Here is an 82,689-nt window from a genome sequence, read left to right on the forward strand (position 1 = left end):
GTGAGCATCAGCCAACTCCCCGAATGGGGCGACGGCGAAGACCCCAGCGCCACCCCCACAATCACCCCCACCTTCACCCCAACCGCAACCTCCACCACCTGACCGCAGCGGCCTCCGTCACCTCGACCCCCACCACCTGACCGCCTCGCTTTCCGCCGCCTTTGAGGGGTTTGTCCGCTCCGGCCCCGCGACGATGGGACGTCGTCGGGCAATGTCGGCGCCGCCGGGCTGCGGAAACCCGCGCGTGCGGGGCGCCGCGGAAAATGGTCCTCGCGGAGGGCGCGCTCCGCGCGGATGCCGCAAGGGCTGTGTTCGAGCGGGGGACACCCCCGCACCCCCGAGCCTGCCGGGCTCACCGCACCCACCGTGAAGCGCCTTCTCTCCCATGGCTCCCGCTGTAAGGTGCGGGCGCACCGATCCGGCGCTGCCCGTATGCCGCACTCACGCGTCCCGCTCGTCCCGCATCCCACCTGGACGGCCGCCACCAGGTCCGCGCCACTTGCCCGTCCTCTGATCCTCATCGCCCTGAGCGCTCGGCGCGACGAGTTCGAACCACACCATCGTCCCGCTCACCCGCCGTTCGAACCCCCATTGGGCCGCGAGCCCGTCGACCAGCAGTAGCCCTCGCCCGTTGGTCTCGACATCCCCGGGCCTGCGCACATGCGGGACGTCAGCCGATCCCGTGTCCTCCACGGCGACCAGCACCCAGTCCCCGGTGAAGGCCACAGAGACGAGAAAGTCCCGCTCCACGGCATGCCGCACCACGTTCCCGGCAAGCTCACTGGTCAGCAACACCGCATCGTCGCGGCAGGGATGTCCGTCCCCGAGTAGTTCCCCGACGAACGCCCGAGCGGGCCGCACCTGCGCCGCCGACGGCGCGAACCGACGCGAGAGCACAGGGCGCGCCGTAAGCGCGGTCCGAGGGTGACTCACGATCACCGCTGATCCTTCCTGCGGATGGAGCGTTCCGGGGACTTGCCGGGACCGGCCCGCGATTCTGACTCTGTGTGTACGATCCGTCACTTGACGATGTCATGGCGCAGGCAATCTTGGAGGTGCAACCGCAAAGAAATACAAATTTGTGGGCTCCGGCAGCGGCTTTTCCGTACCCCAAACTCCGACAAGGAGCGACAAATCCATGAATGCCAAGCGGGCAATGACGTTGAGGGCCCAGTGGCTCGGCCGAGAGCTGCGACAGCTCCGGGAAATGAGCGGGCTCACCCTCAAGGAGGCGGGCGGCTTCGTTCAGCGTGACGGCGGGACCATCAGTCGCGTGGAAGCCGGCATCTATCCCGCGCGGACACCCGATGTGCTCGCGATGCTGGATCTGTACGGTGTCACCGACACAACCCGTCGGGACGGTTTACTACGACTGGCGCGTGAGGTGTGGCAGAGCGGTTGGTGGGACAGCTACTCCGAAGACCTGTCCAAGGTCATGGTCGATTACGCCTGGGTCGAGTCCCGTGCCCGCCGGATCCGCTCCTTCGACGCGCTGGTGATCCCCGGTCTGTTGCAGACCCGCCCGTACATGGAGGCGGTGCAGCAGGCCGTCGTAGATTCCTCTCCTGTGCAGATCACCTCTGGAATCCGATTTCGTCTCACCCGTCAGCAGATCCTTACCGGCCCGGAGCCACCCCATGTCGAGGCGATCTTGGACGAGAGCCTCCTGCGTCGACGCCAAGGAGGACGGGAGGTGCTGAAAGAACAACTCGACCACCTCGTCACCATCGCCGAACGGCCGAACATCGAGATACGCATCCTCCCTTTCACCTCGGGTGCCCACGCCAGTCCAGAGGGAGCCTTCAGGATCTTCGAGATGCCCGAACCGTATCCAGAGGTCGCCTACATGGACACTCCTGGTGGAGGGATTTACGCGGAAGCGAGTGAAGTGCAGCGGTTTATACTCAAGTTTGATCACATTCGCAGTGATTCACTGGATTCATCGGAATCGATCAAGCTGATACGAGCGACCGCCGAAGCTTTGCACTAGCGGGAATGGAGAGTCCTGCATGTCTACCTCCGAATACCAGCCAGTCGTCGCATGGCATATCAGCACCTTCAGTCCCGACGGCGGCCCCAACTGTGTGGAGGCCGGTCCGTTGTCGGACGGCAGTGAGCGCATCGCCGTGCGGCACAGCCGGCACCCGGAGGGTCCGGTGATCATCTACACCCGGGCCGAGTGGGACGCGTTCCTGGCCGGGGTGCGGGCGAACGAGTTCGACTTCGAGTAGGGGAGAGGCCAGTGGCAACGGTGGGTCCGGGGGCGCGATGCGGAGCCTGGGATTCTTGCACGTAGGTGGCCTTGGATTCCCTCCCCGAAACAGCTGTCCTCATCAGCCCGACTGCCTGGAGGCAGCAGTCCGATGTTGCTGAGTTTCCGCGTGGCCAACCATCGTTCGCTCCGTACCGAGCAGCAGTTGCTGCTCGCTCCCAGCTCTGGCGTCGGCACTCCGGCGGAAGCCGATTGGCGAGCTGTTCCGGTGGCCGGAATCTTCGGTCCCAACGCTTCGGGCAAGTCGAACGTCATAGACGCGTTGCTGTACATGCGAGACCTGGTACTCGGCTCCCTACGGGAGAGTGAGCCGGATGGAGGGATCCGGCGTCACCCCTTCGCGTTGGACGCCGCCGCGTGTGAAGAGCCGTCCACGTACGTGGTCGATCTGCTGCTCGAAGGCGTTCGGTACACGTACGGGTTCGCGGTGGACGACGCGCGGGTGGTGGAGGAGTGGATGTGCAGCTATCCGCATAGGCGGAAAAGCATCATTTTTCACCGAAAGCTTGATGAGTATTCGCACAGGGAGCCTTCGCAGTCCACGGTGCAGGAAATCACGGCGTCGAACGTGCTCTACCTGTCCGTGGCGGCGAGAACGAAGCAGGTGCTCGTCCGGCCGGTGTACGACTGGTTCGCGGGTGTCCTCAGCCGCAAGGCGACGGGCCTCCGTGTCCCTGGTGGCAACGGCGATCTGAAGGTCATGGACGACCTCGGCCTCCTTGGGCGGCTGGCGGCGTTACTCCAGGCGGTGGACACCGGGATCGAGTTGGCCGAGGAGACTCAGAGCGAGCCGGACAGGCTATCCACTTGCATGGACAGCCCCGACGGCCACCCGCTGGCTGCGGACAAGTACATGATCTTCAGGCATCGGGCGCGGGACGGCACGTTCGCCCTGAGATGGCGAGATCAGTCGCTCGGGACCCGAGTTCTCTTCGAGATATGCCTGCCGATCCTCTTGTCGCTGGATCGGGGCACGCCCTTGCTGGTGGACGAGTTGGACTCCAGCCTGCATCCGTACTTGTCGGCCCGGCTGATCCGCTTGTTCGCCGACCCGTCGACCAATCCACGGGGCGCACAGCTCGTCTTCACCAGCCTTGACGTCACGCTGCTCGGGCGGATCCAGGGGGAGGAGGTGCTGGGCCGGGATCATGTCTGGTTCACGGAAAAGGACGAATATGGGGTGACCGAGTTGTTTGCCCTTTCCGGGTTCGAGACCCGCGAGGAAGAGAGCTGGGGTCGGAGATACCTTGCCGGGCGCTGTGGCGCTGTCCCTGTCGTCGATGACGATCTCTTCGCCGCCGCTCTGGCAACGCGTGCGGAGGGGGACGACGACGGTGTGTCGGGAGCGCGCGGCCAGGAAGGTCGGCGCTGAACAGCTTGGGTGACTCCCGCTGTTTGGCGTGCCGGCGTCGGTTCCTATGCTGCTTCGGGAGAGGGGGGCCGATGGGCGAGGGACGTGGGGTGTGGCCGCGGCGGGATGGGGCGGCGGTTGAGTTGGTTGGGGTTGGGGTCAGGGTGGGTGGGGGGAGGGTGTTGGTGGATGAGGTGGATTGGCGGGTGGAGTTTGGGGGGCATTGGGTGGTGCTTGGGGGTAATGGGGCTGGGAAGACGACGTTGCTGGGGATTGCGGGGGCTGTGCGGCATCCGAGTTCGGGGGTGGCTTCGGTGCTGGGGCATCGGCTGGGGCGGGTGGATATGCGGGAGTTGCGGCGGCATATCGGGCTGGTGGCGGTTGGTCGGCGGCTGGTGGATGAGGAGTTGATGGAGGAGGAGGGGCTCACCGCTCATGAGGTGGTGCTGACGGGGTTCACGGGTACCAGTGCGCCGCTGTGGGACCGGTACGGGGGCGCCGAGCACGAGCGGGCGCATGCCCTGCTGGCCGATCTCGGGTGCAAGGATCTGGCGGACCGGCCGTTCGCGGTGTGTTCCCAGGGGGAGCGTGCTCGTGTGCGGGTCGCCCGGGCGCTGATGCCCGATCCCGCGCTTCTCCTGCTGGACGAGCCCTTCGCGGGGCTCGATCTTCCCGGTCGGGAAGACCTCATCGCCGCGGTGGAGGACCTGGCGCGCGCCCATCCGTCTCTCACCACGATCCTCGTGACCCATCACCTGGAGGAGGTGCCGGCCACCACCACCCATGCCCTCCTTCTCCGTGACGCCCGTGTGCTCGCCTCCGGCCCGGTGCGGGAGACTCTCACCTCCGCGACGCTGTCGGCCTGCTTCGCCCGGCCCCTCACCCTCGGCCACCTGGACGGTCGCTGGCATGTCCGCGCGGTCAGAGACGGCGGTGGGTCCAGCGGCCGGCCAGGAGGGTGCCGGTGATCTCGATGTCGCGGAGGGCGTCAGGGGGGAGGGCCGAGGGGTCGTCGGCGGTGATGACCAGGTCGGCGGGGGCGCCGGGGGAGAGGTCGGCTCGGGTGGAGGCGGAGAGGGCGGCCTTCAGGGGGAGGGACTGCTCGGGGTGCCATGGGGGGCGGGTGTCGTCGGTTCTGGTCACGGCGGAGGCTATGCCGTCCCAGGGGTTCAGGGGGGCCACGGGGGCGTCGGAGCCGAATTCCAAGGTCGCGCCGGCGGCGAGGAGGGTGGCGTAGGGGTAGGCGCGGTGGGTCTGGCCTTTCCAGTAGGTGTCGGCGATCTCCCGGTCGTCGGGGGCGTGCGAGGGCTGGACGCCGGCCACCAGGCCATGGCGGGCGAATCTGGGGAGGTCGGTGGGGGTCACCAGCTGGGCGTGTTCTATGCGGCCGGGGCAGCCCACGGCTTCGAAGGCGTCCAGGGTTATGCCCACGGCCAGGTCGCCGATGGCGTGGACGGCGGGGTGGACGCCGTGGGCGGTGGCGAGGGCCATCAGGGTGCGGAGTTCCTCGGGCTGGATCTCCAGGGAGCCGAGGAACGAGGTGCCGGGGTAAGGGATCTCGCAGTAGGCGGTCTTGGTGTTGAGGGAGCCGTCGGTGAAGATCTTGACGGGGCCGACCGTCAGGAGGCCGCCTGAGCCGGGGACGGGGGCGCCGGTGCGCAGGCCGCGGCCGATGGCCTCCTCCAGGCGGTTCCTGGGGATGGAGCAGATGACGCGGACGTCGAGCCGGTGGGCACGGGCGCGGCGGGTCCAGTCGGTGACGTTGTCCGCCATCTCGAAGTCCTGGAAGCCGACCACGCCCCGGGCGGCGGCCGCGGTGGCGGCCTCGGTCACCCAGCGGTCCAGTTCCCGTTGCGGAGGCTTCGGCAGGGCGGTCACGGCGGCGTAGCACTCCTGCTCGCGCAGCACGCCCGTGGGGTGGTCGCCCCGGCCGATCAGGGTCAGGGCGGCGGGGCTGAGCCAGACCGTGTGCAGGTCCTGGCTCATCAAGGCGATGGCGACGCCGGGGGCCGCGGCCTCCAGCAGGGACTTGTGCGGCGTGTCCGGCCACAGGCCGTCGCGGAAGCCGAACCCCACGGCGATCCCGGAGCCCGGGGCGGCGGAGGTCATCAGCGTCACCGCCTCGCGCGCCGAGCGGGCGCCGCCGAGGTCCACCCGGCGGCGGGTCTGCGCCCACTGGACGGCGTGCACGTGCGCGTCCCACAGTCCCGGCAGCACGGTTCCGCCCAGGACGTCCACCGTCTCCGTGCCGGGCGGCGGCTCGGCGCCGGGCTCCGCGATCACGCCGTCGACGACCAGGACATCGAGGATGGGCCCGCCGAGACCAGCACGGGCGTTGCGCAGCAGGAGTGAGGACATGCCGTGAATGGTAGGGCCGCCCTGGAACACCCGATCGATCTTCCCGGCCTTCCCCTGAACAATGAGGGGGCACCCGGGATCCGGCCGGCCCACCGCTTCGCCGAGGGCCCCGAGGGGATCGGGCGGGTGTCCCGGCCCCCGCTCGCCGGGGGCCCCGAGATCCTCGGGAAGGGATCGGCCTGTGCGCAGAACCATGGCCCCGCTGCTGGTCACCGTCCTCGTGGTCTTCACCGCCTACCAACTCCTCACCCCGGTCCTGGCGCCGCTGTCCCGTGAGCTGGAGCTGACCGAGACCGAGCTCGGGATCGTATCCGGGGCTGGCCGGGTTCGCGGCCGTCGCGGCGCTCGGCGTGGACGGCGCGCTGCCCCCGGGGGCGGCCTTCGCGCTGATGATCCTGACCCGGGGCCTGGTGTTCGGCGCCGCCCTCGTCGCGCTCGGCCTGGTGTGGGCGTCCCCCGCCGCCCGGCGGGACGGCGCCCCCGCGCCGGAGGCCCCGCAGGATGCCGGGGTGTCCCCCTGAGACACGCCGATACGAGATGTGGCGGTGTGACGTAGGGGGCACCCCCATATATGGTGTTCCTCGCAGCTGGTTCGGCCGCTCATCCAGGGTGGCCGAGGCAAGAGGGAACCCGGTGCGGCCATGTCCGCGCGCACTCGCGCGCGCTCGCCAATTCCGGGACTGCCCCGCAGCGGTGATTGGGAACGAACGCCGTCATGAAGCACTGGATCCCCCCGGCCCCGAGCCGGAGCGGCCCGGGAAGCGACGGCCAGTAGGCGAACGCGGCGTCCCGCCGTGCTGCCCATGAGTCCGAAGACCTGCCAGCGCGCCGCGCGCCGCCGATAGGCGCGCGGCCGGTCCGAGGCCGCGTGGGACGGCCGGCGGCCCCGGCACACGCCCCGGCGTGGCCGTCGGCATGCCCCTCCCCGCGCGCACCGGGCCCACCGGTCACAAGGGTCGCGAGGAGAGAGCTGTGACGGTAACCGAGAACATGCCCGTGAGGGTGCGCGGGCGCGACGGCTCCGCCGAGCCGGTCGACCTCGGCAGGCTCGTCCGGGCGGTGGAGCGCCGGGCGGCCGGCCTGGGGGACGTCGACCCGCTGCGGGTGGCGACCAGGACGATCGCCGGGCTGTACGACGGGGTGACCGCCGCCGAGGTGGAGCGGCTGGCCGTCCAGACCGCCGCCGAGCTGATCGGCGAGGAGCCGCAGTACTCCCGCCTGGCCGCCCGGCTGCTGTCGGCGTGCGTCGCCGATGAGGTGCGCGGCCAGGGCGTCGCGTCGTTCAGCCGGTCGATCCGGCTCGGCCACGAGCTGGGGCTGATCGGCGATGAGACGGCCCGGTTCGTCGCGGCCAACGCCCGCGAGCTGGACGACGCCGTCGACCCCGAGGGGGACCTGCGGTTCGAGTACTTCGGCCTGCGCACCGTCTACGACCGCTACCTGCTGCGCCACCCGGCCGGCAGGCAGGTGGTGGAGACCCCGCAGTACTGGCTGCTGCGGGTGGCCTGCGGCCTGTCCGCCACCGCGGCGGAGGCCGCCGGGTTCTACCGGCTGATGTCGTCGCTGGCCTACCTGCCGAGCTCGCCGACGCTGTTCAACTCCGGCACCCGGCACACCCAGATGTCGTCCTGTTATCTGGTCGACTCCCCGAGGGACGACCTCGGCTCCATCTACGAGCGGTACGCCCAGGTGGCGCGCCTGTCGAAGTTCGCCGGCGGCATCGGCATCGCGTGGTCGCGGGTGCGGTCCAGGGGCGCGCTGATCCGGGGCACCAACGGCCGCTCCAACGGCATCGTGCCGTTCCTGCGCACCCTGGACGCGTCGGTGGCCGCGGTGAACCAGGGCGGGCGGCGCAAGGGCGCGGCCTGCGTGTACCTGGAGCCGTGGCACCCCGACGTCGAGGAGTTCCTGGAGCTGCGCGACAACACCGGCGAGGACGCGCGGCGCACCCACAACCTGAACCTGGCCAACTGGATCCCCGACGAGTTCATGCGCCGGGTGGAGGCCGACCAGATGTGGTCGCTGTTCGACCCCGACGAGGTGCCCGAGCTGCCCGACCTGTGGGGGGAGGAGTTCGACGCCGCCTACCGGGCCGCCGAGGAGCGGGGCCGCTTCGTCCGCCAGGTCCGGGCCCGCGACCTGTACGGCAGGATGATGCGCACGCTGGCCCAGACCGGCAACGGGTGGATGACGTTCAAGGACACCTCCAACCGGCTGTGCAACCAGACCGCCGGGCCCGGCGCGGTGGTCCACCTGTCCAACCTGTGCACCGAGATCATCGAGGTGTCCGGCGACGACGAGACCGCCGTGTGCAACCTCGGCTCGGTCAACCTGGCCGCGCACCTGACCGGTGACGGGATGGACTGGACGCGGCTGCGGGCCACCGTCCGGACCGCGGTGACGTTCCTGGACCGGGTGATCGACATCAACTACTACCCGACCGAGCAGGCCGCGGCGAGCAACCCGCGCTGGCGCCCGGTCGGCCTCGGCGTGATGGGCCTCCAGGACGTCTTCTTCGCGCTGCGCCTGCCGTTCGACTCGGCGAAGGCCAGGGAGCTGTCCACCCGGATCGCCGAGGAGATCTACCTCACGGCGCTGGAGACCTCCGCCGAGATGGCCGAGCGGTACGGCGCCCACCCGGCCTACGACCGCACCCGCGCCGCCCAGGGCATGCTGCAGCCCGACCTGTGGGGGGTGACCGGCGCCCAGACCGCGCGGTGGGCGGCGCTGCGGCGGCGGATCGCCGCGCACGGGCTGCGCAACTCGCTGCTGATCGCGATCGCGCCGACCGCCACCATCGCCTCGATCGCGGGGTGCTACGAGTGCGTCGAGCCCCAGGTGTCCAACCTCTTCAAGCGCGAGACCCTCAGCGGCGAGTTCCTGCAGATCAACACCGTGCTGGTCGCCGAGCTGAAGGCCCGCGGCCTGTGGGACCAGGAGACGCGGGACGCCGTCAAGCGGGCCGAGGGCTCGGTCCAGGGCATCGAGGCCCTCCCGGCGGAGGTGCGCGAGCTGTTCCGCACGGCGTGGGAGCTGCCGCAGCGCGCGCTGATCGACATGGCCGCCGCCCGGGGGCCGTACGTCGACCAGAGCCAGTCGCTCAACCTGTTCATGGGCTCCCCGACCATCGGCAAGCTCAGCTCGATGTACCTGCACGCCTGGAAGTCGGGCCTGAAGACGACGTACTACCTGCGCTCGCGCCCCGCGACCAGGATCCAGCAGGCCACGGTGACCGTGCCGGGCCCGGCGGCGCCCCTGGACGAGGCCGTCGCCTGCTCCCTGGAGAACCCCGAGTCCTGCGAGGCCTGCCAGTGACGCCCGCCCCCGCCTCCCCCAGGAATGGAAAGGACATCGTGACCGAGGCCCCGATGCTGCTCGACCCGGGCATGGACCTGACCTTGCGGCCCATGCGCTACCCGCGCTTCTTCGACCGGTTCCGGGAGGCGATCAAGAACACCTGGACGGTCGAGGAGGTCGACCTGCACTCCGACCTCGCGGACCTGGCCCGCATGTCCCCGGCGGAACGGCACCTGATCGGCAGGCTGGTCGCGTTCTTCGCCACCGGCGACACGATCGTGGCCAACAACCTGGTGCTCAACCTCTACCAGCACGTCAACTCCCCGGAGGGACGGCTGTACCTGTCCCGGCAGCTGTTCGAGGAGGCGGTGCACGTCCAGTTCTACCTGAACCTGCTGGACACCTACGTGCCCGGCGAACGTGAGCGCTCCGAGGCGTTCGCCGCGATCGAGAACATCCCCTCGATCCGGAGCAAGGCCGAGTTCTGCTTCCGCTGGATCGACTCGCTCCACGGGCTGCGCGAGCTGCGCACCCGGGAGGACCGCCGGGCCTTCCTGCTCAACCTGATCTGCTTCGCCGCCTGCATCGAGGGGCTGTTCTTCTACGGCGCCTTCGCGTACGTGTACTTCCTGCGCTCACGGGGCCTGCTCAACGGCCTGGCCTCCGGCACGAACTGGGTGTTCCGCGACGAGTCACTGCACATGGCCTTCGCCTTCGACGTGGTGGACACCGTGCGCGCCGAGGAGCCCGGCCTGTTCGACGACGAGATGCGGCGCCAGGTCGGCGAGATGATCGCCGAGGCGGTGGACTGCGAGACCCGGTTCGCCGAGGACCTGCTCGGCGGGGGAGTGCCCGGCCTGTCCCTGGCGGACATGCGCGCCTACCTGGAGCACGTGGCCGACCGGCGGCTCGCCCAGCTGGGCATCCCCCCGAGGTACGGGGCCCGCAACCCCTTCGCCTTCATGGAGCTGCAGGACGTCCAGGAGCTGTCCAACTTCTTCGAGCGGCGGGTGTCGGCGTACCAGGTCGGGGTGACCGGCACGGTCGGCTTCGACGACGACTTCTGACGCGGGCCCGTCCGGAGGGGGCCGCCGCCCAAGGCGGATCTTTACCGGACGAGCCCGCGGGCCCGGGGGGACGGGCCGCACGGGCCGCGTGGTCTCGGTGTGCTCCGCGCGGCCCGTACGGCGTTTCAGTGGGTGGCGGCGAACTGCTCGGATTCGGTGGAGCCCTTCAGGGCCACGGTCGAGGAGTCGGGCGCGACGGCCGTGCTGACCAGGTCGAAGTACCCGGTGCCGACCTCCCGCTGGTGGCGGGTGGCGGTGTAGCCGTTGCGCTCGGCGGCGAACTCCTCCTCCTGGAGGCGGACGTAGGCCGGCATGCCGTCGTCGGCGTAGCCGCGGGCCAGGTCGAACATCGAGTAGTTCAGCGAGTGGAAGCCCGCCAGGGTGATGAACTGGAAGCGGTACCCCATGTGGCCGAGCTCGCGCTGGAACTTGGCGATGGTGGCGTCGTCGAGGTGCTTCCTCCAGTTGAACGACGGCGAGCAGTTGTAGGCGAGCATCTGGCCGGGGTACTCGGCCTTGATCGCCTCGGCGAAGCGGCGGGCCACGTCCAGGTCCGGCGTGGAGGTCTCCATCCACAGCAGGTCGGAGTACGGCGCGTAGGCCAGGCCGCGCGCGACGCAGGCCTCCACGCCGTTGCGCACCCGGTAGAACCCCTCGGCGGTGCGCTCGCCGGTGGCGAACACCGCGTCGCGCGGGTCGACGTCGCTGGTCAGGAGCGTCGCGGCCTGGGCGTCGGTCCGCGCGATGATCAGGGTCGGCACGTCGCAGACGTCCGCCGCGAGGCGGGCCGCGTTGAGGGTCTTGATGTGCTGGCCGGTGGGGATGAGCACCTTGCCGCCGAGGTGGCCGCACTTCTTCTCCGAGGCGAGCTGGTCCTCCCAGTGCACCCCGGCGGCGCCGGCGGCGATCATGCCCTTCATGAGCTCGAAGGCGTTGAGCACGCCCCCGAAGCCCGCCTCGGCGTCGGCGACGATGGGCGCGAGCCAGTGCGGTGCCCTGGCGTCGCCCTCCGACCAGGTGATCTGGTCGGCGCGCAGCAGGGCGTTGTTGATGCGGCGCACCACGGCGGGCACCGAGTTGGCCGGGTAGAGGCTCTGGTCGGGGTAGGTCTGGCCGCCCAGGTTGGCGTCGGCGGCGACCTGCCAGCCGGACAGATAGATGGCCTTCAGGCCTGCCTTCACCTGCTGGACGGCCTGGTTGCCGGTCAGCGCGCCGAGCGCGTGCACGTAGTCCTCGGTCTGAAGCAGTGACCACAGCCGCTCGGCGCCGAGGCGGGCGAGAGTGTGTTCCTCCTGCACGGAGCCGCGGAGGCGAACGACGTCTTCGGCCGTGTAGGTCCGATCGACGTTCGTCCAGCGCGGGTCGTTCTCCCACTCACGCCGCAGTTCGTCTGCAGCTCCCTTGAGGCGATCTTTCATTTTTTGCTCCTTCGGCGTCCTCTGGGCGCTTGCTTCGAGTCTGCGACGGGGGCGGAGCAGAACAAAGTCCTGATCAAGGAAAAACTCAGCGAACTTTCGTCTGACACCAATACTGGCCAGTCTTCTGCCGTGAAGAAATGCAAAGTTTTCGCTATGGCCTAGACCAATTCTTGTGACTTGGATCACTGAGCAGTGCCCGACGAATGCCCATATAGCCCTATAAACAGGGATAAATCGCCGAGCTGCTTCTTCGTAGATCGGGCCAAACCCTCCTTGACCCACCCTCCGCCCCCGGCACGGCCGGTTGGTGACCGGAGTCACTGGAAGAACCGTGAAATTTGCGCTTAGGATCGTGGTATGGCGTCCTTGGTGGGGGAAGAACCGCTGACTTTGACCCAGGAGCTGGACCTCCTCGCGTTCGGTCAGCGTCTGCGTCACCTGCGCAAGCAGCGCGGTCTGACCCTGTCCGAGCTCGGCGAGCGGGTGGGCCGCGCCCCGAGCCAGCTCTCCCTGCTGGAGAACGGCAAGCGCGAGCCCAAGCTGTCGCTGCTGAAGTCCCTCGCCTCGGCGCTGTCGGTGCCGGTCGAGGAGCTGCTGCGCCGCCAGGCCCCGAGCCGCCGCGCCCAGCTGGAGATCGCCCTGGAGGAGGCGCAGCGCGACCCGCTGTACGCCGGCCTCGGCCTGTCCCGGCTCAAGGTCTCCGCCCGCGTGCCCAACGACGTGCTGGAGCACATCCTCGGCCTGTACGAGGAGCTGCGCGCCCGCCAGGCCAGGGGCACCGCCACGCCCGAGGAGGCCAGGGCCGCCAACGCCGAGCTGCGCCGCAAGCAGCGCGAGCAGGGCAACTACTTCGCCGAGATCGAGGCCGCCGCCGCCGAGGCCCTCGCCGCGGTCGGCTACCGCACCGGCGCGCTGTCCCAGGGCACCGTCCAGGCCCTGGTCACCCACTTCGGCTTCACCGTGCGCAACGTCCAGGACCTCCCGAGGTCGGTCCGCTCCATCACCGATCTGCGCAACCGCCGCATCTACGTGAAGAACGAGCAGCTCGGCATGCACACGCCGCGCACCATCCTGCTCCAGACCCTCGGCCACCTGGCGCTCGGCCACCACCGCCCGCGCGACTTCGCCGACTTCCTGCGCCAGCGCACCGAGGCCAACTACTTCGCCGCCGCCGTCCTGGTCCCCGAGGCCACCGCGGTGCCGTACCTCCGCGAGGCCAAGCAGAACCGCGCGCTGTCGGTGGAGGACCTGCGCGACGTGTTCGCCGTCTCCTACGAGATGGCCGCGCACCGCTTCACCAACCTCGCCACCCACCACCTGGACCTCGCGTGCCACTTCGTGCGCAACGACGCCGGGGGCATCATCTACAAGGCCTACGAGAACGACGGCATCGTGTTCCCCGCCGACGAGCAGGGCGCCATCGAGGGCCAGCGCATGTGCCTGCGCTGGTCGGGCCGCCAGGTCTTCCTGACGCCCGACCGCTTCTCGGTGCACTACCAGTACTCCGACTCGCCGACCGGCACCTACTTCTGCGTGGCGCACGTCGACCCCTCCCGGGAGCGGGACTTCGCGATCACACTCGGCGTGCCGTACCGCGAGTCGCGGTGGTTCCGCGGCCGGGAGACCACCAACCGCACGCGGTCGGACTGCCCGTCGGGTGACTGCTGCCGCCGCCCGCCCGCCGAGCTGACCCAGCGCTGGGAGGGCTACGCCTGGCCGTCGGCGCGGGCCAACTCCCACGTCCTGGCCGCGCTGCCCCCCGGGTCGTTCCCCGGCGTGGACGAGGCCGACGTGTACACCTTCCTGGAGCGCCATGCCGCCGTCTGAGCCCGGATCACGATGAATCGTGCTGTTCGCGGGCGCATAGAGTGATGGAAATGTGCTGTGACGGGGGGTTCGTGCGTGCTGCCTGAGGTCGAAAAGTGGCTGCGCGCCCGCACCACCGCGTCCGCCGACTGGCCCCTGGAGGCGCTGCTGGCCGCCAAGGGCGCCACCACGATCAGCGTCGTGCTGCCCGCCAGGAACGAGGAGGCGACCGTCGGGGACATCGTCGCCGCCATCCGCCGCGACCTGATGGACGCCGCGCCGCTGGTGGACGAGCTGATCGTCGTCGACTCCCGCTCCGCCGACGACACCGCCGCGCGGGCGGCGCGGGCCGGGGCCAAGGTGTTCACCCAGGACGAGATCCTGCCCGGCCTGCCCGCCATGGACGGCAAGGGCGACGTGCTGTGGAAGTCGCTCGCCGTCACCACCGGCGACCTGCTGGTGTTCGTGGACGCCGACCTGCGCGAGTTCCGCACCTCCTTCGTCACCGGCCTGCTCGGCCCGCTGCTCGCCGACCCCTCGGTGGTGCTGGTCAAGGGCTGCTACGACCGGCCGCTGCGCGAGGCTGGCGAGGGCGGCGGCCGGGTCACCGAGCTGGTCGCCCGGCCCCTGCTCAACCTGCACTGGCCCCTGCTGGCCGGCTTCGTCCAGCCGCTGGCCGGCGAGTACGCCGCGCGCCGCTCCGCGCTGGAGCGGGTGCCGTTCGCCACCGGGTACGGCGTGGAGCTCGGCCTGCTGATCGACCTGCTCGACCAGGCGGGGCTGGACGCGCTCGCCCAGGTCGACCTCGGCAGGCGCGTGCACTCCCACCAGTCCACCGAGGCGCTCGGCGTGATGGCCGGCCAGATCATGCACACCGCGTGGGCGCGCCTGGAGCGCGAGTGCAAGGTGATCTCCCTGCACACCCCCGCCTCCGGTCTCACCCAGTTCCGCCGCGGCGGCGCCGGCCACGTCCCGGTGGTCAGGGACGTGCTGCCCGGCGAGCGCCCGCCCATCCTGGAGGTCCGGGAGTACGCCCCCGAGCCGCGCCCCGCGTCCGGCACCCCCGCGCCCTGACACCCGGGCGGCGGCGATCGCCGCGCCGGGCCGGGCGATGTCGTCATCCGCCGCTGACCGGCCGGGACGTCAGCCGGTGAGGACCTCCAGAGGGACGCCGACCTCGGTGGCGGCGGCCGTGCGGACCAGGTCGGCCAGGCGGGCGCGGGTGAGGACGCGCTTGTGCACGGTGGCCTGGACGGCCAGGCCGTCGATCAGGGAGACGATGCGCCAGGTGGCGGCGTCGGGGTCGGGGCAGTGGAACACGCCCTCGGCGACGCCGTCGTCCAGGATGCGGCGCAGCGCCTGCTTCCAGCACAGGTCGATGTTGCGCGACACCTCCTCCAGCACCGTGCTGCGCAGCGACTCCGACCAGGCGTCGATCCACAGCGCCCATGACTTGGACTTGCCGCTCGGGGAGTACAGCCGCAGCAGGTCCCGCAACCGGGTCAGCGGCGGGCCGCCGGACTCCTGCAGCTTGGCCAGGGCTTCCAGGTCGCGCTGGGCCGCGTAGGCGAAGGCCTCGGCGAACAGGCGGTCCTTGGTGGAGAAGTGGTAGAAGAGCAGGCCCTGGCTGACCCCGGCCGCGCGGGCGATGTCGACGGTGCGCGTGTGGCCGAAGCCCTGGGCGGCGATCACTTCACAGGCGGTCCTGAGAAGATCATCCCTACGAATCCGGCCGAATCCTCGTGCCACAGGGGAACCCTAGCGCGACCCGGGCGTCGCTCAGGCGCAAAACGGGCGCCGCACCGGTCGCACGCTTGGGCAAATCCGCCATTGTCATGCTCAACCGCGATGTGTTTGAGTGGCGGCTCAGACGGCGGCGACGGAAAGGGTGCCCCGATGGTGATGGCCTTGCGCTGCGCGCGGCTGGTGGACGTCGAGGCGGGCAGGGTGCTGACAGGCCGTACCGTGCTGGTGGACGGGGGGCGCGTCGCCGCCGTGCGGCCGGACGACGAGCCGCTGCCCGAGGGCGCCGAGGTGCTCGACCTCGGCGACGCCACGCTGGCGCCCGGCCTCATCGACCTGCACACCCACCTGGCGGGGGTCGCCGCCTGCGGCGACATCGTGCAGGAGCTCAAGCTCAGCGCCGCCCGGCAGGCCCTCGCCGGGGTGCGCAACGCGCGCGACACCGTGCTCGCCGGGTTCACCACCGTGCGCGACGTCGGGACCCTGCGCGCGTTCGTGGACGTGGCGCTGCGCGACGCCGTGGCCGACGGCACCGTCGTCGGGCCGCGCATGGCGGCGGCGGGGGCGTACGTCACCGTGTCCTCCGGCGGCGGCATGCTCACCGGCCTGGCGCACGACATCAGGCTGCCGCGCGAGTTCCGCTTCGGCCGGGTGCGCACCGTGGACGACGTCCGCGAGCGGGTGCGCGAGATCCTGCACGGCGGCGCCGACCTGATCAAGCTGATCGCGACCGGCGCGGTGATGAGCGCGGGCACCGTCCCCGGCGCGCCCGAGCTGACCGAGGAGCAGATGCGCGCCGCGGTGCGCGAGGCGTCGTGGTACGGCGCGCACGTCGCCGCGCACGCGCACGGCGCCGAGGGCATCAAGATGGCGGTGCGCGCCGGGGTCCGCTCCGTCGAGCACGCCTGCTACCTCGACGACGAGGGCATCGAGCTGATGCTGGAGCACGGCACCTACCTCTCGGCCGACGTCTGGTGGGCCGACTGGATCAGGGAGACCGGCGAGGCGAACGGCTGGGACGCCGAGATGCTGCGCAAGAACGACGAGACCGCCGAGGCGCAGCGCGAGGCGTTCGCCCGCGCGGTGAAGGCCGGCGTGCGGATCGGCTTCGGCAGCGACGCGGGCGGCTTCCCGCACGGCATGCAGGGCCGCCAGCTCGCCACCATGGCCGAGTACGGCATGACCCCGCTGGAGGTCCTGCGTGCCGCCACCCTGACCAGCGCCGAGTGCATGGGGTGGGAGGCCGAGGTGGGGTCGGTCGCGCCCGGCAAGTACGCCGACCTGATCGCGGTGCGCGGCCCCTTCCGGCTGGAGTCGTTCGCCGACGTCGCGTTCGTCATGAAGAACGGCGACATCCTGAAGAACACCCTCTCGTGACCGCCCCCGGCTCCCGGCCGGGGAGGTATCTCGCCGGGGTGGGCGGGCTGCTCGCGGTGACCGCCGTGTGGGGGACCACGTTTCCGCTGGTCAAGGACATGACGACCCGGTTGCCCGTGGCCGACCTGCTCGCGGTGCGGTACCTGCTGTCGGGCGCGCTGCTGGTGGCGCTGCGTCCCCGGACGGTGGCCGCGGCCACGCGCCGGACCTGGCGGACCGGCGCCGGGCTCGGCGTGGTGTACGTCGGGGCGCTGGTCACCCAGACCTACGGGCTCACGCTGCTGCCGTCGCCGGTGTCGGGGTTCGTCACCGGGTCCTACGTCGTGGCGACCCCGCTGCTCGGGCTCGCCTGGTTCCGCACCCGGGTCACCGGGCGCACCTGGCTCGCCACCGGGCTGGCCGTCGCGGGGCTGGCCGCGTTCACGCTGATGGCGGGCGGGGACGGCGGGGCGGTCTCCTCCGCCGGGCTGGCGCTCACCGTGCTGTCCGCGCTGCTGTACGCGGTGCACGTGGTCGCCCTCAGCCGGTGGAGCCGCCCGGCGGAGGCGTACGCGCTGTCGGTCGCGCAGATCGCCACCCTCGCGCTGGTGCTCACCGCCGTGGCCGCGCCGGGCGGCGTCACGCTGCCCGCCACCCCGGCCGACTGGGCGGGCCTGGTGTACCTGGCCACGGTGGCGGGGGCGCTGTCGTTCGTCACGCAGACCTGGGCGCAGGCGCACATCCCCGCCGCCCCGGCCGCCATCGTGATGTCGGTCGAGCCGCTGTGGGCGACCGCGTTCGCGGTGCTGCTCTACCACGAGACGGCCGGGTGGTCGCTGCTCGCCGGCGGCGCGTGCGTGCTGGCCGCCACGCTGCTGGTCAGCTCGCCGCCCGAGCCGGGGGACGCGGCGCCCTCCCGTCCCCTCGTCCCCGCCACCGCACGGGAGGACCCATGAGCGGCGAGCACGTCACCATCCCGCTGCCGGACGGCACCCGGCTCGCCGCCACGCTGTACCTGCCTGAGCGGCTGCCCGCGCCGTGCCTGCTGGAGGCGCTGCCGTACCGCAAGGACGACGTGACCCTCGGCTACCGCGCCGAGTACGAGGCCCTCGCCGGGCACGGGTACGCCGTGTGCCGGGTGGACCTGCGCGGCACCGGGTCCAGCGAGGGCGTCGCGCGCGACGAGTACCCGCCGGAGGAGACGGGCGACCTGTGCGCGGTGATCGCGTGGCTGGCCGCCCGGGACTGGTGCGACGGCGGCGTCGGGATGTACGGCACGTCCTACAGCGGCTTCAACGCGCTGAACGTGGCCGCCGCCCGGCCCCCCGCGCTCAGGGCCGTCTGCTCGATCTACGCCTCCGACGACCGGTACACCGACGACGTCCACTACACCGGCGGCGTGCCCCGCTGGCTGGACCTGGTCGACTACCCCGCCTACATGGCGGCGATGAACGCGCTGCCGCCGGTGCCCGGGGTCTACGGCGACGGGTGGCGGGAGGAGTGGCTGCGCCGCCTTTCCGCCACCGAGCCGTGGCTGCCGCGCTGGCTGGCCGAGCAGGAGGACGGCCCCTACTGGCGGCAGGGCTCGCTGCGGCCCCGGCTCGGCCGGATCGAGGTGCCCACCATGCTCGTCGCCGGGTGGGCGGACGGCTACGGCAACGTGGTGCCCCGCCTCACCGCCGCGCTGGAGCGGGGCGGCGTGCCGTACCGGGTCGTCGCCGGACCGTGGTCGCACGCCGACCCCGCCCACGCTCTGCCGGGTCCGGGCATCGACCTGCTCCCCGAGATGCTGCGCTGGTGGGGCCGCTGGCTCCGCGGCGACACCGCCGCCGTCCCCGCCCGCTCCGCCGTGGTCTTCCTCCGCTCCTCCACCCCGCCGTCCCCCGACCGCCCCCTCGTCGGCGGCACCTTCCACGACCTGCCCGCCTGGCCTGCTCCGCCGCACCGGGCCGTACCCCTGGACGGGCCGCTCACCGGACCCGGCCCGGCCCGGGTCCTTCCGGGGGAGGCCGGTTCGCGCACGGCGGGGGCTCCTCCCGCGGAGGCGGAGTCCCGCTGGGTCGCGTTGCCGTCCGACCCGGGGATCGGGGTCGCGGTGTGGAACACCTGCGCGGGCGCGCTGCCCTGGGGGCAGCCGCTGGACCAGCGGGACGACGACGCGCGGTCGGTGACCGTGGAATGGGAGGTGCCCGCCGAGGGGCTGGCGATCGTGGGAAACCCCCGGCTGCGGGTGCCGGTCCGCGCCCCGGGCGGGGGAGCGCTGGCCGTGCGGCTGTGCGACGTGGCGCCGGACGGCGCGTCCGAGCTCGTCACCCGGGGGCTGCTGCGGCTGCCCGCCGGGGACCGGGCGGACGCGGAGGTGGAGCTGGACGTGGTGGCGCACCGGGTCGTGGCCGGTCACCGGCTCAGGCTCGCGCTCGCCACCGCCGAATGGCCGAACGCGATGACACTCCCGGACACCGGTCCCGTCCATGTCGGCCTGGGTACCGGCGTCCTGCTCCTGCCGGTCGCCGAGGGCCCGCTCGGCCCCGAGGCCACCGGCCTGGTCCACACCCCTCCTCCCGAGCCCCCGGAGACGGACGGCGTGGTGTGGACCGTGGAACGGGACGTGCTGGGCGGCGTCACCCGCTGCCGCACGGGCTACGGCTCGTCGGCGGAGACCGACGGCGGCGGTTCCTACGCCGACCGGTACGAGGGCGAGGTCACCCTGGACCACCGGACGCGGCGCCAGACCGCGACCGCGGACACCCTGTTCGCGATCACCTGGCCGGACGGCCCGGCGGTCACCGCCCGAAGCCGCGTGGAGGTGGTCGCGGACGGCGGGGACCTGACCGTCACCGTCACCGTGACCGCCACCGAGGACTCCGCCGAACTCCGGACCAGCCGCTGGTCGAGCCGGGTTCGGGGCTTGCCCAGGAAGTAGTGAAATGTGTGTTACATGAGGCGTGTCGGTATTACTTGGGCCTGTGGTGGTGCGGCAGGGTAGGGGCATCGACCCCGGAGGATCTCCGATGCTCAAGCGCACGCTACTTTTCGGGCGGAAGACCCGTGTCACCTTTGCCCTGCCCATGGACCAGCCCATGGGTGTCGTCAGTGTCGTCGGCGATTTCAACCAGTGGAATCCCGGTTATCACGAGCTGCAACGCCGCCGGGGCGGCATACGCAGCGTGTCGGTGATCCTCCCGCCGGGAGTCCACCGTTTCCGCTACCTGGCGACCGGCGGCCTGTGGTTCGACGACGACACCGCCGACGTGATCGACCACGGCGGCAGCCTCATCCACCTCTGATCGCCACCGGCCTCCGGGGCCGCGCCGTCAGGGGTTCGCCAGCCCGGTGAGGGTGGCGCGCACCAGCTCGCCCAGGGAGGGCAGGTGGTAGCCGCCCTCCTGGACGGCCACCACCGGCAGTCCCAGGCCGGCGATCAGCCGCCCGGTGCGGTGGTAGCCGCCGGCGCTCACCTGGAGAGGGCTCTCCGGGTCGTCCGCGGCGGCGTCCACCCCGAGGGACACCACCACCGCCTCGGCGCCGAAGGCCGCCACCTCCGAGCACAGCCGTTCCACCCCGGCCAGCCAGCCCTCGTCGCCGGTGCCGGGCGGCAGCGGGAGGTTGCACGTGGCGCCGAGGCCCGCGTCGGCCCCGGTCTCGTCGGCGAACCCGACGTAGTGCGGGAACCACCCGGCGCCCGGGTCCACGTGCGCCGAAGCGTAGAGCACGTCCGGCCGCGTCCAGAAGACCGCCTGGGTGCCGTTGCCGTGGTGGGCGTCCACGTCGACGACCGCGACCCGGGCGAAGCCGTGGCGGCGCAGCGCCTCGGCGGCGACGGCCGCGTTGTTCAGGTAGCACGACCCGCCGTACCCGGCGGGCGTGGCGTGGTGCCCCGGCGGCCTGCACAGCCCGTACGCCAGCCGCGTGCCGCCTGCCACCAGGTCGGCCGCGGTGAGCGCCACGTCCACCGCTGCCCTGGCGGCGGCCCAGGTGCCGGGGCCGACCAGCGTCATGGTGTCGTAGCACCACAGCCCGGCGCGGGCGTGCACCGCCACCGGGGTGCGCGCGGGCATGCCCGCCGTCATGGCCGGGGTGGGGAACACGTACGGCACCACCCGGTCCTGCCCCGGGTCCCGGGGGAACCCGGCCTCGTCCCACCGCGACCACACCTCGCGCAGATGCGCGACCAGCCCGGGGTCGTGCACCGCGTGCAGCACGGCGTCGTCGTGCGGCACGGCCTCCACCGTCTCGGCGTCCGCCAGCGCGTCCCGGATCACGGCCACCCGCTCGGGCACCTCGGTCCCCGGCGTGCTCACCCCGACCCAGATCTCCGCGCCCGGCACGTGCTCCAGGCACGCGGGCGACCACACGGCCGTACAGGACAGCGTGCTCATCGACCGGCCAGGCCGGGCGGGTCGGTCAGGGCGGCCGGGTCGGCCAGGCCGGGCGGGTCGGTCACGGCGGCCGGCTCCGGCGGGCCGGTCGGCTCGGGCGGGCCGGTCCGGTCGGTGAGGTGGCAGGCGGCGTGGTGGCCGCCGCCGGCGGGGAGCACGGCGGGGGAGCGGGTCTCGCAGAGCGTGGACACCTCGGCGGGCAGCCCGTCCGCGTACGCCGGGCAGCGCGGGCGGAACCGGCAGCCCGCCGGGATCCTGGACGGGTCGGGCGCCTCGCCGGTCAGCAGGATCGGCCGCATCCGGCCGATCTCGGGGACCACCGACAGCAGCGCCCTGGTGTAAGGGTGGCGCGGGGCCAGCAGCACGTCGGCGGCCGGGCCGGTCTCCACGATCCGGCCGAGGTACATCACCGCGACCCGGTCGGCGATGTTCCAGGCCAGCCCGAGGTCGTGCGTCACCACCAGCACCGACAGCCCGAGCTCGCCGCGCAGCCGCAGCAGCAGCGCCAGGATCTCGCCGCGCACCGAGGCGTCCAGCGACGACACCGGCTCGTCGGCCACCAGCACGTCCGGCTCCAGCACCAGCGCCCCGGCGATCACCACCCGCTGCCGCTGCCCGCCGGACAGCTCGTGCGGGTACCGCAGGAAGAACCGCTCCGGCGGGCGCAGCCCGGCCCGCGACAGCGCGTCCGCGACCCGCGTCTCCTCGTCGCCCTCCACGCGGTGCACCCGCAGGCCCTCGGCCACCGCCTCGTACACGGTGTGCCGGGGGTTGAGCGACCCGGTCGGGTCCTGCAGCACGAGCTGCACGTGCCGCCGGAACTCCTTCAGCCCCGCCCTGGTCCGGACGAGAGGGCCCGGTCCGTGCTCGACGGTGCCCCCGGCCGGGCGGACCAGGCCGAGCAGCGCGCGGGCCAGCGTCGTCTTGCCGCACCCCGACTCCCCGACCAGCGCCACGATCTCGCCCGCGCCGACCACCAGCTCCACGCCGTCCACCGCCCGCGCCGCGCCGAACCGCACATGCAGCCCCCGCGCGGCGAGCGCCACCCCCGCCCCGCCGTCCACGGCGGCACCGGCGTCCTCGGTGGTGTTGGTGTTCTCGCTCAACTGGCACCTCGCAGGTCGAGGGCGGGCTCGGCGGCGCGCAGGCAGGCCGAGGCGCGGCCGTCGCCGAGTGCGGTCAGCGCGACGCCGGTGGTCGCGCACGCGGGAAGGGCGACCGGGCAACGTGGGTGGAACTCGCACCCGCCGGGCAGGTCACCGGGGAACGGCGGGTCGCCGGGCAGGCCGCGCGGGCCGTAACGGAAACGCTCGTCGCCGACCCGGGGGAACGCCGCCGCCAGCGCCGCGCCGTACGGATGGCGCGGGTCGTCGAACACCGCCTCCGCCGGGCCCTGCTCCACCAGCCGCCCGGCGTACATGACGGCCACCCGGTCGCACACCGACCCCAGCACCGACAGGTCGTGCGAGATCAGCACCATGGACAGCTCCATGTCCCGCACCAGCGACGACAGCAGCGCGAGCACCTGCGCCTGCACCATGACGTCCAGCGCGGTGGTCGGCTCGTCGGCGATGAGCAGCCGCGGCCCGCAGGCCAGCGCCAGGGCGATCAGCACCCGCTGCCGCTGCCCGCCGGACAGCTGATGCGGGTAGTCCCGCGCCCGCCGCGCGGGCAGCCCCACCTGCTCCAGCAGCTCCCCGGCGCGCCGGTCGGCCTCCCGCCGGGTCGCCGAGGAGTGCAGCAGGATCGGCTCGGCGATCTGCCCGCCGATGCGCCGCACCGGGTTCAGCGAGTGCTGCGCCCCCTGGAACACGATGGACGCCCGCGCCCACCGCACCGCGCGCAGCCGCCCGAACGACATGCCGTAGACGTCCTCGCCGTCCAGCAGCACCTCGCCCTCGACCTTCGCGGTCCGCGGCAGCAGCCGCAGCGCCGCGTTGGTGATCGTGGACTTGCCGCAGCCGGACTCCCCGGCCACCCCGAGCACCTCCCCGCGCGCCACCGACAGGTCCACCCCGCGCACGGCGGGCACGCCGCCCGCGTAGGTGACCCGCAGGTCGCGCAGCTCCAGCACCGTCATCGCGCCTCCTTGAGCCGGGGGTTGAGCACCGACTCCAGCGTGCGGCCGACCAGCGTGAACGCCAGCACCACCAGGACCACGCACACGCCGGGCGGCACCACGAACCACCACTCGTTGTTGCTCATCGCGCCGGTGGAGAACGCGTGCTCCAGGATGTAGCCCCACGAGGGCCTGGTCGGGTCGCCGAGCCCGAGGAACGACAGCGTGGTCTCCGACAGGATCGCCACCGACACCGTCAGCACCACGTGCGCCATCACCAGCGGCATCACGTTGGGCAGCACGTGCCGGGTCATCAGGTGCCAGTCCCCGCCGCCGAGGGCCCGCGCCCGCTCCAGGTACGGCCGCTCGCGCACCGACAGCGTCTGCGCGGCCACCAGCCGGGCCGTGCCCGGCCAGGACGTCACGCCGATGACCACGATGATGTTCAGCAGCGAGGCGCCGAGCACGGTGGCGAGCACGATGGCCAGCGGCAGGAACGGGATGACCAGGAACCAGTCCGACACCGCGGTGAGGACCGACCGCGGCCATCCCGAGTAGAAGCCCGCCGTCACGCCGACCGCGGTGCCGATCACCATGGCGATCGCGGTGGCCGCCAGCCCGACCAGCAGCGACATGCGGGTGCCGTGGATCAGCAGCGTCAGGATGGACCGGCCGTTCTCGTCGGTGCCGAGCGGGTACGCCAGGGTCGGCGCCATGTGCCCGGGTGCGGTGGCCTTGACGACGTCCAGCCCCGCCGGGTCGGCCAGCAGCGGCGCGAACACCGCGACCAGGCAGAAGAACCCGAGGACGGCGAGGCCCGTCAGCCCCGCGCGGTGGGAGCGGTAGTCGCGCGCGAACCGGCCGAGCGTGGCCCGGCGGCGGGCCCGCGCGACGGCGGCGGCCGAGGGGGTGCTCACGACGTGCTCACCCGGGGGTCGACGAGCGCGTACAGCAGGTCGGCGACGAGCATGAAGACGACCACCCCGATGGAGAAGAGCAGGAACACGGCCTGGAGCAGCGGGATGTCCGGGCCGCGCAGCGCCTCGTACGACAGCAGGCCGAGGCCCGGCCAGGAGAACACCGTCTCCACGGTGATGGCGCCGCCGATGACGAACCCGAGGTTCATCAGGATCAGCGTCATCGTGGGCAGCAGCGCGTTCGGCACCGCGTGCCTGCGGCGCACCAGGTCGTCACGCAGGCCCTTGGCCCTGGCCAGTTGCAGGTAGTCCTGGCCGAGCTCGTCCAGCAGGGACGCGCGCATGATGGTGGAGTACTCGGCCAGGTACACCAGCGCGAGCGCGCTCACCGGCAGCACCATGTGCCACGCCACGTCGAGCACCCCGCCGTCGCCGGGGGTGGCGATGCCGCCGCTCGGGAAGAACGGGAACGCGATCAGGAACATCATGCCGAGCCAGAACTCCGGCATGGCGTACAGCGTGAGCGTGGCCGCGGTGGCGCCCCGGTCGAAGCCGCCGCCCCGGCGCCAGGCGCTGCGCACGCCGATCCACACCCCGGCCACCGACGCGATCAGGATGGCCGTGCCGACCAGCAGCACGGTGGGCCACACGCGCTCGGCGATGATGTCCCACACAGGGCGGCTGAACCGGGTGGAGTTGATGGTCCCGGCGAACGGGTTGGTGATGTAGTCCAGGAACTGCCGCCCGATCGGCTGGTTCAGCTCGGCGCGCAGCTTGGCCATCTGCCCGGCCGGCATGTTGCGCCCGCGGTTGTACAGCCCCACCGGGTCGCCGGGCAGCAGGCGGAACAGGAAGAAGTTGAACACCAGCACGAAGAACACCGTGCCGAGCGACCAGCTCACCTTGCGGACGACGTAGCCGGGCGTCCCGGTGAGCGGCCACCCCCGGCCGCGCGGGGCGGCCGGGGCGGTGGTGACGGCCACGCGTCTACTCCCGCTCGTCCGCGCTCGCGGCGCGCCGTCTGCGGGTCAGCAGGATCGCCGCCGCGCCGGCCACCAGCACCGCGGCGCCGATCCCGAGGTACAGCCCCGTGCCGGAGCCCTGCGCGGCGGCGGACGCGCCCTGCTTGGCGGGGGCGGTCACCGGCTGGATGCTCAGGTAGGAGTAGGTGCCGTACTGGAAGAGCAGTGAGCCGTCCGGGTCGGGCTGGGCGACGAAGCCGGTCCAGCGGTCGCTGCGGTAGGCCACGTTGTCCCGGTAGTAGTACGTCACCGCGTACGGCGCGTCGTCGTACACCATCTGCTGCATGCGCTTGACGATGCCGGCGCGGGCGGCGGCGTCGGTCTCCACGGACTGGGCCTGGTACAGCTTGTCGTACTCGGGGTTGCAGTAGAACGAGTCGGACAGGTCCGCGTAGATCGCGTCGCCGTCCTTGTAGCTGCGCTTGCCGCAGGTCATCACCGACAGCTGGTAGTCGGGGTCGGGCTCGACCACCCAGCCCCACTCGAACATGTCGAACTCGCCCCGGCCGATGATCTCGGTGAGGGCGTCCTCCGACACCACCTTCAGCTTCACGTCGACGCCGACGTCCTTCAGCCAGCCCTTCACGAACTCGCCGGAGGTCTGCGACTCGTTGGACTCCTGCCGGGTGAACAGGCGCAGCGACAGCTTCTTGCCGCCCTTCTCGCGCATGCCGTCCGCGCCCTTGGTGTACCCGGCCTCGTCCAGCAGCCGCCCGGCCTCGGCGGGGTCGAAGCCCTGCGGGGCCTGCGGCGTGTACTTCAGCAGGGAGTAGATCGGCGGGATGATCGTGTCGGCCGGCTCGCCGTTGCCGTCCAGCACGCGGTTCACCAGGGTGGTGCGGTCGATGGCGCGCGAGATGGCGAGACGCACCCGCTTGTCCTTCAGCGCCTCGCTGCCGTCGCCGATGGGCGTGCCGTCGGCCAGCGCCGCGCCGGTGTTGAAGGCGACCTCGTTGAAGCCGGTGTACTCGGCGGCGCGGGTGGTGATGCCCGGCTTGTTCTTCAGGGAGTTGTAGACGTTGGCCTGCAGGTCGTACGCGTAGTCGATCTCGCCGCGGGTGAGGGCCTGCGCCTCGGCGTCGGCGTTGGTGAAGACCCGGAACACCACCTCGTCGATCTTGGGGGCGCCGCGCCAGTAGGACTTGTTCGCCACCATCCGGAGGAACTGGCCCTTCTTCCGCTCGGCCAGCTGGAACGGCCCCGAGCCGACGATGACGGCGCCCGGCTCGGGCTCGTTGCTGAAGGACTTGACCTCCTTCTGGTCGATGTCCTTCCAGATGTGCTCGGGCAGGATCGGCACGGCGAGACGGGCCATGATCGGGGTGGGGTTCTTCACGTGCAGGATCAGCGTGGTGTCGTCCGGGGCCTCGGCCTTGGTGATGTTGACGACGTAGCTGCCGAAGTTGGTCTGCTCGTACTCGCCGTCGATGATCCGGTTGAAGGTGTAGGCGGCGTCCGCGGCGGTCAGCGGCTTCCCGTCGGTCCACTTCACCCCGGAGCGGATCTTGTACGTCCAGCTCTTCCTGTCCGGGGCCTCGGTCCACGACTCGGCGAGGGCGGGCACGGGGGAGAAGTCCTTGGCGGAGTAGCCCGTGAGCGTGTCGTACGCCATGCCCCAGATCTCGTACGCCTCGACGACGATGCCGGTGAAGGGGTTCGCCGAGTCGACGTCGGACAGGATGCCGACGGTGAAGACCTTCTTGCCGGGCGTGGCGGCCGGGCCGGGGGACTGGGCGCTCGCGGGCAGGGCCGCGGCGCCGGTCATCACCACGAAGGCGATCAGGGCCAGGGCCGCGCGGATCACACGTGTCGCACGTGTCCCGTGTGTCACACCTGTGCGGCGAAATATCGACATATCGTCCTCCGGGGGGCGCGATATCGGGGAGTACACGGCTCGGGTGGGGACGTCGATCGGGTTCTCAGGGGCCGGACGTTCTTGACCGGCCGCTCAGTCGCGGTGCTAGCGTCCTGCCATGACTGCTCCCCCCGTCGCGCCGCGGGTCCCGCACGTCCACTCCCTGCACGGGGTGGAGCGGGCCGATGACTACCACTGGATGCGCGACGCGGAGGCGGTGCGCGGGCACCTGGTGGCCGAGCGGCGTCACTACGAGGCGCGGATGGCCCATACTGCGCACCTCCGGCAGGAGCTCGTCAGCGAAATGGCTGGCCGGACGCCGGAAGCTGAGCGGTCGGTCAGCTGGCGCCGTGGGGCTTTTGTCTACTACACCAGCACGGAATCCGGAAGAGAATACGGCGTGATTTGCCGTAACAAGAATGATAAATCCGCAGCGACGACGATATCCGTACTGGATCTCGACGCGCTGGCCGCCGCCACCGGCTACGTCGAGCTCGGTGTCAGCGAGGTCAGCCCCTGCGACCGCTACCTGGCCTATTCCGTCGACACCACCGGCGACGAGGTCTACGAGCTCCGCTTCCGCGACCTGGCCACCGGCGAGGACCTCCCCGCCCGGATACCCGGCACCTACTACACCGGCGCGTGGTCGGCCGACTCCGGCACGTTCTACTACACGGTCGTCGACCCGGTGTACCGCCCGTACGAGGTCCGCGCGCACATCCTGGCCACCGGCGAGGACGTCGCCGTCCTGCGCGAGGACGACCGGCGCTTCGAGCTCACCGTGCGCGCCGCCCGCTCCGGGCTGATCACCGTCACCTCCGCCAGCCGGGACACCACCGAGGTCTGGCTGGTGGACGGCACCGCCGCCCACTCCGTCGCGGGCCGCCGCCCCGGCCGCGAGTACCGCGCCGACCACGACGCGACCCACGGCCGCCTGGTCGTCGTCACCAACGACACCCACCCCGAGTTCCGGGTGGTCACCGCCTCCCTCACCCCGCCGGACGGCGGCGAAGCCCCCGTCGTCGGCGAGTGGACCCCCTTCGGCGAGCCCAGGCCGGGGGAGCGCGTCCACGCCGCCGACTGCTTCTCCCGGCACGTCGTGCTGACCCTGCGCCGCGACGGCGAGCCCCTGCTGCGGGTCGTCCCGCTGGACGGCGGGCGGCCGTACGAGGTGGGGCCCGGCACGCCCGCCGGGCGGATCGCCCAGGTGCGCAACGAGGTCTACGACACCGCCACGATCATCGTCGAGACCGGTTCCTACACCGAGCCCACCCGCTGGTCGGCCCTCGACCTGGACACCGGTGAGCGCCTGCCGCTGAAGACCGCCGAGGTCCCCGGCCACGACCCCGCCCGCCACGTCAGCGAGCTGCACTGGGTCCCCGCCCGGGACGGCACCCTGATCCCGGTGACCGTCGCCCGCCGCGCCGACGTCCCGCTGGACGGCACCGCCCCCTGCCTGCTGCACGGCTACGGCGCCTACGAGGCCACCGACGACCAGACCTTCGACACCGCCCTGTCGGTGCTGCTGGACCGCGGCGTCGTCTTCGCCGAGGCCCACATCCGCGGCGGCGGCCAGATGGGCCGCGACTGGTGGTTCCAGGGCCGCTACGCCGGGAAGCTCACCACCTTCCACGACTACATCGACGTCGCCGGCTGGCTCAAGGCGGGCCGCGTCTCCGGCGTCGCCACCCGGGGCCGCTCCGCGGGCGGCCTCCTGCAGGCCGCCGTCTACACCATGCGCCCCGACCTGTGGTCCGCCGTCGTCGCCGAGGTCCCCTTCGTCGACGTCGTCACCACCATGCTCGACGACTCCATCCCGCTGACCGTCAACGAGTGGGAGGAATGGGGCGACCCCCGCCGCCGCGACGACTTCGACTGGCTCCTGTCCTACTCCCCCTACGACAACATGCCCCCCGGCGACCGCCCCCCGCTCCTCGTCACCGGCGCCGTCCACGACCCCCGCGTCCTCGTCCACGAGCCCGCCAAATGGGTCGCCCGCCTCCGCGCCACCGCCGACACCGACGTCCTGTTCCGCGTGGAGGTCGACGAGGGCGCCCACAGCGGCCCCACCGGCCGCTACGCCCGCCACGCCTACGAGGCCGAGATCCTCGCCTTCGTCCTCACCGCGCTGAACCCCTAGCCGGCGGCGGGCAGCCCGAGGAAGGCGCGGGCCGCGACGGCGTCCATCGGGGGGCGCTGCGCGAGCGTGGCGGCGTGCGCGGCGCGTTCCACCAGTTCCGCGTTGTCCCGGACGGGACGGCCCTTGGCGTAGGTGACGGTGTCCTCCATGCCGACGCGCAGGTGGCCGCCGGCGGCGAGGGTGGCGAACAGGACGGGCAGGGTGGCGCGGCCGATGCCGGTGGCGGACCAGGTGGCGCCGGAGGGGAGGGCCGCCACGGCGGTGGCCAGGGTGGCGAGGTCGCCGGGGAAGCCGCCGGGGACGCCCATCACCAGGTCGCAGTGGACGCGGCCCCCGTAGGGGGCGCCGTGCAGGTCCAGTAAGCGGTGCAGGGCCGCGACGTGGCCGAGGTCGAACAGCTCGAACTCCGGGACCACGCCGCAGCGCTGGGTCGCCTGGTACAGCTCGGACACGAACGGCCACGGGTTCAGGAAGACGTCGTCGCCGAAGTTGACCGTCCCGCAGGTCAGGGAGCAGGAGTCCGGGCCCGCCTCCAGTACCCGCAGCCGGTCGGCGTAGGAGTCGCTCACCGAGCCGCCGGTGGACAGCTGCACGACCAGCGACGTCTCCGCCCGCAGCGCGGCCACGGTCTCCTTCAGCCGCCGGAGGTCCAGCGTGGGGCGTGCCTCGGCGTCCCGGACGTGCACGTGGACGACGGCGGCGCCGGCGCTCTCGCAGGACGTGGCGCAGGCGACCAGCTCGTCCAGGGTGACCGGAAGGCCGGGCGCCACCGCCTTGTCCACCTCGGCCCCGGTCGGGGCCACCGTGATCAGCGTCGACGTCGTCATGGCCGAGATATTGCCCGTCCGACGACACATGGGACAAGATGGTCGCCTGATTGACCAGTCAGGAAAACAACACGTAAGGATGGTGAACGATGCGAAAGTCGACTTTCCGCGCAGAGGGCGGCTGGACCTCGTTCACCGCGGAGACCGTACACCCCGCCTCACCTGCCGTTTCATGACGGTGGCGCCGAACGGCGGGCGTCCCGCGTCACCCGTGGGGCTGCACCGCGTGGTCGAGCCGCCCGGCGTGCTGCCCCAGGCCGCGCACCGCCTGGACCCGTCCCCGGCCCTGTGGCCGGGCGAGGCCCGGGTGCGGGTGGAACGGCTGAACCTCGACGCCGCCTCCTTCCGCCAGCTGCGCCAGGCGCATGACGGCGACGGCGACGCCGTCCGCGCCGCGGTGCTGCGCACCATCGCCGAACGCGGCAAGATGCACAACCCGGTCACCGGCTCCGGCGGCATGCTGGTCGGCGTCGTCGACGAGGTCACGCCGGGCTCGCCGCTCGGCCTGCGCCCCGGCGACCGCGTCGCCACCCTGGTCTCCCTCACCCTGACCCCGCTCGCCGTCACCGACGGGCTGGCCCGCTGGGACGGCCGCTCCGAGCAGGTGCCCGCCGACGGGCACGCCATCCTGTTCGCCCGCTCCGTCGCCGCCGTGCTGCCGCCCGACCTGCCGGTGCCGCTGGCCCTGGCCGTGATGGACGTGTGCGGCGCCCCGGCGCTCACCCGCCGCGTCGTGCGCGGCCACGGCGCGCAGGGACCGTGGGCCGGCGGGTTCGTCCCCTGGAACGGCGGCTCCACCGTCCGGCCGGTCGTCGCCGTGCTCGGCGCGGCGGGCAAGAGCGGCTCGCTGTCGCTGGCCGCCGCCCGGGTCGCCGGCGGCGCCCACCTCATCGGGGTGGTCCCGGACGCCGCCGAGGCCGCGTCGCTGACCGAGGCGGGGCTGGCCGACGCGGTCGTGGTGGCCGACGCACGCGACCCCGTGGCGCTCGCCGACGCCGTGCGCCGGTCGGGCGGCCCGGCCGACGTCACCGTGGTCTGCGTGGACGTGCCCGGCTGCGAGGGCGGTGCGATCCTGTCGACCCGCGAGGGCGGCACCGTGGTGTTCTTCTCCATGGCCACCTCGTTCAGCGCCGCCGCGCTCGGCGCCGAGGGCCTGGCCGCCGACGTCACCATGCTGGTCGGCAACGGCTACGTGCCCGGCCACGCCGAGCTGGCCCTGGACCTGCTGCGCACCACCCCCGGCGTGCGCAGGCTGTTCGAGCGGCGCCTGAACGAGGAGGCGCGGTGAAGCTGGGGCTCGACCCCGCCGTCGTCGCCAGGGCCCGCGCGCTGGCCGCGCGGGCCGCCGAGCCGGTCATCGAGCTGGCGCGCACCCACACCACCGTGTCGGTCGAGCGCGCCGTGCTGCGCCTCGCCGGGGTCGCCGGCGCCGACGCCGACGGCACGCCGTGGGTCAACCGCGTCACCGACGCCGTGCGCGAGCAGACCGGCCTGGAACACGGCGTCGCCCTGCCCGTCTTCCACGCGCTCGCCGCGCAGGGGCTCCGCCTGGACGACCCGATGTCCCTGGCCGCCGCGCGCTTCACCGTGCCCACCGGGACGGACGCCGCACGGGCCAGGGAGCTGTCCCGGGCGGCGGTGGCGCGCGGCGTCGCCAGGATCGACGGCAACCGGGCCGAACGCGACCGGCTCATCGCCAAGCACGGCGACCCGGAGCCGCCGTGGATCTACCTCATCGTCGCGACCGGGGACATCCACGAGGACATCCCGCAGGCGCAGGCCGCCGCCCGCGAGGGCGCCGACGTCATCGCGGTCATCAGGTCCACCGGGCAGTCGCTGCTCGACTACGTGCCCGAGGGCGCCACCCGCCAGGGGTACGCCGGGACGTACGCCACGCAGGAGAACTTCCGGCTGATGCGGGCCGCGCTGGACGACGTCTCGGCCGAGCTCGGCAGGTACGTGCGGCTGACCAACTACGCCAGCGGCCTGTGCATGCCGGAGATCGCCGTGCTGGCCGGCCTGGAACGGCTCGACATGATGCTCAACGACTGCATGTACGGCATCGTGTTCCGCGACATCAACCCGGTGCGCACGTTCGTCGACCAGCGCTTCTCCCGGCAGGTGCACGCCCGCGCGGGCATCGTCATCAACACCGGCGAGGACAACTACCTCACCACCGCCGACGCCGTGGACGCCGCGCACACCGTGGTCGCCTCGCAGCTGCTCAACGAGCGGTTCGGCCACGAGGCGGGGCTGGCGGACCACCAGCTCGGCCTGGGGCACGCGTTCGAGATCGACCCGCTGGTCCCCGACTCGTTCCGGCTGGAGCTGGCGCACGCCCAGCTGATCCGCGAGCTGTTCCCCGCCGCGCCGCTGAAGTACATGCCGCCGACCAAGCACATGACCGGCAACATCTTCGCCGGGTACCTGCTGGACGCCTTCTTCAACCTCGCCGGGGTCCTCACCGGGCAGTCCATCCTGCTCGTCGGCATGATGACCGAGGGCATCCACACGCCGTGGCTGTCCGACCGCGACCTCGCCCTGGAGAACGTCCGCTACGTGCGCCGGGCCGTGGGCGCGCTGCACGAGGACTTCGCGCCCGCCCCCGGCGGGTTCGTCGCCGAGCGTGCCCGCACCGTGCTGTCGGAGACCGTCGACCTGCTGGAACGCGTCTGCGACCGCTCCCTGCTCACCGCCATCGCCGAGGGCACCTTCGGCGTCACCCGCCGCCCGCCGGACCGCGGCAAGGGGCTGGACGGGGTCGTCCGCCGGGCCGAGGGCTACCACAACCCCGTGGCCGGGCTTCTCACCGAGGAGACGTCATGACGGCACCGCTGCCGGGCGGCGTGGCCGGGAAGGAGACCGTCCAGCAGATCATCCGGCCGTACGGCGACACCACCGGCGACGGCATGGTGCAGATGTCCTTCACGCTCCCGGTGCCGCACGGCCCGCGCGCCGAGGCGGCGGCGCTGCAGCTCGCCGGGCGCATGGGCCTGGAACCGGCCAGCGTGGTGCACGCCAAGGCGATGGGCCCGGCGTTCACCTTCTTCATCGTGTACGGCCGGGTGCGCCACCTCATCGACTACGCCGGCATCGACGTGCCCGAGGGCCGCGAGTACCCGCTGCTGACCCCGAGCCAGGTGAACCAGGCCATCCGGACGGTGCTGGGGCGCAGGCTGGTGGTGGTCGGCGCCTGCATCGGCACCGACGCGCACACCGTCGGCATCGACGCCATCCTCAACGTCAAGGGGTTCGCGGGGGAGAAGGGCCTGGAGTACTACCGCGAGATGGACGTGCACAACCTCGGCGCCCAGGTGGAGGTCGAGGCGCTGGCCGGGCACGCCAAGGCGGTGAACGCAGACGTCGTGCTGGTCTCGCAGGTCGTCACGCAGCGGTCCGCGCACATCCACAACACCAAGCAGATGGCCGCCGCGTTCGCCGAGGCGTATCCCACCGCCGTCGGCGGCGGCCTCGGCCGTCCCCTGCTGGTGGCGGGCGGGCCGCGCTTCGACACCGTGACACCGGCGGACCTCGGCGTGGACCGGATATTCGGCAAGGGCACCACGCCCGCCGAGGTCGCCGCGTACCTGGTGCACGCCCTGATCCCGCGCTGGCGGCCGGACGCCTGACGCGGCGCGGCCCGGCTTACGGTCCGACCGAATCCCTTACCGGCTCACCCGGTGATCTCGATGCGCCGCATCCGGTTGATCTCGGCCGCCTGGGTGACCGAGATGTCGGAGGCCAGCTCCATGGCGATGGTGTGGGAGCCCTTCTCCAGCTCGCCGGCCGCCATGGTGATGGCGCCCATGTGGTGGGCGGTCATGAGCTTGACGTAGAGGCGGTCGAAGTCCGCCCCGGTGGCCGCCCGCAGCTGCGCCATCTGCTCGGGCGTCGCCATGCCCGGCATGCCGTCGTGCGCCGCGTGGTGGTCCGGCACGCGCTGCTCCTGCTGCCGCAGCCACCGGATCATCGCGTTGATCTCGGGCCCCTGGACGTCGGCGATGCGCGCCGCGAGCCGCTTCACCGCGTCCGAGGACGCCCGGGTCGGCGCGGCGGCGCTCATGTCCAGCGCCTGCCGGTGGTGGACGATCATGTCCTGGATGAATCGTATGTCCGCCGCGTTCGCGGTGGGGCTGGGCACCGCGGTGACTGCCTCGTCCGGGCTCAGCGTCCTGGCCTGCTCCCCGGGCCTGCCTGGGGCGATGACCGGGGCGGTGGAGGTCGCCTGCGGAGTCTCGGGAGCACTGGCGCAACCTGCGAGGGTGAGCGTGGCCGTACCGATGACGATGACGAGCGCTGCGCGCACCCGGCCTCCTTCAAGATCTCTTGCTGTGCGGGTGCACCCTAACTGATGGGCTGTATGTCGGTGAACCTGTCATGTCGGAACGTTTTGCTGACAAAGTGCACTATGGCTAACAGTTTCGGTTTGGGAGAAAATCTGCCCAGCTATGTTCTCCTGTGGCGCTTAGTACCAAGGAGGGTACCTGAGTGTTGTCCATCCCCCCCAGAGTCGGCCGTCTTGGCCGCCTCCTCATCCTGGTGGGTTCGGCGGCGGCCCTCGTGCTGTCGACGGCCCCGGCCCAGGCAGCGGACATACCGGGCACCGATCAAATCGTGATGAGCCCGAACGTCGAGCACGTGGCCAACATCCCCAAGCCCGCGAGCATCGCGGCCACCATCAACACCGACATCGCCTTCCAGGGCGACTACGCCTATGTCGGCAACTACGGCGGCTTCTCCATCTACGACATCAAGAACCCCAAGCGGGCGAAGGTCGTCAGCTCTGTCGTCTGCCCTGGCTCGCAGATGGACATCTCGGTGTACGGCAACCTGCTGTTCGCCTCGGTGGACTCCTCCCGCAACAACGACTCCTGCAGCAGCGCGGCCCAGCCCGCGTCGGTGAAGGAATCGTGGGAGGGCATCCGCATCTTCGACGTGAGCGACAAGGCCAACCCGCGCTACGTCAAGTCGGTCGAGACGAACTGCGGTTCGCACACCCACACGCTGCTGCCCGACAAGCGGCGCGGCAACGTGTACCTGTACGTCTCGTCGTACCTCCCGCAGGCGGCCTTCCCGGACTGCCTGCCGCCGCACGACAAGATCTCGATCGTCAAGGTGCCGCTGCGCGACCCGGCGTCCGCCGCCGTCGTGGCCACCCCGGTCGTGTTCCCCGACGGCGGTAACGAGACCCAGCCCGGCCTGCTGGTCCCGACCTCCGGCTGCCACGACATCACCGTGTACCCGGAGCGGAACATGGCCGCCGGCGCCTGCATGGGCGACGGCGTCCTGTTCGACATCCGCAACCCCGAGAACCCGGTGGTGACCGCGCGGGTCACCGACCCGAACTTCGCGTTCTGGCACTCCGCCACGTTCAGCAACGACGGCAAGAAGGTCATCTTCACCGACGAGCTGGGCGGCGGCGGCGCGGCGACGTGCAACGAGACCGTGGGTCCCAACCGCGGCGCCGACGCCATCTACGACATCTCCCGCGGGACGTTCGTCTTCAAGTCCTACTTCAAGATCCCGCGCTACCAGGCCGACACCGAGAACTGTGTCGCCCACAACGGCTCGCTCATCCCCGTCCAGGGCCGCGACATGATGGTCCAGGCGTGGTACCAGGGCGGCGCCTCCATCTGGGACTTCACCGACGCCACCCGTCCGAAGGAGATCGGCTACTTCGAGCGCGGCCCCGCCGCCGAGGGCAGCGGCGGCTTCTGGTCCGCCTACTACTACAACGGCTACATCTACGCGAGCGACTTCAACCGCGGCTTCGACGTCATCAAGATCAACGACCGCCGCACCGACTCCGCCAAGAAGGTCAAGTACGACCGCCTCAACACCCAGACCCAGGCTTCCTACCGCGAACGCGGCCACGGTCACTGGTTCTGGTTCGACGAGGACTGATCCACCCCGCCTCCCGGCGGGAATGAAGGTGACCGGCGCGGCCCTCGTGGCCGCGCCGGTCACCTTTTCCATGGCTACTCATCAGTAGGGTTCGATAAGGTCGTCGCGCACCGCGATATGGGGGGTAATCGACATGGCCGAGACAGCCGGCGGGTTCAACCTGGAGCCGAGCGAGGAACTCCGCGAGGTCCGCGACTGGGTACACGAGTTCGCCGCCACCGTCATCCGCCCCGCCGGCGCCGAATGGGACGAGCGCGAGGAGACCCCCTGGCCGATCATCCAGGAGGCGGCCAAGATCGGCCTGTACTCCCTGGACTTCTTCGCCCAGCAGTGGTTCGAGCCGAGCGGCCTCGGCATCCCCATCGCCTTCGAGGAGCTGTTCTGGGGCGACGCCGGCATCGGCCTCTCCATCGCCGGCACCGGCCTGGCCGCCGCCGCCGTCTCCGCCGGCGGCACCCCCGAGCAGCTCGGCGAGTGGCTCCCCCAGATGTTCGGCACCCCCGGCGACGTCAAACTGGGCGCCTTCTGCGCCTCGGAACCGGACGCGGGCTCCGACGTGGGCGCCATCCGCACCCGCGCCGTCTACGACGAGGCCAAGAACGAGTGGACCCTCAACGGCACCAAGACCTGGGCCACCAACGGCGGCATAGCCGACGTCCACGTGGTGGTCGCCTCAGTGGACCCCTCCCTCCGCTCCCGAGGCCAGGCCACCTTCGTGGTCCCCTCCGGCACCAAAGGCCTGTCCCAAGGCCAGAAGTTCCGCAAACACGGCATCCGCGCCTCCCACACCGCCGAGGTCGTCCTGGACGACGTCCGCCTCCCCGCCGCCTGCCTCCTGGGCGGCAAGGAAAAGCTGGACACCCGCCTGGCCCGAGTCCGCGAAGGCGGCAAGAGCGGCGAGCAAACAGCCATGCGCACCTTCGAAACCACCCGCCCCACCGTAGCCGCCATGGCCGTAGGCGTAGCCCGAGCCGCCTTCGAATACGCCAGAGACTACGCCCGCACCCGAGAACAATTCAGCCGCAAAATAGCCGAAAACCAAGCAATAGCCTTCCTCCTGGCCGACATGGCCACAAAAGTCGACATAGCCCGCCTGATGACCTGGCGAGCCGCCTGGATGGCCCGCAACACCCACCCCTTCACCCAAGCCGAAGGCTCCATGTCCAAACTGGTAGCCGCCGAAACCGCCGTCTGGACCACCGACCAGGCCATCCAAATCCTCGCCGGCGCCGGCTACACCCGAGACCACCCGGTAGAACGCTGGCACCGCGACGCCAAAATCTTCACCATCTTCGAAGGCACCAGCGAAATCCAAAGACTCATCATCGGCCGCGCCGTAACCGGCCTCCCCGTCCGCTGAGCGCGCCAGTCAGCGAAGGATCATGCACCTGCCGGGAGTCAGTGGAAGTCGCACCTCCGTCGCTTGATACGCCGACAAGATCACCATGGCGGGCCGACGCAGGCGACAGCGCTCGTTGGTGTATGGCGCGTACCCCGTACAGGGAATCTGTGGCGGGGGGTGGTGTCGGGTGCCAGCATGGATATGTGGCTGTGCAGTGTATCCATGAGATGGCGATGGAGACATGTGGGCTCTGTCAGCCCAGACCGGGGCAGATAGATCTCCATGGTTCGGGCGGGGGCCGCGGTGTCACGTCCGCTTTTGAAAACGAAATCGTGAGAGTGGAGTACATCGAGGGGGCCGCCTACGGTCTGGTCCCGTCAGACGGTGAGGTCTATTGCCAAGGGTCCGGGGATGTTCTTCACCACCGTAGTGAGTGTTCGTCGCTGGCCGGCACGTCGGCCGAGCGACTTATGCAGTATCAGGACCCTGACGGCATGACCTGGTGGAATCTCATACAAGGTATCCCGTGGCACCAAGGACGGGGGATCTCACGCCGGCGCGAGCGTGCTCGAGAGCTCGGGCTCCTGAATGCTCAGGGCAAGCCGGTCAGCTCGACCTGTACCGAGTGTGTCTTGCGTCCCCGTGCTGATCGGACACGTTAGTCCTGGCAGGCAACCATCAGCTTGGCCGTTCATAGTCCTGCGAACCGTCAGGATTGGGATGGGCGGTTCCAAGCAGGGTCGTGAGACGGCAGTCGCCCGGAGACCGCGAGCAGGGGCTGGCCGCCGGCGCCTATGTGAGGGCGGGCGGCGTTGAGAAAGTCAAGCCATAAGCCGTCCATGGCTCGTCGACGTTCAGGCCATTCTTCTGGAGGAAGACGGTTGTGCCGGATGTCGAGGCTGATCCGCCACAGTAGTTCGTCAATGCGATGAGTGGTGTCTACAACCGGTCTGTCGGCGACGAGATTGATCAGGGTGAGAGCTTCATTCCAAGGGTGCCAATCGACCGTATCGGCGAGATGTTCGTCCGGATCTCTGGGGCCGCGGCGCCGTTGCTCCTTGGCCAGGGCCATCATCACATCTGAGCAGGCACGCAGGAGTTGTCTGCATGCCTCGGCCTGGCGATCTCGACGCCATTGGCGATCTTGCGATCGATTTGAGAGCAGCCCGCCGAGTGCCACGCCCAGCAATGTTGCGGTTACTGCTCCGACGGAAGAAAGAATGACGTCCCAGGGTACGTCCATGATTTCGAAGTTTGACAAGTCGAGAACCCGCTGTCGAGGAGCCGAACTCTCCGAAGGCGCCTCCGGTGCGCTGACCGTGCTGCGTCGTGACGACGGCGGGGACAGGCAGGGGGTGCGGCTCGCGTCCCGAGCCTAGGAAGGGCTTCCCGTGGTTCGCTGATCCTGGCGGGGGAGAGGGAGGATCGGCATTGAGGGGGATCTGCTGATGGGGGGTGGGGTGGGATGATTCGCGGGGTTTTCGGGTAGAGAGGGTGGGCGATGCGGGCTACCACGGATGCTGATGTGCGCCGCGTGTTCGACCGGATGGCGGATCGGTATGACTCTCAGATGCAGGTTTGGGAGCGGCGGCTGTTTCCGGGGAGCCGGGAGTGGGCGGTGGGGCAGGCGCGGGGGCATACCGTGGAGATCGCGGTGGGGACGGGGCTGAATCTGCCGTTGTATGGGGCCGATGTCACGGTGGTCGGGGTTGAGTTGTCGGAGCGGATGTTGGAGCTGGCTCGGCGGCGGGTGGTGCGGGGTGGGCTCGGTGGGCGGGTGGAGTTGTGGCAGGGGGATGTTCAGCGGCTGCAGATGGGGGACGGGGTCGCGGACACTGTGGTGTCGACGTTCACGATGTGCACCATTCCGGATCCGGGGGCGGCGGTGCGGGAGGCGTTCCGGGTGCTGAAGCCGGGGGGGCGGTTCGTGCTGGCGGAGCACGGGCCGTCCAGCAATCCGGTCATCCGGGCGGGGATGCGGCTGGTGGAGCCGTTGTTCGTGCGGTTCGAGGCCGATCACCTCACCCGTGATCCGCGGCCTTATCTGGAGGAGGCAGGGTTCCGGATCGAGTCGGTGTCTCGGATGACGCGGGGGATCAGTTTCCGGGTGCTGGCCGTGCGGCCGTGAGCTTTCAGGAGGCGGGGCGCTCCCAGCGGCGTTCGCCGTCCTCGAAGTGGTGGGTGGGGGTCAGGCCGATGCGGGTGGCGACGGCCATGGAGGCGTGGTGGGCGGGGTGGATGTGCGCCTGGATACGGGGGACGCCTCTGTCGTCGAGCCAGCCGGTCAGTGCCAGCGCCGCCTCGGTGGCGTATCCCTGACGTTGCCAGGGCAGGCCGATCACCCAGGCGATCTCGGCCTGGCGGTCCTCCTCGACGATGGTGGCCTGGACGGTGCCGACGGCGCGGTCGTCGGCACGACGGCGGATGATCCAGTTGCGCCATTCCTGCCGCGCGTCGGGGGACCAGCCCTCGGCGAGCTTGGCGTAACGGGCACGCAGCGCGTCCGGGGTGGGCGGGGCGCCGCCGGTGAAGGTGTACAGGGCGGGCGCGGACAGCACCTCCGCCATCTCGTCGGCGTCGGCGACCGTCAGGGGGGCCAGGGTGAGGCGCTCGGTGACGATGGGGGCGTCGCGGCACCAGCGGGCCGGGAGGAGGTAGGTCCAGCCCTCCTGCCAGGTGAAGGGGGCGTCGACCACGTCCTCCAGGGGAACGCCTTTCAGGAGGTGGTCCAGCGCCCATCGGTTGGCTGTGTGCGCGATCAGCAGTACACGGGCGCCGTCCCAGTCGCGGGCCAGCTCACGCAGGAACTCCGCGGTCCGGTCGACCACGTCGTGATAGCTCTGGCCGCCCGGCCACGGGGTGGAGATGTGCGCGGCCCGTTGTCCGGCCAGGCGTCCGACCGGCATCCCGTTGAGGTCGCCGTAGTCGCACTCGCGGAGGCGGGCGTCCTGGCGGAGGGGGATGTCGCAGTCGGCGAAGGCGATCTCGGCGGTCTGCACGGAGCGGCGCAGGTCCGAGGTGAAGACCGCGGCCAGGCCGTCGCCGCGGCGCCGGGCGCCGAGTTCGGCGGCCTGCTCCCGGCCTAGCGCGGAGAGCTCGCCGGGGAGATGGCCGGTCGCGATCCCGGCCTCGTTGTCGGTTGTGATCGAGTGGGTTTCGTACACGATCGTCACCGTCACCGATCTCTTCACCCCGTTCTGAAAGCGGTCGTGGCCGGCCTCGGCTCCGAGCCTAGTCACGACGGGTACGCGGCACCGAACCGGCGGCCTCGATTCCGCGTCAACCTGCCCTTTCTGGCGGACCGGCGGGCGGCCGCGCGGCACGACAGCACCGTCACCCACGAGCCGGGCGGCGGCTCGTCGCACTTGGCGACACCCTGAGGTGAACGCGTTAGGGTGAGCGCGAGGTGATCCATGGCGCGCCGTAAGACGCTCGCCCCTGGCCTGGTGGCGGCCCTGCTGGTAGTGCTCGGCATCCTGGTCGGCCTGCCGGTGAACGTCGTGAGCGACTACCTCCCGGAGAGCGTCACCGCCTCCAGGCCCGCGTGGATCGGCGGCCTCGCCGCGACGGCCCTGCTCATCGTGGTCCTCACCTTGCTACTACCCCGGTTGGTCGACCGGCGGGCGCGCGGGGCGTCGTTCCGGGTGCCGTCGCGAGACCCCGAATGGGTCGACCGCCCCGAGCTCGCCACGGTGGCGGAGGCGCTGCGGCGGCGCTCGGCGCCGGTCGGGCTGACCGCCGGCATCGTCGGCGCGGGCGGCTTCGGCAAGACCGCTCTCGCCGTCGAGGTCTGCCATCGCAGGGACGTCCGCCGGTGGTTCAAGGATGGGATCATCTGGGTGACGGTCGGTCGCGACCGGGTCGGTGCCGAACTCGCCTCCCTCATCAACGACGCCGTGGCCCACCTCGACGGGGACCGCCCCGAGTTCGCCGATCCCGAGCAGGCCGGGCACCGGCTTGCGGGGTCCCTCGCCGGGCGCGGGCGTGTCCTGCTGGTCGTCGACGACGTCTGGAACGCCGCCCAGCTCGACCCGTTCCTGCCGGCTGCGGCCCAGGCGCAGCTCCTGGTCACGACCCGGCGGCCCTCCGTCGTGGCCGGCACCAAGGTCGAGGTCGACGAGATGTCCCCCGAGACGGCCACCCGCCTGCTCACCCGCGACCTTCCCGCAATGCGCGCTGACCTGGTGCGGGACCTTCTGCGCGTGACCGGCCGGTGGCCGCTGCTGCTGACGATCGTGAACGCCCGGCTGCGTGAACAGCGGACCCGCGGGGCCGAGGTGAACGCCGCGGCCGAGGGCGCCATCCGGGCTCTGACGGCGGACGGGCCTGCCACGTTCGACGTCACCGTGACCGGCGAGCGCGTGAGAGCGGTGAGCGCGACCATCCAATACAGCCTGGAATGGCTCACCGCCGAGGAGTGCGAGCGATTCCACGACCTGGGTGCCCTGCCGGAGGACGCCGATGTGCCGGCCGGTGTGGTGGCCCTGCTGTGGGGATGCCCCGCGGCGGAGGCGGAACGCCTGTGCGAGAGGCTCCATGAGCTTTCCCTGCTCGCCCTGCACTGGGCGGAGGGCGCGGTAGCCGTGGTGACGATCCACGACGTCGTCCGTGGCTACCTGCGATCGGCATCGGGACCGGCGGCCCTGGCGACGGCCAATCTCCGGCTGGTCGGCCAGGCCAGGGCCCTGGCCCCCGAGGGATGGTGGACCCTGCCGCCCGGCACGCCGTACCTGCGAGACAACCTGGCCTTCCATCTCAGGGAGGCCGGCCTGGAGGAGGAACTGGATGCCCTGGTCACCGATGTGCGCTGGCTGGTGCCGCGGGCGGCCGAGTCCGGCCTGGCCGCCGCTCGTGCCGACCTCGAACGCGCGCCGTCGGCGCTCGCCCGGCGGATCGTCCGCCTGATCTCCGGCTTCGGGCACCTGCTGGCCTCCACCTCCGACCTGCTGACCCGGCTCGGCGCGATCCAAGGCATGCAGGCCTCGGTCACCCGGTACGCCGAGGAGGCCGGCCTGCTGTTCATGCCCGCCCGCTGGCCGCTCCCCGAGGACGACTCCCCGCACCTGCTTCGCCTGCTGCCCGGTCATACGGCCGGGGTGACCGCGCTGGCCATAGAGCCCCGCGGTGCTTGGCTGGCCACGGGGGAGAGCGGTGGCCCCAAATGGCCGGCCAACTACAGCGCCGCCCTCGGCGTCGTCCGTGTCTGGAACCTCGGCGACGACCTGCACGTCACGCTCGGCGGCCACCGAGGCGGGGTCAGCGCACTGGCCGTCGCCCCCGACGGAACCTGGTTGGCCGTGGGCGACGGCAGCGGGTTCGACGCCATGGCGATGGAGCACTCCATCGGTGCCGTCCGGTTGTGGACGCCCGAGGGCGAGCACTTCGCGACCCTCGACGGCCACGCCGACATGGTGACGGCGATCGCCATCGCCCCGGACGGCACGTGGCTGGTCACCGGCGACCAGGAGGACACCCTGCGCATCTGGAGCAGGGAAGGCAACCTGCTGACCACCTTCACCAGCCACGCCGGCTCCTCACGAGGCGGGGTCTCGGCGCTGGCCATCTCGCCGGACGGCAGCTGGCTGGCGTCCGTCCACGCCGGCGGCAAAGGGGCCGTCGAGGTCCTACGGGCCGATGGCGTCCATACAGGCACCCTCGGCCCGTACGGCGGTGAGGTGACCGCGCTGGCGATCTCCCCGGACAGTGCCTGGTTCGCTGTGGGCGACGGTCACGGCGGTGTCCGCACCTGGAGCACGGACCTGCGGCCGTTCCCCGCCGGACGCGATTTGCCCGGCGGATGCCACAGCTTGGCGATCTCTCCGGACGGGTCCTGGCTCGTGGCCGGCGGCGGCGCGGGCGAGATCAGGGTCCAGGACCGCGAGGGTAACGTGCCGAGCACTCCTGTCGACCCCCACGACGCCCGGGTGACTGCCCTGGCCGTCGCGCCGGACGGCACCTGGTTCGCCGGCGGGGACGCGTCCGGCACAGTGCTCGTCCATGAGAGCGACGGCCGTCGGCGTGCCAGGCTGACCGGCCACACCGGCTCGGTGACCCATCTCGCGATCACTCCCGACAGCAGCCGCCTCGCCAGCGCGAGCCGCGACAACGGCGCCGTCAGGATTTGGGACACGCACGGCGCGACTCACGTGCGGACCGTGCGCGAGACCAGGCCGGTGACCGCGCTCGCCACGGCCGCCGACGGCCCATGGTTCGTCGTCGGCGACTACCAGGGCCGCGTACGCGTCTGGGACGCCGGGGGGCGCCGAAGGTCCGAAGCCGCCGCACACGCAGCAGCGGTGTCCGGGCTGGCGATCGCGCCGGACGGCACCTGGTTCGCCACCGCGGCCCACGAAGAGGACGTCCGCTTGTGGAGCGCTCAAGGTGAGCCGCGCGCCACGCTGACCGGCTCCGGCGCGCGGGCCCTGACCATCGCCCCGGACGGCACGTGGCTCGCCACCGCCGGTAACGGCGGGCAGGTGCGGATGTGGACCGCCGCGGGCGAGCCGCGCGGCACGCTCACCGCCCACAGCAGAGACGTGTCCGCCTTGGCCATCGCTCCAGACGGCACGTGGTTCGCCACCGCGGCCCACGGTCAGGTCCGGATCTGGGACGCCGGCGGCGCCCTTCGCGACGACCTCGACTGCCACCCCCAATGGACCAGCACGCTGGTCGTCGCCCCGGACGGCGCCTGGCTGGCGGCCTGCGGCGACGGAAAGGTCCAGGTGTGGGACGCCGATGGTGATCGCCGCGCCGCGTTCGGCGGTGAGGACAGCTGGAACTGCGCCAAGATCGCGCTGTCGCCGGACGGCGCCTGGCTGGCCACCGCCGGCCGGGGCGGCCTGGTACGTATCTGGGATCCCGACGGCCACGAGCACGCCCATCCGCCCCCTCACCAGGACGAGGTGATCGCACTGGCGATCTCACCCGACGGTGCCTGGCTGGCCACCGGCGGCCGGGACAGGCTCATCAAACTGTGGGACGGCTCACGAGAGGTGACCCTCCGAACCGCCGAGGAGATCACCGGCCTCGCATGGCTCGCGGATGGAAGCACGCTGTGCGCGAGAAGCACACAGGGCCTATACGTCCTGGGCCGCCCACATCCGGCTACACGGTGATCGCGGGCACGACGCTCACCCGCCACCTGGACCCTCCGGGACCGTAGCCCGGCACCCATCGGTAGGAACTCTTCCGGCGATCCTCTGAACGGTCACGGGCGAGGCGGGGGCCGGTCGTCTCCGTTCGCCCGGATCGGCCCGGCCGCCGGGTCGTGCGGTTCGGCGGTTGTGGCCCGGGACAACTATTGGGTCTTCCGTGTGGTGTGCGGGCCTCATGACGTTCGCGGAGGTGGGTGGCAACCTCGGTGACGTCGCCGGCGTCGGAGATGCCGGAGGTCAGGGGGCCGCGTCACCGGTAGGTGACCGTGCCGGTTCGCGCCGGCGGGGGACGGCGCCGCATCCGGGATCGCTGGAGGAGGCCGACCGTGAGAGCCGATACGAAGGTGGCGGGTGGCGGAGGGTGGCCGATGCCGGTGGAGCCCGGCATCGGGGCCCGGCTCAGCTACGCGCTGCATCATCTGCTGGCGGCCAACTTCCTCTACCGCGGGCTCGGGGGCGCCGTCGAGCGTCGTCCCAGGCTCTACCGATGGTTCACCAGGGTCGAGCGGGCCGGCAAGGAACGGCTGTACGGCTGCCGCATGTGCGGTCAGTGCGCGTTGCCCGCCACCGGTTACACCTGCCCGATGAACTGCCCGAAGCAGCTGCGCAACGGGCCCTGCGGCGGGGTCGCGGCGGACGGCATGTGCGAGGTCTACCCGAGGCTCAAGTGCGTGTGGGTGACCGCCTTCGAACGGGCCGAGGCCGCCGGGCACGGCGGCGACATGGATCTGTTGCAGCGGCCCGTGGACCACCGTGAGTGGGGCCGCAGCTCCTGGGTGAACTACTGGCGGGGCCGCGACGACGAGCTGTGGACCGGCGCGGGCGACGGCCGGGCGCGCCCGGCGCTGCACCCGAGGACGGAGCCGGGGGTGCGATGAACGAGCCCGTTCTCGTCCCCGGCGGCTGCGCGGGGCTGCGCGGGGCGCTGGACGCCGGGCGGTTCGTGGTCACGGCCGAGGTCGGGCCGCCTCGGGGGGCCGACCCGGAGGCGGTCGTGCGGAAGGCGGGTGTGTTGCGGGGGTGGGTGGACGCCGTGAACGTCACCGACAACCAGGGGGCTCAGGTGCGGATGTCCAGCCTGGGGGGGAGCCTGATCGCGCAGCGCGCCGGGGTGGAACCGGTGATGCAGCTGACCTGCCGGGACCGTAACCGGATGGCGTTGCAGTCCGACCTGCTGGCCGCCGGGGCGCTCGGCATTCCCAACGTGCTGCTGCTCACCGGGGACCATCCCCGGTTCGGCGACCATCCGCAGGCCAAGCCGGTCTTCGACCTGGACGGGGTGCAGCTGGTGTGGGCGGCCCGCACGCTCCGGGACGAGGGCCGGCTGATGTCCGGTGCGGCCGTCTCGGTGCGGCCGGGCTGGCTGATCGGCACCGTGGAGAATCCGTTCGCGCCGCCGCTGGACTACCGGGTCCGGCGGCTGGCCAAGAAGGTCGCGGCGGGGGCGGAGTTCGTCCAGACCCAGTACGTGTTCGACTTCGGCGTCTTCGAACGCTGGATGGCCGGGCTGCGCGACCTCGGCGTCACCGAACGCTGCAAGGTGATCGCCGGCGTCGGGCCGATCAGGTCGCTGCGCGCCCTGGAGTTCATGCGCACCGGAGTGCCGGGCGTGCGCGTCCCCGACGAGGTGGTGCGCAGGCTGCGCGGGGTGCCGGGGGACCGGGTGCAGGAGGAGGGCGTCCGGCTGTGCGCGGAGAACGTGCGGCGGCTGGCCGAGATCCCCGGCGTCGCCGGGGTGCACCTGATGGCGCTCGGCTACGAGCACGGCGTGCCCGGCATCCTGCGGCAGGCCGGGATCGGCCCGCGCCCGGCGGCCCGGCCCGCCAGTTGACCACACCGTCGCGTCACTACCCACTGGGAGGCATCGGTCATGCTCGTGGACCTGCGGCCGCATTCACGACTCAACGGCAAACCACTGGAATTCCTGACCTCGCTCGCCGCCGTGGTGGAGGCCCTGGAGGAGGGTGCCGAGGACCTCGGCAAGGTCCGCCTGGTCTGCGACTGGGTGCAGTACAAGTCGAACTTCCGCGAGGTGGTGGACGTGCGGCGCATCCTGTCCCGCCCCGGGCGGCAGCCCGGCGGCGACCCGGTGGTGGTCCCGCTCGGCACCCGTGACGACGCCCTGGAGGTGGCCGTCGACCTGCGGCGCACCGCGGGGGCACCGCTGCGGGAGCTGACCGGGGCGGTGCTGCGGGACCGGGCGGAGGGTGCCCGGGTGCCGCTGGAGGACTGGGGGCCGGGCAGCCGCGGCTGCATCTGGGACTTCAACGCGCGCTACTGGAAGGACCTGGACCTGTGGGAGAAGTCCACCGGCCGGGGATACGAGCAGGCGCTGCCCGGCGGGGTGAGCGACGCCCGCAACCGGGACGCCGCGCGGGACCTGATCAGCGGGTTGTTCGAGGTCTGGGACGGGCTCGCCGCCGCCGGTGCCCTCCCCGAGGAGCTGTACGTCGTCGAGCTCGGGGTGGGCAACGGCGGCCAGGCGAAGGTCTTCCTGGACGAGTTCCGCGCCCTGGACCTGACGCACGGCCGCGACTACTACCGGCGGCTGCACTACATGATGTGCGACTACTCCCAGCACGTGCTCGACCTGGCCAGGGAGGCGGTCGCCGAGCACCTGCCGCACATCAGCTCGTTCGCGCTGGACGCGGTCTCGCCGTGCACCTCGCTGGGCTTCCTCAAGTACAAGGTCTTCCTGGTGTACATCTCCAACGTCTACGACAACCTGCCCACCGACGAGGTGGCGCAGCTGGGCGGGCGCACCTACCGGGTGGAGACCCGGGCCTACCTGGACGCGGCGACGGCCGCCGTGCTGGCCGGGCCGCTGGGGACCACCGCGGCCGAGCTGCCCGCCCTGGTGGGCAGGCTGCTCCGGCTCGGGCCCGCGCTGCTGGCCGAGGCCGCACCCGACAGGTTCGCCGACGTGGACGCGGCGGTCGTGTTCTGGCGGGAGGTGTGGGACGCGCTGAAGCTGGAGGAGCGCTACGTCCCGCTGGCGGGCCTGGACCTCTACCGGCTCGCGCCCTCAGTGAGCGGCGAGGCGCTGCGCCCGTTGCTGGAGTCCGGCGCCGACATCCGGATGCACGTCAACAACGGCGCCCTGGCCAGCTTCGTGGACAGCCTGCGGCTGCTGCACCCCTACGGCCGGCTGGTGTGCCACGACCTGTTCGTCACCGACGTGCACGCCTACCGCAGCGACTTCCGCGGCCCGGGGAAGTACGAGGGATCCGTCGTCAACTGGCTGAACGGCCCGCTGCTCGCGCACGTGGGCAGGCGCGACGGCTTCGACGTGCACTGCGCGCCGTTCGCGCACCGCGGCGCCGGAAACATCGTCACGATGACGGCGCAGGTGCGGGACTGATGGGCGCGGCGGAGCAGGCCGAGCTGCTGGGACGGCTGCCGCCGCTGCCCACCACCGTGGTGGGCAGCCACCCGGTGCCGGAGTGGATGGAGCGGCTGAAGACCGACTACTACCGCGGCCGGATGAGCCACGCGCACCTGCTCGACCTGCACGAGACCGCGATCAAGGCGGCCCTGCGCGACCAGGAACTGGCCGGCATCGACATCGTGTCCGACGGCGAGCTGCGCCGCGACAACGACATCGACCACTTCCTCGGCCGGATGCCCGGCGTCGACATCCCGCGCACCTCCAAGGACTTCTACTACGACTACTACGAGGCCGCGGTCACCGCGCCGCTGCCCGCGCCGGAGCGGGACGGCGGGCCGCTCGGGCTGGCCGACGACTTCGCCTTCACCACCGGGCAGACCGCGCACCCGGTGAAGTTCTCCTTCACCGGCCCGTTCTCGCTCTCCCGCAGGGTCAGGAACGAGGCGTACCCCGACTCGCGCGAGCTGGTGCTGGCGATCGCCCGGACGCTCAACGCCGAGGCCCGCGCGCTGGCCGGGCGCGGCGCCCGGCTCCTCCAGATCGACGAGCCGTTCCTGGCCGGGTACCCGGACCAGGTCCGCACCGCGGTGGAGGCGGTCAACGTCGTCACCGAGGGCGTGGACGTCGCCTGGGCGCTGCACGTCTGCTACGGCAACCGTCACGCCCGGCCCTCCTGGGAGGGCCATTACGACTTCCTGTTCCCCGCCGTGCTGGACGCGAGAGTCGACCAGCTGGTGCTGGAGTTCGCCCGCAAGGGCTACGCCGACCTGCCGGCGATCGGCAAGTTCGGCTGGGACCGCGCGGTCGGGCTCGGCGTCATCGACGTCAAGTCCGCCGAGGTGGAGAGCCCGGCACTGGTCGCGGCCAGGGTCCGCGGCGCGCTCGACCTCGTCCCGGCCGATCGGTTGTTCGTCAACCCCGACTGCGGGCTGCGCAACCTGACCGGCGCCACGGCACGGGCCAAGCTCGCGGCCATGGTGGCGGGCACGGCCCTGGTCCGGTCCGAGCTGACCGGAACCGCGCCGCCGATCACCGTCGGCGGAGCACCCACAGCACAACCGTCCAGATCCCCGCGCGAGGAGTCCGAGTCATGACCCCGACCGACGTCGACGAGTACGTGTTCACCTCAGAGTCGGTGACGGAAGGGCACCCGGACAAGATCGCGGACGCGATCTCGGACGCGGTGCTCGACGCGGCGCTGACCGGCGACCCCCACGCCCGGGTGGCCTGCGAGACGCTCATCACCACCGGCATGGTGGTGCTGGCCGGGGAGATCACCACCCCCGTCCAGCTCGACTACTCCCGGATCGTCCGCGACACCGTCAACCGCATCGGCTACGACGACGGCGCGTACGGCTTCGACGGGCACACCTGCGCGGTGCTGGTCGCACTGGACAAGCAGTCCCCCGACATCGCGCGGGGCGTGGACCACCGCGGCGACCTGCCGGGCGACGACTACGACCGGGCGGGCGCCGGCGACCAGGGCATGATGTTCGGGTACGCCACCGACGAGACGCCCGAGCTGATGCCGGCGCCGATCGCGCTGGCGCACCGGCTGTCGCGCCGCCTGGCCGAGGTGCGCAAGGACGGCACCCTCGCCTACCTGCGCCCGGACGGCAAGACCCAGGTCTCTGTCCGCTACCGGGACGGCGTCCCGGTGGCCGTGGAACGGGTGCTGATCTCCACCCAGCACGCCGAGGACGTCTCCGGCGAGCGGATCCGCGAGGACCTGTGGCGGCACGTGGTCGTCCCCGCGCTGCCCGGCGACCTCTACGACGCCGATGAGCTGCGGGAGAGCCTGCTGGTCAACCCGACGGGCCGGTTCGTGATCGGCGGCCCGGTGGGCGACGCCGGGCTGACCGGCCGCAAGATCATCGTGGACACCTACGGCGGGTTCGCCCGGCACGGCGGCGGCGCGTTCTCCGGCAAGGACCCGACGAAGGTGGACCGGTCGGCCGCTTACGCCGCCCGGTACGTCGCCGTGAACGTGGTGGCCGCCGGGCTGGCCGCCCGCGCCGAGGTCCAGGTGGCGTACGCCATCGGGGTGGCCAGGCCGGTCTCGGTGATGATCGAGACCTTCGGCACCGAGCGGGTCGCCAGGTCCCTGATCCACCGGCTGGTCGCCGAGCACTTCGACCTGCGCCCGGCCGCCTTCCGCGAGCAGCTCGGGCTGCACCGCCCCATCTACTCGCCGACCTCCGCCTACGGGCACTTCGGGCGGACCGACCTGGACCTGCCCTGGGAGCGCACCGACCGTGCCGAGCAGCTGCGCAAGGCCGCCGGCCTGTCCGCCGTGGCGAGCTGAGCCATGACGAGGACGGAGCTCCGCCCGGCGCCCGCGCCCCCGGTGGACGAACACGCCGGCGACATCGGCCGGCTGGTAGTCTCGTGCACCGACCGGCCCGGCATCATCTCCGGCGTCTCGTCGTTCCTCTACCGGCGCGGCGCCAACATCGTGCAGTCCGACCAGGAGTCCACCGGCGCGGCGGGAGGCAGGTTCTTCCTGCGCGTCGTGTTCCACCTGCCCGGCCTGCGGGACCGGCTGCCCGCCCTGGAGCGCGGCTTCGGCGAGGAGATAGCGCCGCGGTTCGGCGCCAGCTACCGCTTCCGGGACGCCGGGACGCCGGCCCGGGTGGCACTGCTGGTGTCGCGGCACGACCACTGCCTGCTCGACCTGCTGTGGCGGACCCGCCGGGGCGAGCTGCCCGTCGACGTGGTCCAGGTGGTGTCCAACCATCCGGACCTGGCCGGCGACGTGGCGCGCTTCGGGGTGCCGTACGCGCACATCCCGGTGACCAGGCAGACCAGACCGGAGGCCGAGCGGCGCCAGCTGGACCTGCTCCGCGGCCGGGTCGACCTGATCGTGCTGGCCCGGTACATGCAGGTGCTCTCCGGTGACTTCCTGGCCGGGGCGGGGGTCCCGGTGATCAACATCCACCACTCCTTCCTGCCGGCGTTCGCCGGGGCCGGGCCGTACGAGCGGGCCAGGGAACGCGGCGTGAAGCTCATCGGCGCCACCGCCCACTACGCCACCGAGGAACTGGACGAGGGCCCGATCATCGAGCAGGACGTGGCCCGGGTCTCGCACCGCGACGACGTCCTGCGGCTGCGCCGCCGCGGCGCCGACCTGGAACGGACCGTGCTCGCCCGCGCCGTCGCCTGGCACTGCGAGGACCGCGTGCTGGTGAACGGCCGCACCACGATCGTCTTCTGAACCAAGCCTCCAGGAGGAGCCGTGCGCGTCGGCGCAACCGCGGTGATCGGATCGATCGCGACCGACCACCTGATGCATTTCCCCGGCCGCTTCGCCGACCACATCGTGGCCGACCGGCTGGACCGGCTGTCACTCAGCTTCCTGGTGGACGGGCTCGTCGTGTACCGCGGCGGGGTCGGCGCCAACATCGCTTTCGGCATGGGCGTGCTCGGCCAGCGGCCGGTGCTGGTGGGATCCGTCGGCGCCGACTTCGCCGAGTACCGGGCGGCCCTTTCGGCGCACGGGGTGGAGTGCGGCGAGGTACGGGTGGTGGACCGGGCGCACACCCCCCGGTTCACCTGCACCACCGACGACGACCAGTGTCAGCTCGCGTCCTTCTACCCGGGCGCGATGACCGAGACCAGGAACATCGACCTGGCGCCGATCGTGGCCCGGCGCGGGATCGAGCTGGTGCTGGTGGGCGCCACCGACCCGGCCGCGATGGTCGGGCACACGAGGACCGCCAGAAGGCTCGGCGTGGCGTTCGCGGCCGACCCCTCCCAGCAGCTGCCCCGCCTGTCCGGCGACGAGTGCCGCGAGCTGGTGGACGGCGCCCGGTACCTGTTCTGCAACGAGTACGAGTTCGAGCTGCTGCTGCGCAAGACCGGCTGGGACGCCGCCGAGATCACCCGCCGGGTGGGCCTGCGGATCACCACCCTGGGCGACAAGGGCGTCCTCGTCGCCGGCCCGGACGGCATCGAGTCGCACGTCGGGGCGGTGCCGGCCACGAGCGTGGTGGACCCGACCGGCGTGGGCGACGGCTTCCGGGCCGGGTTCCTGGCCGGGGTGGGCGGCGGCCTGGAGCCGGTGCGGGCCGCCCAGCTCGGCACGCTGATCGCCACCCTGGTGCTGGAGGTCGACGGCGCCCAGGGATGGGGCATCGACGCCGAGGCGGACCTCGCGCGGCTGGCCGCGGCGCACGGCACGGCGGCGTCCGCCGGCATCGAGCCGGTGCTGCGCGCGGCACTCGGCCACGCGCCCCGCGAACCGGCGGGCCCGGCCGCGTAGAGAACGAACCGGGGGCCGCTCGCGTGGAGAACGAGCCGGCGGGCCGGCCGCGCAGAGAACCGGAGAAGCCGGTGCTCGCCGGCACCACCGTGCGCACCGGGCCCGGTGCCCGGTTCGTCCCGCCCCGTCCCGTGGAACGGGGCCGCGTACTCTTGTGGCGGCGCACAAGTGCGCCGCAGGCACGAGGGGAAGCGGTATGCGGAGTCTCGGATATGTCGGCGCGCAGTCCGCGTCGGCACCGGACTGGCTGGATTTCGGCCCGAAGGTCTTCGGTTTCGAGGCGGACCGGCTCCCCGGCGGCACGGTCCGGGTGCGCTGGTGCGACCGCGCGTACCGGCTGGCGGTGCACCCCGGCGGGCCGGACCGGCTGCTCTACCTCGGCTGGGACCTGGGCGACGAGGCCGCGCTGGCGGAGGAGGCGGCCCGTGTGGCGGCGGCCGGGTACGCGGTGGAGCAGGGCACCGAGCGGCTCTGCGCCGAGCGCGCGGTGCGGCGGCTCGTCTCCTTCACCGACCCCTTCGGCCTGCGGCACGAGCTGTTCACCGGCCAGCGGGAGGTGCCGGGCTCCTACCGGGGACAGCGCCCCACCTCGCGGGCGGTCACCGGCGGCCTCGGGCTGGGCTTCGTCGCGCTCCGCGTGCCCGACCTGCAACGAGGGCTGGACTTCTACCGCGACGTGATGGGGATGAAGGTCTCCGACGCCATCAACCTGGGGCGCCCCCACGGCGAGATGTGGTTCCTGCGCTGCAACCCCCGCCACCACAGCATCGCCCTGCTGGAGGGCGGCGACGAGCTCCGGCTGGAACACCTGATGATCGAGACGGCCACCCTGGAGGAGGTCGAGATCGCCTGGGACCTCGCGGAGCGTGAGATGGACGCCTTCGTCAGCCCCGGGCGCCGCCTCTCGGACAACATGCTGCTGTTCCGGGTGCGCGCCTCGACGGGTTTCGACGTCTGCTACGGCTGGGGCGCGAGCCTGATCGACGACGAGGAGAACTGGATCCCCCGGTACATCGACTCCTCCCGGGCGGAGGGCATCGTCTACTCGGCTGCGGCCGTGGTCACCGCGCGCCGGCCCGGACGCTGAGTCACAGCCCCGCCTCGCCGAGGGTCTCCAGGATCTCCAGGGCGACCTGCACGGCCAGCCGGTCCCGGTAGTCGTCCAGGTTCAGGCCGGTGATCTCCTCGACCCGCCGGACCCGGTAGGTGACCGTGTTGGGGTGCACGTGCAGCAGCTCCGCGGCGCGCCGCGGGCTGTCGTTCTCCTGGAAGTAGCACTTGAGCGTCGCGACGAACTTGGAGTTGTACTCCTGCTCGTGCCGCAGCACCTCGCCGAGGACGTCGGTGGCGAACTCGCGCAGCGACTCGGGGTCGGGCACCTGGAGCAGCAGGCGGCTGATGCCGAGGGTGTCGAACGCGACCACCGCGCCCCGCCGCCCGAGCCGCCGGATCGCCTCGTTGGTGCGCCGCGCCTCCTCGTAGGAGCGGGCGATGTGGGCGGGCTCGTGGAACGTGCCGCCGACGCCGATGCAGACCCCGACGTCGGGGAAGAGCGCGCCGAGCCGCTGCACGCAGAGCGCGCCGAGCTGACCGGCCCGGGTGCCGGCTCCGGGCGTGGACGGCTCGGCCAGCAGGACGACCACCTCCCGGCCCCGGATCGCGGTGATCGCGTCGGGTGACTGGGCGACGAACATCCGCGCGGTCGCGCCGGCCGCGCGTTCGGCGACCAGCGCGCTCCGCTCGGTGTCGCCCGGCGGCGCCTCGATGGCGATGGACAGCACGCGGTGCTCCCGCTCGCTGTCGAAGCCGAGGTGCTGCGCCCAGCGCACCACCTCGTCGTTGTCCCGCCCGGAGCCGGACAGCAGGCCCTCGACGAGGTCGTCGCGCACCTGGCTTCCCGCCGTGGAGATGACCCGCTCGCGGGCCAGGACGACCCCGCAGATGGTCGCGGCGTGCTCGGCGATCATCAGGTGGATGTCCTCGCCCTGCTCGGGCGCGTCCGCGACCAGGGAGACGAGGTACGCGGGGACGGTGTCGCCGACCAGGATGGGAGCGACGACGCGGGCCCGGCCGCGGGCGGGGTCGGGCAGGCGCAGCGCGCGCCGGGTCTTGCCGGCCATCGCCACCATGTGCGCGAGCCGGGGGTGGATGAGGTGGTCGTGCACGTACCGCACGGAGTTCTCGTAGCTCTCGCCGGGTGCGGCGGCGGCCAGGATGCCCATCTTCTGGCTGATGACCGCGACGGTCACCGAGGTCCGGCGGGCGATGAGCTGGGCGACGGCGCCGATGTCGGCGTCCTGCAGGGCCAGGCCGGACAGGTGCCGGTAGATCTCCACCAGGTCGCGGAGCGTGCGGTTCTCCTGGCTGATGTCGCCGAACTCGCTGGTGACGGGGGACAGGCCGGCGGATGTGGGAGGTACGGCCATCTGCGCATCCTAGGGATGAGGGGTGAGGTTTCCATATGCTCGGCACCAAAGAGCGACCGGCCATATTGTGCCGGAACCCAAAGTGCCGGCCGCGGGGGGTCGGCTATACGTGGGTCTGGCCCCCGTCTCCCCGCCGTCGCTCACGCAGGTGACCGGCGAGGGTGACGCCGTCACCCGCCGTCCACCGTGATCCGGCCCGTGTCGTGTCCCGGGCCCGCCGCGTCCGACTCCGACCCGCCTTCGACCTCGCCCGGGGGTTTGTAACAGTCCGGACATTGCGGATTCACACGCCCGTATCCCTTGACGGCAAGTAGCCCACAGGGCAGCATACTTAACAAATATCAAACGTTTTGTCCAACTATCGGACAAGACGAGTGGAGGGCTTGAGCGTCGGTGGCGGCGGAAATCGCGCCGCCAAGGGTGGTTTCCGCCCCTGCGCGGCGCTGAACGGAGGTGACGATGAGCACTCGCATGATCATTCGTCGGCTCGGTGGCGGCCTGTTGGTGCTGTGGCTGGTGTCCGTCCTCACCTTCCTGCTCGTGTACCTCATTCCCGGAGACCCGGCCGAGGTGATCGCGGGCGAGAACGCCACCGTCGCCGACGTGCAACGCATCCGCACCGAACTCGGGCTGGACCGGCCCGTCCTGGAGCAGTACTTCACGTGGCTGTCCGGCGTGGTCCGCGGCGACCTCGGCCACTCCTTGTTCTCCGACAAGTCGGTGGTCACGTCGATCTCGGAGGCGGCCCCGGCGACCCTGGTCATCGCCATCCTGGCCATCGTCGTCGCGGTGCTGATCGGGGTGACGGCCGGCACCGTGGCGGGCCTGACGCAGGGCAGCCGTCTGGACCGCGCCGTCTCCACCCTGGCCACCCTCGGCATCGCGATGCCGAGCTTCTGGCTGGCGATGGTGCTGGTGTCCTTCTTCTCGCTCACCAACAACTGGTTACCGGCCACCGGGTACGTGGAGATGGGGGAGGGCTTCGGCACCTGGCTGTCGCACGTCATCCTCCCCTCGACGGCCCTCGGGCTGGCCACCGCGGCGGAACTGGCCCGGCACACCCGCGGGTGCGTGGCCGACGTGCTCACCAGGCCGTACGTGCGCACCGCGCGGGCCAGGGGAGCGTCCGGCGCCTGGCTGGTCCGGCGGCACATCCTGCGCAACGCCGCCATCCCGGTGGTGACGGTGCTCGGCCTGCAGGCCGGGCGGATGCTCGGCGGCGTGATCGTGATCGAGGCCGTGTTCGGCATCTCCGGCCTCGGCACCCTGGCCATCAACTCGGTGTTCCAGCGGAACTACCCGGTGATCCAGGCGTACGTGCTGCTCAGCGCAGTCGTCGTCGTCCTCATCAACCTCGTCGTGGACCTGGCCTACGGCTGGATCAATCCGAAGGTGCGCACGGCATGACAACCGCCACCAGAAGCCCACAGACCATCCGAAGCTCACAGATCCGCGGAAGCTCCCAGGCCGCCAGGATCGTCCGGACCGTACTGCGCCGCCCGTCCAGCGCGATCGCCGTCGGGTTCGTGGCCCTGCTGGTCCTCCTCGCCGTCGCCGCCCCGCTGATCTACCCGCACGACCCGGACGCGCAGAACCTCGGCCAGAGATTCGCCGGGCTGAGCTGGTCCCACCTGCTCGGCACCGACGAGTTCGGCCGGGACGTGGCCAGCCGCATCATCCAGGCGTCCAGGATCGCCCTGGCCGCGCCGCTCATCTCGGTGGGCGTCGCGCTGGTCATCGGCCTGCCGCTCGGGCTGTGGGCCGGGCTGCGCCGGGGCGTCGTGGACGCCGTCGCCGGACGGCTGGCCGACACCATCCTCAGCCTGCCCGCGCTGGTCGGCGCGCTGGCCATCGTGGCGGTGCTCGGCCCCGGCCTGGTCAACGCGATGGTGGCGATCGGCATCATCTTCGCGCCGGGCCTGTTCCGGGTGGTGCGCGGCGCCACCCTGGCGGTGGCCGAGGAGACCTTCGTCCACTCCGCGGTGGCGATCGGCTCGCCCACCCGGCGGACCCTGTGGGTGCACATCCTCCCCAACATCGCCGCCCCGCTGCTGGTCCAGGTGACCATCCTGATGGGCGTGGCGCTGCTGGCCGAGGCGAGCCTGAGCTTCATCGGGCTCGGCGTGCAGCCACCCAGCGCCAGCTGGGGCTCGATGCTGAAGGCCGCCTACACCAACCAATTCGACGCGCCCTACTCGGTGGTACCCCCCGGGATCGCGATGGTCTTCACGGTGCTGGCCTTCAACACCATCGGTGACGCGATCCGCGACGCGGTCGGACTCAGGAGAGGCGTATGACCCAGGGACGGCACGACACGGGCGACGCCGCGGACGACGCCGGAGACCGGCCGCTGCTGTCGGTGGAAGGGCTCACCATCGACCTGCCGGGCGGCGCGGTCCAGCGCGGCCTGGTGGAGGACGTCACCTTCCAGGTGCGCGAGGGCCGGTCCACCGCGCTGATCGGCGAGTCCGGCTGCGGCAAGACGCTGACCTCGATGTCCATCCTGGGCCTGCTGCCCCCCACCGTCCGGGTCTCGGCCGGATCGGTGTGGTTCGACGGCGTCGACCTGCTCCGGTGCACCCCCCGGCGGCTGCGCCGGATCCGCGGCGGGCCCGTCGGCATGGTCTTCCAGGAGCCGATGAGCAGCCTCAACCCGACGATGACGGTCGGCGACCAGATCGCCGAGGCGCGGCGGCTGCACCTCGGCGAACGGCGCCGGGTCGCGCTGGGCAAGGCCCGCGAGCTGCTGGAACGGGTCGGCATCCCCAACGCCGCCCGGCGGATCGGCTCCTACCCGCACGAGATGAGCGGCGGCATGCAGCAGCGCGTCATGATCGCGGCGGCCATCGCCTGCGAACCGAAACTGGTGATCGCCGACGAGCCGACCACCGCGCTGGACGTCACCATCCAGGCCGAGATCCTGGCCCTGCTGCGGGACCTGCGACGCGACCTCGACCTGGCCGTCCTCCTCGTCACCCACGACCTCGGCGTGGTCGCCGACTTCTGCGACGACGTGGTCGTCATGTACGCCGGGCACATCGCCGAGCGGACCCCCGTGGACGGCCTGTTCTACGACCCCCGGCACCCCTACTCCAGCGCACTGCTGTCCGCGGTGCCGCAGGTCGGGCAGGCCCGGTCGCGGCTCGCGGTGATCCCGGGCCGGGTGCCGTCCGCCGGGCGGTTCCCCGCCGGGTGCCGGTTCGAGCCGCGCTGCGCGCACGCCGTGGAGCCCGGATGCCGGGAACCCCAGGTGGACGCCCCGCTGGGCGACGGCCGACGCACCCGGTGCGGCCGCGTCTCCTCCGGCGACCTGACGCTCAAGGGAGCCCTCGGTGGCTGAGGATCACGTGGCCCTGCGGGTTCAGGGCCTGTCCAAGTCGTTCCCGCTGCGCCGCGGCCTGTTCGGCCGGACGCTGGAGAGCGTCCGCGCCGTGGACGGGGTGGACCTGGAGGTGCGGGCCGGGACCACCCTCGGCATCGTCGGCGAGTCCGGGTCGGGCAAGACCACCGTGGGCCGGTTGATGGCGCGGCTGCTCACCCCCGACCGGGGCACCGTCGAGGTGGAGGGCAAGGACGTCAGCCGGGCCAAGGGCCGTGAGCTGAAGGAGATGCGCGCGCGCCTCCAGGTCATCTTCCAGGACCCCTACGGCGCGCTCGACCCGACCAAGACGGTCGGCCACGCCGTGGCGGAGCCACTGCTGGTGCACGGCCGGATCGGCCGGGGCGAGATGCGCGACCGGGCGGCGGCCCTGCTGACGCGGGTGGCGCTGGACCCGGCGTTCGTGGACCGCTACCCCGACGAGCTGTCCGGCGGGCAGCGGCAGCGGGTCTGCATCGCGCGAGCCCTGGCGCTGTCGCCCGGCGTGCTGGTGGCGGACGAGCCGACCTCCGCGCTGGACCTGTCCACCCGGTCGGAGATCCTCAACCTGCTGCTGTCCATCCAGGAGGACACCGGCCAGGCGATGGTGCTGGTCTCGCACGACTTCGCCACCGTCAGGCACCTGTCGCACCGGATCGCGGTGATGTACCTGGGCAGGATCGTGGAGGAGGGCCCGGCCGCGCGGATCGCGGAGGCCCCCCTGCACCCCTACACCAAGGCGCTGCTGTCGGCGGTGCCGCTGCCCGACCCGCACGCGCAGCGGGCCCGGCGCAGGACCGTGCTCCAGGGCGACCTGCCCGACCCGGCCGCCCCGCCCTCGGGCTGCCGGTTTCACACCCGCTGCCCGGTGGCGATGGCCGAGTGCTCCCGGCAGGACCCGCCGCTGCTCCAGGTCGCCGACGGGCACCGGGTGGCCTGCCTGCTCCACCAGCCAGGCGGCACCTCGGCGGACACCACCGCCCCGGCCGGTGCGTCCCTGGCCCCGGGCACGTCCGTCACCCCGGCCGACGCGTCCGCGAAGCCTGTCACCTCAGCCGATGCATCCGTGAGTCCCGGCCCGTCGGCCGGTGCGTCCGTGAGGCCGGGCGCCCCCGCCGATCCGCCCCGCGACGGCGCACCGGCGGAACTCCGGTCCGACCCCCAGGAGACCGTGCGATGAGCGACACCGAACCCCGACCGGCCGGCGGGGCGCTGACCGGCGTCCGGGTCGTCGACTTCGGCCACTACGTCGCGGGGCCGCTGGCCGCGCTGATGCTCGCCGACCAGGGCGCCGACGTGGTCCACGTCGACCGTCCGGGGACCGTCCCCGACGACGCCGACGCCTTCTTCAACCGGAACAAACGGCGCGTCACCCTCGACCTGAAGGACCCGGACGGCCTGGCCACCGCCCGGGAACTGGTCCGGCGGGCCGACGTGCTCATCGAGAACTTCCGCCCCGGCGTGATGGACCGGCTCGGGCTCGGCTGGGCGGAGCTGCGCGCGACCGCCCCACGGCTGGTCTACTGCTCGCTGCCCGGCTTCGGCGCCGACGACCCGCGGGCCGGAGTGCCCGGCTGGGAGGGCGTCGTCGCGGCGGCCACCGGCAACTGCCGGATCAGGGCCGGGTACGTGCCCAAGGGCTGGGACCCCACCCGCCCGACGTACTCCGCGATCCCGGTGGCGTCCAACTTCGCGGCGTTCTGCGGCGCCTTCGCGGTGGTGGCCGCGCTCACCGCGCGGCACCGCACCGGCCGTGGGGACCGCGTCGAGGTGCCGCTGTTCAACGCGATGTTCGAGGCCGTCGGCGGCAGCGGCGCCTACCCGACGGCACGCGGGCTGGAGCCGGAACGCGCGATCAGCGCCAACGGCAGCGGCACCTACCGCTGCGCCGACGGCAGGTACGTGCAGTTCAACCCGATCGGCGCCACCACCCGCTTCCTCACCTGGTTCCTGCAGGCGGCCGGGGTGGCCGCGTGGGCCGGCGAGGGCCTGACCGACCGCCCCCGGATGGACCGCGAGCCGGAACTGCGCGTCCTGCTGGGGGAGCGGCTGACCGCGTTGTTCCTGACCCGCCCGGCGAAGGAGTGGGAGGAGCTGGCCGTCGCGGCCGGGGTGCCGCTGGCCATGGTGAGGACCACCGAGGAGTGGCTGGACACCGAGCACGCGCTCACCGGCGGCGAGGTGGTCGTGCTGGAGGACCCGCTGCTCGGCCCGACGGCCATGCCCGGCCCCGCGGTCTGGCTCTCCGACACCCCCGCCACGACCGCACGGCCCCGCGGCCTGCCCGACGCGGACCGCGCGGAGATCCTGGCCGAGCTCGCCGCACCGGCCCCCGCCGCGCCGCCGGCCCGGCCCGGGGACGGCGGCCTGCCCTACCAGGGCCGGAAGGTCGTCGACCTGACCCAGATCCTGGCCGGGCCGAGCGCCGGGCGCATCCTGGCCGAGTTCGGCGCCGAGGTGGTCAAGGTCAACGCGCCGCACCGGCGGGTCGGCGCGCACGGCTTCGTCAACCGGGGCAAACGCACCGTCCTGCTGGACGTGAAGTCCGAGGAGGGCCGGCGGATCCTGTGGCGGCTCATCGACGAGGCCGACGTGCTCACGCACAACTTCCCCGGCCCCACCGCGGACGGCTACGGCCTCGGCTACGAGCACGTACGGGCCCGCCGCCCGGACATCGTCTACGTCTCGGTCGGCTGTTTCGGGGTGGGCGGGCCGTGGTCGGGCCGCCGGGGATACGAGACCCAGGGCCAGGCGGCCACCGGCATCATGGCCAGGACGGGCGGCGACGGGCCACCGGCCGTCTTCGGGCCGTACAACGTGCTGGACTACGGCACCGGCACCCTGGCGGCGTTCGCGGCGGCGCTCGGCCTCTACCGGCTGGAGACCACCGGGGCCGGACAGCACGTCCACGCCTCGCTGACCCAGACCGGCCTCCACCAGCAGGCCAGGTACGCGGTGCGCCCCGCCCGGCGCGACCGCACCGGCGAGGCCCCGGCCCCCGACCGCCCTCCCGATCGGCGCCCGGACGGGCCACACGGCCCCGCCGCGCTCGGCCCCGCCGCGCTCGGCCCGAGCCCGTGGCAGCGCTTCTACCAGGCCGCCGACGGCTGGTTCTACCTCGGCGCGACGGCCGGGCAACTGCCCGCCCTGCGCGCGGTCCCCGGCCTGACCGAGGCGCTGGCCGGACTGGACGCGGACACCGACCCCGAGATGCTCACCGCGGCGCTGGCCGCCGCCTTCCGCGCGGCGGGTACGTCCGGCTGGATCTCGCGGCTGGTCGCCGCGGGCGCGGGCGCGCACCGGGTCACCTCGCTCGGCGAGCTGATGACCGAGCCGTGGGCCAGGTCCCGCGGGCTGAGCGTCAGCCAGATCTCCGAGGAGGTCGGCGAGGTGGTGATGCCCGGCATCGCCATCTCCGTCCACGGCACCCCGCCCCGGCTGGGCGCGCCGGTCCGCCGCCCCGGCGCCGACGCGCGCGAGGTGCTGAACCGGATCGGCCTGGCCGGCGCGGTGGACGGGCCGGCGCGCGGCGGCGCCGTCCAGCTGGACGCGCTGCCGCCGGGATGGGACCACTTCTGACCCGCGGCCGCCCCGCACAGGACGTGCGCCGTGTGGCACCGATAGGAGAGACGATGGAGTACGACCTGCTGATCAAGGGCGGCCGGGTCCTGGATCCCGGACAGTCCGTCGACCGCGTCGTGGACGTGGCGATCACCGGCGGCCGGATCAGCGCGCTGCGCGAGGACATCCCGGCCGCCTCGGCCCGCCGGGTGATCGACGCGAGCGGCCCCGGGCGGTACGTGGTGCCCGGCCTGATCGACCTGCACACGCACGTCGCGCACGGGGCCATCACCCCCGGCGTCGGCATGGAGGGCTGCGACCCGGACGTCGTCGGCGTCGGATCGGGGGTCACCACGCTGGTGGACGCGGGCTCGGTCGGCGTGTCCGGCATCGGCGTCTTCTCCGCCTACATCCAGCCGAGGGCGCGCACGCGGATCGTGCCGTACCTGAACATCGCCAGCCACGCGCACAGCATGCCCACCATGGTCGACGTCAACGCCCTGGACGACATCGACCCCGGCGCCATCGCCAAGTGCGTGGCGGCGAACCCCGGCCTGGTCCAGGGCGTCAAGCTGCGGCTGGTCGGGCCCCTGGTGGCCGAGCACGGCAAGGAGATCTTCGAAGCCGCCAAGGGCGTGGCCCGCGAGCACGGGGTGCCGCTGATGGTGCACATCGGCGACCTGTCCGCGCGGCGGCGCCCGGAGCCGGAGCGGCTCACCCCGGTCACCCGGTTCGTCATCGAGCAGCTGGACCGCGGCGACATCATCACCCACCTGTGCACGCCCAACCACGGCGGCGTCATGGCCGCCGCGGACCGGATGATGCCCGCCCTGACCGCAGCCAGGGAACGGGGCATCGTGCTGGACTCCGCGCTCGGCCGGGGCAACTTCGGCTACCGGGTGGCCCGCGAGCAGCGCGAGCTGGGACTCGCGCCGGACACCGTCAGCAGCGACCTGACCGCGGCCGGGGAGACGTTCCACTCGCTGCTCGAATGCATGGCGAAGTTCATGGCCGTCGGCTACGACCTGTCCGACGTGGTGCGCATGACCACCGTGAACGCGGCCCGCGCGCTCGGCCTGGAACACGAGCTCGGCGCGGTGGCCGCCGGCCGGGAGGCCGACCTGACCGTGCTGGACCTCGTCGAGGGGGACTTCGAGTTCGTCGACACCGCGCAGGAGACCTTTCACGGCGGATACGGCCTCGTCCCGGTGCACACCGTCCGCGCCGGAGAGCTGGTGCCGCCGGTGTGGGGCCCGCACCCGTGGGGCTGGCTGCCGGCGCCCCGGAGCGCGGAGGTGCCGTCGTGATCCGCGGCGAGCATCACCGCTTCCTGGCCGGCGGCGACTGGGAGCGCCTGCCGGACGGCCTGCGGCACGCCGACGTGACCGCGGTGGACGTGGACGCCGGCGACCGCGTCTACCTGTTCACCCGGTTCGACCACCAGGTCCTGGTGTACGAGCGGGACGGCACGTTCGTCCGATCCTTCGGGCTCGGCCTGTTCACCATGCCGCACGGGCTGACCGTCGGCCCGGACGGCACGGTCTACTGCGTCGACGCGGGCGACCACACGGTGCGCAGGTTCACCCCCGAGGGAGAACTGCTGCTGACCATCGGCACCCCCGGCGTGCCGTCCGGCACCGGGTACGTCTCCGGCGGCCCGGTGGACGTGCACGGCGTGGAACGGGTGCGCCGGCCCGCCGGCCCGTTCAACCGCTGCACAGACCTGGCCGTCGGCCCGGACGGCGACCTTTACGTGACCGATGGGTACGGCAACTGTCGCGTGCACCGGTTCTCCCCGGACGGGGAGCTGATCCGGTCCTGGGGTGAGATCGGCACCGGTCCCGGCCAGTTCCACCTGCCGCACTGCCTGGACATCACCCCGGACGGCAGGGTGCTGGTCGGCGACCGGGAGAACGACCGCATCCAGGTCTTCGACCTCGACGGCCGCTTCGCCGAGGCGTGGACGGACGTGCGCCGCCCCTGCGCGCTGGTCGCCGCGCCGGACGGCACCGTCCTGGTCGCCGAACTGTGGCGGCCGAAGGGCACCAGGTCGTTCGTCCACGGCGCGACACCCGAGCACCGCATGTCCCGGCTCTCCGTGCTCGGCCCGGACGGCGGCGTCATCGAGCGCTGGGGGGACTCCGGCGGCGGGCCCGCCGGGACCGGCGACTTCATCGCCCCGCACGGCATCGCGCTGGACTCCCGCGGCGACCTGTACGTCGCCGAGGTCACCTACAGCTTCGCCGTCAGGCCAGGGCTGGTCGACCGGTCCTGCGGACGGCATCAAATCCAGAAGTTCTCCCGCGCCGGCGCGGGGGACGACACCTCGGTCAAAGGACACAGATGAGGCGCAGCGAGGATCGGATTCTCAGCACGCACGGCGGCAACCTGCCCCGGCCGAAGGACCTGGACGAGCTCATCGCCCAGGGTCAGGCGGCCCGGGCGGCGATCGACGAACGGCTCCCGCACGCGGTACGCGAGGTCGTCGACCTCCAGATCGACTGCGGCCTGGACACCGTCAACGACGGGGAGTACGTCAAGGCCGCCAACATGTCCCACTACAGCGGCTACATCCACGCCCGGGTCACCGGCTGGGAGACCCTGCCCATCGACCCCGCCGTGCCGCCGAAGCGCGAGTGGGTGGCCGCCCGGGACAAGGCCGATTTCCCCGGCACGTACGCCTCCGGGCTGTGGCTGATGGGATCGGGCGGCCCGATCCGGCCGGGATTCGCCACACCCGGCGCGGTGCCCAAGATGCCTGTCAGCGGCCGGGTGTGCACGTCCCCGATCACCTACATCGGCCAGGACGCCATCGCGGCCGACATCGCCGCGATGAAGACGGCCCTGGAAGGCCGGGAGGCGGACGGCTTCATCGCCGCGCTCGGCCCGCTCAGCCTGGGCGCGGGCGCCAGGAACGCGCACTACGCGAGCGAGGAGGAGTACATGTTCGCGGTCGCCGAGGCGCTCCGCGAAGAGTACAAGGCGATCACCGACGCCGGTCTGATCCTGCAGATCGACGAGCCGGAGTTCGCCACCACCTGGCAGTTCCACCCCACGTGGACGGTGGCCGACCTGCGCCGCTACCTTGAGTCGGCGGTCGAAGTGATCAACCACAGCGTCGCCGGGCTGCCCGCCGAGCAGATCCGGATGCACACCTGCTGGGGCAGCGGCCACCGGCCGCACACCCAGGACATCGGGCTGGAGCACATCGCCGACCTGCTCGTGAAGGTCAACGCGCAGGCGTACGCCGTCGAGGCGAGCAACGTCCGGCACGCGCACGAGTGGCGGGTGTGGGAGGACGTGAAGCTGCCCGAAGGCAAGATCCTCATCCCCGGCGTGGTCGGCCACGCCACCGACCTGGTCGAACACCCTCAGCTGGTCGCCGAGCGGCTGGTCGGCTACGCCGGCGTGATCGGCAAGGAGAACCTCCAGGCGGGCACCGACTGCGGGATGGGTTCCCGGGTGGGGCACGAGGAGATCGTCTGGGCGAAGCTGCGCGCGCTCGCCGAAGGCGCCGCCATCGCCGGCGAGCGCTTGCGCGGCAAATAGCCGCGGGCGGACCCGGTGGCGCCACACGCGGCGCCACCGCGCAAGGACCGGACAGCGGCGTCAGCCGCCGACGGAAACGAAGAAGCGGATCCGGGCCGACACGTCGGGGACCGAGCCGGGAAAGCTCCGCGAGTGTTCATCGAGCGCGTCACGCTCGACTCTGAAACATGGAGGCAAGGCCGTGAAACGAGCGTCAGTCAAATCGGCCGGTGTGGTCCTCGCAGCAGGCCTCGTGCTCGCAGGATGCGGGGGCGGTGGCACGACCGGCGGGAGTCCCGGGGGGAGTTCCGGCGGCAACGACGGCGGCGCCGTCCTGAGGTGGGCGGTGCCGGGCATGCCGACCTCCTTCGACCCCCGCAAGTCGGGGCCGCTGGACCCGGTGTTCCTGGACGTCGTCTACGAGAGCCTGATCCTGCGCACCCCCGCCGGGGACATCGCGCCGGGCCTCGCCACCGAGTGGAAGCTCGCCGACGAGAACAAGACGATCACCTTCACCCTGCGGCACGGCGTGAAGTTCCACAACGGCGAGGAGCTCGACGGGGAGGCCGTCAAGGCGTCCCTGGAGGCGTTCAAGAAGGAAGGCGCCCTGGCGGGCACCCTCTCCGGTATCGAGAAGGTCGATGTGCTCGCCCCCGACCAGGTCAAGCTGACCTTCAAGCAGCCGTCCGGCTACATGATCAACGTACTGGCCGGCGAGGCGGGCATCGTGGTCGCGCCGGGCGCGCTCGCCGATCCCGGCCTGGCGGGCAAGCCGGTCGGCACCGGGCCGTTCCAGGTGGACGCCCTCACCGAGGGCAAGGTCACCTTCAAGAAGTTCGACGGCTACTGGGACGCGAAGAGGACGACCATCGGCGGCATCGAGATGGCGGTCTACTCCGACGAGTCCACCCGGCTGCGCGCGGTCAAGTCGGGCCAGGCGGACGGCACGTCCATCACGCCCAGCCAGATCAAGGAGTCCGAGGCGGCCGGCCTGACCGTGATCAAGGGCCCGAACACCACGTTCAACGGCATCCTGCTGAACACCGCCAACGACAAGCTGAGCGACCCGAAGGTCCGGCAGGCGTTGCTGTACGCCATCGACCGCGAGTCGATCAGCAAGAACCTGTACGCCGGTATCTGCTCCCCGTCCGTGCAGCCGTTCCAGCAGGGCTTCTGGGCGAACGCCCCCGAGCTGAACGACGTCAAGCCGTACTACGACCCCGCCAAGGCGAAGCAGCTGCTCGCCGAGGCGGGCTACCCCGACGGCTTCGAGATGGTGTTCGAGGTCGGCCCCAACACCTCCTACCAGACCCTGGCGCAGGCACTCCAGGCCCAGCTCCAGCAGGTCGGCATCAAGGTCACCATCAAGGTCCTGGAGTTCCAGCAGATGGTGTCCGCCCGCCGCACCGGCAAGTTCACCGCCACCGTCGCACTGGTCCAGGCCGGGCGCCCCGACCCGAGCCAGTTCGTCGCCGACTTCTACCTCAAGGGCGGCCTCTACAACCCCGGCGGCTTCGATCTGCCCGGCGGCGCCAAGCTGCTGGCCGAGGCGAGGGTCGACGACGACGTGACCCAGCGCGCCGCCCCCATGCGGGAGATCTCCAAGAAGGTGCTCGAAGCGGGCCCGCCGGTGGTGCCGGTCTGCGGCGTGACCTACGTGGCCGCCTTCCGCAAGGGCGTCACCGGCATGGAGGTCCCGGCAGCGGGCGACTACGACTTCGCCAACATAAAGATCAGCGACTGACCCCGCCCTCAAGCGCACCCCGGGCGGTGGCACACCGACCGGGGTGCGCCTCACGGTTCGTCGTAGAAAGGAAGACCGTGCGACTCAACGACAAGGTCGCGATCGTCACCGGATCGGGGCGAGGCCTCGGCCGCGCGTACGCCGAGGCGCTGGCCGCCGCGGGCGCCGCCGTGGTCGTCAACGACATCGACGGCGACGTGGCGAAGGAGACCGCGGACGCGATCACTGAGGCCGGCGGCCGAGCCGTCGCCGAGGTCTGCGCCGTCGGCACCGCCGAATCGGCGGACGCCCTGGTCCGGCGCGCCGTGACGGAGTTCGGCCGCCTGGACGTGATGTGCACCAACGCCGGCGCGCTCCGCGACCGCACCCTCGGCAAGGTGACGGACGAGGAGTTCGACCTGGTGGTGAACAGCCACGTCCGCGGCACCTTCACCTGCGGCCGCGCCGCCGCCGCCCGCTTCCGCGAGCAAGGCGACGGCGGCCGCCTGATCCTCGTAGGCTCCCCCGCGGGCCAGTACGGCAGCTTCGGCCAGACCGCCTACGCCGCCTCCAAGGCCGCCATCATCGCCATGGTCCGCGTCTGGTCCATCGAGCTGGCCAAACTCGACGTGACCGTCAACGCGATCGTCCCCACCGCCCTCACCCGCATGGCCGCCACCATCCCAAGCCTGACCGAAGCCGTCGCCGCGGCCGAGAACGGCGCCCCCATCCCCCCCGACCTCCGCCACCGCGGCATCGGCACCGTCCAGGACGTAGCCCCCCTCGTCGTCTACCTCTCCTCCGACGAGTCCACCGGAATAACAGGCCAGTACTTCGGCTTCGGCGGCGACAGATTCACCATCTGGTCCCACCCCAAGGAAGCCTTCGTCACCCACCGAGAGGGCGGCTGGACACCCGACCAACTGGCCACCGACTTCCCAACCTTCACCCCCCACCTGCAAACCCACCTGCCCCCCGGCCGCTGACCCCGGCGCAGCCGCTGCCGACCTCGGGGGACAGGCCCATGGGCCGCCCGCAGTATGTGAGACGCTGGACAACTCGTGTGTGCGGGCGCCGGTGAAAATGGTCCTCGCGGAAGCCCGCGCTTCGCACGGAAAGGCGCAAGGGCTGTTCTCCTGCGGGGGACACCCCCGCACCCCCGGGCCTGCCGGGCTCATAGTTTCCCGCAGCGATACTTCCCACGGACAGTGAGCTTTCCAACCTCCCACGTCGCAAACAGCGCTCCCTGCCCCGACGGCTACGGTGTGGCAGCCGCCGGTGGGCGCGGGTGTCAGGTTCGGCTGCGGACGCGTCCTTGCGCGGCAGCACCGGGGGCCATGTGTTAGTGCGCTCGCGTATGCCCTTGCGCCGTGCGTTGTCCTGTCGCGGGATCGTCAATCGGTCCGGGTGCGGAGGCTCCGCGCCAGGGTGGGGATCATCACCGTCGCGGGGACGAGGTGTAGCCCGAGGAGGGCGGTGGTGGTGGCGGTGTTCGCCCCGGAGAGGAGGGGCGGGAGCAACGAGATCGCGGTCAGCGACACCGCCGTCCACACGAATCGCTCGGCGGGGCGAGCGCTCCAGCGAAGAAGAGCGACGGCGATGACGATGCCCACGACCGAGAAGAAGCCGGTCACCACGGCGAACCCGGGCAGTGGGATCGTCTCGCCACCGTCGGGGATCTCGAAGTCGACGCCGACGGCCTGGGCGAGCCCGGCGGCGAGGGTGGTGGCCGCCATCGCCGCGAGCGTGGCGATGAAGCCGGTGCCGGCGAGCCTGCGGAGTCGGTGGGTGTGGCTGGTCCGGCCCGATGCCGGGCCTGCGGCGACCCCGGTGTCATTCATGCTGCTCATGTCGTTCCTCCATCATTCTGTGTTGACTGGCAGGTGGGGGTCCTGGGCCTGGGGGTGACGATGCGCACCTTCGCCGTGCGACGGCCGGGGTTGCGCAGGGCGCGGACGCCGGTGCCGCGGAGCCAGAACCCGGCGTCACGTCCGAGGACCGGCCCGGGCTCGCCGTCGCGCAGCTCCAGCTGCACCCGCCCGCGGGTGACGACGCCGAACGCGTCGCACCACTCCGCCGCGACCACCGCGACACGCGCGCCACCACGCAGCGCGAGCGTCCACACCGGGAACTACTCCGTGCCGTCCGCCGGCAGGCGCTCCGGCAGCCCGAGCCGCGGGAACCGGTCGTCGTGGAACGTGATGATCTCGGCGATCGCCCCGCCGGTGACGCGCAGGACGTCGATCGTCAGCGGCAGGTACGCGCCCTCCCGCTCCCGCCAGTGGTAGAAGGCGACGGCGGGCTGCCGGTTCACGGAGGTGAGGACGGTGCGCAGGCGCGTCATGCCCGCGAAGCCGCTCTCGACCCAGTCCTTCACCACCGCGTCGCGGCCGACGTACAGGCCCGGCGTGGGCGGCATCGAGCAGCGGACGTCGTCCCGCAGCAGCGCGGCGAGCCTGTCGATGTCGGTGGCCACGCTGGCGTCGGTATAGCGGCGCACCAGCTCGCGCGTCCCGGCGTCCTCCTCACCCCCGGTCCAGTCCTGCCGCTCGGCGGGCAGGTGCTCCCGCATCCCGGCCCGGGCCCGCTGCAGCGCGCTGTTCACCGAGTTGACGGAGTCCCCGAGAAGCTCCGCGACGTCCTTGGCGGGCCAGCCGAGCACGTCCCGCAGGATCAGCACGGCCCGCGGCCGCGGCGCGAGGTGCTGGACCGCGACCAGGTACGCCAGCTCGATCGTCTCCCGCGCGACGGCCACGCTCTCCGGCTCGTCCGCGTCGCCCGCGGGCAACTCGTCGAGCAGCCGGTCCGGGTAGGGCTGCAGCCACAGCACCTCGCCGCCGGTCGCAGGCTCCGGCCGGCACTTGGCGAGCAGGTCCAGGCAGGCGTTGGTGGCGATCCGGTACAGCCAGGCCCGGAACGTCGACCGCCCCTCGAAGGTCTCCCGCCGCCGCCACGCACGCAGAAACGTCTCCTGCACGGTGTCCTCGGCATCCTCGAACGACCCGAGCATCCGGTAGCAGTGCACGTGCAGCTCCCGCCGGTGCCGCTCCGCCAGCCCCGAGAACGCCGGCTCGTCGACCTCCCCCAGACCACTCACGCCCAGCTCCTCCAGCCGCGTCTCCACACTCATCACGTCATCCTTCCGCCTCGTCGTATCCCGTCGTAGATGTGACGGCTCCGGGCACGACAACTCATCACCAGGGCCGTCCGGCATCGCTGACGGTGAACTCTGCCGGCGGTGAACACCGGCCTGCCCGGGCTCGACGATCACTACCGTCATGTCTCATGACGACGGTTACAACGCGCACGGTCGAATACCCGGCCGACGGCCTGACGATGATCGGGCACCTCGCGCTCCCGGCCGGTGCCGGCCGCCGGCCCGCAGTCCTGGTCGGGCCCGAAGGGCCGGGGCTCAGTGACGTCGAGCGCCGCCGAGCCGATGCGCTCGCCGAGCTGGGATACGTGGCGCTGGCCTTCGACATCCACGGCGGACGCTGGTTCACCGACCCCGAGGAGATGCTGGCCCGTTGCCTGCCGCTGCTCGCCGACCCCGGCCGGATGCGCGACATCGGCCACGCGGCGCTCGACGTGCTGCGCGCCGAACCGCGGACCGACCCCGGCCGGATCGCCGCCATCGGCTACGGCACCGGAGGCGCCATCGGGCTGGAACTCGGTCGCGACGGCGTCGACCTGCGCGCGATCGGGACAGTCAACGCACTGACCACGGGCCGACCGGGCGAGGCGGCACGCATTCACTGCCCGGTATGGGCCGGCGTCGGGTCGGAAGACCCGATCATGCCACCCGCCCAGCGGGACGCCTTCACCGCCGAGATGCAGTCAGCAGGCGTCGACTGGCGCCTCGTGATCTACGGCGGCGCCCTGCACGCCTTCCACCACCCGCCAGTCGCCCAAACCGTTCTCCCCGGCGTCGGCCACCACCCACGACACGCCCAACGAGCCTGGCACGACATCGTCAACCTACTCACCGAGTGCCTACCCCTAACAGAGTGACCTGCTCACTCCAAGCTCAGCCCCCCGCCGACACCGCTCACCGATCACCACAGCACGTTCCTGACGTATTCCGCCCCCACCCCTACGAGCGCGGTCAGCTGGCTTGTCCGGCTCCGGCTCGGGTCTGGGCAAGGCGGTACGAATCTGTGCCGGTCTCGATGATGTTGCCACTCTCGGACGGCATCTTCTTGAGCCGCCCCAAGCCCCTGCTGGCCAGAGGCCTATGGCTGCCCGCCTTACGGCGGCAACCCCGGGTGTGCGGGCGCAGGTGGGAACGGTCCTTCGGAGGGCGCAAGGGCTGTTCTAATGCGGGGAACACCCCCGCAACCCCGGGTCCTGTCAGGCTCATGTGCTCCACCGTGATGAGCTCTCAAGAGGAATGACTTCAGTGGTGCTTGACCGCCTCGGTGTAAAGCTCGGTGGTGAGATCTGCCTCATCGATTCCCTGTCGGCGAGGATGAGGATTCCCGCGTTGTCGAGTTCGCGCTGGATGCCCCAGGCTCGTGCGGCGGTCAGGTCGTGGGTCTAGCCCGGCATCGCCCCCGACATGTTCCATCTCGGGATCGTCGATGCATTGCTCGCTTCGGGTGGCCCTGTCCCGTTTAGCAACGGCTGGCCGAGGTGGCAGAACCGCGAAGTCATCACCGTCGCCGACCGGTCCCGGCGGGTGGTCGGGTTACCGCGTCGAAGAGCCTGCGCCCGAACCCCGCCGCGCCGCGCAGCCTGTCACCTTCATCGCCGTCGCCGGTCTCACTGGGCTGGGCCGCATCACGCTTTACCGCAATCCCAGCCTCCGGGCCATCATCGATGAGCACTGCTACCGCGCCGCCGCCAGCGGCACATTCACCGGCCTCACCGATGAAGTCCGCCCCTCCGCGCCGCCCTTGAAGCCATCGCCGTCCGGGTCCGGCAGTACAAGGAACAACTCCGCCGGCTCAATGCCCGCGCGGACTGGCAGCGTTGACCGGCCAACCTCGGAGACCGAGATCATTAGCCGGATAGGCGCTGGACGAAGCAGCCGCCGAAGCCTTCAACAGCACCCTCGAAGTCAAGTACGTACCCCGCCGCCGATTCCGCACCCGAGCCGAGGCTCGCCTAAAGATCGCGACCTGGATCGCCGACTTCCACAGATCTACCGTCCGTCACATACGAGCGTCACATGATCGACGATAGTAAACCTCATCGGCCCTCTGAGAGTCGCTTTGGCATAGAACCACCTCCACGTTTTCAGGGGATTGAAATGTACGACTTTCGCACCCGGTTAGCGGTTCACCCTAAAACGGCGCTCTCTCCGTCGCGAGCGGATGTAATTTTCCACTGGCCTTTTGTGTCAGCTGCCAGGTACGACGCCCAGTAATTCCGATTTCCTCTGTCCGTTCGCCTGGATGCTGTGACATGGTTTGCTAGTCGGGGTGGCCACAGTTGGGATCATGCAGATGCTCGGTGAGCATCGAAGGGTGAGCGCTGTGAAACTCGACCACGAGCGACATGAGTTCAGCGAGATCGCCGCGGTGGCCCTTGACGCTGCTGCGAGGCAGTGTCGAGAAGGTCGGCGGGTAGACACCCGCGACGTTCTGCTCGCCCTGATGCGAGTGGACGTTCGCGGTGAGTGGGATCGGATCTGGCTCGAATTCGGTAGCACAGAAGCGGTAGCCGCGGCAGCGGTGACCGACCCGGTGGCAGACGGCGATGACCTGTGGTTGGACGTACCGCTGACCGGTACATGCGCAGCGGCGGTGCGAGCCGCGCGGTTGATGTCGCAGTGGTACGACATGCTGCCGGTGGGAGCAAGCGTTCTGGCCCTCTGCTTGGCCGGGGAGCCGTCCAGCGCAGCCGCCCAGTCATTGACCGGAGGCGTACCTGCCCGGTATCCCCGACTCATCCAACAGCTCCAGGAAGCGCTGATGGGCGGCGTCCTGGGGAATCTCCCACGGGTCCTGAGCGCCTGTCTTGATCGTGCATCCGCCGCCATGGTGGAGTTTGACCCCATTGCCGTCGGAGCGGCGCTCGAGCGCTTCTTCGACGCCGAAACGTGGGAGGAGTCCAGACGCATCGCGGAAGAGCATCCGGAGCTCCTCACCGAGCAGGTGGACACGTTCCTCGGAGCACTGATCTTGGCTGCCGGGCAGCAGGGCGACGCTGGTAGGGAAGCTCACCTAAGCCGCCACCGTGAACTGTTGCGCCAGGTCAGAGGTCTGCGAGGTGGATCGATCCGCGAAAAGTCTGATCCGCGCCAACAGGACGCCGAGATCACCACGTTCCATGCCAGCGGGGATCGAACCGGTGAGGCGGCTGCTCGCCGGCGGCGAGCCGTTCGGCTGTCTATGGAGCAGCGCTTCAATGAGGCGGCCGACGAGTTCGCTCGAGTCGCCGGACTGCACCTGGAACTTGGGGCAATGACAGATGCGGGGAGAGCGGAATTGGCATGTGCCGGGTTCCAGGCTATGGCTGGCAGGCTGGAAGAAAGCCTTCCTCACTTCTCCAAAGCTGCAGATCTTCTGGCGGAGCACGGCTCTGTGGAAGAGTCAGTCGTTGCCGAAGCCGCGTGGCTGACTACCCTCGTCCAACTCGAACAAGACGAGCTGGTGCTCGCCAGGTGTGAGGTGATTCTCGACCGCACCGTCGACGAGGATTCCTCCCTCACGGTTGCGGAAGCGCGGATGCAGGCGTGTTATCACAAGGCTCGACTGATGGCGGGAAGGGGTCTCCTGGATGCCGACTGGAGCATCGCCGCCTCATGTGCCGCCGAGACGATCCGCCGGACCGCCCACGAGGCCACGCCGGAGAATCGGGCGATCGAGAGCCAGATGCGAATGATCATTGGAAATGCGCACAGGGTAGAGGGCAGGTTCGCCGAGTCGGCTGACGAGTTCGCCATTGTTGTCGAGATCGGCAATGAACTGGGCAACCAGACGATGGCCGCTCTCGCGCTCGGCAGCCTGGGCAGGGTGCTCCTGGAGGTACCAGACGTTGGGGCAAAGCGTTTCCGTATGCTCACGGATCGATATCACGCGGATGGCCAGCGATATGCGGAGGCGACGTGTCGATACGAGCGTGCACGGTGCATCAAAAGACTCAAGATCACACCATGGTCGCTTGAGGCGAGTTTGGAACGTAACAAGATCTGCGCGGAGGAGAACGAGCGCGCCGGAGAGCTATTCGATGCTGTGGACGCCGTGCGGGAGGCTGGAGATGCCTACTATCAGGCTGGCTATGCCCTCAGCGCGGTCGCGGGATTCGAGCCCGACTGCCGTCAGCGGTGCGCCGGCCTGCTCGAGACCGCCGCCCGCCGGTTCGGGGCCGCGTCAGTGTGGTGGGGCAGGGGTCTTGCCGAGCATCTGAACGCTTACGTGGCCTTCATGCACCCGCAAGCGCCCGACGGCGAGGCGCGCTCTCTTGAGCTGCTGCACGATTCGGTCGTGTCGTTCCAGAAGGCCGACCGGCCGACGGAGGAGGCCATGGCACGGCTGGAAATCGCCGTTCAGATCGGCATGCAGGGTATCTGGAGCGACGAGTGGCTGGATGCGATCTTCACCTGGCTCGCCAGTCACGAGCGGGCTCGCGCGGCCATGGTGGTGCCGCACCAGCGTGAATCTGAGGATCGTCAGGTCGCACAGCTCCTTCCAATGCTGATCGGCCAGTTGCTCAGTGCCGTTGCGACGCGCGGAACCGAGGAGCGATGGCGCCGATCGGTCTGGAGGGCAGCTCAGGCGGTGAAGGGCCGTGCCTTCCTCGACCAGCAGATCCAGCACGACGCTTGGAGCCACCTGATCGCTACGGACGCGCCCCTTCGCGAGCTGACCAGCGGTGCCGAGCGGGCGAGAATCGAACTTGAGAACGCTGAGCGAGAACTCCAGGCGGCGTTGTTCGCTGGCGGTATGGACAAGGCGCGCAAGTACGCGCTGGAGCGTGACAGGCTCCAGACCGTCTTGAACGATCGTGAACGCGAGCAGCGCCAGCGGTTAGACCTCGTCACACAGGAGCGTCCCCAAGCCATGAGGCTGCTCAGTTCTGAGCCGGCCGAGCCCGCAGATATCCAAGCAGTGCTGCGCTCCGACGAGTTGTACCTGGAGTACTTCTGGCAGTATGGCCGCCTTGTTCGCTTCACTGTGACGCAGGACGGTTGGGATATCTCCATCCCGGAGCTGGAGCAGTCGTCCTTCGTCGATTGGTTGAAGCAGACCAATTTGCGCGTTAGACACGCAGCCACGCTCCCCGGCTCCTCCTACACGCATGCTCTGCTCGGTGACATCCCGTCCGGTGTGAACACAGTGATCGTCTGTCCGCATGGTGAACTGGTCGGCCTCCCCTGGCATCTGCTGCCGGTGAATTCCAGCAAGATCTTCGGCGATGCTTGTGCTACCTCGATCGTGCCCAGCGCCGGATATCTCGTGCGCGTGCGAACCGATGCAGTGGTGAGCGCGCAGGCCAGTTACCTCGGGGTCGCGTATGACGCCCACGACCGGGACGACCTGCCCAGGTTGCCCAACGCGGACCGCGAGGTGACGCAGATAGCCCTGACCTACTTCAGTGGAGAGGCAGCCGCGTCGGCCAACCACTTCCCGACCGCAGAATCCGGTGCTTTTCTCACCTTGCGGCGCAGCGTCAAAGTTCTCCATCTGGCGAGCCATGCGAACCGAGGCGGGCTCCACCTCAGGCGGACGGTTACCCCGGTCGACCTCCTAGATCTAGGAGTGCGGGCCGACATTATCCTGCTCACTGGGTGTGACGCAGGCGACTTCTCTGCCGATAACACCAATGAGTTTCTCGGGATCGTGCGCCAGCTTCTCATCGTCACGCACGCCCGAGCAGCGATCGTGAGCTTATCCGCGGTTCTTGAGGCCTCGGCGCCGACCGTTAGCGGCCTCATCATCGCGGCATTGACCGGGGCCACCCCGCTAGCTCCCGTCGATCCTTCGCCGGGCCCGCTGGCTGTCGGGCCCGCGCTCCGATGGGCGCGACAGCAATGTCGGGAATTGCTTGAAGGGTCCACCGATACGGACGTCGCGTGGTGGTCGCCATGGTTCGTCATCGGTGACCCCCAAGCCGGGCTCTGATACCACAAGCCAATGTCGAGGGGAATACATGGACCGCGACCTGCTGGACGCTGCACGGACGATCCGTCCCTATCTGCCTTCCCTCATCGGGGAGACCGCCCCGGACGTCGATCGGAAGATCTGTGCCCTGCTGGAAGCCGCCCGGTCAGGGAAAAGCGTCGATGGTGAGCTGGCCGAATTGTTCAGGAGCTCACGAAAGCTCTACGTGTGGAAGGAGAAGATGCTGGCCGACAACAGGCGTCGCCCACCCGAACTGCAGGGCTCCGGCGAGGGTGAGCCCAGGCGGGGAGGAACGGGTGCTGTGCTGGACGGGGACGGCGACGCTTACGACGCCCAAAAGTACGTCTGCCCCCGAGACGGCAACTACGTCTATTGGAGGCAGTCGCTCGGCGATCAGGTGCCGCCATGTCCTGATGACAACAGCCTCCTTAAGCGGATCTGACGGTCTACGTCATGCTGGGAGAGTTCTGGACGACCACCAGTGGAAAGCTGGCTGACCGGTTCGTGGCGGCGTCGCTGCCCGCGGTGGTGTTCTGGTGGGGTGGATTGTTGGCCTGGGTGTTCGGTCGGTGGAGCGTCGACGGCCTCAATGAGTTCGCCGGCTGGCTCGATCGGCAACCCGCGATGGTGCAACTCGCGGTCCTCCTCGCGGCGCTGTTGACCTTCGGTGCTTCGGCGATCGTGGTTCGGCGCCTCACCCGACCAGTACTGCGACTGTTGGCAGGCTACTGGCCAAGGCGGCCCCGACTGCTGGCGCGGCTGCGGGCTTCGCGTGTCGAACGCGTCCAGCGAACGAGCACGACCAGCAGCAGTCGATTCCAGGAGCTCATGAATCTGAAGGACAAGGGCACGGCCACGTCTGAACAACTTGCCGAGTTGGTAGACAACGACAACCGCTCGCGGCGACTTCCTGCTCCGCACAGACGCATGCCGACTCGCGTCGGAAACATTCTGCGGGCCGCTGAGAGCCGTCCAGTGGATAAATACGGTCTAGACGCCGTCCATCTATGGCCGCATCTGTGGTTACTTCTCCCCGATACGGCCAGGCAGGAGCTGAGCATGGCCAGGACGGCGTTGAACTCCGCAGTGAACTCTGGCATCTGGGGAGTGCTGTTCTTGCTGTTCGCACCGTGGACTCTGTGGGCGATCCCCACCGGGCTCGCCGTCACAGTGGCCGCGTGGTGGCAGTGGCTCCCCGCTCGCGCAGCAGTCTTCGCCGACCTGGTGGAGACCGCTTATGACCTATATCGAGGTGCGCTTTACGAGCAGGTGCGCTGGCCACTGCCTACCAACCCGAAGCAGGAGCGTGCACAGGGCCGACTTCTGACGACGTACCTGATGCGCGGCCTCGACGATGATCGCCCCAGTTTCGGACCCCAGCAGGCTTCGCCGTACACCGAGAGCTGATCGACACAAAGAGAGATGAAGATCGATATGAGATCGGTTAAGTACTACACCCAGGGTCGCGTTCCCGGCGACTGGAACAGCGTTCAGAACCGGATCGAGCGAAACAGCGAGTGGGCCATCGTTCACGATATCGCCGAAGGGCGCTGGGAGGTCTGGTGTGACGGCCGGATGTATACCGGAACCTGCACAGACAAAGAAGAGGCTGAAGCGATCATGGAAAAGATGATCAATCGCTGACCGGTGAGTTCTGCACCGGCCCCGACGGGATCGGATGCAATGTCTATTCCCAGCTCATGAATGGCAGCTCAGGAGGGTGCGATGTCGATCGAGCTCGCGGATCCGGCAAAAGGGTTGGTGACCTTCGCCGCCGATCTGGTGCACGACCGCCCGGTGAACACCGGCGACCTCTTGGCCGCGATGGCACGCTTGGAACCACAGGCCTGGCAGCGCGCCCTGCTCCGCCTCGAGCTTAGCGACCAGCGGATTGGGAGCGTCGAGTGGAACGCGGCGGTGCACGATCTGTCCGGGATTCGCGTCACCGCGCAGGTGGCGGAGTCCGCGCGGCTGGCCACGTTCCTGGCCGAGTGCCACGGATTCGAGGGCTGCCCGCCGGCGATCCTAGTGCTGGCAGCGGTGCTCACTCCAGGCAGCGTGGCGGGGGCGTTGGTCGTTGCGGGTGGGGTACCGCTGAAGGAAGCCGTCTCCATCATCGAGGAGGCGTTCTTCGACGGCGAACTGGAAGACCTCGACGAGGCGGTGGCTGTCTTCCACGGTGTGGAAGACGAGCCTGATTTCGCCCGCCGGGCCCGTGCGAGGCTTCTTCAGCGAGATCGCGTCATCGCCGTGATCGCTTTCGCGGTGGCCGTCGCGCTCGTCGTCTCTCCCCTCGCCCTCAAGACCGCTCTCATCTGCGCGCTCCTGACCGGGGTGAAGAGCCACAGACTATTCCTGATCGCCGTGCTTGGGGCCCTCGTCGGCGCCACGGTCGTCTCGGGGCTGGCGGCCTCGATGATTGTCGCCGGTGCCGGGCTTGTGGCGCTCGTGGCGCGCCGCGCGATCTCCGCCCCCTATGGTCGGCGCCGCGCCTTCCACGGGGGATACCTCTCCCTCCTCCCTCACCTCCAGCTCATGTTCGAGTTGGCCAGGGCGCAACGACTGCTCCGCCTGGACTATCCAGAGGACGCGATCGCTGTCCTGACTAGGCTGCTGGCCCGGGCTCCCAGGCGTGCGCTGCGCAGTCTCCGGCTCAGGGCTGCCGACGCCGCCCTCCGTGCGGGCGACTACCAGGAAGCGCTCGACCTGTGCCGTGCAGCCCACTCTGAGGGACTGCCGGAGCGGACGCGGACCCGCCTCGCTCTCATTGAAGGCTCCGCACTTGTGGAGGCAGGCAGGACCTGTGAGGCGCTGCCGATCCTCCAAGAGGCCTCGAGCCAGGCGAACGGCCTATTGCGGGCGGATGTTGGTATCCGCCTCGGTGAGGCGCTGGCGCGGACGGGAGATCCCGCCGCGGCGTTGCGCTGCTTCCACGACGCAGCCGAACGGTACCTCCGAGGGTTTCACCTCGTGGACCTGGCACGCGCACTGCGTGGGTGCGCGCAAGCGCAGCCGAGCGCCGCTGCGGACTATCGCAACGCCGCCCGGATCATCGCTCTCGACCACGCTGTCCTTTGGAAGCGGAAGATGTTCCAGACCGACATCCCCGCTAGGGCGCGAGCGGGCATCCGCCAGTACGCCCTGACCTCACTGGACACTGCTCTTGCCACCGTCGATACCGACGACGATGAGGAGTTCCTGGGCTGGGTTGGCAGCGTCGCCATGATGTTCGAGCAGCTCGGGCTGACGCTTCAGCAGGCCGAAGCTCTTGGTTGCTGCGCCCACCGCCTGGAACGCGAAGGGTCGTACGGTAAGGCGCTGGTACGCCGACTCGCCGCTGTCGGCGCTCTGGACGAGCGGCGCTATCTGCTGCGCTCCCAGCGAGACCGGGCAGCCTGGGCGTCACGGTACAGCACGACCGTCTCCGGCGCGCTTGCCTGCTCGATCCGCACGGCCGATCCAGTCGCCACGGCCATGATCCTGGAGGCGGCACGCGTGCAGGGCCTGCCGCGCGGTAGCTCGCTCCCGGCCAGGCAGGAGCAGCGCCCCTCGCCGCCGGAGTCTGACTCTGTCGCCCGGGCCCTGAAGGGCGAAATTCCGCTGCGCCCCCCACCACTCATCCGGGTCCGCGGCGACACTCGCTTGCTGGGACCGTATGCCGGTGAACGCCCCAGAGCCCTAGATCTGGAGCGTATGGCCGCTGTCGCAGCCGGGACGGGTGCCTGGTGGTGGGGACAGTGGTCGAGCGCCGATGACAGGAGTGTCTACTGGTCGCTAGTCCCGCCGGTGGGGGTGGTGACCGGCGGGAAGTTGGCCTGCGATCCCCAATCGGAGCTCGCCACCCTGCTGAAACGCCTGACCCGTGCCCTCCCGGTGCGGTTGGACGGTGAGGACACGCCAGGCATCGTGCGCCGTGTGACCGACGGGGAGCTCTACCATCCGCAGGCGGAGGCCGAGCTGATGGGGCGGCTCGGCCAGCTGCTGGTCCCCGAGCCCCTCCGAGCCGAGCTGCTTAGGCGGAGGAAGTCGGGGGAGGATCCGTTGCCCCTCGCGATAGCTCCGGCGGTGCGCCTGGCCCGCGTCCCCTGGGCCGCGCTGGGAGTCTTCACCCATCAGACCCGGCTAGTCGAGGTAGCGGACATTGCCCTCGCACCCAGCGCGGCCCTGCTTGATCTGATCGGCAGGCGTGAGGCGATCCTGCCTGGGCCGATCGGCCTGGCTGTGCTGAACCCGTCTGGGGACCTGCCGGGTGCGGGCATGCTGCGCCGCTTCCTACCCGCTTCGACCGTCTTGCTCGACGACGGTACGGCAGGCCGCCCCGCCACGAAGACTAACCTCCGGCAGGCTCTGCAGTCGCTCGACCCGGCCTCGACCGTCGTGATCGCTTGCCATCCCGCGCCCGCGAGCCCTACGGAGCCGTCATCTGGTGCATTGCTGCTGTGGCACGGCGAACGGTTGACCACGAGTGAACTCCTCACCATCGGCGAGGACCCAGCGCCGATCCGCGTCCCGAGGCGGGTGGTGGTCCTCGGATGCGAGTCCGCGGACATCTCCGGCTCCGCCCACGGGGAGTGGCTGACTCTCGGGCCAGCGTTGTTGTGGGCAGGCGCCGACGAGGCAGTGGTCACGGTCCACCCGATCCTCGACGACCGGGACGTGGAACCGGAACTCCTGCCGCATCTGGAAGCCGGGACCGGGCTGCTGGCGGCCCTTTCCGCCTGGCAACGGGAGTGTCTGGCCTCGTGGCGGGAGTACGGGCGCGAATACAGCCCGGCTCTGTGGGCGGGGCATGCTTTCATCGGGCGACGTCTGGTGTCCACGGGCGACCGGGATGCCTTCGCCGAGGCTCCTCCCCTGTCGATGGAGCTCCGTTATCTCCTGAGCTCGTGTCTCAAGATGGCTCGAGAGCTGCGGCAGCCTGTCGTCACCACGGGACACGTGGTCTACGAGTACTTGGGTGACGAGTTCTCCATCCTGGAGACACACGCGGTGAAGGAGGGGCTGTTTACCTTGGGCAGCGGTGCCGTACTGAAGCTCTGCCGCAGGGAGCGCGCGGCCCGCAGCGACGTTCGGGACCCCGGCCCCAGCACGCACCTGCTCCGGCTTATCGCCACGGCCCGCCGTCGGGCCGGGGAGATGGGTGCGGAGCTGACCATGCCAGCGCACCTGATGCTCGAAATCCTCGACGGGCGATATCCCGACGGGAAGCTGCTACTACGACTGGCCATGCCGGGAGCCCGGCCGTCCTTCCGACGGGCCGTGGTGCGCAACGCCCGCGAGACACCGCACGGGAACAGGGTCTGGGCGGCAGAGGAGGGCGAGGCGCGACTGTTCAGCGAGATCGCTCGGCTCTCTCCTCAAGCCAAAGAAGCAGCACCTTGACGGCGTGGACGAGACACACCAGCAGAGCCGCCGCTACCAGCAGGTCGTGTGCCCAGGCCAGCCTCGGCCATAGCAGGACCAGCACCGCCCACCCGGGTAGGATCGGCACCCACCATGAGCGGCGCTGGAACAGGTGACAGACGGTGAGAAGCACCAGGAGGCCGAGCACCACCGTGCCCTCCCGGGTCAGCGCCGCTACAACCGCTGCCGAGGCGGCCAGCATCGCCGCCAGAACCTGACGGAGAGCGGTACGCCTGCGGGCGTGGTCGAGAAAGGCTGAGCCCGCTATCCACAGCACCTCACCTACAAGTCCGAGTAGCGCCACCGAGACGAGCACCCAGCGCGACGGCGACAGGGCGCCTGACGGTACGGTGGCAACGGACAGTCCGGTCAGGAGAAGGACGATCCCCAGGTGGTAGGCCAGCCGCGCCCGATCCGACCAGACTTGGCTGCGCTTCATCAGGCCACGCTGTACTCCCAGGAGCCACGCACTCGGCCTGTCTTCTTTCGCATGGTCCGGATGCCACATGAGCAACTCGGCGGGAGTCGTATCGTATCGGCGGGCCCAGATGCCCGCCTGGACAGCGGCGATCTGTGCCAGCCCAGCAGCGAGGAAAAATGCCAGCGCGGCATCCGGCCACCGCGAGAAAGCCTGCGTCGACGGCGGCAGGAGCAGCGCGGTCATGGTGAAGCTGGTTGCAGCCAGGAGCGGCGCGGCAAGCCCAACGAGCGACTGGATACTGCCCGGGTAACCGGCTGGCATCGGCGGAAGCCACGTCCGGCCGTCGCCAGCATTCACGGCGTCGCCTAACGGTTTCCGGACAGAGGACAGCTGTGGTCGTGATGGCCGTCCGGCCAACCGCAGCTCTCGCAGTAGGGCCCTGGTCCTATCGAGCCGCGGACGTTCGGGGGCGACGAAGGAGACGAGGGCTCATCGGTCGGACGAAACCGCACGTCGGCGGAGTGCAGGTCCAGGAGGGTCAGCAAGGCCTCGGGGAGGTCCGGAGCGGGAGGCGTCGGCAGTGTGAGCCTGACGACCAGGGTTGCCGTCTGGGTGGTCGTCTCGGTGGGTGTTTGGGCAGGCGGCTCGATCGACCACGAGCATAACTCGCCGCCGCGCGCCTCTAAGGCTCGCGTCACCCGCACTTTTGCGCGGGCCGTCAAACGCCGAGCTTCCTCGCCCGTGATCGGGATTTCCAGCAACCAGCCTGTGCTCATGGCACCTCCCGGAGCCTTTTAGGGTAATCGTCCGGGCTCCGGCTTTCAGCGAATCAGGTCGGTCTCCAACTCCTCTCGGTGCTGTGACGGTCACGTGCGGCACCTTCCGGCCGCGTTGACTACTTGCTGCAGGCAGCGCATGCTGCTCCGCCGTCTGTGACAAACGGTGATGACGCGTCCGGCGCCATCACCGTCTCCGATGTCCTGATGGACGAACTCCTCCGGGGGCATCGGCCGAGTCGCATTCAGCGAAGCCCCGGTGGCAGCCGCGGCGGCGGCGCACGGATCACCGTTGCGCTCGGCGAGCGAGGCGGGCTCGCGGCGGCCCGGCTCCTTCGAGCCGGTGGTCGCCGGGCAGTGCGGGGGCTCGTTGGGCGGGGCGTTCGTGAAGTCCGGGATGGAGGGTCAGGTGAAGTAGAAGTTTTGGGAGGTTTGGGTTATTTGGGTGCGGGTGGTTGGGTTGGGGACTGTGGTTTTGAAGGAGGTTATGGCGTCTGTGTAGGTGAGGG

At 71.0% G+C, this 82,689-nt stretch carries 64 protein-coding genes and 1 riboswitch; of the genes, 45 read left to right on the plus strand and 19 right to left on the minus strand.

The window, feature by feature from the left end:
* Positions 1 to 441 precede the first annotated feature (441 nt).
* Positions 442 to 897 carry an ATP-binding protein gene (locus tag ACFP1K_RS23115; RefSeq protein WP_380756729.1) on the minus strand — a complete coding sequence of 152 codons (456 nt, stop codon included), beginning with the start codon at positions 895 to 897 and terminating at the stop codon, positions 442 to 444.
* 241 nt (positions 898 to 1,138) lie between these two features.
* On the opposite strand from ACFP1K_RS23115, the gene ACFP1K_RS23120 reads away from it, so the two are divergent.
* From ACFP1K_RS23120 to ACFP1K_RS23135, 4 genes are all read left to right on the plus strand, one after another.
* The gene (locus tag ACFP1K_RS23120; RefSeq protein WP_380756731.1) at positions 1,139 to 1,990 is read left to right on the plus strand and encodes a helix-turn-helix domain-containing protein; all 852 of its coding nucleotides are present in this window, start codon (positions 1,139 to 1,141) and stop codon (positions 1,988 to 1,990) included.
* 19 nt (positions 1,991 to 2,009) lie between these two features.
* Positions 2,010 to 2,231 carry a DUF397 domain-containing protein gene (locus ACFP1K_RS23125; protein WP_380756733.1) on the plus strand — a complete coding sequence of 74 codons (222 nt, stop codon included), beginning with the start codon at positions 2,010 to 2,012 and terminating at the stop codon, positions 2,229 to 2,231.
* Between the two features lie 132 nt (positions 2,232 to 2,363).
* The gene (locus ACFP1K_RS23130) at positions 2,364 to 3,644 is read left to right on the plus strand and encodes an AAA family ATPase (RefSeq protein WP_380756735.1); all 1,281 of its coding nucleotides are present in this window, start codon (positions 2,364 to 2,366) and stop codon (positions 3,642 to 3,644) included.
* 71 nt (positions 3,645 to 3,715) lie between these two features.
* Positions 3,716 to 4,591 carry an ABC transporter ATP-binding protein gene (locus ACFP1K_RS23135; RefSeq protein ID WP_380756736.1) on the plus strand — a complete coding sequence of 292 codons (876 nt, stop codon included), beginning with the start codon at positions 3,716 to 3,718 and terminating at the stop codon, positions 4,589 to 4,591.
* Here the strand turns inward: ACFP1K_RS23135 and ACFP1K_RS23140 are convergent.
* A complete protein-coding gene (locus tag ACFP1K_RS23140; protein WP_380756738.1) occupies positions 4,545 to 5,981 on the minus strand; it encodes an amidohydrolase in 1,437 nt (478 codons plus the stop codon). The genes ACFP1K_RS23135 and ACFP1K_RS23140 overlap by 47 nt on opposite strands.
* A 350-nt stretch (positions 5,982 to 6,331) precedes the next feature.
* On the opposite strand from ACFP1K_RS23140, the gene ACFP1K_RS23145 reads away from it, so the two are divergent.
* The 3 genes from ACFP1K_RS23145 (at position 6,332) to ACFP1K_RS23155 (ending at position 10,345) form a co-directional block, all read left to right on the plus strand.
* Positions 6,332 to 6,502, plus strand: coding sequence for a hypothetical protein (locus ACFP1K_RS23145; RefSeq protein WP_380756741.1), 171 nt, complete (start codon positions 6,332 to 6,334; stop codon positions 6,500 to 6,502).
* A 65-nt stretch (positions 6,503 to 6,567) separates the two neighbouring features.
* Positions 6,568 to 6,806, plus strand: a riboswitch (cobalamin riboswitch).
* A 147-nt stretch (positions 6,807 to 6,953) separates the two neighbouring features.
* On the plus strand, positions 6,954 to 9,296 hold the full coding sequence (locus ACFP1K_RS23150; protein WP_380756743.1) for a ribonucleoside-diphosphate reductase subunit alpha: 2,343 nt from the start codon (positions 6,954 to 6,956) through the stop codon (positions 9,294 to 9,296).
* Between the two features lie 38 nt (positions 9,297 to 9,334).
* Positions 9,335 to 10,345 (plus strand): ribonucleotide-diphosphate reductase subunit beta, encoded by a 1,011-nt coding sequence (locus tag ACFP1K_RS23155; RefSeq protein WP_380756745.1) that lies wholly within the window; start codon positions 9,335 to 9,337, stop codon positions 10,343 to 10,345.
* Positions 10,346 to 10,470: 125 nt separating this feature from the next.
* Here the strand turns inward: ACFP1K_RS23155 and aceA are convergent, their stop codons facing one another.
* Complete coding sequence (gene aceA / locus ACFP1K_RS23160; protein WP_380756748.1) at positions 10,471 to 11,763, minus strand: isocitrate lyase; 1,293 nt, start codon at positions 11,761 to 11,763, stop codon at positions 10,471 to 10,473.
* A gap of 357 nt (positions 11,764 to 12,120) precedes the next feature.
* On the opposite strand from aceA, the gene ACFP1K_RS23165 reads away from it, so the two are divergent.
* Together ACFP1K_RS23165 and ACFP1K_RS23170 are read left to right on the plus strand one after the other, a co-directional pair.
* Positions 12,121 to 13,590, plus strand: coding sequence for a helix-turn-helix domain-containing protein (locus ACFP1K_RS23165; protein ID WP_380756750.1), 1,470 nt, complete (start codon positions 12,121 to 12,123; stop codon positions 13,588 to 13,590).
* Between the two features lie 75 nt (positions 13,591 to 13,665).
* Positions 13,666 to 14,643 carry a glucosyl-3-phosphoglycerate synthase gene (locus ACFP1K_RS23170; RefSeq protein ID WP_380756753.1) on the plus strand — a complete coding sequence of 326 codons (978 nt, stop codon included), beginning with the start codon at positions 13,666 to 13,668 and terminating at the stop codon, positions 14,641 to 14,643.
* A 69-nt stretch (positions 14,644 to 14,712) separates the two neighbouring features.
* Here ACFP1K_RS23170 and ACFP1K_RS23175 read toward each other — a convergent pair whose 3' ends face one another.
* Positions 14,713 to 15,318: a TetR/AcrR family transcriptional regulator gene (locus ACFP1K_RS23175; RefSeq protein ID WP_380756755.1), complete on the minus strand. Its 606-nt coding sequence runs from the start codon at positions 15,316 to 15,318 to the stop codon at positions 14,713 to 14,715.
* A 147-nt stretch (positions 15,319 to 15,465) separates the two neighbouring features.
* On the opposite strand from ACFP1K_RS23175, the gene ACFP1K_RS23180 reads away from it, so the two are divergent.
* The 4 genes from ACFP1K_RS23180 (at position 15,466) to ACFP1K_RS23195 (ending at position 19,955) form a co-directional block, all read left to right on the plus strand.
* Positions 15,466 to 16,689, plus strand: coding sequence for a metal-dependent hydrolase family protein (locus tag ACFP1K_RS23180; protein WP_380756757.1), 1,224 nt, complete (start codon positions 15,466 to 15,468; stop codon positions 16,687 to 16,689).
* The gene (locus ACFP1K_RS23185) at positions 16,686 to 17,624 is read left to right on the plus strand and encodes a DMT family transporter (protein WP_380756758.1); all 939 of its coding nucleotides are present in this window, start codon (positions 16,686 to 16,688) and stop codon (positions 17,622 to 17,624) included. The genes ACFP1K_RS23180 and ACFP1K_RS23185 overlap by 4 nt, the downstream gene beginning before the upstream one ends.
* On the plus strand, positions 17,621 to 19,591 hold the full coding sequence (locus ACFP1K_RS23190) for a CocE/NonD family hydrolase (RefSeq protein WP_380756760.1): 1,971 nt from the start codon (positions 17,621 to 17,623) through the stop codon (positions 19,589 to 19,591). Before ACFP1K_RS23185 ends, ACFP1K_RS23190 begins: the two co-directional genes overlap by 4 nt.
* An 88-nt stretch (positions 19,592 to 19,679) precedes the next feature.
* Positions 19,680 to 19,955 carry an isoamylase early set domain-containing protein gene (locus ACFP1K_RS23195; RefSeq protein WP_380756762.1) on the plus strand — a complete coding sequence of 92 codons (276 nt, stop codon included), beginning with the start codon at positions 19,680 to 19,682 and terminating at the stop codon, positions 19,953 to 19,955.
* Positions 19,956 to 19,982: 27 nt separating this feature from the next.
* On the opposite strand, the gene ACFP1K_RS23200 is transcribed toward ACFP1K_RS23195, so the two are convergent.
* From ACFP1K_RS23200 to ACFP1K_RS23225, 6 genes are read right to left on the minus strand one after another with little or no spacing between them, the layout of a single operon-like run.
* Positions 19,983 to 21,047 carry a histone deacetylase family protein gene (locus ACFP1K_RS23200; protein WP_380756764.1) on the minus strand — a complete coding sequence of 355 codons (1,065 nt, stop codon included), beginning with the start codon at positions 21,045 to 21,047 and terminating at the stop codon, positions 19,983 to 19,985.
* Positions 21,044 to 22,153 (minus strand): ABC transporter ATP-binding protein, encoded by a 1,110-nt coding sequence (locus ACFP1K_RS23205; RefSeq protein WP_380756766.1) that lies wholly within the window; start codon positions 22,151 to 22,153, stop codon positions 21,044 to 21,046. The genes ACFP1K_RS23200 and ACFP1K_RS23205 overlap by 4 nt, the downstream gene beginning before the upstream one ends.
* Positions 22,150 to 23,127 carry an ABC transporter ATP-binding protein gene (locus tag ACFP1K_RS23210; protein WP_380756769.1) on the minus strand — a complete coding sequence of 326 codons (978 nt, stop codon included), beginning with the start codon at positions 23,125 to 23,127 and terminating at the stop codon, positions 22,150 to 22,152. The genes ACFP1K_RS23205 and ACFP1K_RS23210 overlap by 4 nt, the downstream gene beginning before the upstream one ends.
* Positions 23,124 to 24,023: an ABC transporter permease gene (locus ACFP1K_RS23215; RefSeq protein ID WP_380756771.1), complete on the minus strand. Its 900-nt coding sequence runs from the start codon at positions 24,021 to 24,023 to the stop codon at positions 23,124 to 23,126. Before ACFP1K_RS23215 ends, ACFP1K_RS23210 begins: the two co-directional genes overlap by 4 nt.
* Complete coding sequence (locus ACFP1K_RS23220; RefSeq protein WP_380756772.1) at positions 24,020 to 25,006, minus strand: ABC transporter permease; 987 nt, start codon at positions 25,004 to 25,006, stop codon at positions 24,020 to 24,022. Before ACFP1K_RS23220 ends, ACFP1K_RS23215 begins: the two co-directional genes overlap by 4 nt.
* A gap of 4 nt (positions 25,007 to 25,010) precedes the next feature.
* Positions 25,011 to 26,849 carry an ABC transporter substrate-binding protein gene (locus ACFP1K_RS23225; RefSeq protein ID WP_380756774.1) on the minus strand — a complete coding sequence of 613 codons (1,839 nt, stop codon included), beginning with the start codon at positions 26,847 to 26,849 and terminating at the stop codon, positions 25,011 to 25,013.
* Between the two features lie 169 nt (positions 26,850 to 27,018).
* Here ACFP1K_RS23225 and ACFP1K_RS23230 point away from each other — a divergent pair, with 169 nt between their 5' ends.
* Positions 27,019 to 29,040 (plus strand): S9 family peptidase, encoded by a 2,022-nt coding sequence (locus ACFP1K_RS23230; protein WP_380756776.1) that lies wholly within the window; start codon positions 27,019 to 27,021, stop codon positions 29,038 to 29,040.
* Here the strand turns inward: ACFP1K_RS23230 and ACFP1K_RS23235 are convergent.
* A complete protein-coding gene (locus ACFP1K_RS23235; RefSeq protein WP_380756778.1) occupies positions 29,037 to 29,867 on the minus strand; it encodes a BKACE family enzyme in 831 nt (276 codons plus the stop codon). The two genes, ACFP1K_RS23230 and ACFP1K_RS23235, sit on opposite strands and share 4 nt — an antisense overlap.
* Positions 29,868 to 30,039: 172 nt before the next feature.
* Here ACFP1K_RS23235 and kdd point away from each other — a divergent pair, with 172 nt between their 5' ends.
* The 3 genes from kdd to kamE are packed head-to-tail and all read left to right on the plus strand — an operon-like array spanning position 30,040 to position 33,496.
* Positions 30,040 to 31,155 (plus strand): L-erythro-3,5-diaminohexanoate dehydrogenase, encoded by a 1,116-nt coding sequence (gene kdd / locus ACFP1K_RS23240; protein WP_380756780.1) that lies wholly within the window; start codon positions 30,040 to 30,042, stop codon positions 31,153 to 31,155.
* Positions 31,152 to 32,693, plus strand: coding sequence for a lysine 5,6-aminomutase subunit alpha (kamD, locus tag ACFP1K_RS23245; protein ID WP_380756782.1), 1,542 nt, complete (start codon positions 31,152 to 31,154; stop codon positions 32,691 to 32,693). The genes kdd and kamD overlap by 4 nt, the downstream gene beginning before the upstream one ends.
* Positions 32,690 to 33,496, plus strand: a complete 807-nt coding sequence (kamE, locus tag ACFP1K_RS23250; RefSeq protein WP_380756783.1) for a lysine 5,6-aminomutase subunit beta — start codon at positions 32,690 to 32,692, stop codon at positions 33,494 to 33,496. Before kamD ends, kamE begins: the two co-directional genes overlap by 4 nt.
* 44 nt (positions 33,497 to 33,540) lie before the next feature.
* On the opposite strand, the gene ACFP1K_RS23255 is transcribed toward kamE, so the two are convergent.
* On the minus strand, positions 33,541 to 34,173 hold the full coding sequence (locus ACFP1K_RS23255; RefSeq protein ID WP_380756785.1) for a DUF305 domain-containing protein: 633 nt from the start codon (positions 34,171 to 34,173) through the stop codon (positions 33,541 to 33,543).
* A gap of 185 nt (positions 34,174 to 34,358) precedes the next feature.
* Here ACFP1K_RS23255 and ACFP1K_RS23260 point away from each other — a divergent pair, with 185 nt between their 5' ends.
* The gene (locus tag ACFP1K_RS23260) at positions 34,359 to 35,771 is read left to right on the plus strand and encodes an LVIVD repeat-containing protein (protein ID WP_380756857.1); all 1,413 of its coding nucleotides are present in this window, start codon (positions 34,359 to 34,361) and stop codon (positions 35,769 to 35,771) included.
* A 133-nt stretch (positions 35,772 to 35,904) separates the two neighbouring features.
* Complete coding sequence (locus ACFP1K_RS23265; RefSeq protein ID WP_380756787.1) at positions 35,905 to 37,131, plus strand: acyl-CoA dehydrogenase family protein; 1,227 nt, start codon at positions 35,905 to 35,907, stop codon at positions 37,129 to 37,131.
* A 691-nt stretch (positions 37,132 to 37,822) separates the two neighbouring features.
* Here ACFP1K_RS23265 and ACFP1K_RS23270 read toward each other — a convergent pair.
* Complete coding sequence (locus ACFP1K_RS23270; RefSeq protein WP_380756789.1) at positions 37,823 to 38,356, minus strand: hypothetical protein; 534 nt, start codon at positions 38,354 to 38,356, stop codon at positions 37,823 to 37,825.
* A gap of 258 nt (positions 38,357 to 38,614) precedes the next feature.
* On the opposite strand from ACFP1K_RS23270, the gene ACFP1K_RS23275 reads away from it, so the two are divergent.
* Complete coding sequence (locus tag ACFP1K_RS23275) at positions 38,615 to 39,241, plus strand: class I SAM-dependent methyltransferase (protein WP_380756791.1); 627 nt, start codon at positions 38,615 to 38,617, stop codon at positions 39,239 to 39,241.
* A gap of 4 nt (positions 39,242 to 39,245) precedes the next feature.
* Here ACFP1K_RS23275 and ACFP1K_RS23280 read toward each other — a convergent pair whose 3' ends face one another.
* On the minus strand, positions 39,246 to 40,352 hold the full coding sequence (locus ACFP1K_RS23280) for a GNAT family N-acetyltransferase (protein WP_380756793.1): 1,107 nt from the start codon (positions 40,350 to 40,352) through the stop codon (positions 39,246 to 39,248).
* A gap of 174 nt (positions 40,353 to 40,526) precedes the next feature.
* On the opposite strand from ACFP1K_RS23280, the gene ACFP1K_RS23285 reads away from it, so the two are divergent.
* From ACFP1K_RS23285 to ACFP1K_RS23325, 9 genes are all read left to right on the plus strand, one after another.
* Entirely contained in the window at positions 40,527 to 44,228 is a 3,702-nt protein-coding gene (locus ACFP1K_RS23285) for an NB-ARC domain-containing protein (protein WP_380756795.1), read from the plus strand.
* Positions 44,229 to 44,593: 365 nt separating this feature from the next.
* Entirely contained in the window at positions 44,594 to 45,145 is a 552-nt protein-coding gene (locus ACFP1K_RS23290; protein ID WP_380756797.1) for a methylenetetrahydrofolate reductase C-terminal domain-containing protein, read from the plus strand.
* Positions 45,142 to 46,098 carry a methylenetetrahydrofolate reductase gene (locus ACFP1K_RS23295; RefSeq protein WP_380756799.1) on the plus strand — a complete coding sequence of 319 codons (957 nt, stop codon included), beginning with the start codon at positions 45,142 to 45,144 and terminating at the stop codon, positions 46,096 to 46,098. Before ACFP1K_RS23290 ends, ACFP1K_RS23295 begins: the two co-directional genes overlap by 4 nt.
* 39 nt (positions 46,099 to 46,137) lie before the next feature.
* Positions 46,138 to 47,628, plus strand: coding sequence for a hypothetical protein (locus tag ACFP1K_RS23300; RefSeq protein ID WP_380756801.1), 1,491 nt, complete (start codon positions 46,138 to 46,140; stop codon positions 47,626 to 47,628).
* A complete protein-coding gene (locus ACFP1K_RS23305; protein WP_380756803.1) occupies positions 47,628 to 48,749 on the plus strand; it encodes a hypothetical protein in 1,122 nt (373 codons plus the stop codon). Before ACFP1K_RS23300 ends, ACFP1K_RS23305 begins: the two co-directional genes overlap by 1 nt.
* Positions 48,746 to 49,960, plus strand: coding sequence for a methionine adenosyltransferase (metK, locus tag ACFP1K_RS23310; protein ID WP_380756805.1), 1,215 nt, complete (start codon positions 48,746 to 48,748; stop codon positions 49,958 to 49,960). Before ACFP1K_RS23305 ends, metK begins: the two co-directional genes overlap by 4 nt.
* Positions 49,961 to 49,963: 3 nt before the next feature.
* Complete coding sequence (gene purU, locus ACFP1K_RS23315) at positions 49,964 to 50,869, plus strand: formyltetrahydrofolate deformylase (protein WP_380756807.1); 906 nt, start codon at positions 49,964 to 49,966, stop codon at positions 50,867 to 50,869.
* 72 nt (positions 50,870 to 50,941) lie between these two features.
* On the plus strand, positions 50,942 to 51,916 hold the full coding sequence (locus ACFP1K_RS23320; RefSeq protein WP_380756859.1) for a carbohydrate kinase family protein: 975 nt from the start codon (positions 50,942 to 50,944) through the stop codon (positions 51,914 to 51,916).
* A gap of 196 nt (positions 51,917 to 52,112) precedes the next feature.
* Positions 52,113 to 53,003, plus strand: a complete 891-nt coding sequence (locus ACFP1K_RS23325; protein WP_380756810.1) for a VOC family protein — start codon at positions 52,113 to 52,115, stop codon at positions 53,001 to 53,003.
* A 1-nt stretch (position 53,004) separates the two neighbouring features.
* On the opposite strand, the gene ACFP1K_RS23330 is transcribed toward ACFP1K_RS23325, so the two are convergent.
* Positions 53,005 to 54,342: a PucR family transcriptional regulator gene (locus ACFP1K_RS23330; protein ID WP_380756812.1), complete on the minus strand. Its 1,338-nt coding sequence runs from the start codon at positions 54,340 to 54,342 to the stop codon at positions 53,005 to 53,007.
* A 459-nt stretch (positions 54,343 to 54,801) separates the two neighbouring features.
* On the opposite strand from ACFP1K_RS23330, the gene ACFP1K_RS23335 reads away from it, so the two are divergent.
* From ACFP1K_RS23335 to ACFP1K_RS23380, 10 genes are all read left to right on the plus strand, one after another.
* Positions 54,802 to 55,749 carry an ABC transporter permease gene (locus ACFP1K_RS23335; RefSeq protein WP_380756814.1) on the plus strand — a complete coding sequence of 316 codons (948 nt, stop codon included), beginning with the start codon at positions 54,802 to 54,804 and terminating at the stop codon, positions 55,747 to 55,749.
* The gene (locus ACFP1K_RS23340; RefSeq protein ID WP_380756816.1) at positions 55,746 to 56,639 is read left to right on the plus strand and encodes an ABC transporter permease; all 894 of its coding nucleotides are present in this window, start codon (positions 55,746 to 55,748) and stop codon (positions 56,637 to 56,639) included. Before ACFP1K_RS23335 ends, ACFP1K_RS23340 begins: the two co-directional genes overlap by 4 nt.
* Positions 56,636 to 57,682, plus strand: coding sequence for an ABC transporter ATP-binding protein (locus ACFP1K_RS23345; RefSeq protein ID WP_380756818.1), 1,047 nt, complete (start codon positions 56,636 to 56,638; stop codon positions 57,680 to 57,682). Before ACFP1K_RS23340 ends, ACFP1K_RS23345 begins: the two co-directional genes overlap by 4 nt.
* The gene (locus ACFP1K_RS23350) at positions 57,675 to 58,880 is read left to right on the plus strand and encodes an ABC transporter ATP-binding protein (protein WP_380756819.1); all 1,206 of its coding nucleotides are present in this window, start codon (positions 57,675 to 57,677) and stop codon (positions 58,878 to 58,880) included. The genes ACFP1K_RS23345 and ACFP1K_RS23350 overlap by 8 nt, the downstream gene beginning before the upstream one ends.
* A complete protein-coding gene (locus tag ACFP1K_RS23355; RefSeq protein WP_380756821.1) occupies positions 58,877 to 61,279 on the plus strand; it encodes a CaiB/BaiF CoA-transferase family protein in 2,403 nt (800 codons plus the stop codon). Before ACFP1K_RS23350 ends, ACFP1K_RS23355 begins: the two co-directional genes overlap by 4 nt.
* Before the next feature lie 53 nt (positions 61,280 to 61,332).
* Entirely contained in the window at positions 61,333 to 62,568 is a 1,236-nt protein-coding gene (locus tag ACFP1K_RS23360; RefSeq protein WP_380756823.1) for an amidohydrolase family protein, read from the plus strand.
* Positions 62,565 to 63,608 (plus strand): peptidyl-alpha-hydroxyglycine alpha-amidating lyase family protein, encoded by a 1,044-nt coding sequence (locus ACFP1K_RS23365; protein WP_380756826.1) that lies wholly within the window; start codon positions 62,565 to 62,567, stop codon positions 63,606 to 63,608. The genes ACFP1K_RS23360 and ACFP1K_RS23365 overlap by 4 nt, the downstream gene beginning before the upstream one ends.
* Positions 63,605 to 64,810: a cobalamin-independent methionine synthase II family protein gene (locus ACFP1K_RS23370; RefSeq protein WP_380756828.1), complete on the plus strand. Its 1,206-nt coding sequence runs from the start codon at positions 63,605 to 63,607 to the stop codon at positions 64,808 to 64,810. Before ACFP1K_RS23365 ends, ACFP1K_RS23370 begins: the two co-directional genes overlap by 4 nt.
* A 334-nt stretch (positions 64,811 to 65,144) precedes the next feature.
* On the plus strand, positions 65,145 to 66,533 hold the full coding sequence (locus ACFP1K_RS23375) for an ABC transporter substrate-binding protein (RefSeq protein WP_380756830.1): 1,389 nt from the start codon (positions 65,145 to 65,147) through the stop codon (positions 66,531 to 66,533).
* A 77-nt stretch (positions 66,534 to 66,610) separates the two neighbouring features.
* Positions 66,611 to 67,498, plus strand: a complete 888-nt coding sequence (locus ACFP1K_RS23380) for an SDR family NAD(P)-dependent oxidoreductase (RefSeq protein WP_380756832.1) — start codon at positions 66,611 to 66,613, stop codon at positions 67,496 to 67,498.
* 408 nt (positions 67,499 to 67,906) lie between these two features.
* Here the strand turns inward: ACFP1K_RS23380 and ACFP1K_RS23385 are convergent, their stop codons facing one another.
* From ACFP1K_RS23385 to ACFP1K_RS23395, 3 genes are read right to left on the minus strand one after another with little or no spacing between them, the layout of a single operon-like run.
* Positions 67,907 to 68,362, minus strand: a complete 456-nt coding sequence (locus tag ACFP1K_RS23385; RefSeq protein ID WP_380756834.1) for a DUF6069 family protein — start codon at positions 68,360 to 68,362, stop codon at positions 67,907 to 67,909.
* Positions 68,359 to 68,637: a hypothetical protein gene (locus ACFP1K_RS23390; RefSeq protein ID WP_380756836.1), complete on the minus strand. Its 279-nt coding sequence runs from the start codon at positions 68,635 to 68,637 to the stop codon at positions 68,359 to 68,361. The genes ACFP1K_RS23385 and ACFP1K_RS23390 overlap by 4 nt, the downstream gene beginning before the upstream one ends.
* 6 nt (positions 68,638 to 68,643) lie before the next feature.
* Positions 68,644 to 69,642 carry an RNA polymerase subunit sigma-70 gene (locus tag ACFP1K_RS23395; RefSeq protein ID WP_380756838.1) on the minus strand — a complete coding sequence of 333 codons (999 nt, stop codon included), beginning with the start codon at positions 69,640 to 69,642 and terminating at the stop codon, positions 68,644 to 68,646.
* A gap of 155 nt (positions 69,643 to 69,797) precedes the next feature.
* Between ACFP1K_RS23395 and ACFP1K_RS23400 the strand changes: the two genes are divergently transcribed.
* From ACFP1K_RS23400 to ACFP1K_RS23425, 6 genes are all read left to right on the plus strand, one after another.
* Positions 69,798 to 70,523 (plus strand): dienelactone hydrolase family protein, encoded by a 726-nt coding sequence (locus tag ACFP1K_RS23400; RefSeq protein ID WP_380756840.1) that lies wholly within the window; start codon positions 69,798 to 69,800, stop codon positions 70,521 to 70,523.
* 1,430 nt (positions 70,524 to 71,953) lie between these two features.
* Positions 71,954 to 75,580 (plus strand): CHAT domain-containing protein, encoded by a 3,627-nt coding sequence (locus ACFP1K_RS23405; RefSeq protein ID WP_380756843.1) that lies wholly within the window; start codon positions 71,954 to 71,956, stop codon positions 75,578 to 75,580.
* Positions 75,581 to 75,608: 28 nt separating this feature from the next.
* Positions 75,609 to 76,022 carry a hypothetical protein gene (locus tag ACFP1K_RS23410; protein WP_380756845.1) on the plus strand — a complete coding sequence of 138 codons (414 nt, stop codon included), beginning with the start codon at positions 75,609 to 75,611 and terminating at the stop codon, positions 76,020 to 76,022.
* 11 nt (positions 76,023 to 76,033) lie between these two features.
* On the plus strand, positions 76,034 to 76,987 hold the full coding sequence (locus tag ACFP1K_RS23415; RefSeq protein WP_380756848.1) for a hypothetical protein: 954 nt from the start codon (positions 76,034 to 76,036) through the stop codon (positions 76,985 to 76,987).
* A gap of 15 nt (positions 76,988 to 77,002) precedes the next feature.
* A complete protein-coding gene (locus ACFP1K_RS23420) occupies positions 77,003 to 77,224 on the plus strand; it encodes a hypothetical protein (protein WP_380756851.1) in 222 nt (73 codons plus the stop codon).
* Positions 77,225 to 77,305: 81 nt separating this feature from the next.
* A complete protein-coding gene (locus ACFP1K_RS23425; protein ID WP_380756853.1) occupies positions 77,306 to 80,962 on the plus strand; it encodes a CHAT domain-containing protein in 3,657 nt (1,218 codons plus the stop codon).
* Here ACFP1K_RS23425 and ACFP1K_RS23430 read toward each other — a convergent pair.
* Positions 80,913 to 81,647: a hypothetical protein gene (locus ACFP1K_RS23430; RefSeq protein ID WP_380756855.1), complete on the minus strand. Its 735-nt coding sequence runs from the start codon at positions 81,645 to 81,647 to the stop codon at positions 80,913 to 80,915. The genes ACFP1K_RS23425 and ACFP1K_RS23430 overlap by 50 nt on opposite strands.
* Positions 81,648 to 82,689: the final 1,042 nt, after the last annotated feature.

Origin of the sequence: Sphaerisporangium aureirubrum, from assembly GCF_042658925.1 — a bacterium.
Lineage (GTDB): Bacteria > Actinomycetota > Actinomycetes > Streptosporangiales > Streptosporangiaceae > Sphaerisporangium > Sphaerisporangium aureirubrum.

Coding starts and splice junctions, on each gene's coding strand:
- ACFP1K_RS23120 (WP_380756731.1), top strand. CDS start 1,139: ATGAATGCCAAGCGGGCAATGACGTTGAGGGCCCAGTGGCTCGGCCGA.
- ACFP1K_RS23125 (WP_380756733.1), top strand. CDS start 2,010: ATGTCTACCTCCGAATACCAGCCAGTCGTCGCATGGCATATCAGCACC.
- ACFP1K_RS23130 (WP_380756735.1), top strand. CDS start 2,364: ATGTTGCTGAGTTTCCGCGTGGCCAACCATCGTTCGCTCCGTACCGAG.
- ACFP1K_RS23135 (WP_380756736.1), top strand. CDS start 3,716: ATGGGCGAGGGACGTGGGGTGTGGCCGCGGCGGGATGGGGCGGCGGTT.
- ACFP1K_RS23140 (WP_380756738.1), bottom strand. CDS start 5,981: ATGTCCTCACTCCTGCTGCGCAACGCCCGTGCTGGTCTCGGCGGGCCC.
- aceA (WP_380756748.1), bottom strand. CDS start 11,763: ATGAAAGATCGCCTCAAGGGAGCTGCAGACGAACTGCGGCGTGAGTGG.
- ACFP1K_RS23165 (WP_380756750.1), top strand. CDS start 12,121: ATGGCGTCCTTGGTGGGGGAAGAACCGCTGACTTTGACCCAGGAGCTG.
- ACFP1K_RS23180 (WP_380756757.1), top strand. CDS start 15,466: ATGGTGATGGCCTTGCGCTGCGCGCGGCTGGTGGACGTCGAGGCGGGC.
- ACFP1K_RS23190 (WP_380756760.1), top strand. CDS start 17,621: ATGAGCGGCGAGCACGTCACCATCCCGCTGCCGGACGGCACCCGGCTC.
- ACFP1K_RS23195 (WP_380756762.1), top strand. CDS start 19,680: ATGCTCAAGCGCACGCTACTTTTCGGGCGGAAGACCCGTGTCACCTTT.
- ACFP1K_RS23200 (WP_380756764.1), bottom strand. CDS start 21,047: ATGAGCACGCTGTCCTGTACGGCCGTGTGGTCGCCCGCGTGCCTGGAG.
- ACFP1K_RS23210 (WP_380756769.1), bottom strand. CDS start 23,127: ATGACGGTGCTGGAGCTGCGCGACCTGCGGGTCACCTACGCGGGCGGC.
- ACFP1K_RS23230 (WP_380756776.1), top strand. CDS start 27,019: ATGACTGCTCCCCCCGTCGCGCCGCGGGTCCCGCACGTCCACTCCCTG.
- ACFP1K_RS23235 (WP_380756778.1), bottom strand. CDS start 29,867: ATGACGACGTCGACGCTGATCACGGTGGCCCCGACCGGGGCCGAGGTG.
- kdd (WP_380756780.1), top strand. CDS start 30,040: ATGACGGTGGCGCCGAACGGCGGGCGTCCCGCGTCACCCGTGGGGCTG.
- kamE (WP_380756783.1), top strand. CDS start 32,690: ATGACGGCACCGCTGCCGGGCGGCGTGGCCGGGAAGGAGACCGTCCAG.
- ACFP1K_RS23265 (WP_380756787.1), top strand. CDS start 35,905: ATGGCCGAGACAGCCGGCGGGTTCAACCTGGAGCCGAGCGAGGAACTC.
- ACFP1K_RS23270 (WP_380756789.1), bottom strand. CDS start 38,356: ATGGACGTACCCTGGGACGTCATTCTTTCTTCCGTCGGAGCAGTAACC.
- ACFP1K_RS23275 (WP_380756791.1), top strand. CDS start 38,615: ATGCGGGCTACCACGGATGCTGATGTGCGCCGCGTGTTCGACCGGATG.
- ACFP1K_RS23285 (WP_380756795.1), top strand. CDS start 40,527: ATGGCGCGCCGTAAGACGCTCGCCCCTGGCCTGGTGGCGGCCCTGCTG.
- ACFP1K_RS23295 (WP_380756799.1), top strand. CDS start 45,142: ATGAACGAGCCCGTTCTCGTCCCCGGCGGCTGCGCGGGGCTGCGCGGG.
- ACFP1K_RS23300 (WP_380756801.1), top strand. CDS start 46,138: ATGCTCGTGGACCTGCGGCCGCATTCACGACTCAACGGCAAACCACTG.
- ACFP1K_RS23305 (WP_380756803.1), top strand. CDS start 47,628: ATGGGCGCGGCGGAGCAGGCCGAGCTGCTGGGACGGCTGCCGCCGCTG.
- metK (WP_380756805.1), top strand. CDS start 48,746: ATGACCCCGACCGACGTCGACGAGTACGTGTTCACCTCAGAGTCGGTG.
- purU (WP_380756807.1), top strand. CDS start 49,964: ATGACGAGGACGGAGCTCCGCCCGGCGCCCGCGCCCCCGGTGGACGAA.
- ACFP1K_RS23320 (WP_380756859.1), top strand. CDS start 50,942: ATGCATTTCCCCGGCCGCTTCGCCGACCACATCGTGGCCGACCGGCTG.
- ACFP1K_RS23325 (WP_380756810.1), top strand. CDS start 52,113: ATGCGGAGTCTCGGATATGTCGGCGCGCAGTCCGCGTCGGCACCGGAC.
- ACFP1K_RS23330 (WP_380756812.1), bottom strand. CDS start 54,342: ATGGCCGTACCTCCCACATCCGCCGGCCTGTCCCCCGTCACCAGCGAG.
- ACFP1K_RS23335 (WP_380756814.1), top strand. CDS start 54,802: ATGAGCACTCGCATGATCATTCGTCGGCTCGGTGGCGGCCTGTTGGTG.
- ACFP1K_RS23340 (WP_380756816.1), top strand. CDS start 55,746: ATGACAACCGCCACCAGAAGCCCACAGACCATCCGAAGCTCACAGATC.
- ACFP1K_RS23345 (WP_380756818.1), top strand. CDS start 56,636: ATGACCCAGGGACGGCACGACACGGGCGACGCCGCGGACGACGCCGGA.
- ACFP1K_RS23355 (WP_380756821.1), top strand. CDS start 58,877: ATGAGCGACACCGAACCCCGACCGGCCGGCGGGGCGCTGACCGGCGTC.
- ACFP1K_RS23360 (WP_380756823.1), top strand. CDS start 61,333: ATGGAGTACGACCTGCTGATCAAGGGCGGCCGGGTCCTGGATCCCGGA.
- ACFP1K_RS23370 (WP_380756828.1), top strand. CDS start 63,605: ATGAGGCGCAGCGAGGATCGGATTCTCAGCACGCACGGCGGCAACCTG.
- ACFP1K_RS23375 (WP_380756830.1), top strand. CDS start 65,145: ATGCCGACCTCCTTCGACCCCCGCAAGTCGGGGCCGCTGGACCCGGTG.
- ACFP1K_RS23385 (WP_380756834.1), bottom strand. CDS start 68,362: ATGAGCAGCATGAATGACACCGGGGTCGCCGCAGGCCCGGCATCGGGC.
- ACFP1K_RS23395 (WP_380756838.1), bottom strand. CDS start 69,642: ATGAGTGTGGAGACGCGGCTGGAGGAGCTGGGCGTGAGTGGTCTGGGG.
- ACFP1K_RS23400 (WP_380756840.1), top strand. CDS start 69,798: ATGACGACGGTTACAACGCGCACGGTCGAATACCCGGCCGACGGCCTG.
- ACFP1K_RS23405 (WP_380756843.1), top strand. CDS start 71,954: ATGCAGATGCTCGGTGAGCATCGAAGGGTGAGCGCTGTGAAACTCGAC.
- ACFP1K_RS23410 (WP_380756845.1), top strand. CDS start 75,609: ATGGACCGCGACCTGCTGGACGCTGCACGGACGATCCGTCCCTATCTG.
- ACFP1K_RS23415 (WP_380756848.1), top strand. CDS start 76,034: ATGCTGGGAGAGTTCTGGACGACCACCAGTGGAAAGCTGGCTGACCGG.
- ACFP1K_RS23420 (WP_380756851.1), top strand. CDS start 77,003: ATGAAGATCGATATGAGATCGGTTAAGTACTACACCCAGGGTCGCGTT.
- ACFP1K_RS23425 (WP_380756853.1), top strand. CDS start 77,306: ATGTCGATCGAGCTCGCGGATCCGGCAAAAGGGTTGGTGACCTTCGCC.
- ACFP1K_RS23430 (WP_380756855.1), bottom strand. CDS start 81,647: ATGACCGCGCTGCTCCTGCCGCCGTCGACGCAGGCTTTCTCGCGGTGG.